102 protein-coding genes and 3 pseudogenes (1 of these 105 running past the window's edge) are annotated in these 114,197 nt (G+C 58.8%); 36 read left to right on the top strand and 69 right to left on the bottom strand.

Features of this window, described 5'->3' with window-relative positions:
• The 3 genes in view from djlA to OKC43_RS18015 are tightly spaced (at most 19 nt apart) and all read right to left on the bottom strand, a layout consistent with a single transcriptional unit that may run on beyond the window.
• On the bottom strand, positions 1-486 hold the 5' portion of the coding sequence (gene djlA, locus OKC43_RS18025; protein WP_236271662.1) for a co-chaperone DjlA. Its footprint begins 348 nt before the window's first position; only the first 486 of its 834 coding nucleotides appear in the window; it begins with the start codon at positions 484-486; the stop codon falls past the left edge of the window.
• A 19-nt stretch (positions 487-505) separates the two neighbouring features.
• Entirely contained in the window at positions 506-1,174 is a 669-nt protein-coding gene (gene murU / locus OKC43_RS18020) for an N-acetylmuramate alpha-1-phosphate uridylyltransferase MurU (protein ID WP_270660233.1), read from the bottom strand.
• A complete protein-coding gene (locus OKC43_RS18015; RefSeq protein ID WP_270660231.1) occupies positions 1,171-2,181 on the bottom strand; it encodes an aminoglycoside phosphotransferase family protein in 1,011 nt (336 codons plus the stop codon). Before OKC43_RS18015 ends, murU begins: the two co-directional genes overlap by 4 nt.
• Positions 2,182-2,355: 174 nt before the next feature.
• Between OKC43_RS18015 and lptD the strand changes: the two genes are divergently transcribed.
• Genes lptD through OKC43_RS17985 form a run of 6 tightly spaced genes read left to right on the top strand, consistent with a single transcriptional unit; the run spans position 2,356 to position 9,117 of the window.
• The gene (gene lptD, locus OKC43_RS18010; RefSeq protein ID WP_150390305.1) at positions 2,356-4,800 is read left to right on the top strand and encodes an LPS assembly protein LptD; all 2,445 of its coding nucleotides are present in this window, start codon (positions 2,356-2,358) and stop codon (positions 4,798-4,800) included.
• Between the two features lie 26 nt (positions 4,801-4,826).
• A complete protein-coding gene (gene surA, locus OKC43_RS18005) occupies positions 4,827-6,125 on the top strand; it encodes a peptidylprolyl isomerase SurA (protein WP_005349338.1) in 1,299 nt (432 codons plus the stop codon).
• A complete protein-coding gene (gene pdxA, locus OKC43_RS18000) occupies positions 6,125-7,120 on the top strand; it encodes a 4-hydroxythreonine-4-phosphate dehydrogenase PdxA (protein WP_005349322.1) in 996 nt (331 codons plus the stop codon). Before surA ends, pdxA begins: the two co-directional genes overlap by 1 nt.
• On the top strand, positions 7,110-7,922 hold the full coding sequence (gene rsmA / locus OKC43_RS17995) for a 16S rRNA (adenine(1518)-N(6)/adenine(1519)-N(6))-dimethyltransferase RsmA (protein WP_005339016.1): 813 nt from the start codon (positions 7,110-7,112) through the stop codon (positions 7,920-7,922). Before pdxA ends, rsmA begins: the two co-directional genes overlap by 11 nt.
• 4 nt (positions 7,923-7,926) lie before the next feature.
• On the top strand, positions 7,927-8,289 hold the full coding sequence (apaG, locus tag OKC43_RS17990) for a Co2+/Mg2+ efflux protein ApaG (RefSeq protein WP_031227971.1): 363 nt from the start codon (positions 7,927-7,929) through the stop codon (positions 8,287-8,289).
• Positions 8,290-8,295: 6 nt separating this feature from the next.
• The gene (locus OKC43_RS17985) at positions 8,296-9,117 is read left to right on the top strand and encodes a symmetrical bis(5'-nucleosyl)-tetraphosphatase (protein ID WP_005358331.1); all 822 of its coding nucleotides are present in this window, start codon (positions 8,296-8,298) and stop codon (positions 9,115-9,117) included.
• Between the two features lie 125 nt (positions 9,118-9,242).
• On the opposite strand, the gene OKC43_RS17980 is transcribed toward OKC43_RS17985, so the two are convergent.
• The gene (locus OKC43_RS17980; RefSeq protein ID WP_021231934.1) at positions 9,243-9,743 is read right to left on the bottom strand and encodes a 2TM domain-containing protein; all 501 of its coding nucleotides are present in this window, start codon (positions 9,741-9,743) and stop codon (positions 9,243-9,245) included.
• A 172-nt stretch (positions 9,744-9,915) separates the two neighbouring features.
• Positions 9,916-10,905, bottom strand: coding sequence for a luciferase-like monooxygenase (locus OKC43_RS17975; protein ID WP_236271659.1), 990 nt, complete (start codon positions 10,903-10,905; stop codon positions 9,916-9,918).
• A gap of 305 nt (positions 10,906-11,210) precedes the next feature.
• Between OKC43_RS17975 and OKC43_RS17970 the strand changes: the two genes are divergently transcribed.
• Positions 11,211-11,549 carry a hypothetical protein gene (locus OKC43_RS17970; protein ID WP_101531091.1) on the top strand — a complete coding sequence of 113 codons (339 nt, stop codon included), beginning with the start codon at positions 11,211-11,213 and terminating at the stop codon, positions 11,547-11,549.
• Between the two features lie 84 nt (positions 11,550-11,633).
• Here OKC43_RS17970 and OKC43_RS17965 read toward each other — a convergent pair whose 3' ends face one another.
• The 4 genes from OKC43_RS17965 to rplU form a co-directional block, all read right to left on the bottom strand.
• Complete coding sequence (locus tag OKC43_RS17965) at positions 11,634-13,004, bottom strand: YjiH family protein (protein WP_005339025.1); 1,371 nt, start codon at positions 13,002-13,004, stop codon at positions 11,634-11,636.
• 365 nt (positions 13,005-13,369) lie between these two features.
• Positions 13,370-14,572 (bottom strand): Obg family GTPase CgtA, encoded by a 1,203-nt coding sequence (gene cgtA, locus OKC43_RS17960; protein WP_005339026.1) that lies wholly within the window; start codon positions 14,570-14,572, stop codon positions 13,370-13,372.
• 200 nt (positions 14,573-14,772) lie between these two features.
• Positions 14,773-15,030, bottom strand: coding sequence for a 50S ribosomal protein L27 (gene rpmA, locus OKC43_RS17955; RefSeq protein WP_005339028.1), 258 nt, complete (start codon positions 15,028-15,030; stop codon positions 14,773-14,775).
• 17 nt (positions 15,031-15,047) lie between these two features.
• Positions 15,048-15,359: a 50S ribosomal protein L21 gene (rplU, locus tag OKC43_RS17950; RefSeq protein ID WP_005304210.1), complete on the bottom strand. Its 312-nt coding sequence runs from the start codon at positions 15,357-15,359 to the stop codon at positions 15,048-15,050.
• A 242-nt stretch (positions 15,360-15,601) separates the two neighbouring features.
• On the opposite strand from rplU, the gene ispB reads away from it, so the two are divergent.
• Positions 15,602-16,573, top strand: a complete 972-nt coding sequence (ispB, locus tag OKC43_RS17945) for an octaprenyl diphosphate synthase (protein ID WP_204380191.1) — start codon at positions 15,602-15,604, stop codon at positions 16,571-16,573.
• A gap of 81 nt (positions 16,574-16,654) precedes the next feature.
• On the opposite strand, the gene OKC43_RS17940 is transcribed toward ispB, so the two are convergent.
• The 10 genes from OKC43_RS17940 to OKC43_RS17895 form a co-directional block, all read right to left on the bottom strand.
• A complete protein-coding gene (locus tag OKC43_RS17940) occupies positions 16,655-16,843 on the bottom strand; it encodes a DUF2065 domain-containing protein (protein ID WP_005339036.1) in 189 nt (62 codons plus the stop codon).
• 105 nt (positions 16,844-16,948) lie between these two features.
• Positions 16,949-17,833 (bottom strand): protease modulator HflC, encoded by an 885-nt coding sequence (gene hflC, locus OKC43_RS17935; protein ID WP_005339038.1) that lies wholly within the window; start codon positions 17,831-17,833, stop codon positions 16,949-16,951.
• 3 nt (positions 17,834-17,836) lie between these two features.
• The gene (gene hflK, locus OKC43_RS17930; protein WP_005341060.1) at positions 17,837-18,988 is read right to left on the bottom strand and encodes an FtsH protease activity modulator HflK; all 1,152 of its coding nucleotides are present in this window, start codon (positions 18,986-18,988) and stop codon (positions 17,837-17,839) included.
• Between the two features lie 91 nt (positions 18,989-19,079).
• Complete coding sequence (gene hflX / locus OKC43_RS17925; RefSeq protein ID WP_005339043.1) at positions 19,080-20,366, bottom strand: ribosome rescue GTPase HflX; 1,287 nt, start codon at positions 20,364-20,366, stop codon at positions 19,080-19,082.
• Between the two features lie 63 nt (positions 20,367-20,429).
• Complete coding sequence (gene hfq, locus OKC43_RS17920) at positions 20,430-20,693, bottom strand: RNA chaperone Hfq (RefSeq protein WP_005339045.1); 264 nt, start codon at positions 20,691-20,693, stop codon at positions 20,430-20,432.
• A gap of 72 nt (positions 20,694-20,765) precedes the next feature.
• Positions 20,766-21,695 (bottom strand): tRNA (adenosine(37)-N6)-dimethylallyltransferase MiaA, encoded by a 930-nt coding sequence (gene miaA / locus OKC43_RS17915; protein WP_180342864.1) that lies wholly within the window; start codon positions 21,693-21,695, stop codon positions 20,766-20,768.
• Complete coding sequence (gene mutL, locus OKC43_RS17910; protein WP_236271716.1) at positions 21,685-23,550, bottom strand: DNA mismatch repair endonuclease MutL; 1,866 nt, start codon at positions 23,548-23,550, stop codon at positions 21,685-21,687. Before mutL ends, miaA begins: the two co-directional genes overlap by 11 nt.
• 73 nt (positions 23,551-23,623) lie before the next feature.
• A complete protein-coding gene (locus OKC43_RS17905) occupies positions 23,624-25,345 on the bottom strand; it encodes an N-acetylmuramoyl-L-alanine amidase (RefSeq protein ID WP_236271658.1) in 1,722 nt (573 codons plus the stop codon).
• Positions 25,336-25,809: a tRNA (adenosine(37)-N6)-threonylcarbamoyltransferase complex ATPase subunit type 1 TsaE gene (tsaE, locus tag OKC43_RS17900; protein WP_005339056.1), complete on the bottom strand. Its 474-nt coding sequence runs from the start codon at positions 25,807-25,809 to the stop codon at positions 25,336-25,338. The genes OKC43_RS17905 and tsaE overlap by 10 nt, the downstream gene beginning before the upstream one ends.
• Positions 25,810-25,819: 10 nt before the next feature.
• Positions 25,820-27,331: an NAD(P)H-hydrate dehydratase gene (locus OKC43_RS17895; RefSeq protein ID WP_236271657.1), complete on the bottom strand. Its 1,512-nt coding sequence runs from the start codon at positions 27,329-27,331 to the stop codon at positions 25,820-25,822.
• 60 nt (positions 27,332-27,391) lie between these two features.
• Here OKC43_RS17895 and queG point away from each other — a divergent pair, with 60 nt between their 5' ends.
• Both queG and ppgK read left to right on the top strand, forming a co-directional pair.
• Complete coding sequence (gene queG / locus OKC43_RS17890) at positions 27,392-28,546, top strand: tRNA epoxyqueuosine(34) reductase QueG (protein ID WP_160881244.1); 1,155 nt, start codon at positions 27,392-27,394, stop codon at positions 28,544-28,546.
• A 111-nt stretch (positions 28,547-28,657) separates the two neighbouring features.
• Positions 28,658-29,398 carry a polyphosphate--glucose phosphotransferase gene (ppgK, locus tag OKC43_RS17885; RefSeq protein WP_005339062.1) on the top strand — a complete coding sequence of 247 codons (741 nt, stop codon included), beginning with the start codon at positions 28,658-28,660 and terminating at the stop codon, positions 29,396-29,398.
• Positions 29,399-29,502: 104 nt separating this feature from the next.
• Here the strand turns inward: ppgK and OKC43_RS17880 are convergent, their stop codons facing one another.
• Positions 29,503-29,958, bottom strand: a complete 456-nt coding sequence (locus OKC43_RS17880; protein WP_064338722.1) for a hypothetical protein — start codon at positions 29,956-29,958, stop codon at positions 29,503-29,505.
• A gap of 505 nt (positions 29,959-30,463) precedes the next feature.
• On the opposite strand from OKC43_RS17880, the gene metN reads away from it, so the two are divergent.
• From metN to rfaH, 4 genes are all read left to right on the top strand, one after another.
• A complete protein-coding gene (metN, locus tag OKC43_RS17875; protein WP_236271656.1) occupies positions 30,464-31,507 on the top strand; it encodes a methionine ABC transporter ATP-binding protein MetN in 1,044 nt (347 codons plus the stop codon).
• A complete protein-coding gene (locus tag OKC43_RS17870; protein WP_005339070.1) occupies positions 31,488-32,141 on the top strand; it encodes a methionine ABC transporter permease in 654 nt (217 codons plus the stop codon). Before metN ends, OKC43_RS17870 begins: the two co-directional genes overlap by 20 nt.
• A gap of 25 nt (positions 32,142-32,166) precedes the next feature.
• Entirely contained in the window at positions 32,167-32,967 is an 801-nt protein-coding gene (gene metQ / locus OKC43_RS17865) for a methionine ABC transporter substrate-binding lipoprotein MetQ (protein WP_005339072.1), read from the top strand.
• Positions 32,968-33,063: 96 nt separating this feature from the next.
• Positions 33,064-33,564 carry a transcription/translation regulatory transformer protein RfaH gene (gene rfaH, locus OKC43_RS17860; RefSeq protein ID WP_236271655.1) on the top strand — a complete coding sequence of 167 codons (501 nt, stop codon included), beginning with the start codon at positions 33,064-33,066 and terminating at the stop codon, positions 33,562-33,564.
• 59 nt (positions 33,565-33,623) lie between these two features.
• Here rfaH and OKC43_RS17855 read toward each other — a convergent pair whose 3' ends face one another.
• From OKC43_RS17855 to arcB, 6 genes are all read right to left on the bottom strand, one after another.
• Positions 33,624-35,600 (bottom strand): HAMP domain-containing methyl-accepting chemotaxis protein, encoded by a 1,977-nt coding sequence (locus OKC43_RS17855; RefSeq protein ID WP_236271654.1) that lies wholly within the window; start codon positions 35,598-35,600, stop codon positions 33,624-33,626.
• Positions 35,601-35,639: 39 nt separating this feature from the next.
• Entirely contained in the window at positions 35,640-36,851 is a 1,212-nt protein-coding gene (locus tag OKC43_RS17850; protein ID WP_270660207.1) for an EAL domain-containing response regulator, read from the bottom strand.
• Positions 36,832-41,073, bottom strand: coding sequence for an ATP-binding protein (locus OKC43_RS17845; protein WP_270660204.1), 4,242 nt, complete (start codon positions 41,071-41,073; stop codon positions 36,832-36,834). Before OKC43_RS17845 ends, OKC43_RS17850 begins: the two co-directional genes overlap by 20 nt.
• Before the next feature lie 223 nt (positions 41,074-41,296).
• The gene (locus OKC43_RS17840; RefSeq protein ID WP_005349248.1) at positions 41,297-41,500 is read right to left on the bottom strand and encodes a hypothetical protein; all 204 of its coding nucleotides are present in this window, start codon (positions 41,498-41,500) and stop codon (positions 41,297-41,299) included.
• Positions 41,501-41,815: 315 nt separating this feature from the next.
• Positions 41,816-43,180, bottom strand: a complete 1,365-nt coding sequence (gene dgt, locus OKC43_RS17835; protein ID WP_236271651.1) for a dGTPase — start codon at positions 43,178-43,180, stop codon at positions 41,816-41,818.
• A gap of 51 nt (positions 43,181-43,231) precedes the next feature.
• Positions 43,232-45,544 carry an aerobic respiration two-component sensor histidine kinase ArcB gene (gene arcB, locus OKC43_RS17830; protein ID WP_236271650.1) on the bottom strand — a complete coding sequence of 771 codons (2,313 nt, stop codon included), beginning with the start codon at positions 45,542-45,544 and terminating at the stop codon, positions 43,232-43,234.
• Positions 45,545-45,750: 206 nt separating this feature from the next.
• Between arcB and OKC43_RS17825 the strand changes: the two genes are divergently transcribed.
• Positions 45,751-46,737, top strand: a complete 987-nt coding sequence (locus OKC43_RS17825) for a DUF2860 family protein (RefSeq protein WP_236271649.1) — start codon at positions 45,751-45,753, stop codon at positions 46,735-46,737.
• A gap of 67 nt (positions 46,738-46,804) precedes the next feature.
• On the opposite strand, the gene OKC43_RS17820 is transcribed toward OKC43_RS17825, so the two are convergent.
• The 4 genes from OKC43_RS17820 to OKC43_RS17805 all read right to left on the bottom strand — a co-directional run bounded on the left by OKC43_RS17820 (position 46,805) and on the right by OKC43_RS17805 (position 49,725).
• On the bottom strand, positions 46,805-47,503 hold the full coding sequence (locus OKC43_RS17820; protein ID WP_021231953.1) for a DUF3334 family protein: 699 nt from the start codon (positions 47,501-47,503) through the stop codon (positions 46,805-46,807).
• A gap of 89 nt (positions 47,504-47,592) precedes the next feature.
• Positions 47,593-48,039 carry an HIT domain-containing protein gene (locus OKC43_RS17815; protein ID WP_201952696.1) on the bottom strand — a complete coding sequence of 149 codons (447 nt, stop codon included), beginning with the start codon at positions 48,037-48,039 and terminating at the stop codon, positions 47,593-47,595.
• A 73-nt stretch (positions 48,040-48,112) separates the two neighbouring features.
• Positions 48,113-48,754: a DUF2057 domain-containing protein gene (locus OKC43_RS17810; protein WP_270660199.1), complete on the bottom strand. Its 642-nt coding sequence runs from the start codon at positions 48,752-48,754 to the stop codon at positions 48,113-48,115.
• Positions 48,755-48,825: 71 nt separating this feature from the next.
• Entirely contained in the window at positions 48,826-49,725 is a 900-nt protein-coding gene (locus tag OKC43_RS17805) for a LysR family transcriptional regulator (protein ID WP_139399055.1), read from the bottom strand.
• A 97-nt stretch (positions 49,726-49,822) separates the two neighbouring features.
• On the opposite strand from OKC43_RS17805, the gene OKC43_RS17800 reads away from it, so the two are divergent.
• A complete protein-coding gene (locus OKC43_RS17800) occupies positions 49,823-50,425 on the top strand; it encodes a short chain dehydrogenase (RefSeq protein ID WP_118854272.1) in 603 nt (200 codons plus the stop codon).
• Positions 50,426-50,553: 128 nt separating this feature from the next.
• Here OKC43_RS17800 and OKC43_RS17795 read toward each other — a convergent pair whose 3' ends face one another.
• From OKC43_RS17795 to dapA, 3 genes are all read right to left on the bottom strand, one after another.
• Complete coding sequence (locus tag OKC43_RS17795) at positions 50,554-51,657, bottom strand: phosphoribosylaminoimidazolesuccinocarboxamide synthase (protein WP_162506306.1); 1,104 nt, start codon at positions 51,655-51,657, stop codon at positions 50,554-50,556.
• 167 nt (positions 51,658-51,824) lie between these two features.
• Positions 51,825-52,952: an outer membrane protein assembly factor BamC gene (gene bamC / locus OKC43_RS17790; protein ID WP_005349235.1), complete on the bottom strand. Its 1,128-nt coding sequence runs from the start codon at positions 52,950-52,952 to the stop codon at positions 51,825-51,827.
• Entirely contained in the window at positions 52,945-53,832 is an 888-nt protein-coding gene (gene dapA, locus OKC43_RS17785; protein ID WP_005349232.1) for a 4-hydroxy-tetrahydrodipicolinate synthase, read from the bottom strand. Before dapA ends, bamC begins: the two co-directional genes overlap by 8 nt.
• Before the next feature lie 205 nt (positions 53,833-54,037).
• Here dapA and OKC43_RS17780 point away from each other — a divergent pair, with 205 nt between their 5' ends.
• The 3 genes from OKC43_RS17780 to OKC43_RS17770 all read left to right on the top strand — a co-directional run bounded on the left by OKC43_RS17780 (position 54,038) and on the right by OKC43_RS17770 (position 55,725).
• Positions 54,038-54,571 (top strand): glycine cleavage system protein R, encoded by a 534-nt coding sequence (locus OKC43_RS17780; RefSeq protein ID WP_005349229.1) that lies wholly within the window; start codon positions 54,038-54,040, stop codon positions 54,569-54,571.
• A 24-nt stretch (positions 54,572-54,595) separates the two neighbouring features.
• Entirely contained in the window at positions 54,596-55,060 is a 465-nt protein-coding gene (gene bcp, locus OKC43_RS17775; RefSeq protein ID WP_149153567.1) for a thioredoxin-dependent thiol peroxidase, read from the top strand.
• 164 nt (positions 55,061-55,224) lie between these two features.
• A complete protein-coding gene (locus OKC43_RS17770; protein WP_019446223.1) occupies positions 55,225-55,725 on the top strand; it encodes a YfbU family protein in 501 nt (166 codons plus the stop codon).
• A gap of 59 nt (positions 55,726-55,784) precedes the next feature.
• Here OKC43_RS17770 and yfbV read toward each other — a convergent pair whose 3' ends face one another.
• Positions 55,785-56,225, bottom strand: coding sequence for a terminus macrodomain insulation protein YfbV (gene yfbV, locus OKC43_RS17765; protein WP_005339116.1), 441 nt, complete (start codon positions 56,223-56,225; stop codon positions 55,785-55,787).
• A 304-nt stretch (positions 56,226-56,529) separates the two neighbouring features.
• Here yfbV and OKC43_RS17760 point away from each other — a divergent pair, with 304 nt between their 5' ends.
• The 5 genes from OKC43_RS17760 (at position 56,530) to OKC43_RS17740 (ending at position 63,284) form a co-directional block, all read left to right on the top strand.
• Positions 56,530-57,732: an acetate kinase gene (locus OKC43_RS17760; protein ID WP_005349210.1), complete on the top strand. Its 1,203-nt coding sequence runs from the start codon at positions 56,530-56,532 to the stop codon at positions 57,730-57,732.
• Positions 57,733-57,786: 54 nt separating this feature from the next.
• The gene (gene pta / locus OKC43_RS17755) at positions 57,787-59,967 is read left to right on the top strand and encodes a phosphate acetyltransferase (protein ID WP_005339119.1); all 2,181 of its coding nucleotides are present in this window, start codon (positions 57,787-57,789) and stop codon (positions 59,965-59,967) included.
• Between the two features lie 377 nt (positions 59,968-60,344).
• Complete coding sequence (locus OKC43_RS17750; protein ID WP_213387408.1) at positions 60,345-60,665, top strand: ComEA family DNA-binding protein; 321 nt, start codon at positions 60,345-60,347, stop codon at positions 60,663-60,665.
• Between the two features lie 96 nt (positions 60,666-60,761).
• Positions 60,762-61,673 (top strand): UTP--glucose-1-phosphate uridylyltransferase GalU, encoded by a 912-nt coding sequence (gene galU / locus OKC43_RS17745; RefSeq protein ID WP_164537659.1) that lies wholly within the window; start codon positions 60,762-60,764, stop codon positions 61,671-61,673.
• A gap of 213 nt (positions 61,674-61,886) precedes the next feature.
• Positions 61,887-63,284: a peptide MFS transporter gene (locus tag OKC43_RS17740; protein WP_005339123.1), complete on the top strand. Its 1,398-nt coding sequence runs from the start codon at positions 61,887-61,889 to the stop codon at positions 63,282-63,284.
• Between the two features lie 73 nt (positions 63,285-63,357).
• Here OKC43_RS17740 and OKC43_RS17735 read toward each other — a convergent pair whose 3' ends face one another.
• Positions 63,358-64,329, bottom strand: a complete 972-nt coding sequence (locus OKC43_RS17735) for a response regulator (RefSeq protein WP_021231964.1) — start codon at positions 64,327-64,329, stop codon at positions 63,358-63,360.
• A 240-nt stretch (positions 64,330-64,569) separates the two neighbouring features.
• Here OKC43_RS17735 and OKC43_RS17730 point away from each other — a divergent pair, with 240 nt between their 5' ends.
• The 3 genes from OKC43_RS17730 (at position 64,570) to OKC43_RS17720 (ending at position 66,964) form a co-directional block, all read left to right on the top strand.
• On the top strand, positions 64,570-65,268 hold the full coding sequence (locus OKC43_RS17730; RefSeq protein ID WP_005349201.1) for a DnaT-like ssDNA-binding domain-containing protein: 699 nt from the start codon (positions 64,570-64,572) through the stop codon (positions 65,266-65,268).
• A 71-nt stretch (positions 65,269-65,339) separates the two neighbouring features.
• Entirely contained in the window at positions 65,340-66,194 is an 855-nt protein-coding gene (locus tag OKC43_RS17725) for a DnaA ATPase domain-containing protein (protein WP_069555874.1), read from the top strand.
• A 134-nt stretch (positions 66,195-66,328) separates the two neighbouring features.
• Positions 66,329-66,964 (top strand): SDR family oxidoreductase, encoded by a 636-nt coding sequence (locus OKC43_RS17720; protein WP_236271647.1) that lies wholly within the window; start codon positions 66,329-66,331, stop codon positions 66,962-66,964.
• Between the two features lie 110 nt (positions 66,965-67,074).
• Here the strand turns inward: OKC43_RS17720 and OKC43_RS17715 are convergent, their stop codons facing one another.
• From OKC43_RS17715 to OKC43_RS17700, 4 genes are all read right to left on the bottom strand, one after another.
• On the bottom strand, positions 67,075-68,271 hold the full coding sequence (locus tag OKC43_RS17715; RefSeq protein WP_236271646.1) for an ABC transporter permease: 1,197 nt from the start codon (positions 68,269-68,271) through the stop codon (positions 67,075-67,077).
• On the bottom strand, positions 68,271-69,425 hold the full coding sequence (locus OKC43_RS17710; protein ID WP_236271645.1) for an ABC transporter permease: 1,155 nt from the start codon (positions 69,423-69,425) through the stop codon (positions 68,271-68,273). Before OKC43_RS17710 ends, OKC43_RS17715 begins: the two co-directional genes overlap by 1 nt.
• Complete coding sequence (locus OKC43_RS17705; RefSeq protein ID WP_005349194.1) at positions 69,425-70,429, bottom strand: HlyD family secretion protein; 1,005 nt, start codon at positions 70,427-70,429, stop codon at positions 69,425-69,427. The genes OKC43_RS17710 and OKC43_RS17705 overlap by 1 nt, the downstream gene beginning before the upstream one ends.
• A 73-nt stretch (positions 70,430-70,502) precedes the next feature.
• On the bottom strand, positions 70,503-71,900 hold the full coding sequence (locus OKC43_RS17700; protein ID WP_042052508.1) for a TolC family protein: 1,398 nt from the start codon (positions 71,898-71,900) through the stop codon (positions 70,503-70,505).
• A 292-nt stretch (positions 71,901-72,192) separates the two neighbouring features.
• On the opposite strand from OKC43_RS17700, the gene dusB reads away from it, so the two are divergent.
• The 3 genes from dusB (at position 72,193) to OKC43_RS17685 (ending at position 75,463) form a co-directional block, all read left to right on the top strand.
• Positions 72,193-73,158, top strand: coding sequence for a tRNA dihydrouridine synthase DusB (gene dusB / locus OKC43_RS17695; RefSeq protein WP_019445016.1), 966 nt, complete (start codon positions 72,193-72,195; stop codon positions 73,156-73,158).
• Positions 73,159-73,184: 26 nt separating this feature from the next.
• Positions 73,185-73,481, top strand: coding sequence for a DNA-binding transcriptional regulator Fis (fis, locus tag OKC43_RS17690; protein WP_005309538.1), 297 nt, complete (start codon positions 73,185-73,187; stop codon positions 73,479-73,481).
• 557 nt (positions 73,482-74,038) lie between these two features.
• Positions 74,039-75,463, top strand: coding sequence for a hypothetical protein (locus tag OKC43_RS17685; RefSeq protein WP_042649080.1), 1,425 nt, complete (start codon positions 74,039-74,041; stop codon positions 75,461-75,463).
• Positions 75,464-75,661: 198 nt separating this feature from the next.
• On the opposite strand, the gene OKC43_RS17680 is transcribed toward OKC43_RS17685, so the two are convergent.
• The 3 genes from OKC43_RS17680 to OKC43_RS17670 all read right to left on the bottom strand — a co-directional run bounded on the left by OKC43_RS17680 (position 75,662) and on the right by OKC43_RS17670 (position 78,982).
• Positions 75,662-76,858, bottom strand: a complete 1,197-nt coding sequence (locus OKC43_RS17680; RefSeq protein ID WP_042649079.1) for a J domain-containing protein — start codon at positions 76,856-76,858, stop codon at positions 75,662-75,664.
• A gap of 158 nt (positions 76,859-77,016) precedes the next feature.
• Positions 77,017-77,667 (bottom strand): hypothetical protein, encoded by a 651-nt coding sequence (locus OKC43_RS17675; RefSeq protein ID WP_042649078.1) that lies wholly within the window; start codon positions 77,665-77,667, stop codon positions 77,017-77,019.
• Complete coding sequence (locus OKC43_RS17670; RefSeq protein WP_201973401.1) at positions 77,651-78,982, bottom strand: AAA family ATPase; 1,332 nt, start codon at positions 78,980-78,982, stop codon at positions 77,651-77,653. Before OKC43_RS17670 ends, OKC43_RS17675 begins: the two co-directional genes overlap by 17 nt.
• A gap of 287 nt (positions 78,983-79,269) precedes the next feature.
• Here OKC43_RS17670 and OKC43_RS17665 point away from each other — a divergent pair, with 287 nt between their 5' ends.
• Complete coding sequence (locus OKC43_RS17665; RefSeq protein WP_042649076.1) at positions 79,270-79,485, top strand: hypothetical protein; 216 nt, start codon at positions 79,270-79,272, stop codon at positions 79,483-79,485.
• On the opposite strand, the pseudogene OKC43_RS17660 reads toward OKC43_RS17665, so the two are convergent.
• From OKC43_RS17660 to OKC43_RS17625, 7 genes and pseudogenes are all read right to left on the bottom strand, one after another.
• A pseudogene (locus OKC43_RS17660) lies at positions 79,486-79,680 on the bottom strand (IS1595 family transposase); the annotation flags it as partial.
• An 81-nt stretch (positions 79,681-79,761) separates the two neighbouring features.
• The gene (istB, locus tag OKC43_RS17655; RefSeq protein ID WP_270657354.1) at positions 79,762-80,517 is read right to left on the bottom strand and encodes an IS21-like element ISAs29 family helper ATPase IstB; all 756 of its coding nucleotides are present in this window, start codon (positions 80,515-80,517) and stop codon (positions 79,762-79,764) included.
• 14 nt (positions 80,518-80,531) lie between these two features.
• Positions 80,532-82,073 (bottom strand): IS21-like element ISAs29 family transposase, encoded by a 1,542-nt coding sequence (gene istA, locus OKC43_RS17650; RefSeq protein WP_201976375.1) that lies wholly within the window; start codon positions 82,071-82,073, stop codon positions 80,532-80,534.
• 388 nt (positions 82,074-82,461) lie between these two features.
• A pseudogene (locus OKC43_RS17640) lies at positions 82,462-83,421 on the bottom strand (DinB/UmuC family translesion DNA polymerase); the annotation flags it as partial.
• A 429-nt stretch (positions 83,422-83,850) separates the two neighbouring features.
• On the bottom strand, positions 83,851-85,284 hold the full coding sequence (locus tag OKC43_RS17635; RefSeq protein ID WP_088903432.1) for a multidrug efflux transporter outer membrane subunit TOprJ2: 1,434 nt from the start codon (positions 85,282-85,284) through the stop codon (positions 83,851-83,853).
• 4 nt (positions 85,285-85,288) lie between these two features.
• Positions 85,289-88,423, bottom strand: coding sequence for a multidrug efflux RND transporter permease subunit TMexD (gene tmexD / locus OKC43_RS17630; RefSeq protein WP_101618153.1), 3,135 nt, complete (start codon positions 88,421-88,423; stop codon positions 85,289-85,291).
• A 15-nt stretch (positions 88,424-88,438) separates the two neighbouring features.
• Positions 88,439-89,602, bottom strand: a complete 1,164-nt coding sequence (locus OKC43_RS17625) for a multidrug efflux RND transporter periplasmic adaptor subunit TMexC2 (RefSeq protein ID WP_088903431.1) — start codon at positions 89,600-89,602, stop codon at positions 88,439-88,441.
• A gap of 179 nt (positions 89,603-89,781) precedes the next feature.
• On the opposite strand from OKC43_RS17625, the gene OKC43_RS17620 reads away from it, so the two are divergent.
• Positions 89,782-90,339, top strand: coding sequence for a TetR/AcrR family transcriptional regulator (locus OKC43_RS17620; protein WP_090519109.1), 558 nt, complete (start codon positions 89,782-89,784; stop codon positions 90,337-90,339).
• Positions 90,340-90,779: 440 nt separating this feature from the next.
• Positions 90,780-93,470 carry an AAA family ATPase gene (locus OKC43_RS17615; protein ID WP_058131653.1) on the top strand — a complete coding sequence of 897 codons (2,691 nt, stop codon included), beginning with the start codon at positions 90,780-90,782 and terminating at the stop codon, positions 93,468-93,470.
• Between the two features lie 67 nt (positions 93,471-93,537).
• Here the strand turns inward: OKC43_RS17615 and OKC43_RS17610 are convergent, their stop codons facing one another.
• From OKC43_RS17610 to umuD, 6 genes and pseudogenes are all read right to left on the bottom strand, one after another.
• Positions 93,538-94,002 (bottom strand): hypothetical protein, encoded by a 465-nt coding sequence (locus tag OKC43_RS17610; RefSeq protein WP_023443007.1) that lies wholly within the window; start codon positions 94,000-94,002, stop codon positions 93,538-93,540.
• Complete coding sequence (locus OKC43_RS17605; protein ID WP_034039551.1) at positions 93,983-96,022, bottom strand: hypothetical protein; 2,040 nt, start codon at positions 96,020-96,022, stop codon at positions 93,983-93,985. The genes OKC43_RS17610 and OKC43_RS17605 overlap by 20 nt, the downstream gene beginning before the upstream one ends.
• Positions 96,019-97,749 (bottom strand): site-specific integrase, encoded by a 1,731-nt coding sequence (locus tag OKC43_RS17600; RefSeq protein ID WP_034039553.1) that lies wholly within the window; start codon positions 97,747-97,749, stop codon positions 96,019-96,021. Before OKC43_RS17600 ends, OKC43_RS17605 begins: the two co-directional genes overlap by 4 nt.
• On the bottom strand, positions 97,742-98,821 hold the full coding sequence (locus OKC43_RS17595; protein WP_226632504.1) for a site-specific integrase: 1,080 nt from the start codon (positions 98,819-98,821) through the stop codon (positions 97,742-97,744). The genes OKC43_RS17600 and OKC43_RS17595 overlap by 8 nt, the downstream gene beginning before the upstream one ends.
• Before the next feature lie 277 nt (positions 98,822-99,098).
• A pseudogene (locus OKC43_RS17590) lies at positions 99,099-99,416 on the bottom strand (Y-family DNA polymerase); the annotation flags it as partial.
• Entirely contained in the window at positions 99,397-99,840 is a 444-nt protein-coding gene (umuD, locus tag OKC43_RS17585) for a translesion error-prone DNA polymerase V autoproteolytic subunit (protein WP_077097232.1), read from the bottom strand. The gene umuD and the pseudogene OKC43_RS17590, both read right to left, overlap by 20 nt.
• An 85-nt stretch (positions 99,841-99,925) precedes the next feature.
• On the opposite strand from umuD, the gene OKC43_RS21745 reads away from it, so the two are divergent.
• Together OKC43_RS21745 and OKC43_RS17580 are read left to right on the top strand one after the other, a co-directional pair.
• Complete coding sequence (locus OKC43_RS21745) at positions 99,926-100,183, top strand: DUF3283 family protein (protein WP_442778420.1); 258 nt, start codon at positions 99,926-99,928, stop codon at positions 100,181-100,183.
• A 130-nt stretch (positions 100,184-100,313) separates the two neighbouring features.
• Positions 100,314-100,598 (top strand): hypothetical protein, encoded by a 285-nt coding sequence (locus tag OKC43_RS17580; protein WP_201976379.1) that lies wholly within the window; start codon positions 100,314-100,316, stop codon positions 100,596-100,598.
• A 54-nt stretch (positions 100,599-100,652) separates the two neighbouring features.
• On the opposite strand, the gene OKC43_RS17575 is transcribed toward OKC43_RS17580, so the two are convergent.
• The 3 genes from OKC43_RS17575 to OKC43_RS17565 are packed head-to-tail and all read right to left on the bottom strand — an operon-like array spanning position 100,653 to position 106,729.
• Entirely contained in the window at positions 100,653-103,751 is a 3,099-nt protein-coding gene (locus OKC43_RS17575; protein ID WP_201976382.1) for a type I restriction endonuclease subunit R, read from the bottom strand.
• Positions 103,752-103,784: 33 nt separating this feature from the next.
• The gene (locus tag OKC43_RS17570) at positions 103,785-105,113 is read right to left on the bottom strand and encodes an McrC family protein (protein ID WP_270657422.1); all 1,329 of its coding nucleotides are present in this window, start codon (positions 105,111-105,113) and stop codon (positions 103,785-103,787) included.
• The gene (locus tag OKC43_RS17565; protein ID WP_234923785.1) at positions 105,110-106,729 is read right to left on the bottom strand and encodes an AAA family ATPase; all 1,620 of its coding nucleotides are present in this window, start codon (positions 106,727-106,729) and stop codon (positions 105,110-105,112) included. Before OKC43_RS17565 ends, OKC43_RS17570 begins: the two co-directional genes overlap by 4 nt.
• A 60-nt stretch (positions 106,730-106,789) precedes the next feature.
• On the opposite strand from OKC43_RS17565, the gene OKC43_RS17560 reads away from it, so the two are divergent.
• The gene (locus OKC43_RS17560; protein WP_201976384.1) at positions 106,790-107,161 is read left to right on the top strand and encodes a hypothetical protein; all 372 of its coding nucleotides are present in this window, start codon (positions 106,790-106,792) and stop codon (positions 107,159-107,161) included.
• On the opposite strand, the gene OKC43_RS17555 is transcribed toward OKC43_RS17560, so the two are convergent.
• The 11 genes from OKC43_RS17555 to OKC43_RS17505 form a co-directional block, all read right to left on the bottom strand.
• Complete coding sequence (locus tag OKC43_RS17555; protein WP_201976388.1) at positions 107,110-108,357, bottom strand: restriction endonuclease subunit S; 1,248 nt, start codon at positions 108,355-108,357, stop codon at positions 107,110-107,112. The two genes, OKC43_RS17560 and OKC43_RS17555, sit on opposite strands and share 52 nt — an antisense overlap.
• Positions 108,347-110,197 (bottom strand): class I SAM-dependent DNA methyltransferase, encoded by a 1,851-nt coding sequence (locus tag OKC43_RS17550; protein ID WP_270657421.1) that lies wholly within the window; start codon positions 110,195-110,197, stop codon positions 108,347-108,349. Before OKC43_RS17550 ends, OKC43_RS17555 begins: the two co-directional genes overlap by 11 nt.
• A 435-nt stretch (positions 110,198-110,632) precedes the next feature.
• Positions 110,633-111,040 (bottom strand): type IV toxin-antitoxin system YeeU family antitoxin, encoded by a 408-nt coding sequence (locus OKC43_RS17545; RefSeq protein ID WP_029303594.1) that lies wholly within the window; start codon positions 111,038-111,040, stop codon positions 110,633-110,635.
• 2 nt (positions 111,041-111,042) lie between these two features.
• Complete coding sequence (locus OKC43_RS17540) at positions 111,043-111,357, bottom strand: hypothetical protein (protein WP_201976391.1); 315 nt, start codon at positions 111,355-111,357, stop codon at positions 111,043-111,045.
• An 83-nt stretch (positions 111,358-111,440) separates the two neighbouring features.
• A complete protein-coding gene (locus OKC43_RS17535; protein WP_043850493.1) occupies positions 111,441-111,797 on the bottom strand; it encodes a hypothetical protein in 357 nt (118 codons plus the stop codon).
• Between the two features lies 1 nt (position 111,798).
• On the bottom strand, positions 111,799-112,341 hold the full coding sequence (locus tag OKC43_RS17530; protein WP_103828994.1) for a hypothetical protein: 543 nt from the start codon (positions 112,339-112,341) through the stop codon (positions 111,799-111,801).
• A gap of 81 nt (positions 112,342-112,422) precedes the next feature.
• Positions 112,423-112,785, bottom strand: coding sequence for a hypothetical protein (locus OKC43_RS17525; RefSeq protein ID WP_213393433.1), 363 nt, complete (start codon positions 112,783-112,785; stop codon positions 112,423-112,425).
• Positions 112,782-112,997, bottom strand: a complete 216-nt coding sequence (locus OKC43_RS17520; protein ID WP_043852031.1) for a hypothetical protein — start codon at positions 112,995-112,997, stop codon at positions 112,782-112,784. The genes OKC43_RS17525 and OKC43_RS17520 overlap by 4 nt, the downstream gene beginning before the upstream one ends.
• Entirely contained in the window at positions 112,994-113,503 is a 510-nt protein-coding gene (locus OKC43_RS17515; protein WP_043852032.1) for a hypothetical protein, read from the bottom strand. The genes OKC43_RS17520 and OKC43_RS17515 overlap by 4 nt, the downstream gene beginning before the upstream one ends.
• A gap of 116 nt (positions 113,504-113,619) precedes the next feature.
• Positions 113,620-113,958, bottom strand: coding sequence for a hypothetical protein (locus OKC43_RS17510; protein WP_181023123.1), 339 nt, complete (start codon positions 113,956-113,958; stop codon positions 113,620-113,622).
• A 24-nt stretch (positions 113,959-113,982) separates the two neighbouring features.
• Positions 113,983-114,174, bottom strand: a complete 192-nt coding sequence (locus OKC43_RS17505; protein WP_029303518.1) for a hypothetical protein — start codon at positions 114,172-114,174, stop codon at positions 113,983-113,985.
• Between the last annotated feature and the right edge of the window lie 23 nt (positions 114,175-114,197).

The raw sequence follows: 114,197 nt of genomic DNA, 5'->3' as shown, positions 1-114,197 counted from the left end.
GCCCAGTTCGTCGGCAATGGTGTGCAGAATGGCGCGCTCGCCCTCCTCTACCCGCCCGTCGGCAAAGGCCGCCTGCAGTTGTACCTCGAGGAAGAAGCGCAGAATATCGCGCTGCCCCAGACTGGCACGGCGGAACTCGGCCAGGGTCTCGCGCAGCGGGAAGTCGGCCTCCTTACCGAGACGAAACGACTCCTGTGCCCGGGCACGCTGCTCCCCCACCAATCGCATCCGATCCATCAGGTTGGAGGCAACCCGGATCTCCTGCTCGGTCACCTGACCGCTGGACTTGGCGATGTGACCCATCACCGAGAAGGTGGCATGGAAGAAGACGGCTTGCTGCTCCTGACTCGGACCGCGACGAAACGCCCCCTGCAGCCCCATGCCACGGTCGAAACGGTGGCCGATCCAGAGGCCAATCAGGGCGCCGATGATATTGCCGAGCAGAAAACCGAAGAAGGCGCCCAGCACCTTACCCCAAATACGCATGGTTCAAGACCTCTTGAAGTTAATGAGTGCGGGTCTGGAGCTGGTCATCCAGCTCGCGCAGTCGATCGACCGTGCCGATATCGCGCCACTCGCCAGCGAGCAGGCTGCCGCCTACCCGCCCTTGCGCCATCCAGTCACGCAGCAGGGGCGCCAGCTTGCGGGCGCCGCCCGCGAGACCGGCAAAGGCCGCCGGATCATATAGTCCGACCCCGCTGAAGGTAAACGCTGGCGTATCCATGACTCGCCCCCCTTCCAGGGCAAAGTCCCCACTCGGGTGCTGGGGCGGATTGGGCACCAGCCAGAGGTGGGCCAGATCATCGCCAAGGGGCTGGCTGACCAGAGTGTGATAATCGAGATCGAGCCAAGTATCGCCGTTGATCACCAAAAAAGCTTCAGAGCCCAGCAGCGGCAGCGCCTGCACTATACCGCCCGCGGTCTCCAGTGCGCTCTCCTCGGCTGACCAGTGGATGGTCACGCCAAGCGCACTGCCATCACCCAGGCTCTCGACCAGCTTGTGGCCGAGCCAGGCATGGTTGATCACCAGCTCGGTCACGCCAGCGGCTTTGAGTTTTTCGATGTGATGAACGATGAGCGGCTTGCCCCCCACCGCCAGCAGCGGCTTGGGCAGCAGGTCGGTCAGCGGGCGCATCCGCTCGCCACGGCCAGCGGCCAGGATCATCGCCTTCATGATTTAACTCCAGCATTGGCGATCCCCGGCAACACCACCTGCTCCAACCACTGACCAAAACGGGCCAATACCGGGTAGGCACTACCATGAGTGCGACAGACATCCACCACATAGCCGAGGGTGCGGGGAATATCCTTGAGATAGCCGGACTTGCCGTCGCGATGATAGAGCCGGGTAAAGATTCCGGCCGCTTTGAGGTGGCGCTGCATGCCGGTCAGGTCGGCATCACGACGGAAACTGGCATAATCGAGCTCGCCAAGCAGACCCGCCTGTTGCAGGGTGACAAAGCCGTGGCGCATCCCTTCATCGATCACCTCGTCCGGCCAGCGCACGTAGCAATCTTTCAGCAGGGAGACCAGGTCATAGGTAAGCGGCCCGATGACCATATCCTGAAAATCGATGATGGCCAGCCGGCCGCTCTCGGGGGTATCACCGCCACACACCATCAGGTTGCGACTGTGGAAATCACGGTGCATGACCCCTTGCGGCTGAGCCAGATTGCAGGCGGTGAGGCAGGCAAAGGTCTCGTCCAGCAGTTGCTGCTCTTCATGGCTCAGGGTCAGCTGCAGATGATGACCCAGCAGCCACTCGGGGAAAATGCTGTTCTCCCGCGCCATAAAAGCCGCATCGAAGGGTTCAAGCGCCAGTTCAACCGCCCCCAGGCGGGGCAGCAAATCAATCGCCTTGCCATACCAGGCCAGCACATTGTGCTCGTTCAGGCAGCTGATCAGCTGGGTATCGCCCAGATCACTGACCGCCAGCAGCCCCTGTTCGTAGTCCACCGCCTTCACCTCTGGCGCCAACAGCTGACGCGCCTGCAAGGCGGCCGCGTTACGAACAAACTCATGATTTTTTTCGGTTTTCGGATTGGCATCCACCCACACCAGACCACCACCACGAGAGTAGCGGCGGAAGCTGGCATCACCGGAAATGAGGGTAAGCGTGAGAGTGGCATCACCGGAAATACGGCGTGCCCACTGCAATAGCAGGGAATCGCGATCGTGCATAAGTAGAGGACCAAGGTGGAAAGCAGCACTTGGCTGTTAGCCCTGGCCGCAATAATGCTTTATCATTGCCGGCTAACATAAAGCAATGACATGCAATGTCAACTCGATGAAACCTGTCGTAAAATGCATGCCTTGGATCAACCGTATCTATCACGGATTGCACGAGTCTTTCACATGACAAAATGGACACTGGGGTACCGCTATCCCATCGCCCTGACTATCAGCCTGGCCCCCGCACTCACCCCTATGATGGTGCAGGCGGCTCCGTTCGAAGCGCCGCCAGCCACCGGCATTCTAGATAGTCTCTGCTATGACTATGTTCCCAAGATAGAGAAGCCTGCATCGGATCAGGATGCCAACGCGCAGCCGGTCGAGGTTGATGCCGACCGTCTCGAAGCCAAACAGGGCGGCACCGCCGTCTATGAAGGTGACGTCAAGGTTCGTCAGGGTGTTCGCAAGTTTGACTCCGACTATGCCCAGCTCGACCAGAAGAGCCGGGATGTCATCGCCATCGGCAACATCTATTACAACGACGGTCAGGTGACCGTCACCAGCGACAAGACTCTCAAATCCAACCTGGATACCAAGAACTCCGAACTGGAAGAGGGCAAGTATCAGGTGCATGGCTCACCGGTGCGCGGCTTTGCCAAGCGCGTGGTGATGACCAACAACAACCAGAACATCACCATGGAGGGGGCCCAGTACACCACCTGCCCCCCCGGTCAGGAAGTGTGGACCCTCAAGGCGGGCAGCATCGACATCGACCAGAAAGAGGTGTTTGGCGAAGCCTGGAACGCCAGTCTCTGGCTTTACGACTATCCGGTGTTCTACTTCCCCTATATCAACTTCCCCATCAAGGATGAGCGGAAGACCGGTCTGCTCTACCCGGGCTACAAGCAGAGCTCCAGCAACGGCATGGATATCACCCAGCCCTTCTACTGGAACATAGCTCCCAACTACGATGCCACCATCACCTCCCGTTTTATGGACAAACGCGGCCTGATGGAACAGGTGGAGTTCCGCTACATGCCGGACCCCGCCCACACCGGCACCCTCTATTTTGAAAATCTGGCGGATGACAAGCAGTACAGCCCGAGCAATCCGAGTCTGGCTGGCCTGTCCGATGGACATCGCTACCTGATGAACGTCCGCCACGGTTCCGCCCTGATGGATGGCAGCCTGCGTTTTGGTATCGACTACACCCAGGTGCGCGATAAGGATTACAACTACTTCAACGACTTCAGCCCGCAAGTGGGCACTCAGGTCGACAGCCAGTTGCAGCAATCCTTTACCGCCGGCTACTACCAGCCCAACTGGAACCTCACCTCCGAGGTGCGCCGCTACCAGATCCTGAGCCCATATGCGCTGCTGCCCCACGAGATGCTGCCGCGTATCGACTACAACTACTATCAGCAAGGCAAGTGGTTCGATCTGGCCTGGAACAGTGAACTAACCAAGTTTGGCTATGACAGTGGCAGTGCCGCCACTCTGCAAGCAGGTGAGCGCTATACCGCCACCCGCCTGCATCTGGCGCCAACCCTGACCGTGCCCCTGGTGGATGCACCGGGTTACTACCTGACCAGTCAGTACAAGCTGATGTTTACCTCCTACAACCAGGAGGTACCCGATAATCTGGTTAGCCAAGACCGCAACCGCTTCACCGATGCAGACAGCAAACAGCTGACCCTAAAAGAGGGCACCATTACCCGTACTCTGCCGTCCTTCCGCCTCAAGGGGGGCGTCAACTTCGATCGGCCGCTCGACTGGTATGATGGCAAGGGCACCCAAACCCTGGAACCCGAGTTCCAGTACCTCTATATCCCTTACAAAAATCAGGACGAGATCGGGATCTACGACTCCACCACCACCCGTCAGGATTACTACAGCCTGTTCAGTGACCGCCGCTTTGCCGGTCTCGACCGCATCAGCGATGCCAATCGGGTCACCGTTGGCCTGACCAGCCGGGTCTATGACAATGTGGGTGATGAACGGTTGCGTCTGGCGGTAGCCCAGGCCTTTGAGATGACGCCACCCAAGGTGCGCCTCTACCCTTCAAATCCGGAAAGTACCAACGCCCGCTCCCTGCTCTCGTTTGAGGGGGATGCCCGGATCACCGATGAGTGGTTTGCCCACGCGGGGACCCAGTACGATACCTCCGAGGGTGAATTTACGGCTGGCAACGGTGCAGTCGAGTACCGGACCGGCAAGCTGACCACTCAGGTCAACTACCGCTACATCAAGGATGGCAACCTGGACTATCGCTATCCGACCAACACGGCGCTGGCAGAAGATCTGAGCCAGGCGGGTCTGGTGATGATGGCGCCGATCGCCGATCAGTGGCAGATGTATGGCGGTTACTACCGTGACATCAAGCAGGATGTGAACATTGACCGCAAGATCGGTGTCAAATACGACTCCTGCTGCTGGAGCATCAACATGAGCCTGGAGTGGCACAATCAGCCGGACAACGTCACCCTGAAGCCCACTTCGGAAAAAGTCATTGGTCTGCAGTTTGAAATGAAGGGACTTGGCAGCGTGGGTACCGGTGGCCGCAGCGTCACCCTGGATACCGAGCTGTTGCCCTATGTTCGCCCGTTTAATCTGAAAGGCCAGCAATGATGCTGGCCCAGCCTTGAGAGATGGATATGAAAAAGACCCTGATTGCCCTGCTGACCGCGGGAATGTTCGGTGCCATGAGCCAGGCCGCACTGGCTGCGCCCGAGCTGATGGACAAGGTGCTGGCCGTGGTCAACAAGGACGTGGTGCTGTCCAGCCAACAGGACGCACTGGTCAACAAGGTAAAACTCTCCGCCCAGGAGAGCGGCCAGTCCCTGCCTGACGATGCCACCCTGCGCAAACAGGCGCTGGATCGCCTGATCCAGGAGAGCCTGCAGCTGCAACTGGCGGAGCGCCAGGGGCTGAAGATCAGCGACACCCAGCTGGAACAGGCTATTCAGGGCATCGCTGCCGACAACAAGATGACCCTGGATCAGCTGCGGGCCCAGCTCGCCCGTGAAGGGATGACCTATGCCCAATATCGGGAAGAGGTGCGCCGCGAGATCCTGATGAACGAGGTGCGCCGCAACCAGGTGCGCCGCCGTATCAACATCTCCGAGCAGGAGGTGAAGCAGGTGGTGGAGATCCTGAAGAAACAGGGTCAACAGCAGAACGAATACCACGTCGGCCATATCCAGATTGCCCTGCCGGACAACCCCACAGCCGCCCAGCTGGATGCCGCCAAGAGCAAGATCGAGCGCATTCTGGCCGCCCTCAAGCAAGGTGCCGACTTCCGCAAACTGGCCATTGCCGAGAGTAATGGTCCCAAGGCGCTGGAAGGGGGTGATTGGGGCTGGATGAGCCCGCAAGAGATGCCGACCCTGATGGCGGAAGCGGTGCAAGGCGCCAAGAAGGGCGACATCGTCGGCCCGCTGCGCTCCGGCGCCGGCCTGCACATCGTCAAAGTGTTCGACACCAAGGGTCAGCAACAAGTGATGCAGACCGAGGTGAAGGCACGTCACATCCTGATCAAGCCCTCCATCATCCTGAGCGAAGAGAAAGCCAAGGGGATGCTGGATGGCATTCTGCACGACATCAAGAGCGGCAAGGCCAGCTTCGCCAGCATGGCGGAGAAGTACTCCGAAGATCCGGGCTCTGCGGTGCAGGGTGGCGAACTGGGCTGGTCTGATCCCAACGTCTATGTCCCTGAGTTCCGCGACATGGTCAACCGTCTGCAACCGGGCCAGATCAGTGCCCCGTTCCGTACCAGCCATGGCTGGCACATCGTGCAGGTGGAAGATCGCCGCAGCCAGGATGCGACCGACAAGGCTCAGGAGCAGCGCGCCTACCAGCTGATCTACAACCGTCGCTTCGTGGAAGAGTCCCAGGCGTGGCTGGATGAGTTGCGTGACGAAGCCTACATCCAGATCGAAGGAGCCGGTAGCTGATGAGCTGCCGTCGCCTTGCCGTTACCCCGGGCGAACCGGCCGGGATCGGCCCGGACCTGGTGCTGCAGATTGCCCAGCAGGATTGGCCCCACCAGTTGGTGGTGATCGCCGATCCGGCGCTGCTGCGCGAGCGGGCAACCCTGCTGGGGCTGCCCATCGAGCTTGAGCCCTACGATGCCGCCGCCCCTGCCCGCCCCCAGCGGGCGGGCACTCTGACCGTCTGTCCGGTCACCCTCGGCGCCTCTGTGGTGCCGGGCGAGCTGAACGAAGGCAATGGCGCCTATGTACTGGCGACCCTGCAGCGCGCCTGTGATGGCAACATGAGCGGCGAATTTGCCGCCGTGGTGACCGGACCGGTGCACAAGGGGATCATCAACCAGGCCGGGGTCTCGTTCAGTGGCCACACCGAGTTCTTTGCCCAGCAATCCAACACCGCCGATGTGGTAATGATGCTGGCAACCGAGGGGCTGCGGGTCGCACTGGCGACTACCCATATTCCGCTGGCCTATGTAGCGATGGCCATCACCGAGGATCGCCTCGGCAAGGTGATCCGGATCCTCAATGAGGATCTCGCCACCAAGTTTGGCATCGCCAAACCCCGTATTTACGTCTGCGGCCTCAACCCCCACGCCGGGGAAGGTGGCCATCTCGGACGTGAAGAGATTGACGTGATCGAGCCCGCTCTGGCCACCCTGCGCCAGGAAGGGATCGATCTGGTCGGCCCCTTGCCGGCCGACACCCTGTTCCAGGAGAAATACCTCAAGGATGCGGATGCGGTACTCGCCATGTACCACGACCAGGGGCTGCCCGTGCTCAAGTACAAGGGCTTCGGCAGTTCGGTCAATATCACCCTGGGGCTTCCCTTCATCCGCACTTCGGTGGATCACGGCACCGCGCTGGATCTGGCAGGCAAGGGCCTGGCCGATCCGGGCAGCCTTGTCACCGCGATTAACCACGCCATCAAGATGGTAGAGAAAAAAAGATATGAGCAGTAAGGTGCACATGGGCCACACGGCCCGTAAGCGTTTCGGTCAGAACTTCTTGCACGACCGGTATGTGATCGATCAGATCGTCGCCGCCATCAACCCGCAGCCGGGTCAGAATCTGGTGGAGATCGGTCCGGGTCTGGCCGCGCTGACCGAGCCGGTTGCCGCCCAGATGGACAAAATGACCGTGGTCGAGCTTGACCGGGACCTGGCAGCGCGCCTGCGCGAGCACCCGACTCTCAAAGACAAGCTGACCGTCATCGAAGCCGATGCCATGCGTTTCGACTTCGGCACCCTGATGGGTGAAGGCAAGGGGCCGCTGCGCATCTTCGGCAACCTGCCCTACAACATCTCCACCCCGCTCATCTTCCACCTGTGCGAGTTTGCCGACCGGGTTGAAGACATGCACTTCATGCTGCAAAAGGAAGTGGTGTTGCGTCTGGCAGCAGGCCCGGGCAGCAAGGCTTATGGCCGTCTGAGCGTGATGACCCAGTACTACTGCCAGGTGGTGCCGGTGCTGGAAGTGGGCCCGGGCGCCTTCAAACCAGCGCCGAAAGTGGACTCTGCCGTAGTTCGCCTGATCCCGCACAAGAATCCGACCATAGTCGCAAAAGACATTCGTTGTCTGAATCGCGTCTGTACCGAAGGCTTTGGCCAGCGTCGCAAGACCATCCGCAACAGCTTCTCCAACTTCATCACCGACGCCCAGCTGACCGAGCTTGGTATCGATGGCAACCTGCGCCCGGAGAATCTCTCCCTCGAGCAGTTTGTCATGATCGCCAACTGGCTGGCGGATCAGCAACAGGCCTGATCCTGTGGCACTCCCGCACATCGAGATCCGCCCATATCCCGTGTATGTGGCGGGCTCCAAAGACCCTTACCAGTTTCACTATCTGATCGAGATTGAGAATCTGGGGCCCGGCCCGGTGCAACTGCTGCATCGGCGCTGGCTCATCACCGATGCCAATGGCAAGATGCTGGAAGTGGCAGGCCCGGGCGTGGTCGGGGAACAACCCGTCATTGCCGAAGGTGAGACCTACCGCTACCAGAGCGGCGTGCCGCTGGCGACCCCGCTCGGGGTGATGGAAGGGAGCTATACCCTGCAAGATGGCTCTGGTCAGCAGTTCGAGGCGCCTATCGCCCCCTTCACGCTGGCCATCCCCAATATTATCAACTGAGGTTTCATGGCGAACTGTTTTGTCGGTGACATCCAGGGCTGTTACGACGACTTGCGCCGTCTGCTGGATCTTGCCGCGTTCGATCCCGAAAATGACGTGCTTTGGCTCTGCGGCGATCTGGTCGCCCGCGGCCCGGACTCCCTCAATACCCTGCGTTTTGTCAAAGGGCTGGGCAACCGCGCCGTTACCGTGCTCGGCAACCACGACCTGCACCTGCTGGCGGTCGCCGATGGCGTTGCACCGCTCAAGAAGAAAGACAAGCTGCAAAGCCTGATGGATGCCCCTGATCGGGATGAACTGCTGGAGTGGCTGCGCCACCGCCCGCTGCTGGCCGAACATCCGGACCTGCCCATCATGATGGTGCATGCCGGGATCTCCCCCGCATGGGATGTCCGCACCGCCCGCAACTGCGCCCGCGAGGTAGAGAGCCTGCTACGCGGTGACCAGTACAGCTGGCTGCTGCACAACATGTACGGCGACCAGCCCGATGGCTGGAAAGATGATCTGGTCGGGATCGACCGCTACCGCTACATCATCAACACCTTCACCCGGATGCGCTTCTGCTATTTCGATGGCCGACTCGACTTCAAATGCAAGAAGGGTCCCAAGGAGTCGACCCCGGGGCTGCGTCCCTGGTTCGAGCAGCGCGAGCATCACGTAGATGACCCCATTCTGGTGTTCGGCCACTGGGCCGCCCTGATGGGCAACACCGGCAAGAGCGATATCAAAGCGCTCGATACCGGCTGTGTCTGGGGCAACAGCCTCACCCTGTGGCGCTACGAGGATGATGCCCTGATCGCCACCCCCTGCCCGGTTCACGCCAGCTAGGGGGAGCACTGCAATCAGGCGGTCGCGATCGCTGCCGCACGGATTGCCACAACCCGTTCCAATAACAAAGCCCGGCTGGTTGCCGGGCTTGCTGTTTTAGGTTCCCAGTTTTCCGGCGAATGAAGTTACAACTTGCGCCCCAGCCGCTTCTCGATCTGGCGCCTCTCCCACTCGGGGCCAAACAGCTTGAAGGGCTGAAACACCCGAACAGCATGGGAGGCAAGTCCCAGCCCCCAACCCAGGGTTGGCCACCAGGCCCAGATGTACTCCGGATTGCTCAGGTAGTTGATGACAAACAGCCCGCAGATCACCACCACGTAGCTGGCGACATGGTGATAGAAGCCCTTGAGTTCCTCCACATAGCGCATTGCCGCCCGCTCCTCTGCCGATACCTGCACCGCATCCTGACCCATAGTGTCACTTCCTCTCATCTCGCGCTCCTGTTGCTCTGATCCATCCAGTTGAGCCACATCGAGTTCAAAGACGGCGGCCAGGGCCTTGAGAGATTCCAGTCCGGGTTGCTGCCCCTGCTCGATCCGCTGGATAGTGCGGACACTCAAACCAGTCAACGTTGCCAACTGATCCTGAGACCAACCCCGTTGCAATCTCAACTTCCTGACGATCATCTCGAACTCCTTGTGGTAATTGACAGGGCCAGCATAGGGCTTGCGCCGCGAAAGGTGACACGACAGATGGCCGACATCAACCTGACAACTCTTTAAAATCAATTGGTTGAATAAACATAAAGAGATATAAGGTCAAGCTCTGGCACACATGCAGATGTGCCCGGATGTGCCATCACAGGCTCTGCATCAGCTCGGCGGCAATCTCGAAAGAACGCAGTCGGGCCTGATGATCGACGATGGGCCCATTGAACATCAGCTCATCGGCACGGGTTTCCGCCAGCAGCGCCTTGAGGCCATGGCGGATCTGCTCCGGATCGCCCACCAGAGAGCGAGCCAGGGTCTGCTCCATCGCCATCAGCTCACGGGGCGCCCACTCGTCACCAAGCTGGACGACCGGCGCGGGCAGCTTGCCCGCATCACCGCGATGAAGGCGCAAGAACTGCTGCTGCACGGTAGTGAACTGGAAACGGGCCTCCCGCTCGCTGTCGGCGGCGATCATGTTGATGCAGACCACCGCATGGGGCTTGGGCCAGCGCGCAGAGGGGCGATACTGGCTGCGGTAGATCTCCAGCGCCTGCAGCAACATGGCGGGCGCGAAATGGGAAGCAAAACCGAATGGCAAGCCCATCGCCGCTGCAAGTTGCGCGCTGTAGAGGCTGGAGCCAAGCAGCCAGATGGGCAGATGCAGCCCCTGACCGGGCACCGCCTGCACCGTGCCGATCTCGTCGCCAAAGTAGCTCATCAGCTCACGCACATCGGCTGGGAAATCATCCACCTCGCCACTGCGCATACGTCGCAGCGCCCGCATGGTGCGCTGATCAGTACCGGGGGCGCGACCAAGGCCCAAATCGATGCGGTCGGGATAGAGCGAAGCCAAGGTGCCAAACTGCTCGGCAATCACCAGCGGCGAGTGGTTCGGCAGCATGATGCCACCCGCCCCGATCCGCAGAGTGGTGGTGGCTTCTGCCAGATGACCGATCAGCACCGAGGTAGCGGCACTGGCAATGCCCGGCATGTTGTGATGTTCGGCCAGCCAGTAGCGCTGGTAACCCCAACCCTCGGCATGGCGGGCAAGATCCCGTGAACGGCGAAACGACTCGGCAGGCACGGAACCTTCGGCAACAGGCACCAGATCGAGCACGGAATAGGGGATGGTAGACATGGGTCACTCCATTGATTTACAGACCAGTAACAAGTGGGGCAATGTAGCACGGGATACCTGAATGAATCACTATCTCCTGCCACACTCTGCCTGCCAAGTGGCAGCAATCGAACGGAACAAATCTCAGGCAATTATTGTTTGAATGCTCATCCTGCTGGCCGCGCAAGCCCGGGGGTGGATCATATTTTCTTACATTTGCGGGCTGGCCTGAGCGCCCCCGGCTGGTTATAACGGTGCCCCTATAGCGAAGGGGGAGCAACAGACTCCCCCTCACTCTTTGTCACACCACACTGTTCAGGTTATCTATGTCAAAACATCTCGTTCTGCTGGGCGCGCTGACGCTTTCCGGTTGCGCCCTGTTGTCTCCTCCCGCCCCCACCGTCACCCCGGTGCACCTTGCCGATCCCAGCCTGCGTGGCTTCTACATCGAGTGCAGCAGCATGAAAGCCTGCTTCCAGCAGGCCAACCAGACCTGCCCGCAAGGTTACAAGGAGACCGACCGCCGCCAGCAGACGCTCTACAGCACCCAGTATCTGGGGGGAAGCTATGACGACGAAAAGAAGGTCTACAAAGCAGCCAAGCCCTATCGCATCGCCAACACGGTCCACTCCCTGACTATCCAGTGTCCTGTCACTACAGGCTGAGCCAACCGAAGGGGTGCTCTCTCCCGTTACTGCGAAAAAGAAAACGGTCAACCGAGGTTGACCGTTTTTCACTGCGCTGCGCCCTTAGAACAGCAGGTGTGCCACCCCGGCAATAACCGGCAAGGTAACCAGAGTGCGCAGCAGGAAGATAACGAACAACTCCCACAGCTTGACCGGGATCTTGCTGCCCAGCAGCAGGGCACCCACTTCCGACATATAGATCAGCTGGGTTACCGACATGGCGGCAATCACGAAGCGGGTCATGTCACTCTCGATGGTCGAGGCCAGCACCGCCGGAATGAACATGTCGGCAAAACCGACCATGATGGTCTTGGAAGCCGCTTCCGCCTCCGGCAGTTGCAGCAGCTCCAGCAAGGGGACAAACGGGGCGCCAAGCCAGTTGAAGATAGGGGTGTGCTCGGCCAGCATCAGGGCACAGGTACCTATCGCCATCACCACCGGCAGCACGCCAAATACCATATCCAGTGCATTCTTCACCCCTTCCCGCGCGACGGCGCCGAGATCAGTCATGCTGTCAGCCTTGGTCAGGGCACGCTCGAAACCATAGCTCATCACGCTGTGCTGGTGCGGCACTGCTTCCTGCTTGCGGCACAGGGGAGTGCCATCGGCATAGATGTCCTTCTTCCAGCAAAGTGGCGGCAAACGCGGCACCACGATAGCGGCGACCACCCCCGCCAGACAGACGGTCAGATAAAAGGGAACGAACATGTGCTCCAGCTTCACCTGGGAGATCACCACCAGACAGAAGGTGATTGAGACCGCAGAGAAGGTGGTGCCAATCACCGCAGCTTCACGTTGGGTGTAGAACTTCCCTTCGTACTGCTTGCTGGTCAGCAGGATGCCGACGCTGCCATCGCCGAGCCAGGAGGCAAAGCAGTCCACTGCGGAGCGACCCGGCAACCGGAACACCGGACGCATGATGCGGGTCATCATGGTGCCGACAAATTCCAGCAGCCCGAAATCGAGCAGCAACGGCAGCAGCAGGCCGGCAAAAATGAATACCGAGAACAGCACCGGCAGCAGATCGTTGAGCACCAGTCCACCGGTTGCGCCGGAGTAAAGCACCTCAGGCCCCACCTGGAAGAAGGTCAGCAACACGAAGATACCGCCCAATACCCGCACGCAGGCCCAGAAAGGGGAGACATTAAACAAGCTGTTGAGGAAAGGACGACGCACCAGAATCGCTGGCTTGAACAACCAGGCAATCACCGTCATCAGCATGGTGGTGGTGATCACCGCACTGACCATGGCGACCAGATAATCGGCAAAAACGCGCTGTACCAGCTTGGCCAGCACGGCCACCGGGATGGTGACGTTACCGTCATAGACGACCGGCGTCATGAACAGCAGGATCCCGATAAGTGACGGAACCAGAAACATCAACAAGTTACGGCGAGTATTGACCGCAGGTGCTTCGAGACTCTTTTCCAACATGATATGACTGCCCTAATGTTACTTTTCCCTAGCCCGGCCAACCTGCGTATTCATGCATTAACCGGCAAAACGGGCGCAAGAATACTCTAAAAAAATGCACAAACAAGCCCTTAAGGCAGAAATTTGCGCATAAATATCTCCACAGGCAAACCTTCCATTAAAACAATAAGATACAGCGGCGCATATCGATTCAATCGACATCGCCAGATGATTGTTTCGTTATTGTTAATTTTAGTGGGCAGATAATCGGTTATCAGCAGCAGGCAATAAGTGACATCACAAATATACCTAATGAGTTGCTGCTCGATAGACATAAAAAAACCGGAGCCTGTTCAGGCTCCGGTTTTCAATGAGAGTGACGGGGATCAGTCACGGACGTAGATGACTTCAACGCCATCATCTTCGTCGTCATCCCAATCGTCATCATCAAGCCCTTCATCGAAGGCAAGAGAGGCAGCCAGTGCTTCCGCTTCAGCCTTGGCCAGCTGGTTCTTGTGGTAGTCATCCCACTTGAACTCCACCTTCTCGATGGCGTCTTTGGCATCTTCCGCCAGCTGACGGGGCATGGTATCCAGCAGATCCAGAATGTCGTAGCAGACCTTCTTGGTACCTTCCTTGCTGATGGCAGTGATGGCATAGACCGGACCTTCGTGGTTCAGGGCCGCCTTGACGCGATCCATCACCTCCTGGGCTTCTTCTTCCAGGATCAGGTCCATCTTGTTGAACACCAACCAGCGCGGCTTGCCAGCCAGTTCCGGGCTGTACTTCTCCAGCTCCTTGACGATGGTCACGGCATTTTCAGCAGGATCGGAGCCATCAACCGGGCAGATATCCACCAAGTGGATCAGCACGCGGCAGCGCTCTAGGTGTTTCAGGAAGCGGATACCCAGACCTGCACCTTCGGCAGCGCCTTCGATCAGACCCGGGATATCGGCGATCACGAAGGAGCGGGAGTTCTCACCACGCACCACACCCAGGTTCGGTACCAGGGTAGTGAAGGGGTAATCAGCTACTTTCGGGCGAGCCGCAGAAACGGCGCGAATAAAGGTAGACTTGCCTGCGTTGGGCAGACCCAGCATGCCGACATCGGCCAGCAGCAGCAGCTCCAGCTTCAAAGTACGCACTTCACCCGGAGTACCATTACTCTTCTGGCGGGGAGCACGGTTGACGGAGCTCTTGAAGCGGGTGTTGCCCAGACCATGGAAACCACCTTTGGCAACCAGCAGTTTCTGCTCGTGGTGGGTCAGATCCCCCAGCAGTTCACCGGTATCCTCATCGGTCGCTCGGGTACCGACCGGCACACGCAGGATCTTGTCCTTGCCGCGGCGACCGGTACAGTTGGCGCTCTGACCATTCTCACCGCGCTCGGCAGCATGGAAGCGCTCGAAACGGTAGTCGATCAGGGTATTGAGGTTCTCGTCGGCGATCAGATATACGTCGCCACCGTCACCGCCGTCACCGCCGTCCGGACCACCGTTGGGAATATATTTTTCACGGCGAAAGCTTACACAACCGTTACCACCGTCACCGGCATCGACTCGAATCTGGACTTCATCAACAAACTTCATAGGTAACCGTCACCTTAATTCGAAAAACCGATACGCAATTATAGTGGTACAGACCCCTGCGGGCGATACGCATCTTGCCAATCATGCCCGTCAGAGCCAAAGTCAGCTGCGTTCCGTTTTTTCGTCAACGACATCAGAAAGACGTCAGAAAAACAAAAGCCCCGCCTGTTGGCGGGGCTTCGGATCCTTGCGGTCCGTAATTACTCAGCAACGATGCTAACGTACTTACGATTCAGCGGACCTTTAACTTCGAACAGGATTTTACCAGTCGCGGTAGCGAACAGGGTGTGATCCTTGCCCAGACCAACGTTGGTGCCAGCGTGGAACTTGGTACCACGTTGACGAACGATGATGCTGCCAGCCAGAACTGTTTCGCCGCCGAAACGCTTCACGCCCAGGCGTTTAGCTTCAGAATCGCGACCGTTGCGGGATGAACCGCCAGCTTTTTTGTGTGCCATTTATCGGACTCCTCTAATTAAGCGCTGATGCCAGTGATTTTGACTTCAGTGAACCACTGACGGTGGCCCGCTTGCTTACGATGGTGCTTACGACGACGGAACTTGACGATAGTCACTTTCTCGCCACGGCCGTGAGCCACAACTTCAGCTACAACCTTGCCACCTTCAACGAAAGGAGCACCTACTTTAAAAGTGTCGCCTGCAGCAACCATCAGAACTTCGTTGAAGTCGATGGTAGCGCCAGTCTCAACGTTCAGCTTTTCCAGACGAACGATTTGACCTTCGGCCACACGGTGTTGTTTTCCGCCGCTTTGGAATACCGCGTACATTTGATTAACTCCGTAAAGGCATGTCTTTTGCTCAAGGCTAGACATGCGCAAAAACCTATAACAATGGGCGGGCATTCTACGCAAATCGATCTGCTCAGGCAAGGCCAATTTAGCAAAAAGTTTATTTTGTGCGCATATCTGCCGCCGTGGATAAACGCCTAACTGTAACCCATTGTGAAATCGTGTAGAATCCCTGCCATTACTAAAATCGCAGTTATTGCTGCTGTCACGTTACGAGACTTATGGACCAACAGACTATCCGTGCGCTCTGTGCCGCCGACATGACGGCGGTCAATGAACTGATCCTGGCCCGACTCCAGTCCGACGTTAGTCTGATTAATCAGCTGGGTTTCTACATTGTCAGCGCCGGCGGGAAACGGATGCGCCCCATGCTGACCGTGATGGCTGCGCGTGCGCTGGGCTATGAGGGTGAGGATCACCTGAAACTGGCCGCCATCATCGAATTCATTCACACCTCTACCCTGCTGCATGACGACGTGGTCGACGAATCCGACCTGCGCCGCGGCCGGGAGACCGCCAACGCCATGTTTGGCAATGCCGCCAGCGTGCTGGTCGGTGACTACCTCTATAGCCGCTCCTTCCAGATGATGGCCGAACTCTCCAACCTGCGGGTGATGGAGATCCTCTCGGATGCCACCAACACCATCGCCGAAGGGGAAGTGTTGCAGCTGATGAACTGCAACGATCCGGACACCACCGAAGAGAGCTACATGACGGTCATCTACTGCAAGACCGCCAAGCTGTTCGAGGCCGCCACCCGACTCGCCGCCGTGCTGACCCATCAGCCCGAGCCCGTCGAGCAGGCCATGACCGATTACGGCAAGTATCTGGGCACCGCGTTCCAGATCATCGATGACGTGATGGACTACTGCTCCCAGAGCGAAGAGATGGGCAAGAACGTCGGCGACGATCTGGCCGAAGGCAAACCGACCCTGCCGCTGCTGCGCGCCATGGAAGTGGGCACGCCGGAAGAGCGCCAGCTGGTGCGCGATGCCATCGAGCACCGCAACGGCATGGAGCATCTTGAGCAGATCCTCAGCATTCTCGATCGTACCGGCGCGCTGGAGTACTCCCGCATGCGTGCCAGGGAAGAGGCCGACAAGGCCATTGCCGCCCTCGCTATCCTGCCTGACACCCCGCACAAACAGGCGCTGGAAACACTGGCCCACATGGCCGTGCAGCGCAGTGCCTGAGTAAACGACATGCATGAAAAAAGAGGCCTTCGGCCTCTTTTTTATTGTCTGCTATCTGCTGGACAGTGCATTGCGCCAGACTCAGCGACTCAGCATCCAGAGGATCACGCTACCCGCAACCACTAGCGAGCCGCCGATACGGCGCAACTGCTCCGGTGGCTGATCGCTCAGCAGCCGCAACATCTGCTGCCATGCCCTGGGCATCAACAACGGGCCGAGCCCCTCGAACAGCAGCAGCAATCCCAACCCCATCAGCATGGATGTCAGCATCCGACCTCCTTCAATGCAACCAGTCCCTCGGGTCAACGGCTGGCGTTGGCACCAAAAACAAAAGGGTCTGACGATGCAGACCCTTTGAATGTGACCTCGTGGCGATTACTGCTTGGTGCCGTGAGGAGACTTGAGGTAACGGAAGAACTCGCTGTCCGGCTTGAGCACCATCAGGTCGTTGCCACCGGCAAAGCTCTTGCGATAGGCCTCCATGCTACGCACGAAGCTGAAAAACTCGGGGTCTTTCTTGTAGCTGTCGGCATAGATCTTGGCGGCTTCCGCATCCCCTTCACCACGCAGCTGGCGAGCGTTACTCTCGGCGTCGGCGATCATGACGGTCACCTTGCGGTCGATATCGGCACGCAGGATTTCAGCCTTCTCGCGACCCTGAGAGCGGTGCTCACGGGCGACTGCGGTACGCTCGGCGCGCATCCGCTGGTAAATGGAGTTGGAGACTTCCACCGGCAGGTTGATCTGCTTGATCCGCACATCCACCACCTTGATGCCGAGCTCGGAGGAGCGCGCCATCTTCTTCAGGGCATCTTCCATCACGGTACTACGCTCACCGGAGACGATGTCCTTGATGGTGCGGTTACCGATCTCGGAACGCAGACCGTTGTTGATCTTGCGCTTGAGCAGATCTTCCGCCTGCAGCTTGTTGCCACCACCGGTTGCCAGGTAGTACTTGGAGAAGTCCTCGATCTTCCACTTCACGTAAGAGTCGATGATCAGGTCTTTCTTCTCGGAGGTGACAAAACGGTCGGCCTGGCTGTCAATGGTCTGGATGCGGGCATCCATCTTGCGAACCTGGTCGATGAGCGGCACCTTGAAATGCAGGCCCGGCTCATAGAGGCGGGGTTCACCGGAGTCAACCCGCTTCACCTTGCCAAACTGCACCACAATCCCCTTCTGACCTTCATCAACGATAAAGACAGAAGAGAAGCAGACCATGGCCGCGACAGCGATTGCACCAATAGCTAGCTTTTTCATCTATCAGTTTCTCCCTGAGCTGAAGCGGTCACCGCTACGCAGCGGCATTGTCGGGGTAGAGTTGGCACCCTCGTTGGAAACGGGGACCTGCTCTGTGACCGGGGCGGCAGTGGCACGATCAGACTGGGTTACCTTCGGCTTGCCAGACAGCTTGTCGAGCGGCAGGTAGATCATGCTGTTGTTGCCAGCCGGCATGTCGACCACCACCTTGTTGGCCTGCTGATAGAGCTCTTCCATGGTTTCCAGATAGATACGCTCACGGGTCAGCTCGGGGGCAGCCAGATACTGGGGCAGCAGCTCGTTGAAGCGAGCGACTTCACCCTGGGCTTTCAACACGATCTGGGATTTGTAAGCTTCCGCTTCCTGCTCCAGACGCTTCACCTGGCCACGGGCCTTGGGCTCCACTTCACGAGCATAGGCTTCTGCTTCACGAATGAAGCGCTGTTCATCTTCCTGAGCGGAGATGGCGTCATCAAACGCATCTTTCACCTCTTCCGGCGGACGCGCCGGCAGGAAGTTGACGTCGACGATCTGCAGACCCATCTGGTAAGGCTCGATGATGCCATCGATCACCTGCCAGGTCTCCTGACGCACCTTCTCACGACCGGTAGTCAGGACGTCATCCATCCGGGTATGACCCACTACATAGCGCAGGGCGCTATCGGTGGCCTGACCCAGACTCTCGTCGGCATTGGTCACGCTGAACAGATACTGCTCGGGATTGACCACACGGTACTGCACGTCCATCTCGACCCGTACCACGTTCTCATCCTGAGTCAGCATGAAACCGGAGGCAGGCAGGGAGCGCACGGACTCGACGTCCACCGGGATCACCTGATCGATAAAGGTCGGCTTCCAGCGCAGGCCCGGCTCGACAATATGGGAAAACTTGCCAAACCGCAGCACGGCACCACGCTCCGCTTCGCGAATGGTGTAGAAGCCGCTGACGACCCACACCACCACAGCCACAACCAGCGCGATGGAGATACCAAAGCGACCTACATCGCCGCCAGATTTGCCGCCACCAAACAAGCCACCGAAACGGCGACTCACTTTGCGCAGCATTTCATCCAGATCAGGGGGTCCCTGATTCTTGCCGTTATTCCCCCAAGGGTCACGGTCTTTGCCGTTGTTACCAGGCTCATTCCAAGCCATCAGCGTCTCCATTAATACATGCGGATGGATATCATCTCTATCGGGCCATCATACGTTGAGAAGCCCCTAAGGGTTCACCTTCATCGACGAATCAATGCCTGATAAAGCGTTGTAAACTCTCACCTTCCTGTTTCACGAGGCGGTTCCAGTCGGCCACTTGCAAGCGGACTTCCAGCACGAAATCCCCCTCCTCGCTAAAACCTTCCTGCTCAATCCCTTTCAGCTGATAGAGCGCACTGCGCAATCTCGCGGCAGAAGGAGGCAACTGCAGGGTGTGATGCACCATGGAGCCAGCCAGCAATTCGGTCAGCGCCGTAAACAGATGCTCACAACCTTCACCGGTCTGGGCCGACAACCAGACGCGCAACGGGCGCCCCTCGTCATCTCGCTCCAGACCTGCCGGACGATCCGCCAGCTTGTCGATCTTGTTGCAGATCATCAGCTGGGGCCTGTCATCGGCTTCAATCTCGGCCAATACCTGCTGCACGGAGTCGATATTCTCCTGCATCTGCTCATCGGCACAGTCCACCACATGCAGCAGCAAATCCGCTTCACGGGTCTCCTGCAGGGTTGCCTTGAAGGCCGCGACCAGATCATGGGGCAAGTGTCGAATAAATCCAACTGTATCCGCCAAAATCACATCACCCACATCCCGGATCACCAGTTTACGCAGGGTGGGATCCAGAGTTGCGAACAATTGGTCGGCAGCATACACGCTGGCAGCTGTAAGTTGGTTGAACAAAGTGGACTTTCCGGCGTTGGTATAACCAACCAGTGACACCGTCGGCACTTCGTTGCGGTTGCGGGCGCGGCGTCCCTGCTCCCGCTGCTTGGCCACCTTGTCGAGCCGACGCAAAATCGCCTTGATGCGTTCCCGCAGCAGACGTCGGTCAGTTTCAAGCTGGGTTTCACCCGGGCCACGCAGACCGATCCCGCCCTTTTGACGCTCAAGGTGGGTCCAGCCTCGCACCAGACGAGTGGAAAGATGGCGCAACTGGGCCAGTTCGACCTGCAGTTTACCTTCGTGGGTTCGGGCGCGCTGGGCAAAGATATCGAGGATCAGGCCGGTTCGGTCCACCACCCGGCACTGGAACAGACGCTCCAGGTTGCGCTCCTGGGCAGGGGTCAGGGCATGGTTGAAGATGACGACGTCGGCATCCAGCATCTGGACTTGGGACGCGATCTCTTCAGCCTTGCCACTGCCGACAAAAAATTTGGCACTGGGCGCACTGCGACTGGTGGTAATTACCCCCAGCGCATTGACTCCGGCCGAGCTCACCAACATCTTGAGCTCTTCCAGATCCTCCCGCTCACCCTCATCACTGAAGTTGACATGCACCAGAACGGCCTGTTCGCCAGCTTCATAACGGTCAAACAAGCGCTTGCTCCTTAACAGGAATCATGATGAATCTGAGTTGGCGAGTCGACTCGCCCAGGGATATCACGCCTCGGCATCACCCTGTTCATCAGCCGCGCCACCCGGAGTGGGCTGGTGATGATTGACGGCACGGGCCGGTACGACAGTCGAGATGGCGTGCTTGTAAACCATCTGGCTCACGGTGTTTTTCAGCAGGATAACAAACTGGTCAAAAGACTCGATCTGACCTTGCAGTTTGATGCCGTTCACCAAATAGATAGAAACAGGAATCCGCTCACGGCGCAGCGCATTCAAAAACGGGTCTTGGAGAGATTGCCCCTTAGCCATTTTTCTTTTCCTTATAGTTTGTTGTTTTTAAACACCGAATATCAATATAACAACCTGATTATACAGGGAGTGTCAAGCCGCACCAGCGCGAGCAAGCACGCGGTCGAGATTGCCAGACTCACCAGATTCCAACCAGGTCACATCGGGCCAGCCGCGCAACCAGGTCATCTGTCGTTTTGCCAATTGGCGTGTGGCAACAATGCCACGATAACGCATCTCATCATACCCCACTTCACCGCACAGGTAGTCCCACATTTGGCGATAACCCACACAGCGAATGGAGGGGAGATCCGGGTTCAGATCGCCGCGCTCCATCAGCGCACGAACCTCCTGCTCGAAGCCACCTTGCAGCATCTTGTCAAAGCGCTGTTCGATACGCTGATGCAGCACGGCGCGATCGCTCGGGGCGATGGCAAACTGCTGCACTCGATAGGGCAAGCCCTCCCCCTGCACCTGCGTCAGCTCGGTAAGGGTCTTGCCGCTGATACGGTAGACCTCCAGTGCCCGAGAGAGTCGCTGCGGGTCATTGGGGTGGATCCGCGCCCCGGCCACCGGGTCGATGCGCACTAACTCATCGTGCAGCGCCTGCCAACCGAGGCGGGCAGCCTCTTCCTCAATCCCGGCACGAACGGCGGGATCGGCGGAGGGCAATGGGGACAATCCCTCCAGCAGCGCCTTGAAATAGAGCATGGTGCCGCCCACCAGCAGCGGAATGCGGCCGCGGCCGGCGATCTCTTTCATCTCCCGCAGGGCATCCTTGCAAAAATCGGCTGCCGAATAGCTCACAGCGGGATCAAGAATGTCTATCAGCCGGTGCGGAGCCCGCGCCAGTTCATCAGCGGTGGGCTTGGCCGTACCTATATCCATGCCGCGATAGATCAGCGCAGAATCGACGCTGATGATGTCGCAAGGCAATGCCTGGCACAGTTCAATGGCGAGATCCGTCTTGCCGGAGGCCGTCGGCCCCATCAGAAAAATTGCGGTCGGCAAGTCACTCGCCATGTTCAAACTCCTCCAGCACGGTCGCCAGCGAAAGCGGGCGTACCATGCGAATGTCTGCCAGTTGGTCACTGAAATCAGTCACAAGTTCCGTCAGCAGACGACTGGCAGTTGAAAAATCGTATATCTTCTCGCGGCTTATCCCCTGCTCCACCAGCCATTGGCATAATACTTCAGCCTGCTGACCAGCATCACTGTCAGATCCGCCCTCGATAATTTGCAGCAATTCGGGTAACAGACGAACCAGATCGGTCTGTCGCAGCAGAGCCGGCACCCGAGTCAGGATCATGGTGTCGCGCCCCCCGCTTTTCAACTCCAGCCCCATCCGTTTCAGCAAACGCTCCTGCTCGGTCACCAGCGCGACCAAATTCTTCGGCAATTTAAAGGAGACCGGCAGCAACAGTGGCTGGGCCGCCAGCCCCTGACCCCAGGTCTCCAGCAGCCAATGGCGCAGCAGCACCCGCTCGGCGCGTACCAGCGAGAGCAGCGCCAGCTGATTATCCCGCTCTATCAACAGGTAGGCCTGATCCACCAGTGTCAGGGCGCGACATCCCCCCTGTTTGGGTGACGGCACTGGATCAGTGGGCTGCGCAGGAGCTGCCTCTGCTGCGATAGGCAGCGTAGTGAGCAGAGCGCCCATGCCGCGCATCGCCTCCCGACTTTGGGGCTCGGGCGCTTGATAATTGCTGGCTCGGCCAGCCCCAGCGCCCCCCTCCCGCACCTGTGCAGGTGCCCGGTAGCTGTGCTCGGCACCGTACCACTCCGGGCGTGGCGCCTGACCGGGATATTCAATCTGCGGACTGACCGGCAACTCGACCAGAGTTTCGGCCAGCGGAGTGTCCTGATGAGCGGTGCTCACCCCTTCGCGGCGCAGCGCAGTAAACAGCGCCTGAAAGATAAAGTCGTGGATCAGTCGCGCCTGATGGAAGCGCACCTCATGCTTGGCCGGGTGGACGTTGACATCCACCTGACGGGGATCCAGCTCGATATAGAGCACATAGGCGGCGAAGCGGTCGGGAGGCAACAACTCGTCATAGGCCTGACGAATGGCGTGGTTGATGAGCTTGTCGCGCATCATCCGGCCGTTGACATAGGTGTATTGCAGGTCGTTCTGCGGTCTTGCCCCCTCCGGAGTCGCCAGCCAGCCCCACAGACGCACGTCGCTATGCTTGCTCTCCACCGCCAGCGCATGGTGCATGAAGGGGGTGCCGCAAACGGCGGCGAGGCGACGCTCCTGCTCCGGCACGGTATTGGCGGCCTTGTACTGGCGCACCACCTTGCCATTGTGGCGCAGGATCAGGGTGGCATCGAAGCGGGAGAGCGCGATGCGGCGCACCAGCTCGTCGATATGGGCAAACTCGGTCTTTTCGCTGCGCATGAATTTGCGCCGCGCGGGAGTATTGAAGAAGAGATCCACCACCTCCACCGTGGTGCCCACCGGATGGGCCGCCGGCTTGATGGTGACGCTCATCTCCCGCCCTTCCGCCTGGGCTTGCCAGGCTTCGGACTGATCTGCAGTACGGGAGGTGAAGGTGAGACGGGAGACCGAGCTGATGGAGGCGAGCGCCTCGCCACGAAAACCGAGGCTGTTGATCCCTTCCAGATCGTCCAGCGTGGCCACCTTGGAGGTCGCATGACGCGACAGCGCCAGCACCAGCTCGTCTTTGGCGACGCCACAGCCGTTGTCACGGATGCGGATCAGCTTGGCTCCCCCCTTGTCGATGTCGATCTCGACCCGGTCGGCCCCCGCATCCAGGCTGTTTTCCACCAGCTCTTTCACCACAGAAGAGGGCCGCTCCACCACCTCTCCGGCTGCAATCTGGTTGGCCAGAATGGGTGGCAAAATACGGATCGGCATCATTTACTCCTGAATTTCAATCTTGCTGATGGTATTCGCTAACAGCGGGAGCGGCATCGCCCGCTCCCGTGCGTCAGTTTTGCGGAATGTAGAGCACCTGCCCTACCTGAATATTCCGCGACTTGAGCTTGTTGATCTCTACCAGCCGAGCCTGACTCACCCCATGTTTCTCTGCAAGGCGGGAGAGACTCTCCCCCCGCTTGACCACATGGCGGATCATCTGCGACTTGTCGTCACTGCGAACGGGAGCAGCAGCGCGGCTCTGCCCTTGCTGGGGAATATAGATTGTTTGACCAATCTGAATATCCCGGCTGCGCAGCTGGTTGATCTCCACCAAAGTGGACTGACTCACTCCATGCTTCTCGGCAAGGCGAGAGAGGCTCTCACCCCGTTTGACCACATGGCGGAGCATCCGCGATTTGTCATAGTCCCCCACACTGCTGACCGGTGCACCGCTCTCCTGCGCTGCCGCCGAGTAAGGCTTGATCACCCCGGCGCCAGAGCCGCTCCCAGCACCGCCGTCACGGGCGGTGGCGGGCATCTTGTTGGTCACTACCGGCTGCGACTGTGCCTGCCTGGGCTGGCTCACCGGCTGCCGGGTTACCGGTGCAGGGCGAGTAGCAGCAGGTTGGCTCACCTGCCCCTTGCCGGTCAGCATGGCCCCCTTGGTCGGGTGGGCGCGGTAGTAGTTGCGGATCCCCTCGAAGATGGCGCGGGCCAGCTGGTCCTGATAGCTGGCGGTGGCCAGCAGCTTCTCTTCCGCATGGTTGGAGATAAAACCGGTCTCCACCAGCACCGAGGGAATATCCGGCGCCTTCAGCACCGCCAGACTGGCGTGCTCCGGCGCCTTCTTGTGCAGTCGGGCAACCTTGCCCATGGAGCGAAGGATCTGGCGGCTGACGTCATACCCTTCGGCACGGGACTTGTCCATTGAGAGGTCGAGGAAGGTCTGCGCCAGATAGGGATTGGGATCGGATTCCGCCAACACCTTGCCGACACCGCCCAGCAGCTCGCCCTGCTTCTCCTGCTTCTCCAGCCAGCTGCCCATCTCGCGATTGGCACGGTTGGTCGACAAGACCCAGACCGAGGCACCACGCGGAGTCGAGTTATGAAAACTGTCTGCATGGATAGAGACCAGCAGATCCGCCTTGGCCTTGCGGGCAATCTCGGAGCGCTTGTTGAGGTCGACGAAATAGTCGCCACGACGGGTCATCACGGCACGCATCCCCGGCTCGCGGTCGATCAGTGCCGCCAGCTTCTGGGAGACCGCCAGCGTCACCCGCTTCTCGTAGGTACGGCGCGGGCCGATGGAGCCCGGGTCTTCCCCGCCGTGGCCCGGGTCGATGGCAATCACCACTCCCTTGCCCTTGCCACCGACAGGCGTGGCTTGCACCGCTGCAGCCGAGCGCTTCTCTTCATAAGGCAGATCGATGACCAGACGGTGGCCATAGGGCCCGGCTGGCGCCAACGGAAAGACCACCGGCTTGATGGCGGAGCTGAGATCCATCACCAGCCGCAGACCGCCCTTCTCCAGCGGAGTGCTCTGGCGGATCTTGCGCACCAGTTCGCTGTTGTTCTCGATCCGCGCCAGATTGGCGGCGTTGCTCGCCCCTTTCAGATCGATCACCAGCCGATCCGGGCCGGTGAGGGTGAAATAGTTGAAGTTGGGGGCGCTGCTCATATCGAGCACCACCCGGGTGTTATCCGGTGATGGCCAGATTCGTACGCTCTTGAGCTGATTCGCCCAGGAGGGTAACGCCATCAAAGAGAGAGCAATAACAAGGATCAAGCGCACGTAGATGACAACCGTTCCAGAATGGCTTCGCCAATAGCAGTGCGAGCCTCTATCAGAACCTCGCGCTGCTCGCCTACATAGGTGAGGGTAATTTCCAGGTCGGGAGCCGGTAACCAGCCCTCGCCCTTCTCGGACCACTCCACCAGACAGAGAGTGTTGGCGGCAAAATAGTCCCGAATGCCCATGAATTCCAGCTCTTCCGGATCAGCCAGGCGATAGAGATCGAAATGGTAGACCTGCCAGCCATCGAGCTCATAGGGCTCGACCAAGGTGTAAGTCGGGCTTTTTACCTTGCCCTGATGGCCAAGGCCCTGCACCCAGCCGCGGGTCAGGGTGGTTTTACCGGCGCCAAGTGTGCCATGCAAAAACACTGTGGTCGCCTGCTGGCAGGCCTGTGCCAGACGGCCACCCAGTGCCACGGTTGCTGCCTCGTCCGGCAGTGTCATCATCAACTGTTTTGCCATGTTCTTCTTTTTAACTTGTAATGGTGTCGGGATTAACCAGTTTGCGGATCAGCGGCAGCAAGTCTGACGCCAGCATGCCCCGCTCGCCGTCAGCGGCGGCCTGATCTGCAGCCTCGCCGTGGATCACGGCGCCCAGCCAGCTTGCCATGGTGGCAGACCAGCCCTGGGCCAAAAGGGCGGCGATTATACCAGATAACAGATCGCCCATGCCGCCACTTGCCATGCCGGGATTGCCTTCACAACAGAGAGCGACCCGCTCGCCGTCATAAATAAGTGTTCCCGCCCCTTTTAGCAGCACCACTCCGCCATAGCGCCGCTGCAGCGCCTGCACGGCGGCAAACCGGTCGGTTTCAATCTCGGTAATGGAGCATCCCAGCAGGCGCGCAGCTTCGCCGGGATGGGGCGTGAGCACCCAATTATCCTGATGGCGGGGAGATTGCGCCAGCCAATTCAATCCATCGGCGTCCAAAACCAGTGGCAGCCGTTCGGTGAGATTACGAGCGATTTGCGCGCTTCCCCACTCATCCTGACCGAGCCCGGGGCCAATGACCCGCACCGACGCCCACCCCTCGTCATCTGCGGTAGTGAGACTCATCAGTTCGGGTTGATAGAGGCTGACCGGCGGATGTTCCGGATGCTGACATACCCGCACCAGCCCGGCCCCCGCCCGCAGGCAGGCGCGGGCAGCCAGCACGATGGCCCCCTGCATGCCGCGATTGCCCCCCACCAGCAGTACCTTGCCATAAGAGCCCTTGTGGGAAGCGCGCGGGCGCGGGGTCAGCTGCGTGCTGAGCAGCGGATAATCGATACGCCAAGCGGCGGGCAGCATAGTGTCATCAGGCGTGACGCCAAGGGGATCACAGTCGAGCTGGCCGACACAATCCACCCCGTCGCCGGTGAGCATCCCCTGCTTGATACCGATAAAGGTGAGGGTGCGAGTGGCCTGCACCATGGCCCCCATGGCACGGCCGGTATCGCCGTTGAGGCCGGAGGGGAGATCCACCGCCAGCACGGGCACAGCCAAGCCATTGATTGTTGCGACGATCTTTGTCAGTAGTGGCGAGAGGGGCGTGTTGACGCCGGTGCCAAGCAGGGCATCGACCACCAGATCCGGGGCGGAGTGCTGGTCCCCATCAAACTGCTCGGCCAGCCAGACCCGACCACCGGCCGCCAACCACTCATCGGCGGCCCGTCTGGCATCCCCCTTCAGTTGGTCGGGTGCTCTGGCTGCAATCACCACCACCTCGATGCCAATCTGGCGGGCAAGGCGGGCCAGCACATAGCCATCACCGCCGTTATTACCGGGGCCGACGAAGATCCACCAGCAGCGACTGTCGGGCCAATGCAGGGTGGCATAGGTGCGTAGCGCGGCACCGGCTCGCTCCATCAGGGCATAGAGAGGTTGCCCCTCACGCGCGGCCCAGTTGCGCTCCAGTGCGCGGATCTGTTCAGTCTGCCACAGCCCCTGTGGTAAACTGCCCCCCTCTTTTGTGCCCAACGCGCCCCTGATGATCTCTACCATGACGGCTCCCGCCTCTTATAAATCGACCCACGCCAGCAAACGCCGGCCAGGCCAAGCCGCATGAGTGCACCTGACTTCCACCAGCTGGCCCACGATATCAAGCTCTGGGCACGGGAGCTAGGTTTTGACCAGGCGGGCATCACCGACACCGACCTGCGTATCGAAGAGCCGAGATTGCAGGCCTGGCTGGATGCGGGCTATCACGGCAGCATGGATTACATGGCGCGCCATGGCATGATGCGCGCGCGCGCCCACGAGCTGCTGCCGGGCACGGTGCGGGTGTTGTCGGTGCGGATGAACTACCTGCCGTTCGAGGCGGGCTTCGCCGCTACCCTGCGCGATCCGACCCTCGGCTATATCAGCCGCTATGCCCTCGGCCGTGACTACCACAAGGTGCTGCGCAACCGGCTCAAACAGCTGGGTGATCGCATTGAAGCGCGCTGCGCCGAGCTGTTTCAAGGCACTGAAGAGACCTTGGGTGAGTGGCGCCCCTTCGTCGACTCCGCACCCATCCTCGAGCGGCCACTGGCAGCCAAGGCGGGCCTAGGCTGGGTTGGCAAACACTCACTGCTGCTCAACGAATCGGCCGGCTCCTTCTTCTTTCTCGGTGAGCTGTTGCTCAACCTGCCGCTGCCGCTCGACCAGCCAGTGGAGAAGGAGCAGTGCGGCAAGTGTGTCGCCTGCATCAACATCTGCCCGACCGGCGCCATTGTCGCCCCCTATGTAGTAGATGGCCGCCGCTGCATCTCCTATCTCACCATCGAGAACGACGGTCCTATTCCGGAAGAGTTCAGACCCCTGATGGGCAACCGCATCTACGGCTGCGACGACTGCCAGCTTATCTGCCCCTGGAACCGCTACGCCGATGCCAGCCCGGAACCCGATTTTAGCCCCCGCCCAAGCCTGCACCGCCCGCCCCTGCTGGCGCTGTGGTGCTGGAGCGAGAGCGACTTTCTCAAGCAAACCGAAGGGAGCCCGATCCGCCGCATCGGCTATCAACGCTGGCGCCGCAATCTGGCTGTCGCCCTTGGCAATGGCCCTGCAACTACCGAGGTGATCGCGGCCCTGCAACTGGGGCTGACCACCGCCGATCCCATGGTGGCCGAACATATCGAATGGGCGCTGGCCACCCTTGCCCGGCGTCAGGATGAAGAGAACAAGAAGACCCGTTTGCTGATCCGCTGCATCGAAAAAGGTCTGTCGGATCACGCATAAGTGATCTGCCCCTTGCCGGATTGCAGCACTTTTTTCATGCTCTGCCGACCTGCAGTGCCCATAACAGCGTGGTCACTGCAAACTGGTCGGCACACAACAAGGACAACACAGATGCATATGTTGGGAGTGGATATTGGAGGCTCAGGGATCAAGGGCTGTCTGGTCGATACCAAAACCGGCGAATTGATTGGCGAGCGCCATCGCATTGCCACACCGCAACCGGCCACCCCGGCCGCCATCGCCCATACCCTCAAGGCGCTGGTCGAACACTTCGACTGGAAAGGACCGGTGGGCTGCGGCTTTCCCGCCACCATCCACAACGGGGTTGCCAAGAGTGCCGCCAACATCGACAAGAGCTGGATCGAAACCGATGCCGAGCATCTGTTTGCCGATGTCACCGGCAAGCCCTGCTATGTGCTGAATGATGCCGATGCCGCCGGTCTGGCCGAGATGCGCTTTGGCGCTGGCAAGGATCGCAAGGGGGTCATCATCCTCATCACGGTCGGCACCGGTATCGGCACCGCCATCTTCGTCAATGGCCATCTGCTGCCCAACACCGAGCTGGGCCATCTGATGCTGGAAGGAATGGTCGCCGAGCACTACTGCTCCGATGCGGCGCGCAAACGGGAAGATCTCTCCTGGAACCGCTGGGGCAAGCGTTTCAACAAGTATCTGGCGCGCCTCGAGTTTCTCTTCTCCCCCGACCTCTTCATTCTGGGGGGCGGCAGCGCAGCCAAGCTGGATAAGTTTGTCGATCGCATCGAGACCCGGGCGCCACTCATTCCGGCGGCCAGCCTCAATCAGGCGGGCATTATCGGGGCCGCTCTCTACGCGGCCGAGCAGCAGGGCTGACCGACGCTCACTGCAAGTCAGCAGATACCAATGGAAAGGGCCCGGCACTGCTGCCGGGCCCTTTTGTTTTGCGGTCATCTTGCGTGTTTGGTGCTTATCACCCGTTACATGTCGTCGAGTCGGTGCACTCCGTGCACCAGTCGGGTCAGGCGGGTCTGCTCCAGCCTGGCCAGATTCTCGAGCAAGGCGGTGGTGGCCGGTGTCGGGCACTCCCGGGCCAGATGACTCAGCTCGCCCACCAGCTGCTCTTCCCAGCGGCATACCTGAGTGACGATATCCTGGGTCTGAACTGATGCCGGCAGCTCGAAGCGGGTAATGGCAGGCAGCATATCCTCGCTGAAACTCTGGTTCAGCCAGGTCTCCCTGACCGCCTCTCCCAGCTGAGCAGCATATTCGTGCAGATGGGCACTGGCCGCATCCTCACGCCCTTGCAGATAGACCAGCAACATCCGGCTGCGTTCGCTGTCCACCTGACTGGTCAAACGCCCGTAACAGAGTCCGAGCTGATGGTGAACCTGTTCAAGATAGTGCAGCAACTCTTTGATCTGTTGGAATCTCATCGCACTGCCCTCCATGCTTGTCGACATCATCAGTATAAAAAACCGGCGCCACCGACCCAATCCCTATCCGAGCCCCCCTTGCGCTGCATCAAGGTTGACGCCGACAAAGTGACGGTCAGGTGATCCGGTCGCGAATAGGGAACGATTTGTGCAGCAATTTGTGTAACGATGGTGGAGCATTAAGCTCGACAGCAGATGTGAACAGAAACGGGCTGACACACTAATAAAACCAGCCTTTACCCAGCATAAACCATCTTTAATTCGGTTATCTGCCGCAGGGACGAAACAGGATCTGGAAGAGCGACAATACCATCCTGATCGTTATCCGCCTGACAGAAATCCTTATCACTTTTTTAGACGTCTAGACGTAAAAACATGCATTGACATAGCCATCCAGACATCTTAGCATCATCCTCCATGATGACAGAGTAACCCAGTGGAACCTCTGCCCAATTTCCCCGCCTGTAGCGCCCTGTGCTTTAAGGCTGTTAGCACGGAAGAATCCATGATTAAGTTGATCGGTCTCAACAAAGTCTACGGTACAGGCAGTGACGCCGTGCACGCCCTGCGTGATGTGAGTCTGCATGTACCCCAAGGCAAAATTTTCGGGGTGATCGGTGCCTCCGGTGCCGGCAAGAGTACCCTCATTCGTTGTGTCAACCTGCTGGAGCGCCCGACAGAGGGTCAAGTCATCGTTGATGGCCAGGATCTGGTCGCCCTGAGCGAACGGGATCTGACCCAGGCTCGCCGCCAGATCGGGATGATTTTCCAGCACTTCAACCTGCTTGCCTCCCGCACCGTGTTTGCCAACATCGCCTTTCCGCTGGAGCTGGCAGGCTGGAGCAAAGAGAAGATCCAGCAACGGGTTGCCGAACTGCTGGCGCTGGTCGGGCTGGAAGCCCGTGCCCATGCCTATCCGTCCGAGCTTTCCGGCGGTCAGAAACAGCGCGTCGCCATTGCCCGCGCACTGGCACCGGCCCCCAAGGTACTGCTCTGTGACGAGGCCACCTCTGCTCTCGACCCGCAGACCACCCGCTCGATCCTGACCTTGCTCAAGGAGATCAACGTCAAGCTGGGGCTCACCATTCTGCTCATCACCCACGAGATGGATGTGGTGAAAGGGATTTGTGACGAAGTGGCCATCATCAGCGACGGCCGTCTGATCGAACAGGGCGAAGTGGCTTGGTTCTTCAGCAACGCCAAAACCCAGCTGGCCCGTGACTTCATCCACTCCACCATCCATCTGGAGGTACCGCAGGAGTATCAGGATCGGATGAGTGCGGAGCGGGTGCTGGGCAGCTACCCGCTGGTGAAGCTCGGCTTTACCGGCAGCACGGTCGATACGCCGCTGATCTCCGAGGCGAGCCGCCGTTTCAATATCGACATCAGCATTCTGAGCGCGGACATCGAGTACGCCGGTGGCGTCAAATTCGGTTTCCTGCTGGCCGAGCTGTTCGGGGATGAAGCCCAGTGCGAGGCCACCCAGCAGTTCCTTATCGACAACCACATTCAGCTGGAGGTAATGGGTTATGTCCGAAGCCATGATTAATCTGCTCATCACGGCCCTGGGCGACACCCTGATCATGGTGTTTGCCTCCGCTCTGTTCGGCTGCCTGCTGGGTCTGCCGCTCGGCGTGGCACTGCATGTTACCAAGGCGGGCCAGATCCTGGCCAACCCCTTGCTCAACCGTACTCTGGGTATGGTGGTCAACGTGGGTCGCTCGGTGCCCTTTATCATCCTGCTGGTCGCCATCATTCCGCTAACCCGGCTGATTGTCGGCACCAGTATCGGCACCATCGCCGCCATCGTGCCGCTGACTGTCGGTTGCATCCCTTTCATCGCCCGTCTGGTGGAAGGGGCCCTGATGGAAGTGCCGGACGGCCTGCTGGAAGCAGCCAAGGCGATGGGCGCCAAGCCGCTGCAAATTATCACCAAGGTGCTGCTGCCCGAGGCTCTGCCCGGCATCCTCAACAGTGTCACCATTACCCTCGTCACTCTGGTGAACTACTCGGCCATGGCCGGGGCCATCGGTGGCGGCGGTCTGGGAGATGTGGGTATTCGTTATGGTTATCAGCGCTTTGACCCGACCGTCATGCTGGTGACCGTGGTTATCCTGGTAGTACTGGTTCAACTTATCCAGAGCGCGGGTGAGCGCCTGGTCAACAAATGTGATCATCGTTAATCGTCGATTTCTGACAGGAGGTTTTATGAAATTTGGCATCAAATCCGTTGCGGCTGCCCTGCTGGCTGGTCTGGTTCTGGCCGGTTGCGGTCAAAAAGAAGAGAGCAAGGTTCTGAAAGTGGGCGCTATTGCCGGCCCGGAGACCGAACTGGTTGAAGTGGCTGCCAAGGTAGCCAAAGAGAAATACGGTCTGACAGTCGAGGTGGTCAACTTCTCCGACTACGTCACCCCGAACGTGGCGCTTAACGATGGGAGCATCGACGTCAACGCTTTCCAGCACAAACCCTATCTGGATGCACAAGTGCGTGATCGCGGCTTCAAGCTGGTGCCGGTTGGCAACACCTTCGTCTACCCGATTGCCGGTTACTCCAAGAAGATCAAGGCGCTGAGCGAACTGCAAGATGGCGCCCAGATCGCGGTACCGAACGATCCGACCAACCTGGGTCGCTCGCTGATCCTGCTGGCCAAACAGGGTCTGATCACCCTGAAGGATGGCGCCGGTCTGGAAGCCACCGTGCTGGATATCGCCAGCAACCCGCGCAACTTCAAGATTGTCGAGCTGGAAGCAGCCCAGCTGCCGCGCTCGCTGGAAGATGTGGATCTCGCTATCATCAACAACACCTTCGCCGGTCAGATTGGTCTGACCCCGACCGAAAACGGCCTGTTTGTTGAAGACAAAGAGTCCCCGTACGTCAACCTGATCGTCGCCCGCGACAACAACAAGGATGACGAGAAGGTCAAACAGTTCGTACAAGCTTTCCAGACTGATGATGTCTATAAGAAAGGGTTGGAGCTGTTCAAAGGCGGCCTGGTAAAAGGTTGGTAATTGCTCACTCGGCAAAAAAGGCCACGCAATGCGTGGCCTTTTTTATTGGCGCCGCTATCATATCCGCGAGCACGGCAACACGAACATACTCATAACATGAAAAAATGGTATCTGGCCTACTGCAAGCCAAAAGAAGAGGCCCGCGCCCGCGCCCACCTCGATGCCCAGGGTATCGAATCCTATTACCCCATGGTGGAGATCGAGAAGCTGCGCCGGGGCAAGCGAGTTCCGGTACGGGAACCCATGTTCCCCAACTACCTGTTTATCTTTGTCGATCTGGAAGAGGTGACACCGGTCACCCTGAAATCGACCCGCGGCATCAGCCGGATCATCCACTTTGGCAGTGAATGGACCCCCATCAGCAGCAAGCTGGTCTATCAGCTGATGAGCCGCGATGATAGCGACGAGGCGAGAGCCAGCTACGCCAGCCTGCCCTGCTCGGGCGACAAGGTGCTGATTGAAGAGGGGCCGTTGGCAGGCTTCGAAGCCATCTATATGGAGCCGGATGGAGAGAAACGGGCGATTTTGCTGGTCAGCCTGCTCAACCGGGAGACCACCAGCAGCTTCGACAACCACACCTTCAGATGTCTGGACTAAACCCACGGGCCAGACGGCCCGGTGAATGGCAATAGCAATGGCGGGATGATCCCGCCATCTCATGCATCAAGATCAAAGCGGGCGATGACCGCCTTCAGCTTGCCGGTATCACCAGCAAGTCTGGCTACGATCTCCTCCCCCTGCTGACTGCGCTGACAGGATTGCCGACTGAGCGCAGCAATGTCATCGACCGTCCCGGATACCTCGGCGGCCACCCGCGACTGCTGCTCGGTTGCCACCGAAATGGCCTCCAGCTGGCCCGACAGCGATTGTACCAGCTGGTTCATGGCACTCAGGGTATCTGTCACCAATCCAACAGCATCCCGCCCTTGCTCCACCAACCGGGTACCGCTACTGACGGTACTCACCGTCTGGCGAGTCTGCTGGGAGATGGCCGCAATAGTCTGGCTGATCTCGGCGGTTGATTGATGGGTGCGGGTCGCCAGCTGACGTACCTCGTCAGCCACCACCGCAAAACCGCGCCCCTGCTCGCCTGCCCGTGCCGCCTCGATCGCCGCATTGAGAGCCAGCAGGTTGGTCTGCTCCGCAATGGTGGCGATCACCTCGGTGATCTGCCCCACCTGTTCACTCTGGTGCTCCAACAGCCCCATGGCCTCGTTGGCCTGCCCAATCATGGTAGCAATCTGCTGCATGGTATCGCTCATTCGCGCCAGCGCGGCCTCTCCCTGACGGGTCTGCTGCTTCACCTGATGGGCACCATCCGCCACACCGGCAATGTTACTGGCCACATCACGAGCACTCACCGACATCTGATCGATAGCCGCCGCCACCGCATCGACCCGCTGATCCTGCTCCGTCAGATCCGCCACTATGGCTCTGGTAGTGCTGCCCACATCGAGACAGGCCACCTCGACCTGCCCCACTGCGCCCTGCAACTCCCCGACCAGATGATGTAACTGGGCAGACATCCGGTTGATGGAACCAGTCAATTCTCCCAACTCATCCTGCCCTGTGATTGGCAAGGGCTCGGCCGCCAGCCGGCCATCCGCAACCTGCCCCGCCCGGTTCACCAGACAGGCAATGTCACGGGTCAGACGGCGACTAAAGAACCAAGCGACTACCATGCCAAGCACGATGGCGCTGCCGGTAGCCAACAGCAGAGTCTGGTTGATGGCCCTCCCAGCTCCGGTCATCTGCGCCGAAATCTGATCCACCTCGGCACGGGTTTTCCCCACCTGCTGGACCAGCTGCTCACTGAGGCTGAACTGCATCGGCTCGATGTCGGTGGCCATCAGGTAGTTTGCCTGATCCCAATCCGGTGCCTGGCGCTTCTCGATCACCTGCCCCACCAGCTCGGAGAAAGGGGTCGCCATCTCTTCAAACAGCTGCCAGAGGCTCTGCTGGGTGTCGGTAAAGAGCGCGGCTTGCTGTTTAACCTCAGCCACCCGCTGCTGATGAAACTGGTAGTAATCCTGATACTTGCTGCGGTATTCGGGGTCGCCTGAGATGAGAAAATCCCGCAGGGCAGAGAGGGCGTTGGCGAGGCTGTTGTAGGCGTCCCCCACCTGTTTGAGCAGCATGCGGCGATCGCCGGAGAGTTGATCCTGCGGAGTACCAACTTCTTCATTGGCAAAGGATTGCAACTGATCGAGCGCCGCCTCCGCCAGCGGCCCCGCCTCCTGCAGCATCAGGGTGTGAGCGGGCAGATTCTCTTCACTCTGGGCGATGGTCCACACCTTCTCCTGATGGCTTTTGAAGGTCTCGAGAGACTTGGCGAGCGCCGGGCTGAAGGCCTGATGGGCGATGGCCTGCCAGGACGACTCCCACTCCTGCTTGAGGCGGGAAGCCTGAGCCGGATCCTTGCCGAGGATCAGATAGCCACGCAAGGCAGAAACGGTGGCAACCAGCGCCTTCTGGCTCGTTTCATCCCGCTGCAGAGCGGGCAGCGCCTGCTCCAGCAGGGTGTGTTGGGCCTGATTGATCTGGGTCAGCCGGTAATAGACCAGCGTGGAGGAGAGCAGGATCAGCAGGTTGATAAAACCGAAGCTGAGCAGCAACTTGCTTGAGATTTTCATGAACATCCTTGTTCAAACGGAGGGATCCAGCCAACAGAATCAGATAGATATCAGTGTAGGCAATCTATCTTGCCAAGTCCGGTACCAATTAGCCAATTCACTGCGCGGCACCGGGCGGGCAGAGAAAAATCCCTGACAAAGGTCGCAACCGAGTTGGGCCAGCGCTCGCCAGGTCGCCTCATCCTCTACCCCTTCCGCCACCGACTTCAGTCCCAGCTTGCGGGCCAACTCGATACTGGACTCGATGATAGCCAAACGTGATGGATCGGCATGGCAGCGATCGACGAAAGAGCGATCCAGCTTGAGTTCGGTGAACGGCAACAGTGCCAGCTGCTGCATCGAGGAGTAGCCGGTACCAAAATCATCGATGGAGAGGCCAAAACCGTGCATACGCAGCCGGGTCAGCACCTCCAGAGACTTGCCCAGATCCTGCACGAATGCGCTCTCGGTCACCTCCAGAGTGATAAGCTCCGGATTGATACTCCAGCGCTTGCACTGATCAATCAATAAGTTGCAGAGGTCCCCTTCAATGAGTGAGGTGGTGGAGAGGTTCATCGACAGATTGAGTGACAACCCGGTTTCCTCCCATAAATGGCCATCACTGAGAGATTTGCTGATGATCACCTCGGTCAACGGATCGATAAGTCCGTTGCTCTCCGCCAGTGAAATAAAACGCCCGGGCGGGATCAGGCCAAACTCGGGGTGTTGCCAGCGGGCCAACGCCTCCATCCCGACCCATGCGCCGGATGCAAAACTCACCTTGGGCTGATACCAGGGCAATAATTGATCTTGTTCGATCGCCCGACACAACTCATCGAGTCCTATTCTGTGCCCCTCTTCCTCCCTGACTGGTTCCTGCCGGGGTGACCAAGCCTGGATAAGCCGCTGGAGCTGCTGCGGCGTTGACGGTTTCTCTATGCGACCGAGCACCTGCAAGCCATAAGCGGCACTCATACGCAATACGGCTTCCACCACATCCCCCTCAAGCGCACTGGAGAGGATAATGCCGCCCTGAAAACCACCCAGCGACAGGCGGCGCAACAGCGCCATGCCATCCATTCCGGGCATTCGCAGATCGCAAAACAGGATATCGACGTTGTGTTGCTGGCTAAGCGCCAACGCCTCGATACCATCAACCGCTTCCAGCAGATTCTGGTAACCCAGGCTGCGGATCTGGTGCAGCAGCGCCTTGCGCTGAAATCCATGGTCTTCCACGACCATGATGACCAACTCATGTTGTGCTTTTTTCATCGAGCCATAATCCAATGTCGTGGGCAATCGCCGTCATCAACCTCTGCACTGTGCTGACCAGATCGTCGAGCTCGTCTAGCCGCTTCAATCGCGCTGCCGATTCCAGCATGGCAGCCTGGCTGGCAAGCTCCTCCAACCCGACCATTCGGGCAGCCCCCTTGATCCGGTGGGCTGTCTCTACCAAAGCGCTGGCATCATGACAAATAAGCGCGGCCATCATGGCCTCGCCATCCTGCCGGTTGGAATCGAGATACTCCACCGCCATGGCTCGCGCGGTCAGCTCGTCACCAAACAGCGCCAACCAGCGCTCAGCCTGAATGCCTGTAGCCCCAACAACGGGCGCAACCGCGCTTCTGGTTGGCGTCCTCTCTGCCAGCCAATGAGCCAGCATCTGGCGCAAGATATCCAGCGGGTAGGGCTTCAGTAACATGTCACTCATGCCAGCCTCTACCATACGAGCACTCGCCTCTTCCGACGTATCTGCCGTTACCCCTATGATGGGGGCAGTCACTCCCGCAGCCCGCAGCGCCTTGGTCAGGGCATAACCATCCATCACCGGCATATGGCAATCAGTCAACAGCAGAGAGAATTGCTGTCCCTGCCAAGCCCGCAGAGCCTTCTCGCCATCTTCCACGACCTGAGCCTCGATACCAAGAATGGCTAACTGCCGTGCCAACAAGGCACGATTGACCGGATGATCATCGGCCACCAATACTTTGCCACCCAGCTTCTCTGCAAGCGCAGGGAGGATTGGTGTGACCCGCTCCTGTAGCAATTCGTGGCAGCTCTCCAGCAGAAGATCCGGATAGAGAGGGGATAGACCCAGGCGCCACCATTTCTGTTCACCAATCCGACCCCGTAACGCCTCATCGGGTGACGCTATGATCCCCTTCAGCGCAGAGTGTTGCAGCCAGCTTTGCCATTCCCCCCCAAGCGCTTGCTCAAGCCACCGTTGATCGGCCAACAGCAACCCTTCCAGTGAGCGACTGAGCTCATTGGCCCCCAAGTACCTGAGCTTGGCCCCCTGCCGTACCATGGCCGCTTCGAGGTTGGTGTCATCGCTGAAAAACCACCATTCTGTATCAGCCAGAGCAGGGGGATCCCACTGCGGATTGGTTAGCGGCACGGTAAAGCGGAAGCTGGAGCCCTCCCCTGCCTTGCTGGTCAGTGTCAGTGCCCCCCCCATTTTGCATACCAGCTGCTCACAGATTGCCAACCCCAAGCCGGTGCCACCAAAACGACGGTTGATATCTGACTCCACCTGCTCAAAAGGCGTGAACAGCAGCGCCTGCTTCTCTTCGGCGATCCCGATACCGGTGTCACTGACACTGATGGTCAGTTGCTCGCTCAGGTAGCTGACCTGGATAGTAATCCCCCCTTGTTCGGTAAACTTCACCGCATTATTGAGCAGGTTGGAGATGACCTGACCGATACGCACCCCATCGATGTCGGCCCAATCCGGCACATGATGCTCCCACTCCAGCACCACATTGAGCCCCTTGTTATGAGCCAGTGCCGCGTGGCCACGAATGGCATCGCAGATCACCGTTTGCAACCGGCTGCTCTGGTAATTCAACTGCAACTGACCCGCTTCTATCTTGGAAAAATCGAGGATGTCATTGACCAGATAGAGCAGGTTATTGGTCGAGGTGACCACATTGCGCACCATAAAACGCTGGTCGTCGTTGAGCTCGCTCATTTGCAGCAATTCGAGCATGCCATGCATGCCTGAAATGGGAGTGCGCAGCTCATGGCTCATGGTTGCCAAAAAGCGGCTGCGAGCCTGCATCGCCTGCTCGGCATAGGCGCGAGCTTCGCGCAGCTCATATTCCTGTTGCTTGAGGGCAGTGATGTCCTGAATCACCCCGTTAAGGATCAGTGCCTGCTGCTCCTGTCTGACAAAGTTGCCACGCACTTGCTGATAGCGATCTCCATCAGGTCGCTCTACCTTGACCTCCAGATCGAGGGGCGCCAGAGTCTCGGCATGATTGGCCACCTTGCTGACAAAATCCTGGAGCGCCTCTTCGGTAAAGCCGAACACCTCACCACCCGATTCGGCATTGAACAGGTCCTGCCGGGAAGCCCCGAGGATCTCGCTGGCCCCCTGAGAGGCATACAAAAACCGCCCCTTGCCGGGTCCTTGCCACAAATACTGATAGACCACCCCAGGCATGCTGTCGGTAATCTGGGTAAGGCGATTTTCAGCCTGACGGGCGCGCTCCTCCGCCTCCTTGATCCGGCTGACATCGGTCAGTACTGTCAACACCCCCAGCATATTGCCATCGGGATCGCGATAAGGGCGTTTGGCATAGATAACATGGCAGGGCGTACCATCAGCTCGCAGGTTACTGCCTGCCCCCTCCAGATCCTGTCCGGTCTGCCACACCCGGCGCTCTTCTTCCAACACACTGTTTCTGAGTGTCTCGGGCATGTTTTGCAGCTCCTCACTGCTACTACCAGCACCAAGGAAAGCATCGCGATAGGCCTGATTGCACAAGGTGATCCGCTGCTCGCTATCACGTAGCGCCACCATGGTTGGCAGTGAGTTGAGCAAGGTCTGCACAAACAGCAACTGTTCATTCAGCTTGTCCTCTGCGATTTTCCGCTGCGCAATCTGGCGACGCAAACTGCGAGCCCAGAACAGCACCAGCAAACCGCTGACGAGCAAGGCGCCCCCCCCTATGGCCAACCATTTGTAAATCAGGGTGTAATCAGACTCGATATTGACCGACACATTGAGCCAGCGTCGTTCCAGCAGTTGCCACTCCTCATCCGTGATGGTCAGCAGCAACTTGTCCATGATGCGGAGCAACTCGGGCTGAGCATTGTCGACGGCCATACTGATAGGTACGGAAAATTCGGGAGAGCTCAGCACTACCTGATACTTATCATTGAAACCCTTCATCGCCTGCTGTCCCAGATTGGTCATGGTCAACAGCACATATTCGGCTCTCCCAGTGTCAAGCAAGGTCAGTAAATCGGCATCTTTGCCTACTTCGATAATATTGGCGCCCAGCGCGTGAATGAGAGAGGCTTCGTAAGAGCCCGTCACACCACCAATCAGACGCCCTTTCAGCTCGACCAACGACTTCAGCGGGCGAGCACCGTGTCTGGCTACAACATAGCTGTCGAACTTCAGATAGGAGGAGGTAAAAGAGGCAAAGGACTGACGATCCTTGAGCGGTGTCATCAAGGGAATAAGGTCCACTTTGTGCTCTTTCAGCAGTTTTAGTGACTCCTGCCAGGTATTTGTCGACGCCAGCTCAAAGCGGATCCCGGAGCGCAGACTCAATAATTTCATCAGGTCTGCCGTATAGCCATGCAATTCACCTTCGTCATCGATTTCACTGATGCCGGCAAAGCCGGGGGCAACGGCGAACTTGATCACCTTGTTTCTCTGCTTCAGCCAACTAGCCTCATCTGGTTCCAGCAAAAGGCCAGCGTTGGCGCGTTCATCTTTCTGATGCAACCGTAATCGTGAGTCTGCAACGGGTATCTGTTGATATGCATGCCAAAGCTTCTCGCTCAGCTCTGGCTGTCGGGAGCTGGTCGCCATCGTCAGCGTGCTGCCAGAAAGCCACCCTGGAGCGACAACCCCCATTGATGCAGGCATTCTCTCCATCTTAAGGGAAACAATTGGTTCCAAATCAAGATATGCATCGACAGCGCCCAGCTTGACCATATAGGTCGCCTCGTCACGGCTCTCCAGCTCAGTTACATCAGAGATCCCCAAACGAGCCAATTCATTACAACTGCCAAAACCACGAATACAGACCCAGCGTAACTTGCGCGCCTGCTCCAGGGTCAATCGCTGATCCGGGGTATGCATTAAAATGGAGCGAGCATAAGAACCGATACTGCCAATAGGGTTTATCCCCTTCAATTCAAGAGCATTACGTTCGACCCCGATTAATGCATCGATCTGGCCGCCTTGGAGAGCAATCTGGGCATCCACGTAGGAGTTGTAGGGGATATAACGCAATGACACGCCCATTTCGGCTGCAATGCGCGAGGCCAGCTCCTTGAGCGGACCGGCATAACGCTGGTTGGGGAGTTGATAGATGAAAGGGAGATAGCCGCCACGGGGAACCCCGACCAGCAGCTCCTTTTGTGCGGAGATTTCGTTACTTGTGCTCTCATCTTGCGGCTGGGGAGCCGCAACAGCCAACATGCCTGAAAACAACAGCAACATGGGAAGAAAAAGCTGACGAAGGAGTGGCATAAGGTCTTGTCCTGATGAGTAAAACAGATAGGGCTGCCACCTCTAATCTTGCAGATCCTGACGACGCAAGGCGAGAAAACAATCGCAACTGTTACAAAGAGGGCGGAGAGGATAATACTGAGTCACCAACATGTGAACCTGGAATCAACCATAAGATGGAAAAATGGCAGGCATGCAGCCTGCCATTTCAACAGCGAGGGGGATCTTATTCTCCCCCTCGCGATCAGGTTATTCGATTCCCGAGGCGGAAGCCGGTTTGATACTCCCGCTCGCGAACGAGGGCGATTTGACCCTGATATCCTTCCAGCCCGATATCCCTGAGCAGGGCGGGTGACAGATTGACCTGCACGAGACGACGCTCGACCCGGGCAATCCTTCTCTGGACCAAGGATTCAACACTGCGCAGTAAAACCAGTTCGATAGACATGACATTCTCCAGTTGAACATGCGGTTCTCCCGGAGAAAGTGGATATCACCCTGCGGGACGAACCGCGGGTGATAAAAAGACAGGGGTTACCTGTTTACGCCACGCGGTAAAAGAGCACGAGATTTCACGCCGCACGCAGTGCCGCGAGAGAATGCAATATTGAGCATCAGATGTTGCATTTTCGTCTCCTTACCGGGTAAAAGTTGAACAGGCTGCAGAAGTCTAAAAAATATCCGAATTTAAAACAAGCCTCTTGCGACTCCTTTTTAAACGTTTTTACGGCATTTTATGCTGCCCGAAGGGGAGCTTGGGGCATCAGATCCCCGAGAGTAACCGGTACTCCTCCAGCACGTAGGTATCCGTCATGCCGCTGACATAATCGAGCAGCAGCCGCACCCGGTAATACCACTCCTGCTCGTTCTGGCAGGCAAAGCGCGGATCCGGGGTGGCGATCGCCAATCGATAGGCCTTGAGATGGCGGGCCGAGAGACGGTGATAGAGGCGGCGCGCAAAGAACAGCGTCTGACTCCCCTCCCCGGCCAGCAGACGGGCAAACTGTGGCGCTGACAGCGACAACAGGCAGGCATAACTGGTCAGCACCCCGCGCAGTGCCGCATACCCTTCCAGTTCGAGAGCCTCGACTTCGGGTCGCATAAAGACCAGCTCGCGGGCCACCCGCTTGAGGATATCGAGCACCCGCGCCGCCGGCGCCTGACCGTGCAGCAGCGCTTGCGGATAGGAGCCCTGCAAAATGGCCTGATGTTCGCTGACATAGCTCTGTGCCGCCAGCGTAACCAGATCCCGGGTCAGTTGCTGGCGAAAATGGGGGAAAAAGCCCCGACCAGAAGCCAGCGCCTCATCCAGCAAGGTGCCCATGTAGTCACTCTGGTCAGCGGCCCGCAGTGCCGCCAGCAGTTCACCCTGAGTCAGGATCCGCCGATCTACCGCATCTTCCAGATCGGCGATGCAGTAGGAGATGTCATCGGCCGCCTCCATGATGTAGACCAGCGGATGACGACAGCCGGGGGCCAATCCCAGACTCTGGCCGAGGGCACGGTAGAGCGGCTGCTCGCTAAAGAAGATGCCTCGTTTGCTGCTCCAGCCATGATGCTGGCCATAGCTCACGCCGGGTTGCGGCTGTTGCGGGTATTTGCAGAGTGCCGCCAGCTGCCCGAACGTCAGGTTAAGCTCGTGCAGGCTGTGCACCAGCCGCAGACTCTGGGCGTTGCCATCAAACAGTTGCAGATCCTGACGCAATTCAGCCCACTGGGCCGAAGGTGGCTGCGCCAGCGCCTGCTGATAGAGGGGATCGAGCATCTCGCCGAGCCACTGGCTCATCACCTGCTCGCCAAAGTGGCCAAACGGCGGGTTGCCCACGTCATGAAGCAGGCAGGACATCTCCACCAGATTGATAAAAGACCCTTCACAGACCATCCCGACAGGCAAGGCGGCCAGAATGCGGCGGCTGATCTGGCGGCCGGTCTCCTGCACCTCCAGCGAGTGGGTGAGGCGACTGCGCACCGAGGCCTTCACATCGAGCGGAAAGACCTGGGTCTTCTGCTGCAACCGGCGCACCGGCGCGGCCTGCACGATACGGGCGCGATCCTGCTCGGTCGCCTCCAGCAGATCCTCGTCTCCCCAAGGGTGGATGCGCGCAGGGGTAATCAAACGGCTATACATCTCGCAGCTCCTTGCCAGCAACTTCCATCAGACTCAAGACAACCTCCAGCATCAAGACAGCAACCAGCGCCGCAGACGGGCGATGTCGCCCGGATATTCCCGGCGCAGCGTCTCAATCCAGTCTTCCACGTTTTCCCACCAGGCGGGATGATCCGGGCTCTGGATCAGCTGGGCCGTCTGCTGCAGTCGACGCAGACCAATGGAGCCTGCCGCCCCTTTTATCTTGTGTGCCTCTTCCACCACCCCAGCTTGATCCTTGGCAATCATGTTGGAGTCGAGGACTGCCATGTAGTCCGGCATCATTTTCTCGAACAGATCAACGCTGGAGAGCAGCACCTGCTTTCCCACGGTATCGGCGTAATCGGTGAGGAAGGGGATATCCAGCAGGGCATCCTGATTGCCCGCATCAGCCTGCTCGTCCGCTTCATCCTCGGCCAGATCGGCAAACAGGTGACCAATCACCTCCCGCACCGCTTTGGAGCCAAGCGGCTTGTTGATCACATCCTGCATGCCGTGATCCCGGTAGTACTGGCGATCGCCGGTGGAGTTGGCGGTGAGCGCCACCATGGGTGGCAGGCTGTCGCCATAACGCTCCAGCAGGGTTTTCGCCACATCGAAGCCGGTCATGTCCGGCAGCTGGATATCGAGCAAAATGAGGTCGAAATCATCCGGGTTGGCCATCGCCAACGCCTGGGTGCCGTCCCGTGCCACCTGCACCTGATGACCCAGCTTGCCCAGCAGGGCGCAGGCCACCGTCACGTTAAGCTCCACATCCTCCACCAGCAGGATATCGAGGGGGGGCATCTCCTCCTCCTGCTCTGGCAACACAGGCTCGGCGCAAGCTACCTCCAGCTCGGCGGTAAAGCAGGAACCTTCGCCCGGATCGCTGTCCACATAGAGCTGCCCGCCCATCGCCTGCACCAGCTGACGGGAGACCGCGAGGCCAATGCCGGTGCCGGTGGCGTGTTTCTTGCCCTGCACCTGATAGTACATGGCGAAGATCTTCTCCTGCTGGGCGCGAGGGATACCGATACCGGTATCCTCCACCTCGAAGTGCAGGGCCAGCTTGCCCGGCACGTCGGCGGGATGGGAGAGGCAACGCACGGTGACGCCCCCCTCATCGGTAAACTTGACCGCATTGCCCACCAGATTCCACAGCACCTGACGCAGGCGGGTACCGTCAGCCATCACAAATTGCGGCATGTCGCCATCCCGATCGAAATGGAGATAGAGCCCCTTCTGCTCCGCCTGAATGCGCGACAGGGTCTCCAGCTCGTCGAGGAAGGCAGGCAGGTCGATACGGGTCGGTGCAATTTCGAGACGACGGCGATCCAGTTTGTCCAAGTCGATGATGTCGTTGAAGATATTGCCAAGGGTCACCGCACTCAGGTGAATGGTCTTGAGCTGCTGATGCTGCTTGGGATCGAGGGGGGTATCCATCAGCATCCGGCTTAAGCCCACGATGCCGTTGAGCGGGGTGCGCAACTCGTGGCTGATGGTGGAGATAAAGGTCGTCTTGTCGCGACTCGCCTTCTCAAGCTTGTCCTGATACTGCTTGCGCTCGGTGATGTCGCGGCCAAAACCAAGCAGGCCGAGTCGCTTGCCGAAGCGGTCGAAGAAGGGCACCTTGCGCAGCTCGAAGTAAGCTTTGCGGCCATCGGGATACTCCAGCCACTGCTCGTAGGTGAGCGGCTCGTTGCTGGCAAAAACCTGCTTGTCGGTCTCCACCACCTTGTTGGCGATCTCCTGCTTGTAGACATCGAACGGGGTCAGACCGATCAGCTCGGCCTCCACCTTGCCGGTCAGCTCCTCCATGGCGCGGTTGCAACCGGAAAACTGCTCATCCTCATTGCGGTAGTAGACCAGATCGGGGGAGCAGTCGATAAAGGAGCGCAGCAAGGCAGTACGCTCCCCCAGATGAAGCTGGGCTTTCTCTCGCTGGAACACCTCATTCTCGAGATCCTCGATGGCCTGCAGACGCAGGCTCTCGGCCCGGTTGGTCTCGGCGATCTGGGCGTTGAGGCGGCTAATGTTCTCCTGCAACTGGGTATTGAGCTCCAGATCACGCTCACGCATATCTTGCAGCTTGCGCACCATCCGGCTTAGTCGTTGACGGGAATCCTCCAACTGATCCACCACGATGGAGAGAAAATAGACCGCCCAAGGGGTCACCAGCAGGCCAAAGAAGACCGAGCGAACGAAGTCGATCACATCGATATTGCCGCGCAGGAACAGGGTCACCCCCATCTGGATGGCGACCGCCAGCACGATAATGCCCGCCGCCAGGAACATGCTAAAGCGCACCAGTCCCAGCTTGGTCATCAGATCGACATAATATTGCGCCCAGGATTTAATCTGTTTCATCTTATTGTTTTCCCCCGATATTCGCGGTACAGAATACCAGCACAACCGAGTGAACTCTTCTTAATCTCGCACAATTAATTAACGATTCGCCGAATGAAATGAGTGGGTTAGGATAATTGGCAATATTGAGTCAGTTGCCATTAAGGTTTTTTCTTTATACTCACCGGCCGAAAAAATTCACCACCATTTAATTTAGGAGTTATCCGATGCGCAACACCACCTTGCTAGGCCTGGGCCTGCTGGTCGCAAATAGTGCTTATGCTGATTTGGGTGAAATTCCCAAGGAGTCTGGCTGGTCCGGTTTCCTGCTTGGCGGGGTCAGTGTCATCAATTACGAATCGAATTTTTATAGTGGTGATGATGAAAACCGCCGCCTGAGCGGACTGGGCAGTGCCGAGAGCAGCTCCGCCGTTGCCCCGCTGCTCAACGCCGATATCCGCTACACCTTTGCCGATACCCGCACCCAGGTCTTCCTTGGTAACCTGATCCAGGATGCCATCCGTTTCGACTTCACCCAGCAGCTCGGTATCCGTCAGGAGATGAGCGATAAGGGCATCGTAGCTGGCTCCGTGGTCTTTAATGCCATGCCGACCGAGCAGTGGAGCGATCCGTTCGATACAAATCATGATCGCCAGTCGACCGATATCAAGTCAAAAGGGGTTCGCTTCGCCTGGGACAGCATCTGGGGTAGCAACTTCAATGGTAGCCTGACCACCCGCAACATCGAGGTGGATGAGGAGCGCAGCGGCAGCCAGTATGGCGCCGATACTGCCGCCAAGCTGGATCGCAACGGCAAGATCCACTCCCTCGACCTCTCCTACAAATGGCAGCTGGCACCCGGTCAAATGCTGGAGCCAGCCTTTATCTACCGCCAAGCCGACCTGGACGGCAGCGCCCAAAGCTACAAGAGCAACGGCCTGCAGTTGACCTACGGCATGCGCGCTTCCCAGTGGTCTTTCGTCAGCAACGCCTATCTGGGCCAGACCAAATATGATGAGGCCAACCCGATCTTTGGCCAAAACGCCGACTCCGACGAGTTTGCCCTGACCGGTACCTTCTTCTGGCACCGCCTGTTCGGTATTGCTCCGCTCTCCGCAACCTTTACCGCTGGCTATGCCAAGTCCGATTCCGACATCAACTTCTACGATTCTGAATCCGTAATGTTCAACACCGGCCTGCTCTACAACTTCTAACAACGGTTGTGCGCACCGATACAACAAGGCCACCCGAAGGTGGCCTTGTTGCTATCCAGCGTTTGACTCAAATACCCAGAGAGTCGAGCAGATCGTCGTGATCGTTGGCGACCGGGGCCGCAGCCTGAACCGGCTTGGCGGCATCCTGCTTGGCCTGGGCGATCAGCGCATCGGGATCCAACTCTTCATGCTCCATCCCCTCATTGTGGATGCGAATGAACTCGGTTTTGTCCATCGCCAGCTCCAGATAGAAGATGTTGTTGCGGGCGGTGAAGAAGGTGACGCGGCGGGACTCCGGGCTGTCGAGATTGGTATCGACGCTCAGCATCACCTGCTTGTTGAGGGCCAGCATCTTCGGCTGGTTCTGGGTGATGTGGGTCTGCAGATCCCGGCCCACCTTGACGGTAAAGCTGCCGACGATCTGGTTCATCAGCTCGCCCATCACGTTGCTCACCTCGTCAGAGGTGTGGGAGATGGCGAGATCCTCCTTGGAGAGTCCCATGCTCAACATGTAGCTCTCGTACAGCTCCATGGCGGCGGCGGCGGAGAAGTTGATCACCACCAGACCGGAAAAACCGCCATCGAACAGCACGAAGCAGCCGATATCCGGCTTGAGGCAGGTCTTGCTGATCCGCTGCACCATGCCGGAAAACCGCACCTGACTCATGGTCGCGGCACTCAAAACGTCCGTCACCGAGTTGCACAGGCTGAGCAGCACATCCTCTGTGGTCAATACGGCATCGTCATCGGATCTTGTCACTATCATGGGACCTTCCTGAACATCGAAAATGGGCTTATCTATACCATAACTCTAACAGATGGCGCGGCCCGGAGACTGAAATAGCGACACGCCTCTCAGTTGACTCCGTTATCAGCAGCCACTGGGGTGAAACCGCTCAGCTTGGCGAGCCGGGCACGCCATATATCGGCCTGCTGGACCAAAACTTGTGGCTCATAAGGCACGACCGGATGAGCGCCCCAGATGGGGCCTGGCCAGGCGCGATCCGTCGCAAAGCGGGCGACATGGTGAAGGTGGAGTTGCGGCACCAGATTACCCAGCGCCCCAATGTTGATCTTGTCCGGACTGAGGGCCTGTTCCATCAGGGCGGCGACGGCGCAGGACTCCTGCATCAGCTGTTGCTGCTGCTCCGGCGCCAGATGGTGAATTTCCCGCAGGTTGGCTACTCGCGGTACCAGGATCAGCCAGGGATACTGGCTGTCTTTGGCCAGCAAGACCCGGCAGAGGGGCAGATCCCCGAGCCACCGGGTATCTGCCTGCAGGCGTGAATGCAATTCAAACATGAAAACCTCGTTGAGTACGATGAACAGAGCGCCTGAAAAAGGAGTGTCCACGTTACTGCAACGGGCGGAAAACTTAAAGCTGTGGGACGGCCCAACCGATAAAGCGCTTGCGCAAGGCCGGATCGGCCTGGAGGAACAGCTGCTGCAACTGCCCTTCCAGCTCGCTGGCTGCCACAACGGGTTGAGCCCCACCAGCGGCTGTGGCCGTTGGTTGCGTAGCAACGGCGCCAGCCGTCAGCGCAGCCTTGCCGCCGCTGCGATTGTATTCAGCCAGTTTGCCGCTCCAATCCACCCCAAGCAGCATACCGCTGGTCACCAGCACATCCTGCTGGATGGCAAGCTTGCGGCCATTCTCCTGCAGCGCTACCACAGGAGCCTTGGCATACGCCTGCATCCCCCGCTCGTCTCCCGGTACGCTGGCCGTCAGCTGCAAATGCTGATTGCTGCCCTGATAGCGCACCACCTGCGGCTCGGAGCGCACCTGCCGGTCATTCTCGCTGCTGCTGCGGCTGGGGATCACCCCCTCGAAGCGCACCAGCAGTTGCTGCTCGCCATCCGCCAGGGTGGCATGCTGCTCATCCTGCAAGGTGCCGTTGCTCACCGCGAGAATGCGGAAATTCTCCGGCACCTTCACGTCCACCATGGCCTGCACACTGCCAGCCCCCAACACTGCACAGAGCAGCACAAACCCGGTCAACCCTCTATTACTCTTCATTCCCGCTGATCTTCCTGATGCCGATGATGGGCGCAGGGTAGCAGCCGAAGATGACAGAAAAATAACGCCGCTCAGAGCAGGTAGTGGGGTCGCTCGGCAAACCACTGGGCCAGCACCTGCTTGAACAGCCGGATCTTGCGTGGCACCCGCCGCTGCTGGGCATGCAGCACATGAAGCTGATGCAGGCCGCTCTGCCACTCGTCGAGCACGGTCACCAGCTCTCCTGCCGTCAGCAGCGACTCCACCAGCATCAGCGGGCACTTGGCATAGCCCATACCGGCGCGCGCCAGTTGCAATACTGTACTGTAGTGGTTGGCTCGCACCTTGCCCTGTACCAGAATGTGAGCCTCTTCCCCCTCACGGATAAAGTGCCACTGCTCCCAGGCCGGATTGTGCCCCTGCAACAGGCAGTTGCGCCCGCTCAGCTCATAGGGAGTGGCAGGACGCCCCTCCCGCGCCACCAGCGCGGGGCTGGCCACCACCACATCCTTGAGCCGCCCCAGCGGCAGGGCCACCAGATTGTCCGGCACCTCGTTCATGGCGCGCAGGGCGATGTCGTTCTCCCCCTGACTCATGTCGACCATCTGGTTGGTGAAGTTGAGCTCCACCTCCACTCCCGGGCAGAGCACGGCAAAGCTGGCCAGCAGCTCGCTCACCATGCGATCGCCGGTACTGACCGGGCAGGTAAAACGCAGGCGACCGCCATCCTCTTCGGTCAGCGCCTGAATATCTTGCTCCGCTTGCCGCGCCAGCGCGAAGATCTCCCCCGCCTGCTGGTAGAGGGTCTTGCCCGCCTCGGTCAGACTGAGGCGGCGGGTGGTGCGCTGCAACAGTTGTGCATTGAGGGAGGCCTCCAGCGCGCTGACATGGCGGCTCAGCATCCCCTTGCTGACCCCCAGCGTATCGGCAGCAGTCGAGAAACTGCCGCGCAGCACCACCTCATAAAAGCTGGCCAAATGGGCGATATCCATCATTAGCTCCAATATGGAAACAATGGGTTTATTTTACGCGCTTTTTCGCATTTTCTGTTGCGCTAGAATCAACACATCCCAACCAGGAGTGATGCAGATGAAAATTGTGATTGTGGGTGCCTCCGGCACCGTCGGCTCCGCGGTCAGTGAACTGCTTGCCAAAGATCATCAGGTGATCCGGGTCGGCCACAGCCGTGGCGATGCCACGGTCGACATGCGCGATCCCCCCTCCATCAAGGCGCTGTTTGCCCAAGTGGGCCAGTTTGATGCACTGGTTGTCGCCAGCGGCAGCGTGGCCTTCAACGGCCTGACCGAGATGACCGACGAGCAGTGGCAGGTGGGACTGGAGAGCAAGCTGATGGGCCAGATCAACCTGACCCGAGCCGCCATTCCCTATCTGACTGACAAGGGTTCCATCACTTTGATCAGCGGTATTCTGAGCGAGGAGCCGATCAACTGGGGCGTGAGCGCCAGCACAGTCAACGGCGCCATCGATCACTTTGTGAAAGCGGCCGCCTGCGAGCTGCCAAGGGGCCTTCGCATCAACGTGGTGAGCCCCACCGTGCTGGCGGAGTCGATGGACAAATACGCCGACTTCTTCCCGGGGTTCGTGCCGGTGCCAGCCGCCAAGGTGGCGCAGGCTTACAAGAAGTCGGTGTTGGGCATCCAGACCGGTCAGGTGTTCAGGGTCAACGGCTGATCGCCGCTCGCTTGCCGCCAGACCAGTAATAAAAACGGGCCCCGCAATGGAGCCCGTCTGTTTCTCTGCCTATCTCCTTTGCTGCCAGCAAACGTTTGTTTGTTGGCGACAAAAAAAGAGAGCAACCCTTAGTCGATCAGACCGTACTGCTCGCGCAGCACCTCGATGATCTCCTGCTTGGGATTGGCAGAACGCGCCAGCTTGTGGCCGATGATCTTCTCGGCGATCCCGACGTAGGTGTTGGATATATCCATCATCACTTCGGTCGGCAGCTTGTTGTCGCGGGCAAGGGCAAAACGTTCCGGCATGCGGTTCTTGTTGAGCAGGATGTCCGGATCCGGGAAGTGGTTGAGCAGCCACTGACGGAAACCCTCTTTGGACTTCTCGACGATCTGTCCGTCGCGCAGGGCCGCGCCATCCCAGATACGGGAGCTGTCGGGGGTGCCCACTTCGTCCATGTAGATCAGCTTCTCGTTGCCGGCGGCATCGTGGACGTAACCAAACTCGAACTTGGTATCGACGAAGATCTGATCCAGCCCGGCCAGCGCGTCGCTGATGACGTTGAAGCCCTCTTTGAGCAGCACTTCGTAGCGGTCGATGTCGGCCGGTTTGCTGAAGTTGAAGCCTTTATAGTGGCGCTCGATATCGGCACGGGAGACGTTGACATCATCGGCTTCCGGCACGCCATCCAGCCCTTTCAGCACGCCCTTGGTGGACGGAGTGATGAGGATCTCCGGCAGCTTCTGATCCTTTTTGAGCCCTTCCGGCAAGGTGATGCCGCAGAACTCGCGCTCGCCATCCTTGTAGGCACGCCACATGGAGCCGGTGATGTATTGACGGGCAATCGCCTCGATCATCACCGGACGGGCTTTTTGCACGATCCAGACGAAGGGGTGCGGAATATCCAGAATGTGGCTGTCGGCCAGTCCCTTCTCCTTGAACAGCTTGAACCAGTGGCTGGAGATAGCATTGAGCGCCGCGCCCTTGCCCGGTACGCCGTTCAGGCCATCCACACCTTGCCAGATGCAATCGAAGGCCGAGATGCGATCGCTGATCACCATGAGGGCGAGGGGCGCATCGGCCGGCACATCATAGCCTTTCTCTTTTATGAGCCGGGCACTGTCTTCGGGGGTCAACCAGTAGACGCTGCGCACTTTGCCGGAATGGACAGGTTTATCGGTACGGATCGGCAAATCGTCATTCACCGCCAATACTTGATCTGCAAGACTCATGGCTAATAACACTTCCTGTTTGTGGGGGGTAAACATCGCGAGTCCCTCACCTGCGCGCTCTGTTTGCAACGGGCTGGCAAGGGGGCTCGCATCATCGAAAACCGCTCGGAATCCCCGCGTTTTCAGGGGGATTTTGATAACAAAACAGGGGCACAAGGCCCCTGTATTTATTCTGCTTTTGCTGCTGCCTGATCGGCCAGCCCCTTGGCGAACGCCTCGGACAGGCTGATATACATCTGGGAGATAACCCCGGACGATACCGGCTTTTTGTCCTTGTCGAACAGGGTAATGGAGGTCTTGCCTCCCGCCATTTCGCCAAGCTGGAAGCGGTATTTCTCCTCCTCCAGTTTGAACGGCTCGCTCCCTTTCGCCTTCCAGAACTCGGCACCCGGCTCTTCGTACTCGACGTCGATCCAGCCCAGTGACTGCTGGGTATCCTTGATGGTGAAACCGTAAGCGGGCAGTACCTGATTGAGGCGACGCCACACCTGATCAAAGGAGCCTTCGGCAATCCAGGCGCTCAGTTCGTTGTTGTCCAGACCCAGTTGCAGACCCATGCCATCGTTGGACTTGTGCTGCTCGCGGGCTTTCAGCTGGCTGTCGTAATAGAGAGAGAACTGGTTCAGCACTCGCGCGGCATAGCGCTGGGCATCGGCAGGGGTCAGCTTGTTGCTGGTCTCGCCGTCGATGGTCTCTTCGTGATCCAGCACCCGGACCGACATGTTGACGGCGTGGCGCTGGGCGTCGTTGCGTACGGTGAACTGGTAACGCTGACGGATTTTGAAGTCTTCGTCATCTTCACCCCAGCCATCGAGGGCGACCGTGTTGTCAAACCAGCCGGTCTGCAATACACCATCCTGCTGATCCAGCTTCTCGGTGGTGACCTTGTATTTGGCCAGGAAGTTCATCAGGAACGACCAGGTATCGCGCTCCACGCTCTGGCTGGTGCTCAGGGCATAGAAGGCAACGGTCGGTTCGGTTGCGCTCTGCACCACCTGACTGCCCGGTACCACGGTCAGCAGTTGGGCGGGCGGGCGCACATCGACCTGGGCGCCGAGGGCACCTTCACGGCTGCTTTCGGGAAGCGGCGGGATATCGTACTGGCTGTTGAAGGTGGGGGCACTCAATCCTGCGGGGATCAAGAACGCGCGGCCCTCGAGGCGGGCATCTTCATAACCGAAGTCGCGGTTGGCCATTTTGCGATCCTGGGGGGTGCTGCAACCGGCCAAGACGGCCACAGTCGCAACGCTCAGCACCAGACGGGCTCTATTTCCCTTTCCATTAGATTTAAACACTCGCCATCAACTCCGCTGTGGTCAGTGCTCGCGCCATCAGCTGCTCGCCCTCGGGGGTGAGGTCAACCAGCGGCAGGCGCAAGGTGGCTGTTGCAATCAACCCCAGTTGGGCACAGGCCCATTTCACCGGGGTGGGGCTCGGTTCGCAGAACAGAGTCTTGTGCAACGGCATCAAGAGATTGTTGATGTCATGCGCCTGCCCGGCATCACCGGCCAGCGCAGCACGACACATGTCGGCCATCTGGGCCGCTGCAATATTGGTGGTGACCGAAATCACGCCATCGCCACCTTGCAGCATAAAATCACAACCAGTGGCATCGTCGCCACTGTAGAGAGCAAACTCCGGCCCGCACAGCTCGCGCAGCAGCGGGGTGCGGCTCAAATCGCCGGTTGCCTCTTTCAAACCGATAATGCCGGGAACCTTGGCCAGACGGGCCACGGTCTCCGGTTTGAGATCGCAACAGGTGCGACCGGGCACATTATAAAGAATTTGGGGCAGACCACTAGCCTCGGCGATCGCACAATAGTGGCGATAGAGACCTTCCTGAGTGGGCTTGTTGTAGTAAGGAGTCACCGAGAGACCCGCCACCACGCCGGTTTTGGCCAGTCGCTTTGCCAATTCAATGGCATGGGCAGTATTGTTGGAGCCGCAACCGGCGATGACGGGAATGCGTCCGGCGGCATACTCAACGGTCTTTTCAACGACGGCGATATGCTCCTGCTCGCTCAGGGTCACCGATTCCCCTGTGGTACCCACCGCAACAATGGCGCTGGTCCCGGCGCTGACATGATAGTCGACCAGTTTGGCCAGACTGGCCCAATCGACTTCACCTGAAGCCAGCATGGGGGTAACGAGCGCAACAATACTACCGCGTAACATGGACTTTTCTCCCGATTTTCAGGGGCGTAATGGTAAAGCTGGCCCCTTTGAAAAACAAGGGAGAGAGGGGGCAAGCCGTGATACCATCCGGAACAAAAAGCAATGGACGAAAGTCGGCAGCGTCCCTCAGGGAGTGGTCATCAGGGCCGGAGGGTTGACTTGCCAGCGCGGCTTTCGCAACGAAATAACGGACGAGAGAAGATTTATGACTCACTATCTGGTCGTAACGGCCATCGGCACGGACAGGCCTGGCATCGTCAATGAAGTGACCCGCCACGTCAGTGGCTGTGGTTGCAACATTGTGGACAGCCGCCTTGGCATCTTCGGCAATGAATTTACCTTTATCATGCTGCTCTCGGGCGACTGGAACAGCATGATGCAACTCGAAATCAGCCTGCCCCTGCGTAGCCAGGAGTGGGATCTCATCACCATGATGAAACGCACCGAACGCCACCAGTCCCTGCAGTATGACGTCCGCGCCAGTGCCGACCTGTTGATCCGCGACGAGCCCGGCATCGTAAGCCAGTGCACCCAGTTCTTCAGCGAACATGGCTGGAACATTCAGGCGATGCAATCCATGACCCTGGAGCAGCAGCCGTTCAACCTGCTCAAGATCAGTTTTCAGCTCAATCTGGCCAGAGAGGGTGAAGTGGAAGGTTCGCAAACCGCCTTCGCCGAATTCTGTCGTCAACTGGGTGCCGAATCGTTCGAGTTTATCGTCAATCGCAAACACGCCTGAGGGCGTTTTACCCGAGGAGACCCCATGCAACCACTACACGCTGGCAGCCCCGCCCCCGATTTCTCCCTGCCCGACCAGAATGGCAATCAGGTCAGCCTCGCTGGCCTGCGCGGCAAGAAGGTGCTGGTCTATTTCTACCCCAAGGCGATGACCCCCGGCTGCACCACCCAGGCCTGCAGCCTGCGCGATGTGAACGCCGAGCTGGCCGCCCTCAATGTGGTGGTGCTTGGCATCAGCCCGGACCCGGCCAAACGGCTGAAAAAGTTCGAAGAGCGGGACCAGCTCAACTTCACTCTGCTGGCCGATGAGGACCACGCCGTCGCCGATGCCTTTGGCGTCTGGGGCCCGAAGAAGTTCATGGGCAAGGAGTATGACGGCATTCACCGCCAGAGCTTCCTGATCGACGAAGAGGGCAAGATTGCCCACCACTTCGACAAGTTCAAAACCAGCGATCACCATCAGGTGGTACTGGATTTCCTCAAGGGATAATCCTCCCCTGCGTTATTGAAAGGCCTGCCATGCAGGCCTTTTTTTGTCTGGCCAGCCGCCCCTTGCCAGCGGATTTTTCTCACCAACTCCCCCGCCCAGATCAAAAAATTCATTTTATATATGGGTTAACGTGACCCCAGAATCATCTTCCAGCGAGATATCCCATGAACATGAGCAACACTGAGCGTTTGATCCTGAGCAACCAGTACGAAATTCTGGCGAAACTCAACCCGGAGAAAGCGGACGTCTACCAGCGCGCCAGCACCATCATCGAGCGCGGCTATTGCCTGCAAATCCTTGAGCTGGAGAAGAGCTTCGGCCATCTGGATCTGGCGACCTGCCAGGAGGTGATCGACACCCTGGAGCTGCACCACGCACTGGCCATCTCATGGGGCAATCTGGATGCCGCCGATCAGGGCGAGATCAACGCCAGTCGGCTGGAGTTCAACGGCTACAGCCGCAGCCAGGAGCGTGAGCTGGCTGACTACGTCTGCTTCCTGCTGGAGGTGGACAAGCGCTTCCCCGAGCTCAAGTGCCCGTGCGACGAGCTCTCCAGCGACATCGCCATGCGCGACAAGTACCAACGGATGCTGACTGTATGGCGTCAGTGCCCCCGTCAGTACAAGCTCTCCATCCAGGAGATCCGCAAGGTACTGGCGGCCTGATCCGCACACCAACCGCAACAAAAAAGGCGCCACTGGCGCCTTTTTGCATCTGAAACGGGTTATTCATAGAGAAAGGATTTATCGAGCTGCTGGAAGGCGGCCTTGAGGGTATCGGCCAGCTCTTCATAGCGCGGCTGAGACACCAGCTGACGACGACCACCCTGCTCGTTCATCTTGCCGTTGATCTCCCGATACCAGCTCGCCAGCGACGGGGGCAAGCGGGTGTCGGCACGCTGGCCGAGCCAGTAGTAACCCTGCAGCGGCAAACTGAGCAGGAACAGCACGGAAGTGATGACGGAAGGCCAGTAGTGCAGCTCGCCAAACTGGAACTGCAGCATCACGCTCAGCACCGCCAGCGCGGGGATCACCTTGAGGGCGAACTCGGTCGCCTTGATCACCCGATTTTCAGGAAACATCGAATTGAGCTCGGGACGGCGCGGCCAAAGCGTCATATAATGGCGGCCTTGCTGTAACTTAGTTCCAAAAATGTTCATGCTCATACTACCTCCGAGCGCTTTTTGAACGTACTAACGGCAAAACCTCGACAAAATTTGATGCGAAGTAACAAAGGTTGAGGATGACTTTGTTATTTTTCAACAATCGGGTTATCCTTTGTACGCCCATTTTTGCGTCAAAAGCTTGTTGCTATTGACCTGTCAGGGACGTCTGGATTTCGGGTCTTGTATCACTATACAAGGGGCAAGCAACAGATTGCCAACCCTCATAAGGATAAGTTGAAAGTTTTTGGCCGCACCGCGTCCAACGCATCCGCCTACACAACCCAATCTGCGATAGGATTTATTCATGAGTAAGCTGGTTCTTGTTCTTAACTGTGGCAGCTCTTCCCTGAAGTTTGCCGTCATTGACGCAACCACCGGTGATGACCTGCTGTCCGGCCTGGCCGAGTGCTTCAACCTCGACGACGCCCGCATCAAGTGGAAACTGAATGGCGAGAAAGGCAGTGCCGATCTGGGCGCGGGTGCCGCTCACCAGGAAGCGCTGGACTTCATCGTCAACAAGATCCTGCCGCTCAATCCGGAACTGTCCAAGAACCTGATCGCCATCGGTCACCGTGTTGTTCACGGTGGCGAGCGCTTCACCTCTTCCGTTGTCATCTGCGAAGACGTGATTGCCGGCATCGAAGCTGCTGTTCCGTACGCACCGCTGCACAACCCGGCTCACCTGATCGGTATCCGTGAAGCTCGCCGCGTATTCCCGGCGCTGGCTGACAAGAACGTGGCCGTATTCGATACCGCGTTCCACCAGACCATGCCGGAAGAAGCCTTCCTGTACGCCCTGCCGTACAAGCTCTACAAAGAGAACGGCATCCGTCGCTACGGCGCTCACGGCACCAGCCACTACTACATCAGCCTGGAAGCTGCCAAGCAGCTGAACAAGCCGGTTGAAGAGCTGAACATCATCAACTGCCACCTGGGCAACGGCGGTTCCGTCTGCGCCATCAAGAACGGCAAATCTGTTGATACCTCCATGGGCCTGACTCCGCTGGAAGGTCTGGTGATGGGTACCCGTTCCGGTGATCTGGATCCGGCCATCATCTTCTTCCTGCACGACAAGCTGGGCATGAGCGTGGCCGATATCAACACCATGCTGACCAAAGAGTCCGGCCTGCAGGGTCTGACCGAAGTGACCTCCGACTGCCGTTTTGTTGAAGACAACTACGACAGCAAAGAAGAAGCCAAGCGTGCTATGGACGTTTACTGCTATCGCCTGGCCAAGTACATCGGCGCCTACGCTGCCGCCATGGACGGTCGTCTGGACGCCGTTGTTTTCACCGGTGGTATCGGTGAAAACTCCGCCCCGATCCGTGAAATCACCCTGAACAAGCTGGGTCTGCTGGGCTTTGACGTTGATCACGACGCCAACCTGAAGGCTCGTTTCGGCAAGGGTGGCGAGATCACCAAGGCTGGTTCTACCAAGGCCTTGGTTATCCCGACCAACGAAGAGTGGGTTATCGCCCACGACGCGCTGGAACTGGTCGGCGCTTAATTGACGCAGTAACTCGAGGCCGCCCACAGGGCGGCCTTTTCCTGATCCCAAAAAATGAACAAGGGGTATAAAGTGGCACGCACTATTATGCTTATCCCGGTCGGCACTGGTGTCGGCGTAACTTCCGTGAGTCTGGGCGTTGTTCGCGCCATGGAGCGTCACGGTGTCAATGTCAGCTTCTTCAAACCGGTTGCCCAGCCGCGTCCGGGTGAAACCGGTGCCGAGCGCTCAACCGCCGTTATCCGCGCTGCTGCCAACATCAATCCGCCCGAGCCCTTCACCCTCTCCTACGCCGAGAACATGATCAGCTCCAGCAACACCGATATCCTGCTGGAAGAGATCGTTGCCCGCTTCGAAGAGCACGTGAAATCCAGTGGTGCCGAAGTGCTGGTTGTCGAAGGTATGGTGCCGACCGACAAGCAGCCCTTTGCCAACAAGCTGAACTACGACGTCGCCAAGGCGCTGGATGCTGACATGGTATTCGTGACCCATCCGGGCCATGACTCCAGCCAGAAGCTGAAAGAGCGCATCGAACTGGCTTGCTCCAACTTCGGTGGTGTCAACAACCCCCGTATCGTTGGCTGCGTGATCAACAAGGTTGGCGCGCCGGTTGACGAGCATGGCGTAACCCGCCCTGACCTGACCGAGATGTTCGAAGCCCATCACCACGCTTCTGACGCAGCTCACAACCTGGAAGTGCTGCAAGTGTTCGGCAAGAGCCCGCTGCGCATCCTGGGTTGCATCCCCTGGAACACCCAGCTGATCGCCCCGCGCGCCAAGGATCTCGCCAAGCATCTGGCCGCCAAGATCCTGCACAAGGGCGAGCTGGACAGCCGCCGCCTGCAGACCGTGACCTTCTGTGCCCGCTCCATCCACAACATGGTTGAGCACTTCCGTCCGGGCAGCCTGCTGGTGACCTCCGGCGACCGCTCCGACGTTATAGTATCTGCCTGCCTCTCCGCCATGAACGGCGTCAAGCTGGGCGCCCTGCTGCTGACCGGCAACTATCATCCGGAGCCGCAGGTAATGGCTCTGTGCCAACAGGCCATGGCCACCGGCCTGCCGATCATGATGACCGGTACCAACACCTGGCAGACCGCCGTCAGCCTGCAGAACTTCAACGTCGATATTCCGGAAGATGACCGCGAGCGTATCGAACTGGTACAGGACTACGTCGCTGGCCACATCGACAAGCACTGGATCGAGTCGCTGACCGTCAGCTCTACCCGTTCCCGTCGCCTGAGCCCGCCGGCGTTCCGTTATCAGCTGACCGAGCTGGCCCGTCAGGCCAACAAGCGTGTCGTGCTGCCGGAAGGCGACGAGCCGCGCACCATCAAGGCTGCCGCCATCTGTGCCGAGCGTGGCATTGCCCGTCCGGTACTGCTGGGTAACCCGGAAGAAATCCGTCGCGTTGCCGAACAGCAGGGTGTAGTTCTGACCGATCGCGTCGAGATCATCGATCCGGCCGTTGTGCGCGAGCGCTATGTGCCGCGTCTGGTCGAGCTGCGCAAGAACAAGGGCATGACCGAAGTGGTTGCCCGCGAGCAGCTGGAAGACAACGTGGTACTGGGTACCATGATGCTGGAGCGCAATGAAGTTGACGGCCTGGTATCCGGCGCGGTGCACACCACTGCCAACACCATCCGTCCGCCGATGCAGATCATCAAGACAGCTCCGGGCTCTTCCCTGATCTCCTCCATCTTCTTCATGCTGCTGCCTGACCAGGTGCTGGTCTACGGTGACTGCGCGATCAACCCGGATCCGACTGCCGAGCAGCTGGCCGAGATCGCCATCCAGTCCGCCGACTCCGCTGCCGCTTTCGGCATCGAGCCGCGCGTAGCCATGATCTCCTACTCCACCGGTACCTCTGGCGCCGGTGCCGATGTAGAGAAAGTGCGTGAAGCGACCGAGCTGGCCAAGGCCAAGCGCCCCGACCTCATCATCGACGGCCCCCTGCAGTACGACGCGGCCATCATGGAGAACGTGGCCAAGTCCAAGGCACCGAACTCACCGGTTGCTGGTAAAGCCACCGTATTCGTCTTCCCGGACCTGAATACCGGTAACACCACTTACAAAGCGGTGCAGCGTTCCGCTGACCTGGTCTCCATCGGCCCGATGCTGCAAGGCATGCGCAAGCCGGTCAACGACCTCTCCCGTGGCGCCCTGGTTGACGACATCGTCTACACCATCGCCCTGACCGGTATCCAGGCTGCCCAGGCTGACGAACAAGCCTAATCAGTGCCTGTCTGAAAAAACCGATCACAAAGGCTGCTCACCCCAGGTGAGCAGCCTTTTTTATTGGTTCTCTTTTGAAGACCAGTGAAACATGCCATCAGCGCAGTGTTGCACAGAACAATGCCATGTGATGTGCCAGAAATGTCTCGAGCGTAGCGCTGCGGGAAAGCGTAATCGCCACCTTTAAGATGCATCTAAAATAGATTCAAGATCATACGGTTGGATATATGAGGGCATTCATAGCGAAGCGCTTATAGCAAATATTTCGCCATCGGCATGAGGATTTGACCTGTTAGAAATAGCAGTGAAAAAGACCCGTTCGATACGCTATTCATCAATGTGCCACTCGGCAATATCCACATCATGGAGGAATGGAAATGCTGATGAAGAAGCTCTCTGCAATCATGCTGTTAGCCTGCTTGCCCCTGTTCAGCCAACCCGTGTTGGCCGCAGATAAGGCCACGCCCAAGCAAACAACCACAGCCGAGGCCGCCAAGGAGTCCGGCAAGCTGAATATCAATACGGCCACCCTTGCCGAACTCACCAGCCTGAAAGGGATTGGCGACAAGAAGGCACAAGCCATCGTCGACTATCGGGAAAAACAGGGAAAGTTCACCTCGGTCGATCAGCTGGCGGATGTCAATGGCATTGGCCCGGCCACGCTGGAAGCCAACCGTGACATGATCATCGTCAAATAACGTCCGAGCTCTGCATATACGAATGGGGTAGCCTGTGGCTGCCCCATTTTTCTTGGAGTATCATGGCCGCACTTTAATCCCGCTGGATAGTTTTCCATGAAAAAGACTCCTCTGACAGTTCGCAAGGCCGTGCTCCCGGTAGCCGGTCTGGGTACCCGTATGCTGCCAGCCACCAAGGCCATCCCGAAAGAGATGCTGCCGGTGGTCGACAAACCGCTGATCCAGTACGTAGTGCGCGAAGCCATCGCCGCCGGGATCAAGGAGATCGTGCTGGTCACCCACTCGAGCAAGAACTCCATCGAAAACCACTTCGACAAGAGTTTCGAACTGGAAGCGACCCTAGAGAAGCGGGTCAAGCGTCAGCTGCTGGAAGAGGTGCAACAGATCTGCCCGAAAGACGTCACTATCATGCACGTCCGTCAGGGTGAGGCCAAAGGTCTGGGCCACGCGGTGTTGTGCGCCCGTCCGCTGATCGGTGACAACCCGTTTGCCGTGCTGCTGCCTGATGTACTGATTGATGAAGTGGCCAGCGACCCGAAAAAAGACAACCTGGCCGAGATGGTGCACATGTTCGAAGAGAACCAGATCAGCCAGATCATGGTGGAAGCGGTTCCCGAGAGCGAAGTGGACAAGTACGGCATCGCCGACATCAAGGGCGAGGCCCTGAGCGAGGGGATGTCCCTGCCGATGCAGGCCATTGTCGAGAAGCCGCCCCGTGACGAAGCCCCCTCCAATCTGGCGGTGGTGGGTCGTTACGTCCTCTCCTCCAATATCTGGCCGCTGCTGGAGAAGACCCCGGCCGGTGCCGGTGACGAGATCCAGCTGACTGACGCCATCGCCATGCTGATGGAACAGGAGCAGGTCAACGCCTACTTCATGAAGGGCAAGAGCCACGATTGCGGCAGCAAGCTGGGCTACATGAAAGCCAATGTGGAATATGGTGTGCGCCATCACGAGCTGAACGGCGAATTTATCAGCTGGCTGAAGCAGTTCGTCAAGCAGTTGTAATCGCTGATAAATCTGTTTTTTATAGACGTATTTAAGGGGCATCAAATGATGCTCCTTTTTCATTTTTGCAACAAAAAATCAATCAAGAGTAAATAAACTCTCAGCAAATCATAATGTTGTAATTTATTCACACATGCTCTATAAGGATTGAGGCGTGTTTCTCGCCCTTGCATAAAAAACTCAAAAAAATATAAGACACAGGTGGAAGTTCCAATGAATAACCCGTCAAAAGGGACCTTTTTAGGTCACCCTAAAGGGCTTTTTTTGCTCTTTAGTACCGAACTGTGGGAGAGATTCTCCTATTACGGCATGCGTGCCGTACTGGTGCTCTATCTGACCGACCTGACTGCCAACGGCGGTCTGGGCTGGAGTCAGGCAGATGCCCTCAAACTCTACGGTATCTATACCGGTCTGGTTTATATCACTCCGCTGATCGGCGGCTGGCTGGCTGACACCTTCCTGGGTCAACGTCGCGCCATCCTGATCGGTGCCGTGCTGATGGCCGCAGGTCAGTTCACTCTGGCACTGCCCCACGCCATGTTCCCGGATATGGTCAACACCATGTTCTACGCGGGCCTCGCGCTGCTGATCGTGGGTAACGGCCTGTTCAAACCGAACATCTCCACCATGGTGGGTGACCTCTATGAAGAGGGCGATCACCGCCGTGATGGTGCTTTCACCATCTTCTACATGGGTATCAACCTGGGTTCCCTGCTGGCAGGCGTGATCTGTGGTGCTGCCGCTACGGCCTACGGCTGGCAAGCAGCCTTCGTCGGCGCCGGTATCGGTATGCTGCTCTCTCTGGTGATCCAGGCCACCATGGCCCAGCGTTTCCTGGGTGACATCGGTCGCGTCACTGCCGCCCAGCGCGCAGCCGCCCTGCGTACTACCGAGCAAAAAGCACCGCTGACCAAGCAGGAAGTGGATCGCATCAAGGTTATTCTGGTACTGGGTCTGTTCACCATCATCTTCTGGGCCGGTTTCGAACAGGCCGGTGGTCTGATGAACCTATACACCCAGGAGTATACCGACCGCATGATCGGCAGCTTCGAAGTGCCGACCGCCTGGTTCCAGTCCCTGAACCCCTTCTTCATCATCACTCTGGCACCGGTCGTTGCGGCCATCTGGATCAAGCTCGGCAAGAAAGAGCCGAACTCTCCGGTGAAATTCGCCATGGGTCTGCTGTTCCTGGCTATCGGCTTCCTGTTCATGGTCGGTGCCGTGCTGCAGCAGGGTGGTGACAACACCGTCAAGACCTCCATGTTCTGGCTGGTTGGCGCGTACCTGTTCCACACCCTGGGCGAGCTCTGCCTCTCCCCGATCGGCCTCTCCATGGTGACCAAACTGGCTCCGCTGCGTCTGGCTTCCCTGATGATGGGTGCCTGGTTTGGCTTCGTTGCCCTGGCCAACTACGCTGCGGGCTTTATCGGCTCCTTCGTAGGTGAAGCCGGTCCGATCGCCATCTTCGGTGGCATCGCCCTGGCTGCGATACTGAGCGCCCTGATCCTGCTGACCATGGCCAACCGCCTGGTCTACTGGATGCACGGTGCCGAAGGCCCAGCCAAAGAGCCGCAAGCTCAAGAGAAGAAACTGCACTCCGCCACCGTCTAAACGGTCAGGATTGTAAACAACAAACAGGGCGCCCATCGGCGCCCTGTTTGTTTTAGCTTATTGTCATGCGGCATCAGTGATGACGAACCTGCACATCCAGCGAGCCGCCGCTGTCGCTGCGAAACTGCAGAGCGAACGGTTCATGCCAGCTGCGTTTGTGCAGGGCGTAGTGGCTGCTGCGCATCAGACCAAGGGGTAGGCCGCCGGAGCGCATCAGCCAGTGGGGAGAGGTGAGCCCTGCGTTGGCAAACACCAACCCATCATGCTGATCAAACAGCAGCGCCGCCATGGCAAAAGAGTGACGAAGCCCGGACGCCATCAACTGATGGTTGAGGTAGTCGAGCAACCGGTGCGGCTGGCTCAGCAACCGGCTCTCGTTCTGCTGAAACTGGCGGTAGGGGACGTTCATCAAGGATCGCACCAGCGCACCACAAAATGCCGCATCCGTACCCATGATGGGCAGCTCCATCACCAGCACCAGCAGCTTGTCTTCCACCTTGAAGGTATCTGGAATAAACAGCTGCCCCAGCCCCTTGAACGTGACCTGCCAGGGGCCCCACTCCTGCAAGCCCGGCGGCTTGAGCCCCGCCAGCAGGCGGCTGGCCGCCTTGTCATGGGCACTGAAATAGTCGATATGATCCATAAGCTCCAACTGCTGCGCCCGGTTGACGCTGCCGTTGAGACACTGTTCAATGCTGCGCTCGACCAGCGCATAATCCTCGAGGGGTTTGAGCAGATAGTCCCGCGCACCGGCACGCAAGGCGCTGGCGACTGCCTCCATGGTGCTCTGGGCCGAAATAACGATCACTGGGATATGGGGATAGCGCGCAGAGAGGCAGGCGATCACCTCGTGGCCATCCATATTGGGCATATTGAGATCGCACAACACCACATCGGGATGGTAGAGGGCCGCCGCCGATAACCCCTCAATACCATCTTCGGCCTGAAACACCGTTGCCCCGTCCCGTGCGAGGTAACTTACTAACGAGTGGCGAAAAACAGCCTCGTCCTCCACCACCAGGATCCGTAGCCCGGCTTTTGACATCTTGATAAAGCTCTTATTAGTCAATTGGTTATTTAGGTATTAAGACTAGCTCAAAAGTGCTGTCAGCGCGGAAACCCTGCGTCAAAAGTAGACCTCGATCATACGATGGCATCAAGAGAACCCCATCCGTCCGCGTAGCTCTATTCGCTCGGGAGGCCCCGCGACTACGACCGCCATCCGAATTGTGCAAGTGGGCGCCATAAGGGATAATGCCCCCCACTCCAGCTCGTGAAGAAGACCATGACCCCAGCCGAATACAGCGCCCTTGCCCACCCAAGATTGTCCCATCCGGCTCGCAGTCTCTATACCCTGCAGCTGCGCCGACTGGTGCTGGAAAATCAGGCGGCCCGGCTCAACTATCCCGAGCTGGGTCGGGCGCTGGCGGTGGTCGATCCGGGTGATCCCTGCGGCTTCTCGTTTCAGGTCAATGCCCGCCAGCTCACCGAGCTGTTCGATGAACTGATGGAGGCGGGCCTGCTGCAGGTCGAGGCTCAGCCCGAGAGTGAGCACTACCATCAGTGCCCGTTCCAATTGCCATTGCTGACCCAGAAGTTGCGCAGCCCGCTGCCGGAACGCCCCTTCCAGATGCATCTGCAGTGGCGCCCGGACGAAGAGCTGCCCGCCCTCGCCCGTCTGTGCGGAGTGATCGATGCCAGCTACAGCGAAGAGGATCTGGGGGAGTTTATCGCCTACTGGCTGGGGCGCCCCGAGGTGTTCGACTCCCAGCATCAATGGATGCTCAAGTTTATTCGCGCCCTCAAGACCCGCCGCTATACCCGTCGCAAACCGATGGAGGTGCAGGGCTACCAGCAGGTGACGCCGGCCCCGGCAGAGTCGGGCCCCAGCAAACGGGCACAGCAGATGATTGAAGAGGCCAAGCGACTGGCCCAACAGCAGACGCAAGAACCCGCAGCGCAGCAGGAGCCGGATAATGATTGATAGCGGCCCCCGCCTGCAGGCAGAATCAACCCCTTGTCTACCCATCCCTGATCGAGCAGAAGGAGCATTCCATGACTGACCCGCAAGATCCCCTGCGCCAGGAGCTGGAAGAGATCGAAGCCAAGCGCCAGAAGATCGCCAAGGCCAAGCAGGATCACCGTATTCACGACCCGGAATTAAGCCGCCATGTGGGTGGCCTTCTGGAGCGCATTCGTCGCCTGCAACAAGAGACCGGTGGCGGCCAGTATGACTACGAGACCCTGCGCAAGGAGTATGACGCCAAGGCCAACGCCGAGGTGCGCGAGCTGCAGAAGGCAGCCCGTCAGGAGCGGATCCAGAAGCTGATCGCCCAGGCCGACCTCAACCCTGACTGGGTATTTGACAAGATGGATGCAGGTGACCCGGCGCTGCAATACCCCATCGAAACAGCCCGTTACTTTATCAGCGGCTTCGAGCACTGGGAGAAGAGCGGTGGCGGCTGCATGCTGATCTACGGCGACTACGGCACCGGCAAGTCGACCCTCGCGGGGGCGGTAGCGCATGAGCTGATCGCCCGTCACCAGAAATCGGTGATCTTCCAGCAGTGGGCCTCCATCGTCGATCGGCTGTTCTTCAACGTGATCCCCGATCAGGACGAGCGCAACCAGTACCGCCGCGCGCTGGAAGAGGTGGATCTGCTGATCATCGATGAGGTATCGGCCAACCGCGCCAAAATGGCGGAGAGTCAGTCCAGCTTCCTCGGCCACCTGCTGCGCCGCCGTCGCAACCTGTCAAAGAGCGTCATCATCATCACCAACCACACGCCTCAGAGCCTGCATCAGGCGATCGGTGATTTCAGCTATGAAGCGATCAAGGCGTTCAATCCGGTGGATATCCACCTGAGCGGTCCAAGCCGTCGCCCCAGCATCGGCAACTACAGCGGCTGATCCCCTCTCAAAGAGTGCGAGTCGCTGGCAGCTCGCACTCTCTCCTCCCTGCCAGCTCACAAATAGAAACAACTCTCATTTACAGCAGGCGAACAAGCCACTAGGCTAGCCCCTTTTGCCAAGGGAGCTCATCTATGCCAACCACACTGATTTTCGGAGCCAGCCGCGGGCTGGGCCGCGCCTTTACTCATCACGCCCTGAGCCAGGGTCACCGGGTCGTTGCGCTGGTGCGCAGCCCCGAGATGGCCATGGAACTGAGTGCGCTGGGAGTTGAGGTGATCGAGGGGGATGCGCTGGACTCAGCGGCAGTGCAGCAGGCATGTGCCCGGGCAGGGCAAGATGCACAGGTCGTCTCTACCCTCGGCAGCTTCCGTCAGGCCGCGCCGGTGGACTATCAGGGCAACCGTCATGTGATCGATGCCGTGGAGCAGGCAGGCCTGAAACGACTGCTGCTGGTCACCTCCCTCGGCTGTGGTGACAGCTGGCAGTATCTGCCGGAGCGGGCGCGCGCCGCCTTCGGTCACGAGGTACGTCTCAAGAGTCTGGCGGAGAGCTGGCTGCAGACCAGCTCCCTCGTGTGGACCATTCTGCGCCCGGCGGGCCTGCAGGATGGCGACGCCACCGGCCGCGCCGAGCTGAGTCAGGGCAAGGAGGTACACGGACTGGTGCGCCGCGCCGATGTGGCCGCCCAAGGGCTGCGCCTGCTGGCGGATGAGACAGCGGTGGGGCAGATCTACGCCATCGGGGATCCCACGCTCCAGCGCGGCTAAAGCAGCAGTAAAACCGCTTAACCCCACCACATAACAAAACGGTCAGCCCAAGGGCTGACCGTTTTCGCTTTACCGCACACACCATCTCACGGGCGCTTGCACCATCCCACTTAACCGGCGGTCGTCTCACTCTGTACGACCGGCTGACTGGCCACCGGCAGTGACTGCTGCCGCCAACGCAGCAACAGGCAGGCCAGCACACCGTAAAGCAGCGCCAGACCCCACAGCTGCCACCAGTAGCGGGAGACCTGCGCAAAGTCGGCCCCCATCTGGTTAAGGCGCAGAAAACCCTCGATGGCGGGGATAGTGGGCACCCACTGAGCCAGCCAGTTGAGAGGCGCCGGGATCAGCTCGAGCGGCCAGATAAAGCCCGCCAGAAAGACCAGTGGCAGGGAGGAGATGAGCACCACCTGAGTGGGCAGATCACGCCGGGTAAAGATCGCACCGAGCACCACGCCAAACCAGCAGGTCGCCAGCAGGAACGGCAGGGCGAACAGCCACAACTCCAGCGGATCGGCATGACGGGCGATGTTGTAGTGATCGAAGCAGAAGCCGAGGAAGTAGCTCACCGGCAGCAGGAACAACCCCGCCAGCACCAGGGTTCTGGCCAGCAGCAGCGGCAACACCGGCGCGCTTTGCCAGTAACCATGCTCGCCGCGGCAGCTGCGCTGGTTCTGGGTCGCCCCCAGGATCCCAGCCCCCATCAGCAACACCTGATGGAGGATCAGCACGAACACCGCCGGCACCACGTAATTGACATAACCCATGGTGGGGTTGAACACCGGTACCACGTTGAGGGCCACCGCATTCCAGCCTATGGCCGCTTGTGGCAGCGCCTCGCCGTGGCTCAACAGCCGCGCCACCTTCACCTGCGCGGCGAGAGTGCCACCGGCCTGCGCCAGCCCTTCGGCAATGGTGCCGTAGACCAGAAAGTAGGAGGCATCACCGGCATAGCTCAGGGTGACGCTCTTGCCCAGCATCAGGTCCCGATAAAAGTGGTTGGGGATATGCAGGATCCCGCTCGCCTCCCCGGCCATCATCAGCTGACGCGCCTCGGCCAGCGAATTGGCCCGCGCAACCAGCTTCACCTGCGGCGTGGCATCGGCCATAAACTCCAGCTGACGGGACAACTGACTGCCATCCTCGTTGACCACCACCACCGCCTCTTCCCGCGGCAGCTGATGCAGATAGGGCTGGGGATAGAGAAACGAGTAGAAGATCACCCCGCCAAACAGGGTCAGCATGATGGCGCGATCCGCCAGCAGGGTGCGCAGCTCTAGGCGCAACAGATCGACAAATCCCAGCATCACTCAGGCTCCTTTTCGGCGACTGCCACTGCGGCTGATTGACGGGCCAGTTCGGCCTGCTGCTTGTAACGGCGCACCACCAGCAGCAAGGGAAGCAGAAACAGCAGCAGCGCCCCCAGTTGCGGCAGGGCGGATGCGAGCGGCAGACCGTAGTTGCTCTGACCAATCTGCAGCTCCACATAGTGAGAGACCGGCAACAGGCTGCGCCAGAAGCGGGCGAAATCCCCCATGGCGCTCACCGGAAAGGTGACCCCCATAAAGGCAAAACCGGGCGCCGTGTAAGCCCCCGCCAGCGAGAGGGCGCGGGCCGGATCCCGAATGATGCCGTAAAAGAAGGCCCCCATGGTAACGCAGGCGGCCGAGGCGAGCCCCAGACCCACCACCAGCACCAGCCAGCTGCCGTGCATGGGGTAAGAGAAGCCCTTGAACAGCAGCAGCGTCCAGACAATCCCCCAGCCCCAGCCAATCAGCACGTGGGGCAGCAGGGTGCGCCAGAGACCAAACCAGACACCGCGAGTGGTCCAGTCCAGCCCCAGCCGATCATTACGGGCCAGCGCATTGAGGCCGAACAGCACCACCAGGATCTGCCACACCGCAGGCAAAATGGCACTCAACAGAAACTGGGCGTAGCTGGAGTTGAGGTTATAGAGCGCCGTCACCTGACTGCTGATAGGCACCGACTGCCCGAGTGCGCCGGGCAGCGCCTTGCCATCAGCCATCGCCTCCAGCACGCCCACCTGACCATTGAGAGTCCCGACCACCTGCGCCAGCGCCGAGTTGACCAGCTTGGCGATCAGGATGAACTGGCCGTTGTTGAACACCGTCACCTGCGGCTGGGTGCCCTGACGGGCATCCCGCTCCAGATGGTTGGGGATCACCACCAGCGCATAGATGTCGCCACCGCGCAGGGCGTGCGCCCCGGCATCGATGGAGTCGAACTGTTGCGCGACCTTGAGCCCGGCCGAGCCATCCAGCGAGAAAGCGAGCTGGCGCGACAGCACGCTGTGGTCGAGATCCACCAGCCCTACCTTGAGGTCGCGGGCCAATCCTGCCGAGAAGATCCAGCAGAGGATCCCCATCAGCAGCAGCGGCACCCAGCTCATCAGGGCACGACTGAAGGGATCCTGCCACAGCAGCCGAAATTCACGTCCCATCAGAGTTCAACCAGCACACTCATGCCAACCCGCAGCCCCTCAACCGGTTGCAGCGGGCGAGCCTCCACCTGGAAGCTCTTCATATCGAAACCCTGACGGGTATCGGTAGCACGCCAGGTGGCGAAATCCCCCATCACGGCCACATGGGTCACCTTGAAGCGCACGGTCTGGTCGCCAAGGCCCGGGATGCGGGCATCAAACTCGGTACCGACCGGGAAGCGGGGCAGCAGATCTTCGCGCACGTGGAACTGGGCCCAGGCATCGCTCATGTCGAGCAGGGTCACGACAGGGAATCCTTGGGGCGCCAGCTCGCCGCTGCGCAGCAACACCTGACTCACTTCACCATTGTGGGGGCTGGTGATGCGGGTATCGGCCAGATAGGCCTCTACCTCAGCAACCGAACCCGCCGCCATCTTGGCCTTCTCGCGGGCGGCGATCTTGGTCTCTTCCCGCGCCCCTTCCAACGCCATCTGGTACTGTTGCCACGCCATCCCTTCGCTGTAGCGGGCGGCTTGCCAGGCAGTCCAGGCCTCGTCGCGTTTTTGCAGCGGCATTACGCCGTCGCGGTGCAGGCTGGCAACCCGCTCATAGGTCTTGCCACGCAGCTGGGCGGCAGCCTTGGCTTTTTGCCACTGATCCTTGGCGGCAGCGATCTGTTGGGCTCGGGCCCCTTTCTCTGCCTCTTGCGCCAGCGCCCCCGCTGCGGCCTCACCGGCCTTGGCCTGGCTCAGCTTGGCTTCAATCTCGGGGCTCGCCAGGGTAAAGACCAGCTGATCCTTGGTCAGCTGATCACCCTTTTTGACCAACACTTCGTCGATGCGCCCCGGCACCTTGGAGGAGACCGAGTACTGCTGCGCTTCAATCTGCCCTTGCAGATGCACCGGCTCCGGCTGATAGGCCAGCCAGAAGCGCCAGCCGAGCCACACCACCAGGATCACCAGCGCCAGCGGCAACAACAGCGGTTTACCCTGGCTCATCTTCTTTTTGATGGGGGGATGGCTCATCACTTCACCTCGACAAACGGGCGACCCTTGACGGTCGGAAAAGACATGAAAAAAGGAACAGACAGGACCGGGATCATGAGTTCACCTCGATCACCTGACCATGCTGATATTGATTGAAACTGTTCATCTGGCCGGAGAGCGCCAGCAGGCGGGCCAGCGACACCACATATTGATAGGCCGCCGCTGCGCGCTGAGTCTTCACCCCCGCCAGCTGGTTCTGGGCATCCACCACATCAAGGGAGGTAGAGAGTCCCTGCCCGAAGGCCTTGTCCCGCAGCAGCACGTTCTCCTCTGCCAACGCCTGGGTGGAAGAGAGGGATTGATACTCCTCCAGCCCCTGCGCTGCTTCGCGCCAGGTCTTCTCAACGAGCAACTCCAGATCCTGACGGGTCTTGGCCTGCAGCAGATTGACCTGCAACTCAGCACTCTTGGCGGCCTGCACCGTCTCGGAGCGGCCATCGCGACTCACCAGCGGCATGCTGACCCCCACCCCCACCAGCCAGTCCGGCGCTGTCTTGGAGGCGAGTGAATCATCTTCATAGAGGTTGTAGTTGCCGAACAGGAACACCTCGGGGGCATATTTGCCCTGCTCGACCCGGATCAGCCCCTTGGCCTGCTCCTTCTTGGCAGTGAGCAGCTTGAGACCGGGATGCACCTCCAGGGTCTGGCTCACCAACCCCTCAAGGCGCGGCAGCTCCTTGTTGACGAACAGGCCGCTGCCCGGCTGGGCATTTGGCAACTTCAGCATGCGGCCGAGGGCCAGCTCGGCGATCTCGAGGCTGCGGCGCGCCTTCTGGGTATCGATGCGCGCTCTGTCATAGGCCGACTGGGCGGAGAGGCGCTCCACCCTGGCGATCTGGCCCTGCGCTTCGAGCTTCTTGGCGTGATCCAGATGGTGGGCCAGCCCCTCTTCGATCTCCTGTTTGGTCTGCACCACCTGAGCAGCCAGCACCACGCCGAAATAGGTCTGGGAGAGGCTCTCGAAGGTGGATTGCTGCTTGAGCACCAGCAGCTGCTGCGCCTCGCTCACCTGCGCCTGGCGGATATCCTGCGCCGCATCGATGCGACCACCGGCAAACAACGGCCAGAGCATCTTGACCGAGCTGGTCACCACATTCTGTTTGGTCAGGGGCGTGACAAATGCGTTGGCCCCGACCCCGAACAGGCTGCCGAGCGCCAGGATCAGATCTTTCTGCTTGGCCAGCGGATTGAGATCGAGGGCATCAAGTTCAATCGGCTGATCAAGATGGGTATAGCTGGCCCCCAGATCCACCTTGGGCAGATACATATCCTTGGCCGCCTCGCGCAGCTGCTTGGCCCGATCGACCCCGGCCTGCTCGGCAGCCAGCCCTTCATCCTGCTGGATGACCCGGGTCCAGGCTTCGCCAAAACTGATGGTTTGCGCCTGCGCCGACCCCAGCACGGCCCCCATCAGACACGGCCAGAGTGATTTAATGAACCTTGACGTCATAGATCCCCAATCCGCTTTTGTTGCATAAATGTTTGGAGCATTTGCTCGACTTAAGCCCGCTATCATAACGCAAAGCGGGCCTGCGAGTGGACTGACAATTATGCAGGCGTCCGACCCGAATGGTACAGCGCTCACTCTCCGGCAATCTGGCCGTTTTTCAATAACTCCAGAATTTGCAAGCCTTGGCGCGACGTTTTTTTCAGAAAAAAATGGCTGACGCTCAAATACTAACCTTTTCTCCTGCCTAAAAAATGCGTAATATACGCCGCCCTAAGCCGATGGTAACCGTGGAATGCAGATAGGTCCCCACACGCTTGAAACTCCCTTGATTGTGGCTCCCATGGCCGGTGTAACTGACCGACCATTCCGTGAACTTTGTTTGCGATTGGGGGCTGGCATGGCCGTTTCCGAGATGCTGCTGGCCAACCCGGATGTCTGGGATACCCAGAAAACCCGGATGAGGATGGATCACTCTGCAGAAGGCGGATTGCGATCGGTCCAGATTGCCGGAGCCGACCCCGAGATGATGGCGTTTGCTGCCCGCTACAACGTGGAGCAGGGCGCACAGATCGTCGACATCAACATGGGATGTCCGGCAAAAAAAGTGAATAAGAAGTTGGCAGGTTCTGCCCTGCTGCGTGCCCCCGATCAGGTCAAAGCAATTTGCCGGGCCGTGGTGGATGCAGTGGAGGTGCCTGTCACCTTGAAGATCCGCACAGGATGGGATCCGGATAACCGCAATGGCGTGGAGATCGCCCGAATCGCCGAAGATTGCGGTATCGCGGCCCTTGCCGTGCATGGTCGTACCCGTGCCTGCCTCTACAAGGGCGAAGCGGAGTACGACACGATCAGGGCGATTAAGCAGGCCGTATCGATTCCTGTTGTCGCCAATGGTGACATCAACAGCCCGGAGAAAGCCCGGTATGTCCTCGACTATACCGGCGTTGACGCCGTGATGATCGGCCGAGCTGCGCAAGGACGACCCTGGATTTTCCGGGAAATCCGTCATTTTCTTGAGACGGGCACCAAGCTGCCGCCTCCCGAGAGGGAAGAGGTTCGCACCCTGATGAACGAGCATGTAACCAACCTGCACCGGTTTTATGGTGCATATCTGGGAGCGCGCATAGCCCGTAAACACGTGGGCTGGTATCTGGATGAAGAAGAGACGGGCCGAGAATTCCGTAAGCACTTCAATGCCCTGGATTGCGCAGACGCGCAACTTGAGGCACTCGAAGCGTATTTCGATGGATTAGGTTAACAAGATAACTAAAGAGCCGACCGAATATGTTCGAACAAACCCTGACTTCTGATGCATTGGTAACAACTACTCACAATCACGCTGCCGAGCCGACCCAGCGCCCCCTGCGTGACTCTGTGCAACAGGCCCTGCGTAACTACCTGGCCCAGTTGAACGGTCAGGAAGTGATTGATCTGTACGATATGGTTCTCTCCGAAGTCGAAGCGCCGATGCTGGACGTGATCATGCAGTACACCCGTGGTAACCAGACTCGCGCTGCCGTGATGATGGGTATCAACCGTGGCACCCTGCGCAAGAAGCTCAAGCGTTACGGCATGAACTAAGCCATAACAGCTAAGCTATTGAAAATAAAGGCACCATCATTTTATTGATAGTGCCTTTTTCGTTTTGAACCCACATTTGAACCCACACCTACAAGACTAGTTATCATTGTCGACGACTCAACTCGGACTAGCCTGATGAACAGCGTTGACCACATAACTGTACCTATCCTCCCCATGTTGCCTAATGCAAGAGAGGGCCAATGGCCCTCTCTTGCTATCTATGTTGTTGGTCAGTGCAAACAGCACTGCTTGTACTTCTAGCCGCAGCCAAAGGGACACGGCTCGTTGCGGCCAATCTTGATGGGTACCACCACTGGTGTTCGCTACGTTGTGCCAGAAAGTGGGCATGAAGGATACGAGCAGCAAATCGGGCCTTGGTGGCTTGCTCTTGCAGGTGTTCATTGCTGAGCGCCTCCAGCGACGTAGACATGGTTTCTTAACCATGTGTTCTTTATGGTCTCTGTCATCCGGGGGATGTCGCTCCAATGGATAGGCATCTATATCGGTCTCAGGCACAATGTTCGATTAGATAGACCTGATAATGGGTAGTTCAGCTGATGGCACGAATATTAACCAAAGCGCAATTGAGTAAACTGGAAAGCAAAAGCCAAGCCGAGCTGTTGGCTATCGTGCTTGACCTGGCAACGCATCTTCCCCTCGCAAAAAAGCACCTGATTAACCAGTACCTTACTGCTGAGGATGCCTTATTGGCATTGGCAAAAAAAGAGTATAGCAAGCTCACTCGTCGCCCCCCTTCCTGGGATTATAAGGAGGTGGATGCCTTCTTCGATACCTTGCAAAATCAGTTTATTCCGTTGCTGGCCAAGGGGATCGTCGCCTCTCCAAGGGAGGGAGAACTCTTCGCCCTCGAGTTGCTGGCGAATGCCAGAGCCTTGTATGAAAAGATGGATACATCCAGTGGCAGCTGGGAGGACTACCATCTTGCGCTGGTCGAACAGTGGTTGATGGCGATCGCTGCTCAACGAGAGTCTGTCCCCCCAGAGGTGCTGGCTCGTCGATTACGTGACGGATTGTCAGACATTGATCCATCGATCAGCATTACTTGCCTGTTTGATTACCGTGATGTGCTCGGCTCCCCAGTGATGCGAGCCTTGCGCGATAACTATGCGGCGGCAGGTCTATTGCCAGAGGCGTTGGGGTTGAGCTTTGAGTTGCGTGATATTGCATTCTTTGACTCGGTGCAACAGGCTGGTCTCTTTAGCCACCCCCGTCAGCAGATTGACTATGCCAGACTGCTGACCGACGAATTACGCGCCGATCAAGCCATCGCGGTATTAGAGGCAATGGACTCGGCTCTGTTGCAGCGCCACCGCCAATTGAACCTGTGGCATCAAGTGTTGATCCGGGCCTATCTGGAAGAGGGACGCCGAGCTGACGCTCATGCTCAGGCATTACGCGCGTTTGCTAGCACACGGGCAAACTCGTTTTTTGCGAGTTATTGCCAAAGTGGAGATGAGCCTAGAGAAGTAGCATTAGGCCAGTTTGTTGCCATTGCCGAATCATGGGGGCTACGCGAGGTCTTGTTGCTGTTGGAGGAGGTTGATGCATGGCCACAACTGGCACAACGGCTTGAGCAATGTACAGATGCAGACTTGCAGGAGGATCTCTCACTCCTTGCTGGTTCAACCGTACGAACCTGGTCGAGCCGCCTCTATCAGCAGGGATTTATCGTGGTGGCAGTGCGGCTACGTCGTCAATTGGTGGCCAATGTCGTTAATCAGGGCAAGAGCACCTACTACACGGGGGCAGCCTCGGATCTGAAAAAGAGCCTGGATTATCAGGCGGCCTTAAAGGTAGAACAAGAGGATGGAGAGAGACCTCTCTGTTCGCCACAGGAGTATCTGAATCAGCTTTATCAGCAGCACAAACGCAAGAGCAGCTTTTGGGAGGCGGTTCGTCAAAAGCTACCGGCCATTACCATGTCGGCGAGCGGTGTGCAGTATCAGGCCGAGAATAAATAAGGCGCTAACACCTTTCACTCGGTCAGTCAGCTTGTGCTGGTGTTCCATGCGCCCTTGGCTGTCCAGCGCCTCGATAGCACTCATCTGGATGTCTCATTGCAACGACATCCTTCAAGCTACCCAAAACAAGAGAGAGCCATTGGCTCTCTCTTGTTTTCGAAATAGGTGTTTTCAAAAAATGTGTTTTCGAAAAAAGTGTTATCGAAAGAAGATCTCATCAAAGTCCGGCTCTTCATCCCAGATGGCGTGCTGACGTGCGTCCCAGCGCTCGGCCAGATAGGGTTTGAGGGTTGCAAGGGTGGTGATGGTCGCCAGTTGTCCATGCAACTGCTTGATATCCCGCTGTAGATAGTGCTGATGCTCCTCGAACGCGAGATCGGTCTTCTTCTTCGAGCGCTGTTTAAACTTGTGCAAGATAACCCCTTGCACTCCCTCCGGGCCACTATAAAAGCAGATCTCGAGCTCACGTTTTTTCTGCCAGAGCGCCGGATTGATGGCCACCAGATTCTCTTCACTCAGCAGCTTGTCTGCCTCGGGCAGATGGGTGTGAGCCAGGTGCAACAGAGTAAACATATCCCGCGTTTCCCACGCATGGCTGAGCTCGCCCATCAGGCGGCTCTTCTCTTCACGCTTGACCGGGTCTTGCTCCCGATCCGGGTGCAGCGTCATAGCCAGCTTGCGATAGAGCTGCTTAAGGCTTGAGTTATCGAGCAGTTGCTCAACCCTGGCAACCTCATCCGGATCGGCCATGTCATGATGATCCTGCCAACGTGCGAAAGCCTCGTCATTGGCAAAGGGGTCATCGCCACAGTCCGGCGCGTCGTCGTCCCACTCATGCTCATCACCGCCCTGTTTTTGGGCCTGGGCTTGCATATAGTCGCGCAGCTTCTCGGGATTTCTGACCATCTCGCGCAGCAGCTCGATATCATCGGGGCTCTCGCCAAACGCCTCTTGCAGCATGTCAGTGATAAAATCGCAGCTCGCCTCGAGCTGATCATCATCGAGCTGGCTGACGCTGCCCGCTTGCACCGCCATATAGAGTGACTCCAGATCCAGCTCCCCCCGAAACGGGTTGGATTCAAGATACCCCATCAATTCATCAATCCAGCCATGGAGCATCTCGCGCTGCCACTGGGTAAAACTTTTGCGGGCGGTGAAACCGGCCAGCCGCTGGCAAAGCTGAAAAATCAGCCCACACTGCTCACGCTCCAGAGGCTCAATGTCGCTGACAAAGCGCTGATAGATATCCGCCCCCTCTTGCTCCTGTTTGGCCAGCTTGGCCTGCAGCTTTTCGATGGCCTGCCACTGGCGATGAAAATAGGCAAGGGCCGGACTCTCGTGGCGCGGCTCGGCTTTTTTTCGCTTGGCCGAGGTTTTACTCTTGGTCAGTGACATGAAAACTCCAAATGAAAACGGGATAGTTGGCTACCGTGGCCACGGCAGATTATCAGAGGGGAGGAGATGCGCCTATCCTCGCGGTCTGCTGCCGGAGAAAAGCGCACGAGGTGTACCGAGGTTGTGGCTCCCGAGTCACCCGGGCAGGCACGCAATCGCTAGAGCTGACTGCGCAGTATGTTCACCAGTACAGGTGCGAAGGGCTCCAGCTTGCCTTGTTTGGGCTGGCTCAGATCTTCGATCAGCATTGTCAGCAATTGTGCATCATCTTCCAGCGCCAGTGCCTGCTGATCATCGCCATAGTGGGTCCAAATCAGGCTATCCACCAGCTGTTTGCGCTTGGCAACCAGCACCTTGTTGCTTTGCTCCGTATCACCCAGATTGAGTACCCGGATCGCCTCTTTGGCTCTTTCCGTCAACCCCTCAACCCGACCACTCCATTTAAAGCGCAACTCGGTTTCGCACTCAGGCATCAGCGGGGTCAACGGCAGAGGCTGCGAGCCATGGGCGGCATCGCACTGTTTCGGTGTTTTGCAACTGGCTACCAGATTGCTGAAATCCATGGTGCGCTTAGGGGCGAGATCCCTAGCCTCAACATGCTCGTTCATGGTGTCTTCACTGGTGCCGCTGATGGCTTGGCAACAGTAGGCGCAGAGATGGAATTGCTCAGTAGTGCAAGCCTCCCGGATCTGCTGGCGAATTGCCTGACCCTCTTCATCGTTGGGTAGGTCGTGATATCGAGCATGAGGATTTTGACGTTTGAATGCCGCCAGACTTGCAGGTTCTTGTCCCTTATAAATCTTGCGCACGGCGCAGCTCCTCTTTGCGCAGCAGCAGGCTAGCCTTGGTCAGCTCCAGGTTGTTGGCTGGCAGCTCGGCTCTTAGCGCGGCCAGCAGGGCATTGGCCTTATCAAATTGCCGATCTTGAATTAAATCGAGTAAGTCATTCAGTCGGCTCGCCACCCGCTCATTGCGAATAGCGGTATCCATCACCTCCAGCAGCACCGAGTTGGCATCCTGACCATATTGGGATGGCACTTCAGTCAACTCGCCATTATCGAGCGAATAGACCAGTACATCCTTGCAATCGCTGATCACCAGGGGGGAGTGGGTGGTCAGCACAAACTGACAGTTGGGGAAGGTATCAGTGAGCCGCTGGATGATAGTACGTGCCCACTGGGGATGCAGGTGCATGTCCACCTCGTCGATCAGCACCACCCCATCGCCGTGCAGCGGATTTTCCAGCTCCGGATTCATCATTGCGAGGCGGCGGGCAATATCGCCCACCAGTGCCATCAGGGATTTCTCCCCTTGCGACAGTTGCAACACATTGAGGGTCTGACCCTCCTTGTCGATGGACATATGCAGACGCGGCTTACGGCGGACCTTCAGATTTTTAAATCCGGGCATAAAGTTGGCAATAGCTGTGCGCACCGCCGTCAACTGACGATCTCTGGCTGATGCCTGTGTCTGTTGCAACTTTTGCCAAAGATCAGGACCGAGTAAATCTTGAAGTTCATTAAGAACTTCAGTAGGGATTACCGACTCGTTTTCGCTATCTTCCCGCTCGCGAAACCACTCAAAGAAACGACGAAAATCGACTCCTTGACTCAGCGAATTGTCATAACCATCGAGTTGGCGAAATGAATGTTTCTCTTTGATCTTTAGCGGAATATCCAGCACCACCCGCTCGACTGGGTAGAAGGCGATCAGGGGTAAGCTGACATTTTCCTGCTCTGTCAATCGTGCTCGATACTCATCGGCTAGTTTGCTAGCGTCGGTCAATATGGATTGCTCGTTGCTCTTGCGACCGGCGCGAGTTTTGGTGAGAGACCAGATGTATTCCTTCAGCTGATCGTGTAGTTGAAGAGAGACCACCGCGGTATTGGCGCCATTGAGGATGACCTCTTCCGGGATGGGGCTGCCGCTGCCTTTGTCGCTGCGCAAACGGGCAACAAACCAGCTGAGTGAGGTCGCCAACGATTTGAGTACCGAGGTTTTGCCTGCACCATTGTTGCCAATCAGCACGGTCACATTCGAGTTTGCCCGCTCCGTGGGGGCAAACTCGATGGCAAGACGCTCAAAACGCCCCAGATTTTCGAGGGTGAGTTGTTTGATTTCCATGCTCTATTCCTAATTTTGCTGCCAACACGACCTTATCTCGCCTGCACTTGGCTTACAACCCGTCGAATGTTGCCGCTGACTGCACATCATACGAGCGGGTCAGGCCGTTGCGCGAGGCTTGCGGGGCCCACACTTACCTTTTTTGCCGCTGGCGGTGGCCCGCTCGGTCTGAATGCGGGCCAGCAGGGCGGCGGTTTCTCGTGCGTCCGATTACGCTTCGCTAATCGAACCTACGTCGCGGATGTTTTGGTTGCCCGTTTGCGCGGCTTGGCAGTGGCCCGCTCGGCTTGAATGCGAGCCAACAGGGCGGCGGCGCTATTGTCGCCACTGATCAGGTCCGGGTTGGCTGCGCGCCAGTCGGCGGTCAGCTCGCCACGAAATGCCTTGGCCAGAATGGCCTGGGTCAGGTTATCGACCCGCGCTTTGGCCGTCTTGGCCTGCTGCTCGATGGTATCGGCATAGGCAAAGAGTTGTTCTACGCGACGGACAATTTCGGTTCCTGATTACCCATGACCCTCAGCCAGCTTCAAGAGCCGATATGGCATCGGAGGGCTTGCCATGACTGCATGCCCCAATTCAACCAACATGCTCTTGAGGTCAAAACGATGATTAAACCGGAAGCAGTATTCCGCAAGATGCCTTGGTAAATGCTTCGCTCCGAGCTTATGACAACTGCCCCGCAGCGAGTTCTTCACATTCTGCGTATTCCGGCGAAGTTGAACAGCCATTCCGGCCAACGTGAACACCCTGATCCTTAACGCGCTCACGTCACCCCGTTTCTAACTCGAGTGTTCAGATTGGGTCAACTCACTTCTCCTCTTTCTCATCGATTCTCCCTTCAGTGACAGCCGGTGAGCGTTGTGCATCAGCCGGTCCAGGATCGCATCTGCCAGAGTGTTGTCCCCCAAGCTCGCGTACCACTCTTCCGTTGGCAGCTGACTGACCACGACCGTCGAGTATTTCCCGTACCGATCATCCATGATCTCCAGCAGGGCGTTGCGCTGCTCGGCATTCACCGCTTCCAGTCCACAGTCATCCAGGATCAGCAGCTCTATCCTTGCCAGTTGACCCAGCAGTCTGGCGTAACTGCCATCTACCTTGGCCTGGCTCAGCTCAAGTAGCAGACGCGGCAGCCGGTAGTAACGAGTGCTGTGCCCCTGCTGACAGGCTTGGTAGCCCAGCGCACAGGCTAGGTAGGTTTTTCCGCAGCCACAGGGGCCGGTAATGAGCAGGTTCTGGCCCCGGCGCAGCCACTCTCCTTGGGCCAGGTTTGCCACCTGTGACCGCTCCAGGTTGCGTGCAGACTGGTAGTCCACCTCTTGCACCGTGGCCTGGAGTTTGAGCCTCGCCTGCTTGACCAGCCGAGCTTGTTTACGCTGCTCCCGGCTCAGTTGTTCGTGTTCGACCAGCAGGCTTAGCCGCTCGATGAAGGGCAGCCCTTCGTAGGTACTTGCCTGTTCCAGTTGTTGTTGCACGGCATCCGCCATGCCAGTCAGTTTCAGGTGTCTCAAGCGGGTCAGCGTTTGTTGGGTCATGGGACGTATCCTCTCTAGTGGAAGCTCTGGGGGCCGCGGATGTTCTCGTGCTCTTGCGGCAGTTCTGGATAACTGAGCGGACTTGCGGGCAGTTGGTCGCGGCCACTGGTCAGCACCGGCTTGAGCAGCTTGAGCCGCACCAGTCCTTCCCGGTTGGCCAGCTGGCAACAGGCTTCGACTCGTGATGGCGGATACTCCCGGCTAAGACTCAGCAGTCCCAGGCAGAGTCGGTATGCCTGCTCGGCATGGGCTTTCTCTGCCAGCCGTTCGCTAACCCAGCACAAGGTGCCCGGTCCGATGTCGGCAGCCCACTGCTTAAGACGCCCTGGCGTCCAGCGTTGCTGCTTGCTGTGACGTTCCGGCATGTGCTCAGGGAGTGTGCTCATTCCCGGGATGGTTTTACGCGGATGGCTCGCGACCAGCTGTTGCTGGTGATAAACCTGAAGCAGGGTATCGCCCGCATGGAGCTCCAGTTGCTGACCCACATACTGGTGCGGCACCGAGTAATGGTGCTGCTCATAGCTGACGTGATAGTCGATGTTGACCTTGACCGTTTTGATGGCGACATAGCGATAGGGATGCACCGGTAGTGACCCCAGTGCCGGGCGGTCCAACTGCTCAAACGCCTCGCGTCGGTTACCGGGCAGTTGCTTGAACGGGCGCTCGTTGAGCTCATTTAACAAAGCCCGGATGCACTGGTTGAGCTCGGCAAGCGAGAAGAAGGTCTGATGGCGTAGACGGGCCAGGATCCAGCGCTCGACGATCTGCACACCCACCTCGGCCTTGGCTTTGTCCTTGGGCTTGTAAGGACGAGCTGGCATCACCGCCACCTGATAATGCTCGGCCAACTGCTGGTAGCTGGGGTTGAGCTCGGGATCGTATCGGCAAGCCTTGCTGACACCGCTCTTGAGGTTGTCGGGGATCAGTAGTGCCGGTGTACCACCGAAAAACTCAAAGGCACGGACATGGCTTTGCAGCCAGTCCGGCAGTGACTGGGACCAGGTGGCCTCGGCAAAGGTGTAGTTGGACGCACCGAGCACGGCGACAAAGATCTGGGCCTGACGGACCTCACCCGTAGTCGGCGAGACGATGGGCACCGTGGGCCCGCAGTAGTCGATAAAGAGCTTTTCCCCCGCCTTATGGATCTGGCGCATGGAGCGCTTTTGCAACTGACACCAGGACTTGTAACGGTCACAGAACTGGGAGTAGCTGTAACAGCTATTGGGATAGCGCTGGGTGTACTCCTCCCAGAGCAGCTGTTTGGAGACCCCCTTGCGCTTGAGCTCCTGATGGACAGAGGGCCAATCCGGTACAACATGGCGGGCCGAGATGGTGGTATCGGCCTGCGGATAGAACAGGGCCGCCAGTTGGCCATCATCAAGCTCGATAGGTAAAGGCCAGGTCAGGCCGAGCGTCTGGGCACTTTTGAGGAGTTTCTGGATGGAGCCAACGCTGACCTTGGTGCAGCAACTTATCTGGCGAACAGAGAGGTCAGCTTCCAGCCGCAGTCGCAGCACTTCACGAATTTTACGCATTGCAATCCTCTTGGCAGACATAGGCTCTTCCCTGGCAAAAGGGAGAGCGTATCAAAGGTTGTTAAATCAATGCGTTAAGGATGATTCTGGTGAATGTGAACAGTGATTCCGGGATGTTGAACACTGTTTCCGGAAAGGAGGTGCAAAGTGTTCAGGTTGAACCGGAATGAGCGTTCACGTTGGTCCGGAAATGGTGTTCACGTTGAACCAGAATCGGTGTTCATGATCGGCCGGAATATGCAAACCCGTTACCATGTTTAGAGCTGATAGCAAATCGGGTTGCGGTTGCACCTTCTTTAAGCTCTGCTGCCGCGACTTGTCGATCTTGAGAAATCATCCTAAAACCTCGTATTGGGGTACCACGTGGGGTACCACATCTAGCAAACGGTAGGCACATTACTGTATCCACTTACCTGGCCACCGGCAGGTCCTCCCAGCGGGTGGTGTAACAGGGGCTCAGGAGCTCTTGTCGCATCATCCACTCAGGCGACCCCGTACCTTGGCTGGCAAAGCCTACTCGCCCCAATCCCTTGGCTTTGATCTGGTCCATCACTGCCATCAGCGCGTCCGATTGAGCGGAGGACGGGGCAAACAGATCTGCCTGTTGTTGCCCCTTGGGGGTGAACTCACTCAGCATGACGCCCCCCTTCTGATAGCGGTAACCGTCGCGCCAAATCTGCGGTAGCAGCACGTTCACTTGCTGCAGCAGCAACCGGGTATCATCGCTAGGGCAGACCAGTCGGACGCCAGCCTGCTCACTGTAGTAAGGAGCTCGTTCGTCAAAGGGGCTGGTTCGCACGAACAGGTGCACCCGTTGGCAACACATCCCCTCGGCCCGCAACTTCTCGGCTGCGCGAGCCATAAAGCCTGACAACGCTTGGGCCATTTCTCCACGGTCAGTCACGCGCTCACCAAAGGAACGGCTCGAGAGGATCTGCTGCTTCGCCGCCGGTTCAACGGTCAGCTCTGCGCAAGGCAGGCCACGCAGCTCCTGTACGATTCGCTCGACCACCACGCCGTATTGGGCGCGTAACCCTTTGGCGTCGCTAGCCACCAGGTCAGCCACGGTGTTGATGCCTTGTGCCACCAACTTGGCCCCCAAGCGCCGTCCTATGCCCCACACCTCGTCCACCGGGGTGATAGCCATCAGCCGGGCACGGCGCAGCTCGTCACGCAAGTCCACGACGCCGCCCGTGGCAGGCCACTTCTTGGCTGCATAGTTGGCCAGCTTGGCGAGGGTCTTGGTGGGGCCGATCCCAACCCCTACCGTTAGGCCGGTCCACTGCCACACTCGCTGCCGGATCTGTTGTCCATAGGCTGTCAGGTCCCCGGCAAACGACTCCGACAGTGACAGGAATGCTTCATCAACGTAAAGGAAAGAAGAACAGCCATGGACATGACTTCAGCTCAGACATTCCGCTACTCAATCTCTGATGTCGGATGTCCATAGAAAGAACCTCTTTTCCAGGAAATTGGGGCTTGAAGTCCATACCTGCGCAATTGCACCCATTTGACCAGTCAATTGCATTGGTACTGACCACCGCGTGCATCCGACTTGGCCAGTGGGCAGCAGAGACGCAACAGGCAGAAACCGGCCAGAAGCAGTCAGTCAATCATGCGTTACAGTGATTTTTTGCAGCTCTTTATAGAGCCGTTAGCTGCTGCCACCAATAATCCATAGGCCTGCCAGTCGTCAGACAGTCTTATTCTCGATCAGACGATTGCCCCGTCGATGACCAGTAGCTCACCGGTGATGGAGCCAGAGTCCGGTCTTCGGATGCAGGACTCCTGGCTTTGCTCACTCAGCGCCGATCCCGGCCATCGGTTCAGTTTGGCCCCAGCCACCGCCCAGAGACCTGAACAGGTCAACCAGCGCAATCTGCCGTTCCGTGCTGATTTGAATTAGTGTGGTCTGGTTGCTAAAGGTGCTGCGCTGGGCGTCAAGATAACGCAGGTAGTCGTCCACGCCGCCCTCGTAACGCGCCTTAGCCAGGGCCATCGCAGCCTCGCTGGAACCGGCCAGAGCCTGGCGGGCAGCCTCCTCGCGGCGCAGGGTGTCGGTGGCGGCCAGGGCATCGGCCACTTCGCGGAAGGCGGTCTGGATGGTGCCTTCGTAGTCGGCCACCGCCGCGTCCTGGCGCACTTCGGCGAGGTCCAGGTTGGCGCGGTTGCGGCCACCGGCGAAGATCGGCAGCGACAGCGTCGGGGCAAAGCTCCAGGCCCGCGAGCCGCCATCGAACAATCCGGACAACTCGGCACTGGAGCTGCCCACCGAACCGGTCAGGCTGATCCGGGGAAAGAACGCGGCGCGAGCTGCACCGATATCGGCATTGCGCGCCTTGAGGCGGTGCTCGCTGGCGAGAATGTCCGGGCGCCGTTCGATCAGTTCCGAGCTGGTGCCGGGGGCGATGTCCTGCAGCACCATCAGGTCGTCGCGGGGCGTCGCGGGCAGCAGGCGAGCGGCATCTGGCGTGCCGAGCAACAGGACCAGGGCGTTGTCCGCCTGGCGTAACTGGCGTTCGGTGCTCTCGCGCTCGGCCCTAGCCTGTTCGGCAAGGCCGACCGCTTCCTGGTAATCCAGGGCGGTGGCGGCCCCCGCTGCACGGCGCTGGCTGACCAGCTCCAGCGAGGCCATGCGGCTGTCCAGGGTTTGTTCGACCAGGGCCATGCGGCGTAGCGCACCATCGCGGGTCAGGTAGGCCTGGATGACCTCGGCAACCAGGCTGATCTGCGTGGCACGGGTCGCCTCCTCGGTCGCCAGGTAGGTCTCCAGCGCGGCCTCGGAGAGGTTGCGCACGCGGCCGAACAGGTCGACTTCGTACTCCGCGAGGCCGAGGCCGACCTGATAGTTGCTGGTCACTTCCGAGCGCCCGGTCTGCGACAGATCGGCAGGCAGGCGCTGGCGGTTGCCGCTGGCATTGGCGTTGATCGAAGGCAGGCGATCAGCACGCTGGATGCGGTACTGGGCACGCGCAGCTTCGATATCCAGCAGCGCCTGGCGCAGGCTGCGGTTGTTGCTCAGCGCCGTATCCACCGCGCGGCGCAAGTCGGCATCGACGATGAAGGTCTGCCAGTCCAGCGCCTGGGCACGGGTGCCCTCCGCGTCGGCGGCTTGCCAGTGCGACGCGACCGGTGCCTGCGGGCGCTCGTAGGTCGGGGCCAGCGAACAACCCGCCAGGGCGGCGATGGCCAGGGGCAGCAGAGCGCGACGGAGCATGAAGTGAGAGGTCATCGCATTACTCCGCTTTATGCAGGGGATGGTTGTCGGTTTGCTGAGGTTTGGTGCGCAGCAGCGACAGCACCCAGACGAAGAAGATCGGCACGAAGATCACCCCGAGCATGGTCGCGCTGAGCATCCCGCCCAGCACCCCGGTGCCCAGTGCGCGCTGGCTCGCAGCGCCGGCGCCAGTGGCGATGGCCAGCGGCACCACGCCGAGCATGAACGCCATGGAGGTCATGATGATCGGGCGGAAACGCAGGCGCGCGGCTTCGACAGCAGCATCGCGCAGCGAGTAGCCGTCTTCCCACAGGTCCTTGGCGAACTCGACGATGAGAATGGCGTTCTTCGCCGCCAGGCCGATCACGGTGATCAGGCCGACCTTGAAGTACACGTCGTTGGGCAGGCCGATAGCAGTCACCGCCAGTACCGCGCCGAGTGCGCCGACCGGCACGATCAGCATCACCGTCAGCGGGATCGCCCAGCTCTCGTAGAGCGCCACCAGCAGCAGGAACACCACGGTGATGGCCAGGGCGAACAGCATCGTCGCCTGCCCGCTGGCGACCCGCTCCTGATACGACAGCCCGGTCCACTCGTAACCGATACCTTCGGGCAGCTCGGCAGCGATGCGCTCCAGTTCGAGCATCGCCTCGCCAGTGCTCACGCCGGGCGCGGCGTCACCGGCAATGCGGATCGACGGGTAACCGTTGTAACGCGCGACCTGCACCGGGCCTTCTTCCCAGCTCGTGGTGACGAAAGCACTCAGCGGTACCAGGCTGCCGCTGTCGTTGGGCACATGCAGGCGCAGGACGCTTTCCGGTGTCATGCGCTCGGCCTGTTCGGCCTGTACCACCACGCGCTGCTGGCGGCCGGCGTTGGCGAAGTCGTTGATCACCGACGAGCCGAACGCAGTGGACAGCGCGCTGCTGATCGCTTCGAAGCTGACTCCCAGCGTGCGCGCCTGCTCACGGTCGATCACCAGGCGCAGCTGCGGCGCCTCGGCCAGACCTTCCATCATGGCGTAGAGGAACTTCGGATTGCCGTTGACCTTGCCCAGCACTTCATCGCGCGCTGCCAACAGGGCATCGCGGCCAAGGCCGGCGCGGTCCTGCAGGCGCAGGGCGAAACCACCCGAGTTGCCCAGGCCTTCGACCGGCGGTGGCGGCACCGCCATGATCGCGCCGTCATCGAGGTTGGCGAAGTGCTGGTTGACCGCAGCCGACTCGGCTTCCGGCGACTGCGAAGAATCTCGCTCGGACCAGTCCTTGAGCAGCGGGAAGGCAATGGCCGCGTTCTCACCCATGCCGGAGAAGCTGAAGCCGAGGACCAGGAAGGACGTCTGCACGGCCTCGCGGGCCATCAGAAACTCTTCCAGCTCCTCACCCGTGGCCGAGGTGCGCTCACGGGTGGCGCCTGGCGGCAACTGGATGTCGACGATCATGTAGCCCTGGTCTTCCACCGGCACGAAGGATTCCGGCAGGCGCAGGTAGAAGAAACCCATCAGCACCACCACGCCCAGGTAGATGAACATCACCCGCCCGGCGCGCGGCACCAGCTTGCCGTTGAGTTTGGTGTAGCGGCCGGTCAGGGCGGTGAACTTGCGGTTGAACCAGCCGAAGAAACCGGTCTTCTCGTGATGGCCTTCGGGGATCGGTTTGAGCAGCGTGGCGCACAGCGCCGGGGTGAAGGTCAGCGCGAGGAAGCCCGAGAACAGGATCGACACCGCCAGCGACAGCGAGAACTGCTGGTAGATCACCCCCACCGAGCCGGCCATGAAGGCCAGCGGCAGGAACACCGCCGACAGCACCAGGGTGATACCGATGATCGCCCCGGACACCTGCCCCATCGCCTTGATGGTCGCCGGCACCGGCGCCAGGCCTTCCTCGGCCATGATCCGCTCGACGTTCTCCACCACCACGATGGCGTCGTCCACCAGGATGCCGATGGCCAGCACCATGCCGAACATGGTCATCATGTTCACCGAGAAGCCAAGCAGGTACATGAAGGTCAGCGTACCGAGCAGACACACCGGCACGACGATGGACGGGATCAGGGTGTAGCGCACGTTCTGCAGGAACAGGAACATCACCAGGAACACCAGCACCATGGCCTCGATGAGGGTCATGATGACCTTGTCGATCGCCACGTCGACGAAGCGCGAGGTGTCGTACGCCACGGAGAACTCGACGTTGTCCGGGAAGTTGGCCGACAGCTCGGTCAGACGCTGCTTGACCGCCTCGGCGGTCTGGATCGCGTTGGCACCGGGCGACAGCTGCACGGCGGCGGCAACGGCGGGCTTGCCGTCCTGGCGCGAGCCGAAGTTGTAGTCCTGGCTGCCGACCTCGATGCGCGCCACGTCGCCCAGGGTCAGGCGCGAGCCGTCCTGGTTGGCACGCAGCACGATGGCGGCGAATTCCTGCGGGTTGTCCAGGGTACCCTTGACCGCCAGGGTCGCCGTCAGCTCCTGCTCGCTGGAACCCGGCGTGCTGCCGAAGGCACCGGCCGGCACCTGCACGTTCTGCGCGCGGATGGCGTTGTTCACGTCATCGATGGATAGGCCGTAGCCGACCAGCTTCTGCGGATCGATCCACACGCGCATGGCCGCCTCGGAGGCGAAGAACTGCAGCTTGCCGACGCCGTTCACGCGACGGATTTCGTTGTTGATGTTGCGCGCGGCGTAATCGGCCAGCGCCGTGACGTTGGCGTCCTTGTCGCCATCGGTGTAGCTCAGCGCATAGATCAGCAGGAAGCCGGCGGTGGCCTGCTCGGTCTGGATGCCGAGCGTCAGCACGGCCTGCGGCATGCGTGCCTCGGCCTTCTTCAGACGGTTCTGCACGTCAACCTGGGCCAGTTCGGGGTCGGTCCCTGGCTGGAAGGTGACGGTGATCTCGGCGATGCCGTTGGCGTTGCTGGTGGACTCGAAGTACAGCAGGTTCTTGGCGCCGTTGAGTTCTTCCTCGATGACGCTGGTCACCGAGTCGGTGAGCTCCTGCGCCGAAGCGCCGGGATAGGTGGCGGTCACGGTGATCTGCGGCGGCGCCACGTTGGGGTACTGCGCCACCGGCAGGAACGGGATGGCCAGCAGGCCACCCAGCGAGATGAACAGGGCGACTACCCAGGCGAAATTGGGGCGCCGGATGAAAAACAGGGACATGAGAGGTTCTCCGGCTTACTGCACCTGGGACTGTGGAGCGGCTTCGGCGGCATCTTGCTCGCGGGGGATGACCTTGGCGCCCGGACGGATAGCCGCCAGCGAGCTGGTGATCACCTTGTCGCCGACCTGCAGGCCCTCGCTGATTTGCCAGCGCGAGCCCTGCATGGCACCGGTGGTGACCTGGCGCGCCTCGACGGTATCGCCCTCCCCCAGCAGCATCACGCTGGCCTGGCCGTCAGCCGAACGCTGCACGGCACGTTGCGGCACCAGGATGGCGTTCTGGTCGAGCCCTTGCGGTGTGCGCACACGCACGTACATACCCGGCAGCAGCACGCCCTCGGGGTTGTCGAACTGGCCTCGCAGGGCGATCTGCCCGGTGCTGCGATCCACCGAGATATCGGTGAACAGCAGCGTGCCCTTGCGCTCGATATCGGTACCGTCGACACGCAGCGACAGCGGCTGGTCGCTCGCACCGGCAACCTTGCCCTCGGCGATTGCCGCGCGCAGGCGCAGGGCATCGGCAGCAGGCTGGGTGAAGTCGGCGTACACCGGATCGAGTTGCTGGATACGTGCCAGCAGCGTGGCTTCGCCCTGGCCTACCAGAGCCCCTTCGGTGACCTGGGCGCGACCGATACGCCCGGCGATGGGGGCGCGAACCTCGGCATAACCCAGGTCCAGGCGGGCAGTTTCGACATTGGCCTGGGCCGAGCGCTTGTCGGCCTGGGCGCTCTGCAGAGCGGCCATGGCGTTGTCGAAATCCTGCTGGCTGACGGCGTCGATCTTCACCAGTGGTTCGTAACGGCGAACCATCGCCTGAGCCTGGAACAGCTGCGCCTCGGCGCGAGCCAGTTCACCTTCCGCCCGCGACAGGGCCGCCTTGAACGGCGCAGGGTCGATCTGGAACAGCACGTCACCGGCCTTCACGTCGGCCCCTTCCTCGAAGGTGCGCTTGAGCACGATCCCCGCCACCCGCGCGCGCACCTCGGCGACACGCACCGGCTCGATGCGCCCTGGTAGCTCGGCGAACACTGTGAAGGGCTCGGTCTTCACGCTGAGCACATCGACTTCACGCGCTGGCGCCTCTTCCCGTTGCTCTTCGGGCTTGTCGCAGCCAACCAGGGTCACGGCGATCAAATAGGAGATCACGGAAAAAGTGATCCATTCGCGGAATTTGTTCATATCTCACCCAAGCGCGAAGCCAGTACGTAGTCGAAGCCGCGCATGATCCACGCAAAAATCAAATAAGTCAATATTGACTCATTTGATTTTGGTGTGAACAAAGCTAGTATCCTCTTTGAGAAAAATGAGTGTTCTAGGCAAAATACCCGCATCTGCCCGCGATAGATAAAGAGTGACCGATGGATTTAACTGCTGCCGATGAGAAATTGCTGAAGGCCCTGGCGATCGCCATCGTTGACCACCCGCGAGCCACGTTCAAAGAAATAGCCCAGGCAGCGGGGGTCAGCAAGGCGACGCTCAACAGGTTTTGCGGCACCCGCGACAACCTGATCGAGATGCTTCTGAATCATGGTTCGGTGGTTATTTATAGGGTCATTGCCGATGCCGATCTTGAGGCGGCGCCCTTGGACGCATTGCATCGTCTGATCGAAGGCCATTTGATTCACAGGGAGTTGTTGGTATTCCTCTCATTCCAGTGGCGCCCGGACACGTTTGATTTAGATGCAGGCGGCTGCCGATGGCTGCCTTACTCGGAAACGCTGGACGAGTTCTTTCTCCGCGGGCAAAAACTGGGCGTATTCCGTATCGATATCGGTGCCCCGGCGCTTACCGAAATCTTCTCCTCCTTGATCTTCGGCCTGGTAGACGCCGAGCGCCGCGGCCGTATCGCACGCGCAGGTATGGCGGCGTTGATCGAGCAATTCTTCCTGAACGGGGCTTGCAACTACCAAACTTAACGGAAAGCAACGCTCAGTTTTTTTTCCAACGGGTTGGCGGTGTCCGTTTTTGGCCGTTCTCTGACGGTCGTGACAGTGACACGCCCTGGTCAAGTTGAACGCAATCCGTGGTCAACGCCAACCCAAATTGGTGGTCAAGAGGAGTGCAATTTCGCACATACCTGAGGACTGCTCACCACATCGCTTGCGTCGGTAGTAGCTTCCGCACTTTCCCCGTCTCTCACCGCTAAACAGCGCTTTCCGGTAGCGGACTTTAGAGCGGCTTGATACTGGCCAGCATGCAGAAATTCTGCCCGTGTAGCGTCACGACCGGACAAGCCACTAGGGTGGCGGTCAGGAAGGCAGGCAAACGGAACACGGCGAAGCACCTCGAAGGCGCTGGCCACTTGCCATCCAACTGGGCGCGGCCTTTAATCGGCGGATCTGGAAAGGAGACGGATATGCCATTGTTGGACGAGATTATTGGGTGGGCCGGCGGACTCAGACCCTGGCAGCAGGAAGCACTGCGCCGGATATTTGCCCGGGCCGAACTAACCCAAGATGACATCGAGACCATTCTGCGAATGGTTCGCGAGCAAGAACGGGAAGACGCAACCACGGGGGGAGCACGGCCATTCACGCTGGACGACGTACCAGGCGCCGGAAGTGGCGCAACCGTGCGGTTGGTGGGTGTCTCGGGGCTAGACCAGGTAAACGGCTTCCCGTCCGGTCGTGCCTTTGACCTCGCACCGGAGGGCATGACCATTTTCTTTGGTCATAACGGCGCCGGCAAATCCGGCTACGCCCGCGTCTTCAAGAATGCCTGCAACGCTCGGCATCGGGTGGAGGTCCTGCCCGACGCTTTTGGGGCGGCAACCCCAGCTAGACTGCCATCAGCAGATTTCGCCATTTTGGTGGATGGCACTCCGGAAACCGCACGTTGGGTCCAGAACGGGCCGGCCCATTTGCATTTGAGTTCGGTCTCGGTCTACGACGCGGCCTGTGCCAATGACTACATCGACGCGGAAGGGACCCCTGCATTTCAGCCCTACGGACTCACTCATCTGACGCGCCTGGTCCTACTTCAGCGTGATTTACAGGCACGGATTGGGACCGAACGCAATGCCTTGGCTCTGGATACCCGGCAATTCGAACCGCTGAAGGGTGACACCGAAGTCGGCCGCTACATCGCCAAATTAGGTGGGGACTCGGACCGCGCCGTGCTTGCTCGATTAGGGACGGTCGGTGACGATGAACTCCGGCGACTGGAGTTTCTGAAGCGGACATTACTGGAAAGCGATCCTGTGCCGCAGGCGCTGGCCTTGGAACGTTTGGCGACACGCTTGGACCAGGCGCAGCGTCGAGCCGAGGAAGTCCAGCGCTGGGTGAATGATCGTGCCATAGCACGGGCAAAGGAACTGATTACAACGGAAAAAACCGCGCATCTCGCCATGCAACTGGCGCAAGCGCGTCTTCAGGATCGAGACACACTGAACGCCATGGAGTTGCCGGTAACGTCCTCACCCACCGCCACGCTGCTGGAAGGCACAGGAGCTGAACTCTGGCAAACGATGTACCGAGCCGCTGAGGCTTTCTCTCAGCAGACGGCATACCCTGAACATCCCTTCCCGCACCTGGAACCGGACGCTTACTGCGTACTCTGCCAGCAACCTTATTCAACGGATGCCTCGGAGCGCATGCGGCGTTTCGCGGCATTTGTCGCCGACAGCGCCACGGCGGATGCGCAAGCCGCCACGCTTGCGCGCATGAACGCTCTAGGGAAGGTGCAGGCTGTCGATCTAAACGTTCTGGATGTGCCAACACGGGCTGACGTGGAGGAGCGACTGCCCGACCTACACGCTGCCATCACCGCAGCGGCATCGGTCTGGACCGCCCGGCATACTTGGGTTAGCCAAGCCCTGCAAACTGGAAACTGGTCCCCCGAGTCAGAACCGCTTCCTATCGAAGCAAACCTCGATAGTCTCTTCGCCGCCAAAGCTGCTTCGCTCCGAGTCGACGCCAATACCCTGCGGACCTCTGCCGATCCCGCTCTACGCTTGGCGCTGACCCAAGAACTGGCAGAGCTAGAAGCCCGACAACGCCTCGCCAACCAGCTTGGCGCGGTGGAGCGCTTTGTTCAGGACAGTCAGGTCCATGCCACATTGAGCCGCTGCCATGCCGCCCTCAACCCAGCGGCAGTGTCACGCAAACTGACGTCCCTGGCGGCGACGCATGTGACCGAGGCTCTGGCCGCTTCTATGAATGCTGAGTTGAAAGCCCTGGGCTATAAGCGACGGGTGCAACCCGACCTGAGCGGGCGCACAGAGCTGGGGGTGACCAAGGTCACGCTGCGCCTGCAGGAAATCACGGCGAAAGCCTCCAAGGTGCTGTCAGAGGGCGAGCAGCGCGCGTTGGGGATGGCTATGTTCCTCGCCGAGCTCGAATCCCTGCCACATACTTCGACCGTTATTTTCGACGATCCGTCTACGTCGCTGGATCACGTATATCGTCGGGCCATAGCTCGGCGTTTGGTAGCGCTGGCTGAGACCCGCCAAGTCCTGGTGTTCACCCATGATGCGGTGTTCCTGACCGAGCTCGCGATGGCGCTTCAGCGCGCTGATCGCTCGGCCAGCTACAAGACCATCGGTTGGGACGAGTCGCCGGGACTAGTGAGCGAGGGGCTGACGTGGACGACGATGGACACCAAGGCCCGCCTGGCCGATCTCGAAAGTCGTGCGAAAGCACTGAACGTTCCGGTCGGCAGCGACCCGGATGATGAGCTTGAGCGGCAAATCGCATCGGGATACTCAAGCCTCCGAGGCACTGTCGAGCGCGCCATACGCGAGGTTTTTTTGAACAATACCGTCCAGCCGTTCAGCGATGTGGTGAGCGTAGAAGCATTTGGTGCTGTCATTGGCCACCCCGCAGAGGAGTGGGAGCAGTTGCTGGCAGTGTATGCGCGGGCCTGCGAAGCTACCGAGGCCCACGACACCCCAGGCGAGCGCCAACTACCGCTTCCCGCGCGTGAGGAGTTGCTCGGCGATATCGCCCAGGTCCTGGAATTAATCAAAAACGCGACTAAACGCCGAACTGCCTACGAGAATCTACGCCGGGAGCGGACCGCGCAACGCAAGAAGCTCTTCGGCGGCTAGCCCGACGTTTCATGCCGGGCTGGTCGGGCATGGCTGTGTTTCTTTCGAATATTGCGAGCTCTCCGTTTCAAAGTTTTTTGTGGCCTCGCGGATCAAGAGGAAGCACATTGGAGGCCGGCAGTTGGCGCTCCAAGTCCGCAATACGGTCGTACAGCTCAAGAATGGTGGCGTCGGCCTCACTGAGTAGGCTGGCTAGGTGGTCACGCTGCTGCGTGATTTCCTCGATCCGTTCTCGAAGTCCACGATTTTTTCTGCGGGCTAATAAGCTGACTTGGCGCACTGATGGCGGACGTTGCTCAGCGTGTCCTTCCACGTACTTTTGGATCTCAGCGATCAGTAGGGGGAAACGAGCTTTTTTCAGTGCAGAGGGGTCGCTGCCGGCCTCCTTGGCAACGTTGTTCTGACTTACGGGCGTCCCCTTCGGCAGTCGTTCGGGCTTGTTGCTCTTCAGCCGCTCGAACGCTGCGCGATACTGCTCGCCGGCACTCATTCGCTTAGCCGGGTCAGCGGATTCATGTTTGCCGGATGACATGGCGATAATTCTCCACACTACGTTTCTGGGCTTCCAACGAAGTCCTTAGCGGACTGTCTACCTCGGCAGCGGCCAGGCGCTCATCCAATACCGCCTCCAACACTTCGACTTCGTCGAGTTGCTCGGGGTCATAGAGAACGTCCGCACATGGTTTGGTTTCTCCGGGGGAGTCGCCCCCTCCGCAGCGAGCGATATTGTCGATGCCCCCATAGGGACAGGGGGTACGGCTCGTGCAGATGCCCAGCAAAATCGGTCGATGAGTGACCGTCCCCTTCTTAGCCAGATTGATCGCTTTCTTAGCATCAGAGGCTGAGATTAGGCGGACAATCTCAGATTTTCGCTTCTCGCCGTGGGGGCTGACGAATCGGTTGCTCGTCAGCTGTTGCAGCTGCCTACCCAAAGTTTCGTACATGGTGCGGACGTAGTAGGTATGGGCCTTCTCTTCCAGCCGTACCCTGGAATGGTTTTGCCCGTAGTAGAGACTCATCGCTCTGGCGACGTGCTTTAGCTGAAACTGCAATGAAGCGTCGCTGACCAGCCCGGATGCCTGCATATTCACTGCGCCGGTTCGTCGGAGTTGATGCCAGGCCAACGGCCAGATTTTGCCGACCGCAAACTCGTCGGTCAGCGTCGGCGTCACCAACCGAGCCAATTCGAAATCTTCCGGCGTAATGCGCAATTGCTCACGGTCGAACAGCTTGTCGAACCACTGAAGCACATGGGCATAGCTCGGAATCGATGGCCGAATCGTGCGGTTGATCTTGGTGAACTTCGTTCCCCACGGTTCAAGGCAATAATCAAGCAGATAGCGCTTGGCCGGATCATCCGGCACCGAGGCCTCGCCGGGGGGAGAGTCGCATTCTGCGCGGAGGTCTGCGACCACACGCATGGCTTCAACTGCCACCTGAGCTGACGGGGACGTCACCCAAAGTGCCTCAGAATCCGACATCGTCTTGGTCGTTCGTCCGCACAATACATGGATGTCGCCAAACTGCGGATCACGTTCTATGTGCAAGCAATCGGCGCGCAGGTTCCAAGCCTCTTCGACTCGCATGAGGCTGAAGTTCAGCAGATAGCACAGTCCAGATCGACTCACGAGGTTGAGGTAGCGACTCAGAGTTTGAATGCGAATTTCGTCGTCGCTCACTCCCAGCCAGCGACGAAATAGTTCCACCATGCCAAACCGATGCGCGGTGTCGATGAATGGGCCGTAGTACTGCCGCCCAGTCCACTTTCCGTTTGATCCATCCGACGGCCACTGAAACGGATAGAACGATTGTGGCCTGCGTTGTCCTTGGAGACTGGCAGAGTTGTGCCGATAGGCAGCCAGACAGAAGCGGAAGCACTCCTCGACTTGGCCTCGATGCGCCAAAAAGTCATCCAGGCATTCGCGCAAGCGTGTGATTTGATAGTGCCAAATGCGGGGCGGGATATAGGGGGTCTGGAGCTTCTGGTGGTCGGGCATGGCCGCTGCGAGGCGTGCCAACCCTGCGCGATCCAACAAGGTGAACCCCAGCGCATCCCGCCGCTCGTACAGTTCGTGCAGCAATGCCAAGAACTCACCGGACCGGGAAGCCTGGAGCACCTCCGGGAGACGGTCGGCAACGCGCGGAAAATGACTCAGTTCGGATGCGAGAATGCCTTCTTGAGTGCACAAGACGAACAGCCGACGCATCTGGTCGAAGCGCGTTTTCAGGCCTCGGTATCCACGGGCTCCATTGGGGCCGTATAGCCACCAGCCGATTACGGTCCGCAATAAATCGGCGTTCGCAGGATCGATCGCGGCGACATATTTCTTAGCTGGGCCATCGCCGAAATTGAGAGTGAGCCGTTTTCCCGCCCATGGGTCGAGCCGCCAAATGGCATCGCCCCAACGGCTCACCACCTGGCCAGCGGCATCTATGATGACCGGCCAATCACGCTGCGGTGGCCAGCACGGCGGACGGTAGTTCGGCGCATCAGGAATCGCTAGGGGCGAGTCGATGCCGAGGCCAAGTTCGGAAAGAATATTTTTCGTCATGCTGATCTTTGTCGCAGTTCTGCCAATCGGATGAAGCCATCCCAGGCCGGGTGGTAGTCACCTTCACTTATGCGCGCTCTGGCTTCTTCGACCCAAAGCCTGCGGACCTCGCTACTTTCTTCGAAGAAGCGCAGTTTGGCCGTCAGCCGATCGATCACCAGCAGGGCCGGATGCTCTGTCGTCAGGTGCTTACCCGAACTGGATGGGCGGTAGCGTGCCAGTTCAAGCGATTTGAGGTGGCGCAAGCTACCGAGAGACCACACATGATCCTCACTTTCGATATCCCGGTGCTGGGTACAGAACAGGCAACCGGCAGCATTGATGCAGTCGGGTCGCGGACCATTCTTCGGCATCGTGCCCACTGGTTCAGGTGTGGCCGATACACATCTACCAGGAGCAGGAGGTGAAAGGGACGGATCGGTTTGCTGATGGAAGCGCGTAATTTCCACCATAGCGATCTGCGGATGGGGGTCGGCATATACGCGTATCAGCGTTTGCACCGTATGCTGGGCCAACTCCGCAACCTGTTGGGGATTCTGGGACTCCCGAAGCAACCAGTTGATGCGCGTCCCGCGCAGTTTTCGCGGTCTCACTATCGGTATGCCAAGCTCGCGGCAGATGCGCGTAACGTTCGTGAACTGCGTCGCCTCTTCTAGGATTCGTCCCCCGCTACGTATAAGCGGAAAGAGCAAACCATCCGGCTCATTGGGAAACCATTCGGAACGCCATTCGAGATAGCGCTCGAACCACTCTCGATAACTGGCAAAGATCTCGAATAGCACTTCTCCTTCCCGTCGATTTTTGTAGGTACGTACCTGGTAGCCGTCTATGTGGCTGGTGTAATGAAACTGCTCAACCCGCAGGGTATGTGCTTGCTGGAGGTTCAGACCGGTCTGGGCGATGAACATCAGCAATTCACTCTCGATCCGTAAATTGACGATGGGGAAACGGGTCCGCAGTGTCCGATCTGCATCGTGGGCGGCACGCGCCGCCAGGGATGCTTCGATTTGCGCTTGGTTTTGCGGCCTGGTACGGCGGGCCGCTACTTTCTCGGGGCTCTGCAATCCCGACCATAGTTCCAGCACTTGGCCGGTGCGTAACGAAATACAAACTGGGAGGGGGGCCATTGTCCCCCTCCAGGTCAATGCCTCGCATACGTCAGCTAGAAGGTGTCCGAATGCGAAGGTGTTTTGCAGATTCTGCTTGTCCGCTTTGCTCGTATGTACCTTGCCTTTGCCGCGCGGCTTGCGAATACGTGTGCTCTTGCTCAGGCTTGCTTGGCGGTCCAATGCTCGGTCCAGCATCGTCGCCGTGAGCCTGGTGAGATCGTACAGGGACCCATCGCTGAAATTGCGTTCGACTCGATGACGCTGGAGCAAGTGATCGGTCCAACGAATGAACGTGTCGGCCGCCGTCTCGAGACTGAGATTCACGTTTTCTGAATCGATCCAGGCAAAGAATCGGCGCAATGCACTGATCTTGTTCTGCACCGAGAAGCGACTTCCGCCACCAGCAAGGTCGTCAGTCATGTGCTCATGCAGCTGCGTCACCAGCTCGAAACGTTCCGGCAAGGGACTGCCGAGTTCGCCCTGCGCGATCTGGCGGCCCACATGCTTCACCTTTGCTGCTGCACCTCCGCGAAACAGCAGCGGCCGGAGGTCCCAGGGCGTTTCAGTGGCCCCATACTCAAGCATCGGGAAAGTGAGGTCGAATTCGGAACTATCCATCGTGCCGCGCCCCAGCGCCGATCCCGCTAAATGCCGCCATGAAGCTATTTGAGAGGGCTTGTTTGATCGGCAGTGCCTGTACGAATCGGATGTATTTGAAGGTGGTGGCTTCAGAGTTAGGCCCATGGAGCAACGCGTCGCTGACCGTCGCAATTACAATAGCGACATCGGCACAAGCCGATAGCGCCAGACGTGCCAATTCGGTACCGAAGGTGCAGCGCGACTGATGGAAGCGGAATTTACGGAGCACCTGTAGTTCTGCTTTGACGCCCCGTTTTCGAAACTCGGACATCTCAACATTCACAGCAGATGACTGATCGGTGCCGCGCCTGCCATAGGCGTTACCAAAGCGGGTCAAGAACAGCAAATCACGATTCTCGGGCGAGGCTTTCGCCTCTCGTTCCATCCTCCGCCAGCCTTTGGCATATTCCAGCAATTCATCACGCAACGCTTCGGGTATCCAGACCTGGCCAGTCACACCGAATTTCGTGTGCACTGGCGGAGCTGCGCCTGGACCAACTGCAAGGCGTAGAAGCCCTTCAGCGGAAGGGTCGGGGGCGGCGCGCTCCAGAGACTGAATCTTGAGATCACAGATGCTGCCGAGCCGCATCCCGGTAAAAAATCCAAGGGCCAACATGAGGTAGAGCTCGGGCGTGGCGTTCTCTGCGGCGAAATCCAGAATTGCATCGCGATCGGTCTCCGAGACTGGCAACAGCCCATCTTCAAGCGTTTGGCCTGGGCGCTTACGGTTCGGGATGCTGAGGTCGGTGGTGGTTCCGCTGATCGTTCGCTCGAACCCCACCCGGTCGAAGTATTTAACGACGTAGGGTTTTTCCCGCCACAGCTGGACGTGTGGAGAAAGAAGCTCCCTATGCCTTACCCACCGATAGAACATGATGCAATTGCGCATGTACTCAGACGCCGTGGATGGGCCGATCTGGCCGGCATCGCGCATCTTGATCAACGCCCCTCGGTATAGCACCAGGCAGCGGTCAGCTTTGCGAGCGGGAAACTCGAACCACTGCAAATCACGAGATTCAAGAAATTTAGCGTAATTGAGAAGGCCATTCATGTTACTGGCAACGGTCTTAAGAGAAGCGTCACCAGTCGTTGCTCGCTCCACTGCCCACAGGTTTGCCTCCCTCCAAGGTGCATAGTCTGCCCAAAAGATTTGGGGCAAGCCCTCAATGGATGGCCGGCTGCTACTGGGGGAGTATGCGACGGCGTTCTCTCTGCGCACGAGGTAATGGGGCACGAAATGAATGCGCTCTAGCGTCGCCATTCAACGCCCCTGGGACGCTTAACAATGTCCATAGATAGAACTCAATAGCTTAGGCGTCCGCACTATACAACTTACTCTTATCGATGGAGTAGACCTCCAGCTCGGGGGCCATGGTCTCCAACGTGCTCATCACCCTGCCAGACATGTCTCCATAGAGCGCGTAGTTGGAGCTGAACGCCACACCGCCATGCGCCTCGAACTGCTCGCGGATCTTGAAGTAGGGCCCAGCCATCTTGATACCCATCGCCTTGGCTTCGGGGCTGCGCGACACCACGCATCCATCGTTGTTGGAGAGCACCACGATCGGGCGGCCACGCAGCTCAGGGCGAAACAGCCGCTCACAGCTGGCGTAGAAGTTGTTTACATCAACGAGCGCTATAGCCATCACGCTGCCTCAGATTGCCAATCACATGGGTGACCACTCCGAACAACTCCAGGGAGAGACTCATACAAGGGTCGATAGGCGCGAACGCCGGATTGGCTGGCAGCAGCCGCAACCTCGGCTTGAGCTGCAAGGTCTTTACCGTGAAGCCGCCATCGAGTTGTGCAATCACCACATCACCATGGCGAGGGGTGAGGCTCTTATCGACCACCAGCAAGTCACCGGGAAAGATGCCGACCCCGGTCATGCTCTCCCCCTCGGCACGCAGATAGAAGGTTGCTGCAGGGTGCGACACGCAGTGGGTGTTAAGGTCCAACTTCCCTTCCAGATAGTCGCTGGCTGGGCTGGGAAAGCCACAAGAGGCGCGGTGCAAGAACAGCGGGATGGTCACCTCGGCGGGTGATGGGTCTGGGGTTAACAGCTTCATGGCAAAACACCTGTATTTATATACAGCCATTATAGCGCACCACCTTTGAACCAGCGCAAGTCCCGCATGCCAGTGATGGCGTACCATGGCGCCAACAAATAACAAAGATGTCAGTATGAGTCACAATCTGTGTGCCCTACCGAAAGAGCAGCAAGAACGGGTCGAGGTCGAGAAGGCCGCCGCATATGCGGTATGGAAGGAGCGCAACGGTCACTTGGCCACGCAGAAAGCGAAGCGAACCAACATCAAGGTGAACTGGGTCGCTACTTCCTTGAAAAGGTCGCCTACTTCAAGTCGCGCTGACCCTATCAACACGTTCATCGGTGGCTATGCAGGTCACTAGCAACAAACCGCATTCCAAACAACTTAACGAGGTACGTATTGTGACGGCATTGGTAGCCAACTTGGTAGAGACCTACTCCAGCCGAGGTGCTTACAAGGGCGCCATTAGCGCTTGGCGGGTTTCAAGTGATATGGCCAACAAAATCTCCACCGTCATTGGGGTTTACAAGTCTCAAGTCGTGGTTGTCATCGAAGGCTGCCAGCTGAAACTCTCGGCACCTGATGCCAATGAACTACACGATGACGGGTGTGATGGTCGTTACTTCGTGGTCGGTGGAGACGTTTACGAAGACACCAAAGCTTGGCTAAAGCCGCATCCGTGGTTATTCAAGTCACTGGCCAGCGTACAAGGCCCACGCTACCTGAGCCTCGAAGAGGCCAACCAGATACCTTCAGGCAGCGTCATACTGAAGTAAGCCATATCTACACATCTTGATAGATAAGGTGAGGGAGGCTCGCGCCTCCCCCACTCAACACCACACCTCACACAAGCTCTCTGCCTGCGCCAGAACCAGCTGAGCAGCCTCTTCCTGCTGGTCTGGCGGGTACTTGTACTTGCGCAGGATGCGCTTGACCATCAGCCGCAGTTTGGCGCGCACGCTTTCGCGGCTGCTCCAATCCACGGTCACGCTACGGCGCAGGTTGGCTGTCAGCTCATGGGCTATCTTGGCCAGTATCTCGTCCCCCAGCTCACGCACTGACGCCTCGTTGTTGGCCAACGCATCATAGAAGGCGAGCTCGTCATCGTTAAGGCCCAAGGCCTGCCCCCGCTTGCTTACGGCGGCAAACTTCTTGGCCATGTCGATCAGCTCCTCGATCACCTGTGCGGTTTCGATGGAGCGGTTCTGATAGCGTGCGATCACCTTGGTCAGCATCTCCGAGAACTTCTTCTCCTGGGAGAGGTTGGTCGCGAACTTCGACTTGATCTCCCCCTCCAGCAGTCGCTCCAGCAACTCCACCGCAAGATTGCGCTCCGGCAGGTTGCGCACCTCGGCCAGAAACTCATCATCGAGCAGGCCGATATTGGGCTTGTCGAGCCCCACCGCTTCAAACACATCGACCACATCGCCCGATACCACCGCATTGCCGATGATCTGGCGAATGGCCAAGTCGCGCTCTTCGTCGGTTTTCTTCTTTTGGGAGATCGCCTTCTTGGTCAACAACACTTTGACCGCCTGCAAGAAGGCCACTTCTTCCCGCACTGCCTTGGCCTCGTCAAGGGTGCAGCAGAGCGTGAACGCCTTGCTCATCGCCAGCGCGTTGTCGGCAAAGCGCTTCTTGCCATCCTCAAGGCCAAGAATAAAGTTGGCGGCCCCGGCGAGCAGCTTGTGGCCACCGGTGAGGTAGTCGCTGTAATCAAAGCCATGCAGCAGGGCGCGCAGGATATCGAGTTTCTCCTCCAACACCGCGTAGGCCTCATGGGCATCGACGGTCGGCTTGCCCCGTCCTTTGCTGGCGGTGTACTCCTTGATGGCGCTCTTGAGCTCGTTGGCGATCCCGATGTAATCGACCACCAGCCCGCCTTGCTTGTCCTTGAACACCCGGTTCACCCGTGCAATCGCCTGCATCAGGTTGTGGCCCTTCATCGGCTTGTCCACATAGAGGGTATGCACGCAGGGCGCATCGAAGCCGGTCAGCCACATATCACGCACGATGACCAGCTTGAGCGGGTCACTCGGGTCTTTGAACCGCTTCTCCAGCCGTTTCTTCACTTGGGTGGCATGGATGTGGGGCCGCAGCAATGCCTTGTCAGAAGCGCTACCGGTCATCACGATCTTGATGGCCCCCTTGTCGGGGTCCGGGTCATGCCAGTCGGGGCGCAGGGCCACGATGGCATCATACAAGTGCACGCAAATCTCGCGGCTCATGGCGACCACCATGGCCTTGCCATGCTGCGCCTGATTGCGCTCTTCGAAGTGGGCCACCAGATCGGCGGCAACCCGCTCAATTCTTGGCTTGCTGCCAACCACCTTCTCCAAGGCTGCCCACCGTGACTTAAGCTTGGCCTGCTCGCTCTCTTCCTCATCCTCGGCCAACTCATCCACTTCGTCGTCGATGTGGGGAAGCTCTTCGTTATTAAGTGACAACTTGGCCAAGCGTGACTCGTAGTAGATGGCAACCGTGGCACCATCGTCCTTGGCCTGCTGCATGTCGTAGACGTGGATGTAGTCGCCAAAGACGGCGCGAGTGTCGCGGTCTTCCGCTGATACGGGCGTACCGGTAAAGGCCACGAACGTCGCGTTGGGCAGCGCGTCGCGCAAGTGCTGTGCATACCCGACCTGATAGCGCGCAGCCCCTTCTGCAACCTTGCCTGGCGCTTTGAGCGAGGCGCTGAAACCGTACTGGGTTCGATGTGCTTCATCCGCGATGACCACGATGTTGGCGCGGTCGCTGAGCACAGGGAACGTGTCCTCATCCTCGCCGGGCATGAACTTCTGGATGGTCGTGAACACGATGCCACCGGAGGGCCTGTTGCCAAGCTTGTCACGCAGGTCACCTCGCGTACTCACTTGCACCGGCTCCTCGCGCAGCAGATCTTGCGAGAGTGAGAAGACCCCGAACAGCTGGCCATCAAGGTCATTGCGGTCAGTGATGACGACGATGGTCGGGTTCTCCATCGCGGCGTCTCGCATCACCCGGGCCGCAAAGCAGGTCATGGTGATGCTCTTGCCACTGCCCTGGGTATGCCACACCACCCCGCCCTTGTGGCTGCCGTCTGGACGCGATGCGAGCACCACCTGCTCGATGGCCGCCCTGACTGCATGGAACTGATGGTAACCGGCGATCTTCTTGACCAACCGGCCATCATCTTCAAACAGCACGAAGAAGCGCAGGTAATCGAGCAACATGGCCGGGGTCAGAATGCCGCGCACCATGGTCTCCAGCTCGCCAAACTCGCCGTAGGGGTCGAGGTTGACCCCATCCACAGTGCGCCACTGCATAAAGCGTTCGGCATCCGCAGACAGCGATCCCATCCGCGCCTCGCTACCATCGGAGGCAATCATGATCTCGTTGTACTGGAACAGGTCGGGGATCTGCTCCTTGTAGGTCTGCAGTTGGTCGAATGCCTTCCAGATGTCGGCATGCACGTCGGCCGGGTTCTTGAGCTCCAGCACCACCAGCGGCAGCCCGTTGATGAAGAGGATGATGTCGGGGCGGCGGGTGTGTTTGGGCCCCTTGATAGAGAACTGGTTGATGGCGAGCCACTCGTTGGCGGTGGGCTGCTCGAAGTCAACGAGGCGGACAAAGTCCCCCACCGTTTCGCCATCGCGCTGGTACTGGACTGGCACTCCATTCACCAGCAAGCGGTGAAATGCCCGGTTGGCCGACAGCAGCGCTGGGGTATCGAGGTTGACCACTTGGGTCAGCGCATCTTCACGCGCCACCAGCGGCACGGAGGGGTTGAGCCGGGCAATCGCCTCCCGCAAGCGCTCGCGCAGCAGCACTTGCTGGAACTGCTCACGCCACGGGTTATCAGAATCGGGGGCAACGTCGTAGCCACACACCACGCGATAGCCCACCTCGGCCAACCACCCCAGCACCTCTTGTTCCAACTGATCTTCGGTCATGCACCATCACTCATCAACAAGGAGAAACGCCCGTCAGGCGGGCTCGGCGGGTCTCAGTGGCAAGCGCAGTTCGCACGCAGAATCCGCCCTCGGCTGGCAAGGCAATATCAGCCGGTGGGACGAACTGGCAGCCAAGTCAAACGGCAAGACCCACAACGTCAGGCGGGCATCATAACAAAAAGGTTCGAGTGGAACTTTGAGCTGGCTCCATGATGGATAAATCAATACCAGATGACCATCATCCTGCTCGGTCAGGTACTTGTGGCCGTAGGCAAACAGTTGGTAGAGGTCACCCTGGCTGATGCCGTACTTGCCGTCACGGTCGCTGCTATCGAGCCGCTTCCACTTCACATCCATCACCCAACGCTTGTTGCCGTGCTGCAACAAGAGGTCCGGCTGTAACTGGAACATCTCCTTGCCTTGGTGAGAACATAGGTACTGACTCTTTACTTGCCGCTCCAACTTGGCATCGGGCAACAGCTGTTCACGCAGGCACGACTCTACATAGCGCTCGAACAGCTTCTCCATGGGGAACAGCAGGCTGATGCCGCGCCACTCACCATTCAGGGCACTCGGCATGGCACGATAGAGGATGAGCTCACACCACGGCCGAACACCTTGATAGTGAGCCATCAAGCGGTCATGTCGCCACAGTCTGAAGTCCCCTTCCACATCGCGGCTGGCAGGCACATCCACCAGCAAGTGGCGCAGCTCCTGTGCCAACCGCCAGTTGTCCGGGTGCTGAGTCGCATTGGCGACGGTCTCCAGCGCCCGCTTGAGCAGCCGGTTCTCGGCCCGGTCGGGCAAGAAGAGGTCGTAACGTAACGCAAAGTGGTGGCCCCGGCCCGGTGGCTGGCGCATCTGCCGGGCGACATCCAGCTGACCACGCAAGAACGGCTCTGTCGCCTCAAGACGCTGATAGTCACTGCGCACGCCGCGTTTGACCAGCTGATCGAGTTCGGCCAGAAAGCGCGCGATAACCCACTCGTTGAGCGGCATATCAAAGCGTTCCAGCGACGCCTCCGCCGTTTCACGGGGTGGCAGATCCAGGGCTCGCTCCAGCATCCGACGGATCAACTCACGACCATCCTCGAGTGGGTCATCCTCATTGGCGGTCTTGGGCAGGATCTCGATCACCTGCCCGGTGGGGGTCTCTATCACCCCCACGTAGTTGTCCAGTTGCAAGGTTCGGCTATCTTCCACCTGCGCAAGAGCGGGTGCATGACTTACCTTGTAGCGCTGGCTCAACTGACATAGCCAATCGAAATCAACCCGGTCTATATGGGCAAGCGCCAGCGTATTAACAGCGTTATCTCTAACAGTTAGCCGACCATACTCACGAACCGTGATGGGAGCCTTCACTGCGCCCCCTTGTCACCCTCGATGGTCAAGACATAGGCCTCAATACGCCTAAACGCCTTCTCATTGATGCTCCAACGTTGGCGTTGTCCCCCAACCGCTATATCACCAAGCAGGGTCTTGATATCGAGTTTGGGAGGCGTGAGGAACATCGCCTCAGCCTTGCTCTTGCGATGATCATTGAGCACCCAGGCGATGCGCTGCCAGTCCTCAAAGAAGTACTCCTGCAATAGCGGCAGGATCTGATGCTGGAAGATGTATCCCAACTGCGCCAAGGTTGGCTTGGCAGCCGCTTTGAGCGGCATAAAGTAGGCATGACCGAGGCAATGGTCGCGGTCCAACAGCACCTCGATACGCTGGTTCAGCATATGGAGCAAGCGGCCTACGTCTACCTTGTGCCCCTCTTCCTCGATGACCACGCCATCAAGCAGCTCGGCCCTGGGCGGCATCTCCTCAAACACAAAGCGGCGACGCAGTGCAATATCGAGTCCGGCCAAGGAGCGGTCAGCGGTGTTCATGGTGCCGATAAGGTAGAGGTTGTCCGGTACGCTAAAGGGGCGCTTGGAGTAAGGCAGAGTAGTGGTCAGCGCCTCGCTTGCCCCAGCTCGCTTGCTTGGCTCTATCAGGGTGATCAACTCACCGAAGATGCGCGAAACGTTGCCCCGGTTGATCTCGTCGATGATCAATACGCGTTTGTTCGATGGCGTGACGCCAGGTTCACTCTGCGACCCAACTTGTGATGCTGTGGCATTGACCAGAGCAAGCAGCTTCTCCGGGATCAAGGTCGGTGCCTTCAACTCATAGAGCGTCATCTGGCTAAAGCGGCCGTTGATCAGCTCACCGCATGGGAGCGAGGGGCTGAACTGGCATAGCCACTTGACCGGCCTGACCTGCGCGTAGCTGTCATCACCCTCGTAGTGCACGTCACTACGATAATCACCGGTAATCTCGCCGATAGCGCGGAACTTGAAGTTGCCGTCGGTGACCACCACGAGGTCGCCAATCTTCATCCGGTTCACCAGCGTCATCACGCTGGTCACGGTGTAGTCATAGGCGTTGTCTATCTTGCCCACCGACTGCTCCAACACGCGCTGAACGTCGCTGCGTGTCTTACACTCGCTGTAGTCGTGAGAGCTGCCATAGCCCAACCGGATAAGACCCTGCTCAATGCAGTCGTCAAAGATATGGGCATCATCGCCCTGAGTATTGCCAAGCGACATCTTCCAGACCCGGCGCCCCTCCAGCGTCATCGCCTCATGGCTGTCGCTGCGCGTGACTTTGGCGGCCACCGCGTCACACATGCGCTTGAAGACGCCATCAACCACGTCATAAGTCAGTTGGCCATTATCTGGATCACTTTCGGCACGGATCCCCTCCACAAAGTCTTCATAACTGAAGCTCTGGTGGAAGGTCACAAAGTCGATACGTCCCTCCTTGACCAGCTCATCAAAGCGCGCTTTAAGCGCCTTGCGGGCCTCTGGGCTCACATCATCGTCGTGTTGTGCCAGACACTCGGGGTCGAGAATAGCCAGCGCCTTGTTGATAGTGTGGTAGGTCTTGCCGGTGCCGGGGGGACCATAGAGGATCTGGTTGAGTGGGGATGGTGCAAGTTGTGGCATGGGAGCGTCCTGCTGCGATGCGGATGGGGTGGGAGGAGTCATAATCGAGCCATTCGGAATATGGGTAAGTTGATACCGATAGGGGTCAGAGCCTATCCGAGCCAATTGCAACTGATCGCCAGCACATACAGACAACTGCTTGAACATGGTTCCAAAGCGTTTCTGCAACCGGCCAAACTTACCCAGCACGGCGGTAGTGACCTTCTCTCCGGTTGGCAAAACCAGCTCAATAGCTGCATCTGCTTCACCTTGGTCATTCGCTATAACATCCACAGGAAAGAAGGCAAATTGGTGGCGCCCGATGCTGATATAGCCATTATCAACAGCCCCCTGGGTCAACTTGACGACGAGCGTAGCGGAGTGCGCCTCAGTTGCGAGTATCATGCTTGCGCCTCCGACACCATTGCCTCGGCATCCGGCAAGCGCAGTTGACCGGAGATCAGGCGGGGTAGCAGTGTATCGCGCAAGTTGGCGAGGGTTTGGGCTTGCTCTAAATTGGCACGAATCTGTTTATAAAGTGGCGATACTGTAGCTTCAAATTGAACAAGGACCTCAGGTAATGGAATGACGCCCAGCTGAGCCCCTAAGTCTTTCTGAGTCAACAATGGTTGTGACGATCCGCGATTCAAGGCATGGACATCTATTGCGCTCACCCAATGTAGGCAGAAGGCAAATATTGAATCCTCTGCTGGAGTCAGGACGAGGACGTTGTCAGAAGCCCAGAATGGCGGATATGCTACATGCACCTTGCCGAGTGTACCAACGCGTCCCGTGACAATACGTGGAGTCTCAAACAGTGACGCTGATGTATAACCCATTAGACCCGCGCCTCCATACAAAGGGATGTGACACTCATCCGAGAGTTCATCACTCCGCTCAGGAGGTCGCTTTCCACTTGAAATCGAACAAATTTCAGATAGTGTACCGACCGCCCACCCCTGTGGCACCATACCCAACTCGAACTCTTCGAAGCTGTCGGGGAACAGGGCCGCGACCTCGGGGGCCAGACCTGCTGGTTGCTCGCCACGAGCACGGGCATGAACCGGCTCGAAGTCAACAAACCACGACTTGAACAACGCCTGAGCGATGGCCTCCAGCGTAGCGTTGGTCTCGCGTAGCAGGGCGATGCGATCGTTGATCGGTCTTAGTGCTGTGGCGATAGTTCTTTGCTCTGAAAGAGGTGGAGCCCAGAAGCGGATTTGGCTAAATGCAGACTTGTTCAAAATTGGTTGGGCCGAGCCACCTGCAAGTCCACGTATTTCGTCTTTGCGTAAGCTCAAGTTGTAATAGATAAACTCAGGGCAAAACTTAGTTTCATCTACAAGCACTGCATTGATTTGTTGATTAGTCACGCATCGAGATGCCGTTAAGGCTGCCTTCCCCATGTCAGAACCAATACAGGTCACAAGCACGCTACACCGAGGGATGATGCTACCTTTGACAGATTGTGCACCAAGCTCAGAGATGGACCGATTAGCCCGCTCAATCCACATGGAACCATTGAAGTCTGGTGGTGTTACGAAAGGAACATCGCTCCCTTCGAACTCTGGTATGCCCCCCCTCGGAGTCTTTCCAGTAACGATACTACCTGCATCAGCCAGACAGAACTGTTGCCACTCAGAGCCCATACCCCAACCCTCCCAGCTTTTGGCGGATAAGCTGATCCAGCTCAGCCCCCTTGGTAATCTGATCATCCAGTTGCTTGGTCAAGCGAGCCATCTTGTCGGCAAAGGCCTCATCGTCCTCCTCCACCTCTTCGGCGCCCACATAACGACCGGGAGTCAACACATGGCCGTGTTCGGTGATCTCGGCCAAGGTTACGCTGCGGCAGAAGCCCGCGACATCTTCGTAAGGCTGCTCGCACTCCCCGTCCCCTTTCCATGCGTGAAAGGTATCGGCAATACGGGCAATCGCGCTCTCATCGAGTTCGCACTGCACCCGGCTGATCATGGTGCCCAGCTTGCGGGCATCGATAAACAGCACCTCACCCTGGCGGCGGGTCTTGTTCTTGGCGAGGAACCAGAGGCAGGCCGGGATCTGGGTGTTGAAGAACAGCTGCCCCGGCAGGGCTACCATGCACTCCACCACGTCCGCCTCCACCATGGCACGACGAATATCGCCTTCGCTGTTCTGGCTGGAGCTCATGGAGCCGTTGGCCAGCACGATACCGGCGCGGCCAGTTGGCTTGAGGTGGTAGAGCATATGCTGCAGCCAGGCGTAGTTGGCGTTGCCCGCAGGCGGCGTGCCGTAAACCCAGCGCGGATCCCCCTCGAGGCTACCATGCCACCAGTCGCTGATGTTAAACGGCGGGTTGGCCAGCACGAAGTCGGCACGCAAGTCAGGGTGCTGATTGCGGGTAAAGGTGTCCCCGTTCTCGCGCCCGAGGTTGTAGTCCATCCCCTGGATGGCGAGGTTCATGGCCGCCAGCCGCCAAGTGGTCGGATTTGACTCCTGACCGTAGATGGAGACATCACCCAGCTTGCCGCCATGGGCTTCGATAAACCTCTCCGACTGCACGAACATGCCACCTGAACCGCAGCAGGGGTCGTAGACCTGACCATGATGGGGAGCAAGTACTGCCACCAGTGTCCGGACTATGCTGGCAGGCGTGTAGAACTGGCCCCCCTTCTTGCCCTCGGCACTGGCAAACTCGCCAAGGAAGTACTCGTAGACCTGCCCCAGGATGTCACGCGCTTCACCGACATCACTGCCAAAGCCAATCTTGGAAACCAGATCCACCAGCTCGCCGAGCTTGCCATCGGGCAACTGGGCACGGGCGTAGCGCTTGTCGAGGATGCCCTTTAGGCGCGGGTTCTCCTGTTCGATCAGGGTCAGCGCATCGTCAATACGCTTACCGATATCGGCCTGCTTGGCATGGGCCCGCAACCCCTCCCAACGGGCCCCTTCCGGTACCCAGAAGGCGTTCACTTCACGGTAGTAGTCGCGGTCTTCCAGCTCCTCGGCCAGCAGCTCATCGTCACAGTCGTAGAGGAAGTACTCGTCGCTCTCATCGGCAAAGCGGCGGGTTAGCTCGGCACGACGGGCGGCGAAAGAGTCGGAGATGTACTTGAGGAAGATAAGGCCCAGCACGATGTGCTTGTACTCGGCGGCGTCCATGTCGGCACGCAGCTTGTCTGCGGCAGCCCACAGGGTCTTCTTCAGCCCCTCGATACCGGTAGCTTGCGGCTCATCCTTGGCCTGCTTGCCCTTGCCACTGGCTTTCGGTTTGCGTGGTGCTGCAGCGGCGGCTTCGCCTTCCAACACCCGAAGCACAGCACCACCTCGCCCGCGCCCCTTGCGCAGTACGCCCTGTTCCAGCAGAGTCTCGCGTGCGGCGGTAAATACCTCATCGGTCAGGTCGCTGAATTGGGCTTTCAAGGTTTCCATCAGGGCTTGGTTACCGATGCTGCTGCCATCTTCAGGAACGGCGGCCAGCAGCGCCTGGCTGAGCTCGTTGAGGTCGGTCATGGGGTTCTCCGGTTATGCATGTTGCCGTCACAGCCCACCTGCGCGAAAGCCAAGGTGAGGATGCGGGCCAAGTTGTCAGACTGACGGAACGGCGCATGCCGAGCCTTACGGGCACAGCAGGGGCCTATCCAGGGTGGTGGGTCAACAGAAGGCGATGCCGCCAAGGTGATGCATCGGCGAGAAAAAGTCCGGCCCGTCAGTCGTCTATCCATTATCTGGCGGGCAGTTTATACAAATGAACCCCGCAGCACTATGCGTAATGTCACGCGAAAGGTGATCACTGCGCATCGTTGTTATTGCAGAGATGAAATGGTCAACGTCTCACGTTAGCGGGCAAAAAAACAAAGGAAAGGCCATGAATTGGGCTTCCCCACGACCTATCCCATTAATCACGGATGAGTAGGTGCCAAAATGTAACCACAAGCGGATTGGTGGTCACGTCTTGCGCTTAGGATTGGCGTCCATGTTCGTCGCTGGGTAAATGACTAAGTAGACATAGCCGTGGCTGCCAAGGGTATCGGCTTCGCAGGTAAAGCCTCCATGCTGGATAGTGATACGCTGCTGACGTCGGGCATCCAGTTCGCCTGTCAGCAATTTGCCCTCCAGTTCTTTGATGAGGCGAGGAAAGGCAATTTCCAGCTGGTCTATTGCCTCCTTTGCCCATTCACCTACCAGTGATGCCCGATCTGACAGAAAGTGCAGACGATGATGCTCTTGAATGAGACGAGCGCCAAAGCGCGGCGTCACGGTATGGGGCAAGCCCCACTGCGCAAAAATCCGGGTGGACTGGTCTGGCGCTGCGGGTCGGTGTTCGTCATTGGTGTGGGTGGTTGTCGTGGTCATGATTAGCAATACCTCAGTCGAATGTCTATGCGGGTGCCGGGCACGTTGTGCCGCTGGCGTAGTCTGGTCAGGTGCTCTGGAAAGTCTGTCAGGCTGGCCAGTCGCCCCCGGTAGAGCCGTGAGAGATTGACGTAGTCAGGGTGACTCACCGTGATGGTTACCTGATGCCCAGGCTGCCAGCGGCCAAATAGACGGGCTTTGGCCTCTTTGATGGTGGTGATGCCGGGAGCGGGTAACGTCTGCCGGTTACGCAGATGCAGTTTATTGAGCTCGGGGGCATAGCGATGCACTTCGAGCCCGATGATTAGACGGGTCATGTTCGATGATTCCAGTGTTGCAAAGGGCCAGCCTGTGAAGGCTGGCCCTTTATGCTGTGTGTGGATGAGCGAGACGGTTGGCGTCAACGAGCGCAGTCAGCCATCTCATTGATAACCAGTTTGCCATTCAGCCGGTCCAGCAGGTGCAGCGAGCCGTATTGAGCCACCAGCCGGTCTATGGCCATCTGGGCGCATGCCGTTCTGCTGGGCTTATTTTCAGGTATTGCGTAACGAGCGGTGAGCCAGCCACCGAGCAGGGCGATGCGGTATCCGCTCGGGATGTGAGTGAGGGACGTTCCTATCCCCCTACCGTGAATGAGGAAAGGCACGGCCTGGCCGCCGATGCCGATATCGATGCGTTGGCCCTTAAGCTCAAAGGTGGTGATCTCGCCGGTTCGCGGATGTTTGCCGGGCACCTTGATGGTGATGTTCTTAGCCATTTCACACCTCCGGTTTGGCTTCAAAATGGTGGGTCACCGTGCCCGCTTCCGGGTCGATGCTGATAAACGCCGGGGCTTGCGGGTGGTACTGGTAGAGCCGCGCCAGCTCGGTACGAAACGCCTCAACGTTTGGCGCAATCACATGGTGGGTGTCGCCCTCGGCGTAGGTAAAGGTCTCCAGCCTTTCTGTGTTAATCCAGATGCCGAAGTACCACGCATCTTCTTCGGTGTCGTACTGCTGCCAGCCCTGAGCCAGCAGTGTTCGGTCGTAATAGTAGCGGTCAGCCTGATGGCTACCCCGGTCGATGCGGCAGCCGGTCACTGTAAGTTCAAACGGGATACGCCCCGCCTTGTGGGCCTTCTTGACTCTGCGCAGCAGCTTGAGGGCTTTGGCTCTACTACGGCCATTACCGAGTGGTTGCGGCTGCCTGGCCCGCAATCCCAGGTGGGTCATTATCTTCGGCGCGGTGTTGTGGTTGAGCTGACCGATGGCAGTGGTGATCTGCCGAGCGGTCAGGGTCTTGTAATCACGCAGGTCGTGCATGGTTGGGCTTCCTTCAAATGCAAACAGCCCCTCGGAGTGAGGGGCTGTATGGGAGCATGGGTGTGTGCTGGTGGCCGTGGCTCAGGTGTGACTACTCCAATCCGGCTTGTCATTACTACCGTGGTTGACGTAGGCCCCGACAATTACCCGTTGCCACTCACCGACCGGCTGACCCGCTGCATTACAGGCGCAGCGAAAGCGGGCGAAGTTAATCTCTCGTGGCAGGTGCTCACGCATATCCCGTGGACTGACAAAGAGCGTGGTCTTGTGCAACACAGGGTTGGGGGCCACCAGCGGGCCACCAATACGTCGCCCCTCCACATCGTGGGCATAGGCAAAGCCCGGCAGCATCAACTGCTGACTGATGAGCTTGGCAAGTCCCGGATGGGCACACATGGCCTCTGCCACGGCGGCCTGGCTAAAGCTGTCATTGAACTCAATCATGGATGTTTCTCCATTTCTGCAGGTGCACGGTAAGCCGCTGCCAACACCGCAAATTTTTCGACCAGGTAACTGATGCTGATGCCCAGTCCATCACTGGCCCCATCACGCAGACGGTGATGCAGGTGTGCCATGTCCTCGGCGATACGTTGGGCTAGCACGGCTGTGCTGTCCGGCTGTGAACTCGTCATGGTCAGGGTGGTGGAGAGATTCATCGCATCTCCCCCCAGGGGGCTTGCTCCCACAGTGACAGGCGGGTCAGCACGTCTTGCGCCATGGCCTGCTGCAACTGCTGTATTACCTTTACCAACCGAGGTGCCTGCTCTGGGCTCCCGGTCCATTCACTCGATTGGTACAGGGCGCAGCAGGTGAATTTGTAGAGGGCTACCAGTTCGGCATCGGTGAGTGGTGCCTGGTGGTAACGATGGGCAGGTTTAACCGGTCCCAGCTTGGTCGAGCGGCGCTGGCTTGGTTCCTTCTGGTCCTGCTGATGTCCAAGCTGATAGCGATGCCAGACAGCCCGCCGATTGGCGAGCATCATTAGCCGTACCAGCCGGCCTACCCGCCACGTCCAGGTACTGGTGACATCCATTGGTGAGTTCCACCAGAGGGCGCGCAGCAACTCAAGGGTGTAGTGCGGTGGTATGGGGGCATTGCAAAAGCGGTGTAACTGTACGGCAAACGCCAGGTAATCCTTGCGGTCAATCATGAAAGCAGACATGGGGATGACTCCTTGCAAAGCAAAAGGCCACCTGCAGTGAGGTGGCCTTGCTGGGGGGATCGGAATATCCGGATCATGGTGTTGGCGCGGATGATCCGGGTTTGGGGATGCTGGCGTTATTCGTGCGCCTGCTCTGCGTCTGGGTAAGCCGCATCAAACAGGATGGCGTAGAGCGCACAATCAATGCCGTTGACGGCATCGTGATGCAGGTAATAGGGCGGTGCGTCTCGGGAGCGCTCGAAGTAGTCGCCAAAGCAGCTGAGGCATTCGCGGATCTCGATGGTGGATCCCCGCAGCAAGGCCTCTTCAAGCTGCCTGGCATAACCCTCGTCATCACGCGCCTTGGTGACGGCTTTTTCCAGTAATGCCAGCGCCTCCTCGTTGCAGGCAGTAGCCAGACGATGGCGCAGCTTGCTCAGGGTTTCCTCAAGGGAATAGGGGTTAGGTAATCGCATCGCTCATTTCTCTTTTGGAACGGACTAATGGCGCAGCTGATGCAGCAGCGCATCAATAGCCTCGATACTATCGGCCTGGGTGAGCGGGGAGCCGTTAGGCAGGTGAGCCACGATGGCGGGCTCGGTCTGCATCTCGACGTTGTCTGCCAGCCAACAGCGCAACTCGATGAGGATATCGAGGGCGGTGAGGTGGGTTTTGCCTGGGGTCTGGTTCATAGCTGACCTCTTTCGGCCATCGA

It is taken from the genome of Aeromonas sp. Y289-2, assembly GCF_027705925.1.
In the GTDB taxonomy this organism is placed as follows: domain Bacteria; phylum Pseudomonadota; class Gammaproteobacteria; order Enterobacterales; family Aeromonadaceae; genus Aeromonas; species Aeromonas veronii.
The sequence above is the reverse complement of the archived record's forward strand: the minus strand, read 5'-3'. Positions and strand labels throughout refer to the sequence as shown.

What these genes read in the sequence shown, in the direction of transcription:
- OKC43_RS17610 (WP_023443007.1), bottom strand. Translation starts at nt 94,002, where the DNA reads ATGTCATCCGGCAAACATGAATCCGCTGACCCGGCTAAGCGAATGAGT.
- istB (WP_270657354.1), bottom strand. Translation starts at nt 80,517, where the DNA reads ATGACCCAACAAACGCTGACCCGCTTGAGACACCTGAAACTGACTGGC.
- OKC43_RS17740 (WP_005339123.1), top strand. Translation starts at nt 61,887, where the DNA reads ATGAATAACCCGTCAAAAGGGACCTTTTTAGGTCACCCTAAAGGGCTT.
- metQ (WP_005339072.1), top strand. Translation starts at nt 32,167, where the DNA reads ATGAAATTTGGCATCAAATCCGTTGCGGCTGCCCTGCTGGCTGGTCTG.
- tsaE (WP_005339056.1), bottom strand. Translation starts at nt 25,809, where the DNA reads ATGGCAAAACAGTTGATGATGACACTGCCGGACGAGGCAGCAACCGTG.
- OKC43_RS17825 (WP_236271649.1), top strand. Translation starts at nt 45,751, where the DNA reads ATGCGCAACACCACCTTGCTAGGCCTGGGCCTGCTGGTCGCAAATAGT.
- OKC43_RS17535 (WP_043850493.1), bottom strand. Translation starts at nt 111,797, where the DNA reads ATGGCTAAGAACATCACCATCAAGGTGCCCGGCAAACATCCGCGAACC.
- OKC43_RS17510 (WP_181023123.1), bottom strand. Translation starts at nt 113,958, where the DNA reads ATGCGATTACCTAACCCCTATTCCCTTGAGGAAACCCTGAGCAAGCTG.
- OKC43_RS17550 (WP_270657421.1), bottom strand. Translation starts at nt 110,197, where the DNA reads ATGACCGACCTCAACGAGCTCAGCCAGGCGCTGCTGGCCGCCGTTCCT.
- OKC43_RS17845 (WP_270660204.1), bottom strand. Translation starts at nt 41,073, where the DNA reads ATGCCACTCCTTCGTCAGCTTTTTCTTCCCATGTTGCTGTTGTTTTCA.
- OKC43_RS17840 (WP_005349248.1), bottom strand. Translation starts at nt 41,500, where the DNA reads ATGTCTATCGAACTGGTTTTACTGCGCAGTGTTGAATCCTTGGTCCAG.
- metN (WP_236271656.1), top strand. Translation starts at nt 30,464, where the DNA reads ATGATTAAGTTGATCGGTCTCAACAAAGTCTACGGTACAGGCAGTGAC.
- lptD (WP_150390305.1), top strand. Translation starts at nt 2,356, where the DNA reads ATGACAAAATGGACACTGGGGTACCGCTATCCCATCGCCCTGACTATC.
- OKC43_RS17705 (WP_005349194.1), bottom strand. Translation starts at nt 70,429, where the DNA reads ATGAGCCATCCCCCCATCAAAAAGAAGATGAGCCAGGGTAAACCGCTG.
- OKC43_RS17555 (WP_201976388.1), bottom strand. Translation starts at nt 108,357, where the DNA reads ATGGGCTCTGAGTGGCAACAGTTCTGTCTGGCTGATGCAGGTAGTATC.
- OKC43_RS17725 (WP_069555874.1), top strand. Translation starts at nt 65,340, where the DNA reads ATGACTGACCCGCAAGATCCCCTGCGCCAGGAGCTGGAAGAGATCGAA.
- hflK (WP_005341060.1), bottom strand. Translation starts at nt 18,988, where the DNA reads ATGGCTTGGAATGAGCCTGGTAACAACGGCAAAGACCGTGACCCTTGG.
- umuD (WP_077097232.1), bottom strand. Translation starts at nt 99,840, where the DNA reads ATGAAGCTGTTAACCCCAGACCCATCACCCGCCGAGGTGACCATCCCG.
- OKC43_RS17800 (WP_118854272.1), top strand. Translation starts at nt 49,823, where the DNA reads ATGAAAATTGTGATTGTGGGTGCCTCCGGCACCGTCGGCTCCGCGGTC.
- cgtA (WP_005339026.1), bottom strand. Translation starts at nt 14,572, where the DNA reads ATGAAGTTTGTTGATGAAGTCCAGATTCGAGTCGATGCCGGTGACGGT.
- OKC43_RS17780 (WP_005349229.1), top strand. Translation starts at nt 54,038, where the DNA reads ATGACTCACTATCTGGTCGTAACGGCCATCGGCACGGACAGGCCTGGC.
- OKC43_RS17520 (WP_043852031.1), bottom strand. Translation starts at nt 112,997, where the DNA reads ATGAATCTCTCCACCACCCTGACCATGACGAGTTCACAGCCGGACAGC.
- OKC43_RS17670 (WP_201973401.1), bottom strand. Translation starts at nt 78,982, where the DNA reads ATGGAAATCAAACAACTCACCCTCGAAAATCTGGGGCGTTTTGAGCGT.
- miaA (WP_180342864.1), bottom strand. Translation starts at nt 21,695, where the DNA reads ATGGCGAGTGACTTGCCGACCGCAATTTTTCTGATGGGGCCGACGGCC.
- OKC43_RS17815 (WP_201952696.1), bottom strand. Translation starts at nt 48,039, where the DNA reads ATGTTTGAATTGCATTCACGCCTGCAGGCAGATACCCGGTGGCTCGGG.
- fis (WP_005309538.1), top strand. Translation starts at nt 73,185, where the DNA reads ATGTTCGAACAAACCCTGACTTCTGATGCATTGGTAACAACTACTCAC.
- rplU (WP_005304210.1), bottom strand. Translation starts at nt 15,359, where the DNA reads ATGTACGCGGTATTCCAAAGCGGCGGAAAACAACACCGTGTGGCCGAA.
- bcp (WP_149153567.1), top strand. Translation starts at nt 54,596, where the DNA reads ATGCAACCACTACACGCTGGCAGCCCCGCCCCCGATTTCTCCCTGCCC.
- OKC43_RS17595 (WP_226632504.1), bottom strand. Translation starts at nt 98,821, where the DNA reads ATGAATGGCCTTCTCAATTACGCTAAATTTCTTGAATCTCGTGATTTG.
- pta (WP_005339119.1), top strand. Translation starts at nt 57,787, where the DNA reads ATGAACAAGGGGTATAAAGTGGCACGCACTATTATGCTTATCCCGGTC.
- hfq (WP_005339045.1), bottom strand. Translation starts at nt 20,693, where the DNA reads ATGGCTAAGGGGCAATCTCTCCAAGACCCGTTTTTGAATGCGCTGCGC.
- rsmA (WP_005339016.1), top strand. Translation starts at nt 7,110, where the DNA reads ATGAGCAGTAAGGTGCACATGGGCCACACGGCCCGTAAGCGTTTCGGT.
- OKC43_RS17855 (WP_236271654.1), bottom strand. Translation starts at nt 35,600, where the DNA reads ATGAAAATCTCAAGCAAGTTGCTGCTCAGCTTCGGTTTTATCAACCTG.
- surA (WP_005349338.1), top strand. Translation starts at nt 4,827, where the DNA reads ATGAAAAAGACCCTGATTGCCCTGCTGACCGCGGGAATGTTCGGTGCC.
- OKC43_RS17795 (WP_162506306.1), bottom strand. Translation starts at nt 51,657, where the DNA reads ATGAGTCTTGCAGATCAAGTATTGGCGGTGAATGACGATTTGCCGATC.
- mutL (WP_236271716.1), bottom strand. Translation starts at nt 23,550, where the DNA reads ATGCCGATCCGTATTTTGCCACCCATTCTGGCCAACCAGATTGCAGCC.
- OKC43_RS17710 (WP_236271645.1), bottom strand. Translation starts at nt 69,425, where the DNA reads ATGGGACGTGAATTTCGGCTGCTGTGGCAGGATCCCTTCAGTCGTGCC.
- tmexD (WP_101618153.1), bottom strand. Translation starts at nt 88,423, where the DNA reads ATGTCCCTGTTTTTCATCCGGCGCCCCAATTTCGCCTGGGTAGTCGCC.
- OKC43_RS17810 (WP_270660199.1), bottom strand. Translation starts at nt 48,754, where the DNA reads ATGAAGAGTAATAGAGGGTTGACCGGGTTTGTGCTGCTCTGTGCAGTG.
- OKC43_RS17975 (WP_236271659.1), bottom strand. Translation starts at nt 10,905, where the DNA reads ATGTCTACCATCCCCTATTCCGTGCTCGATCTGGTGCCTGTTGCCGAA.
- OKC43_RS17980 (WP_021231934.1), bottom strand. Translation starts at nt 9,743, where the DNA reads ATGATCGTCAGGAAGTTGAGATTGCAACGGGGTTGGTCTCAGGATCAG.
- hflC (WP_005339038.1), bottom strand. Translation starts at nt 17,833, where the DNA reads ATGAAAAAGCTAGCTATTGGTGCAATCGCTGTCGCGGCCATGGTCTGC.
- OKC43_RS17700 (WP_042052508.1), bottom strand. Translation starts at nt 71,900, where the DNA reads ATGACGTCAAGGTTCATTAAATCACTCTGGCCGTGTCTGATGGGGGCC.
- OKC43_RS17545 (WP_029303594.1), bottom strand. Translation starts at nt 111,040, where the DNA reads ATGACCACGACAACCACCCACACCAATGACGAACACCGACCCGCAGCG.
- yfbV (WP_005339116.1), bottom strand. Translation starts at nt 56,225, where the DNA reads ATGAGCATGAACATTTTTGGAACTAAGTTACAGCAAGGCCGCCATTAT.
- pdxA (WP_005349322.1), top strand. Translation starts at nt 6,125, where the DNA reads ATGAGCTGCCGTCGCCTTGCCGTTACCCCGGGCGAACCGGCCGGGATC.
- OKC43_RS17685 (WP_042649080.1), top strand. Translation starts at nt 74,039, where the DNA reads ATGGCACGAATATTAACCAAAGCGCAATTGAGTAAACTGGAAAGCAAA.
- OKC43_RS17525 (WP_213393433.1), bottom strand. Translation starts at nt 112,785, where the DNA reads ATGATTGAGTTCAATGACAGCTTTAGCCAGGCCGCCGTGGCAGAGGCC.
- arcB (WP_236271650.1), bottom strand. Translation starts at nt 45,544, where the DNA reads ATGAAACAGATTAAATCCTGGGCGCAATATTATGTCGATCTGATGACC.
- OKC43_RS17895 (WP_236271657.1), bottom strand. Translation starts at nt 27,331, where the DNA reads ATGGTAGAGATCATCAGGGGCGCGTTGGGCACAAAAGAGGGGGGCAGT.
- OKC43_RS17720 (WP_236271647.1), top strand. Translation starts at nt 66,329, where the DNA reads ATGCCAACCACACTGATTTTCGGAGCCAGCCGCGGGCTGGGCCGCGCC.
- OKC43_RS17600 (WP_034039553.1), bottom strand. Translation starts at nt 97,749, where the DNA reads ATGGATAGTTCCGAATTCGACCTCACTTTCCCGATGCTTGAGTATGGG.
- OKC43_RS21745 (WP_442778420.1), top strand. Translation starts at nt 99,926, where the DNA reads ATGGCGCCAACAAATAACAAAGATGTCAGTATGAGTCACAATCTGTGT.
- OKC43_RS17985 (WP_005358331.1), top strand. Translation starts at nt 8,296, where the DNA reads ATGGCGAACTGTTTTGTCGGTGACATCCAGGGCTGTTACGACGACTTG.
- rpmA (WP_005339028.1), bottom strand. Translation starts at nt 15,030, where the DNA reads ATGGCACACAAAAAAGCTGGCGGTTCATCCCGCAACGGTCGCGATTCT.
- queG (WP_160881244.1), top strand. Translation starts at nt 27,392, where the DNA reads ATGAGTGCACCTGACTTCCACCAGCTGGCCCACGATATCAAGCTCTGG.
- ispB (WP_204380191.1), top strand. Translation starts at nt 15,602, where the DNA reads ATGGACCAACAGACTATCCGTGCGCTCTGTGCCGCCGACATGACGGCG.
- dgt (WP_236271651.1), bottom strand. Translation starts at nt 43,180, where the DNA reads ATGTATAGCCGTTTGATTACCCCTGCGCGCATCCACCCTTGGGGAGAC.
- OKC43_RS17750 (WP_213387408.1), top strand. Translation starts at nt 60,345, where the DNA reads ATGCTGATGAAGAAGCTCTCTGCAATCATGCTGTTAGCCTGCTTGCCC.
- OKC43_RS18015 (WP_270660231.1), bottom strand. Translation starts at nt 2,181, where the DNA reads ATGCACGATCGCGATTCCCTGCTATTGCAGTGGGCACGCCGTATTTCC.
- OKC43_RS17820 (WP_021231953.1), bottom strand. Translation starts at nt 47,503, where the DNA reads ATGATAGTGACAAGATCCGATGACGATGCCGTATTGACCACAGAGGAT.
- OKC43_RS17730 (WP_005349201.1), top strand. Translation starts at nt 64,570, where the DNA reads ATGACCCCAGCCGAATACAGCGCCCTTGCCCACCCAAGATTGTCCCAT.
- OKC43_RS17735 (WP_021231964.1), bottom strand. Translation starts at nt 64,329, where the DNA reads ATGTCAAAAGCCGGGCTACGGATCCTGGTGGTGGAGGACGAGGCTGTT.
- ppgK (WP_005339062.1), top strand. Translation starts at nt 28,658, where the DNA reads ATGCATATGTTGGGAGTGGATATTGGAGGCTCAGGGATCAAGGGCTGT.
- rfaH (WP_236271655.1), top strand. Translation starts at nt 33,064, where the DNA reads ATGAAAAAATGGTATCTGGCCTACTGCAAGCCAAAAGAAGAGGCCCGC.
- OKC43_RS17715 (WP_236271646.1), bottom strand. Translation starts at nt 68,271, where the DNA reads ATGCTGGGATTTGTCGATCTGTTGCGCCTAGAGCTGCGCACCCTGCTG.
- OKC43_RS17965 (WP_005339025.1), bottom strand. Translation starts at nt 13,004, where the DNA reads ATGTTGGAAAAGAGTCTCGAAGCACCTGCGGTCAATACTCGCCGTAAC.
- OKC43_RS17940 (WP_005339036.1), bottom strand. Translation starts at nt 16,843, where the DNA reads ATGCTGACATCCATGCTGATGGGGTTGGGATTGCTGCTGCTGTTCGAG.
- OKC43_RS17805 (WP_139399055.1), bottom strand. Translation starts at nt 49,725, where the DNA reads ATGGATATCGCCCATTTGGCCAGCTTTTATGAGGTGGTGCTGCGCGGC.
- OKC43_RS17770 (WP_019446223.1), top strand. Translation starts at nt 55,225, where the DNA reads ATGAACATGAGCAACACTGAGCGTTTGATCCTGAGCAACCAGTACGAA.
- OKC43_RS17575 (WP_201976382.1), bottom strand. Translation starts at nt 103,751, where the DNA reads ATGACCGAAGATCAGTTGGAACAAGAGGTGCTGGGGTGGTTGGCCGAG.
- OKC43_RS17760 (WP_005349210.1), top strand. Translation starts at nt 56,530, where the DNA reads ATGAGTAAGCTGGTTCTTGTTCTTAACTGTGGCAGCTCTTCCCTGAAG.
- OKC43_RS17515 (WP_043852032.1), bottom strand. Translation starts at nt 113,503, where the DNA reads ATGTCTGCTTTCATGATTGACCGCAAGGATTACCTGGCGTTTGCCGTA.
- dusB (WP_019445016.1), top strand. Translation starts at nt 72,193, where the DNA reads ATGCAGATAGGTCCCCACACGCTTGAAACTCCCTTGATTGTGGCTCCC.
- dapA (WP_005349232.1), bottom strand. Translation starts at nt 53,832, where the DNA reads ATGTTACGCGGTAGTATTGTTGCGCTCGTTACCCCCATGCTGGCTTCA.
- istA (WP_201976375.1), bottom strand. Translation starts at nt 82,073, where the DNA reads ATGTCTGCCAAGAGGATTGCAATGCGTAAAATTCGTGAAGTGCTGCGA.
- OKC43_RS17605 (WP_034039551.1), bottom strand. Translation starts at nt 96,022, where the DNA reads ATGACGAAAAATATTCTTTCCGAACTTGGCCTCGGCATCGACTCGCCC.
- OKC43_RS17870 (WP_005339070.1), top strand. Translation starts at nt 31,488, where the DNA reads ATGTCCGAAGCCATGATTAATCTGCTCATCACGGCCCTGGGCGACACC.
- OKC43_RS17970 (WP_101531091.1), top strand. Translation starts at nt 11,211, where the DNA reads ATGTCAAAACATCTCGTTCTGCTGGGCGCGCTGACGCTTTCCGGTTGC.
- OKC43_RS17530 (WP_103828994.1), bottom strand. Translation starts at nt 112,341, where the DNA reads ATGCACGACCTGCGTGATTACAAGACCCTGACCGCTCGGCAGATCACC.
- murU (WP_270660233.1), bottom strand. Translation starts at nt 1,174, where the DNA reads ATGAAGGCGATGATCCTGGCCGCTGGCCGTGGCGAGCGGATGCGCCCG.
- OKC43_RS17635 (WP_088903432.1), bottom strand. Translation starts at nt 85,284, where the DNA reads ATGACCTCTCACTTCATGCTCCGTCGCGCTCTGCTGCCCCTGGCCATC.
- OKC43_RS17880 (WP_064338722.1), bottom strand. Translation starts at nt 29,958, where the DNA reads ATGAGATTCCAACAGATCAAAGAGTTGCTGCACTATCTTGAACAGGTT.
- OKC43_RS17850 (WP_270660207.1), bottom strand. Translation starts at nt 36,851, where the DNA reads ATGAAAAAAGCACAACATGAGTTGGTCATCATGGTCGTGGAAGACCAT.
- OKC43_RS17540 (WP_201976391.1), bottom strand. Translation starts at nt 111,357, where the DNA reads ATGACCCGTCTAATCATCGGGCTCGAAGTGCATCGCTATGCCCCCGAG.
- OKC43_RS17580 (WP_201976379.1), top strand. Translation starts at nt 100,314, where the DNA reads ATGGCCAACAAAATCTCCACCGTCATTGGGGTTTACAAGTCTCAAGTC.
- OKC43_RS17565 (WP_234923785.1), bottom strand. Translation starts at nt 106,729, where the DNA reads ATGCCACAACTTGCACCATCCCCACTCAACCAGATCCTCTATGGTCCC.
- galU (WP_164537659.1), top strand. Translation starts at nt 60,762, where the DNA reads ATGAAAAAGACTCCTCTGACAGTTCGCAAGGCCGTGCTCCCGGTAGCC.
- OKC43_RS17620 (WP_090519109.1), top strand. Translation starts at nt 89,782, where the DNA reads ATGGATTTAACTGCTGCCGATGAGAAATTGCTGAAGGCCCTGGCGATC.
- OKC43_RS17615 (WP_058131653.1), top strand. Translation starts at nt 90,780, where the DNA reads ATGCCATTGTTGGACGAGATTATTGGGTGGGCCGGCGGACTCAGACCC.
- OKC43_RS17625 (WP_088903431.1), bottom strand. Translation starts at nt 89,602, where the DNA reads ATGAACAAATTCCGCGAATGGATCACTTTTTCCGTGATCTCCTATTTG.
- OKC43_RS17680 (WP_042649079.1), bottom strand. Translation starts at nt 76,858, where the DNA reads ATGTCACTGACCAAGAGTAAAACCTCGGCCAAGCGAAAAAAAGCCGAG.
- OKC43_RS17505 (WP_029303518.1), bottom strand. Translation starts at nt 114,174, where the DNA reads ATGAACCAGACCCCAGGCAAAACCCACCTCACCGCCCTCGATATCCTC.
- OKC43_RS17560 (WP_201976384.1), top strand. Translation starts at nt 106,790, where the DNA reads ATGGGTAAGTTGATACCGATAGGGGTCAGAGCCTATCCGAGCCAATTG.